The organism is Aliiroseovarius salicola (genome assembly GCF_027891095.1).
GTDB classification, from domain to species: domain Bacteria; phylum Pseudomonadota; class Alphaproteobacteria; order Rhodobacterales; family Rhodobacteraceae; genus Aliiroseovarius; species Aliiroseovarius salicola.
In genome coordinates, this window is sequence record NZ_JAQIIO010000001.1 from 580,765 (window position 1) to 696,107 (window position 115,343).

Annotated in this window: 103 protein-coding genes, 1 tRNA gene and 1 pseudogene (2 of these 105 only partly in view); 44 read left to right on the forward strand and 61 right to left on the reverse strand. The window is 54.1% G+C overall.

All coding sequences use genetic code 11. The features are described 5' to 3' along the window. The 4 genes from O2N63_RS02950 to O2N63_RS02965 form a co-directional block, all read left to right on the forward strand. Positions 1 to 339: the 3' end of a glycosyltransferase family 2 protein gene (locus tag O2N63_RS02950; RefSeq protein WP_271052621.1), read on the forward strand. Its footprint begins 699 nt before the window's first position; 339 of the gene's 1,038 nt are visible here — the last part of the coding sequence; its start codon lies beyond the left edge, outside the window; its stop codon occupies positions 337 to 339. Positions 340 to 492: 153 nt separating this feature from the next. Beyond that, complete coding sequence (locus tag O2N63_RS02955; RefSeq protein ID WP_271052622.1) at positions 493 to 1,503, forward strand: glycosyltransferase family 2 protein; 1,011 nt, start codon at positions 493 to 495, stop codon at positions 1,501 to 1,503. After that, positions 1,500 to 3,197: a DUF5927 domain-containing protein gene (locus O2N63_RS02960; protein WP_271052623.1), complete on the forward strand. Its 1,698-nt coding sequence runs from the start codon at positions 1,500 to 1,502 to the stop codon at positions 3,195 to 3,197. The genes O2N63_RS02955 and O2N63_RS02960 overlap by 4 nt, the downstream gene beginning before the upstream one ends. Positions 3,198 to 3,234: 37 nt before the next feature. Then, entirely contained in the window at positions 3,235 to 4,650 is a 1,416-nt protein-coding gene (locus O2N63_RS02965) for a sulfotransferase family 2 domain-containing protein (RefSeq protein ID WP_271052624.1), read from the forward strand. Between the two features lie 85 nt (positions 4,651 to 4,735). Here O2N63_RS02965 and O2N63_RS02970 read toward each other — a convergent pair whose 3' ends face one another. The 9 genes from O2N63_RS02970 to O2N63_RS03010 all read right to left on the reverse strand — a co-directional run bounded on the left by O2N63_RS02970 (position 4,736) and on the right by O2N63_RS03010 (position 13,504). After that, positions 4,736 to 5,200, reverse strand: a complete 465-nt coding sequence (locus O2N63_RS02970; RefSeq protein WP_271052625.1) for a PTS sugar transporter subunit IIA — start codon at positions 5,198 to 5,200, stop codon at positions 4,736 to 4,738. A gap of 36 nt (positions 5,201 to 5,236) precedes the next feature. After that, complete coding sequence (hpf, locus tag O2N63_RS02975; protein WP_271052626.1) at positions 5,237 to 5,812, reverse strand: ribosome hibernation-promoting factor, HPF/YfiA family; 576 nt, start codon at positions 5,810 to 5,812, stop codon at positions 5,237 to 5,239. Between the two features lie 221 nt (positions 5,813 to 6,033). Further along, positions 6,034 to 6,798 (reverse strand): LPS export ABC transporter ATP-binding protein, encoded by a 765-nt coding sequence (gene lptB / locus O2N63_RS02980; RefSeq protein WP_271052627.1) that lies wholly within the window; start codon positions 6,796 to 6,798, stop codon positions 6,034 to 6,036. Continuing rightward, a complete protein-coding gene (locus O2N63_RS02985; protein ID WP_271052821.1) occupies positions 6,798 to 7,256 on the reverse strand; it encodes an LptA/OstA family protein in 459 nt (152 codons plus the stop codon). The genes lptB and O2N63_RS02985 overlap by 1 nt, the downstream gene beginning before the upstream one ends. A 38-nt stretch (positions 7,257 to 7,294) precedes the next feature. Continuing rightward, the gene (locus tag O2N63_RS02990; protein WP_271052639.1) at positions 7,295 to 7,912 is read right to left on the reverse strand and encodes a hypothetical protein; all 618 of its coding nucleotides are present in this window, start codon (positions 7,910 to 7,912) and stop codon (positions 7,295 to 7,297) included. A gap of 470 nt (positions 7,913 to 8,382) precedes the next feature. Further along, on the reverse strand, positions 8,383 to 8,994 hold the full coding sequence (locus O2N63_RS02995) for a ribonuclease D (RefSeq protein ID WP_271052640.1): 612 nt from the start codon (positions 8,992 to 8,994) through the stop codon (positions 8,383 to 8,385). Positions 8,995 to 9,072: 78 nt separating this feature from the next. Beyond that, the gene (locus tag O2N63_RS03000; protein WP_271052641.1) at positions 9,073 to 9,945 is read right to left on the reverse strand and encodes a dimethyl sulfoxide reductase anchor subunit family protein; all 873 of its coding nucleotides are present in this window, start codon (positions 9,943 to 9,945) and stop codon (positions 9,073 to 9,075) included. After that, a complete protein-coding gene (locus O2N63_RS03005) occupies positions 9,945 to 10,679 on the reverse strand; it encodes a 4Fe-4S dicluster domain-containing protein (protein ID WP_271052642.1) in 735 nt (244 codons plus the stop codon). Before O2N63_RS03005 ends, O2N63_RS03000 begins: the two co-directional genes overlap by 1 nt. Beyond that, a complete protein-coding gene (locus O2N63_RS03010; protein WP_271052643.1) occupies positions 10,679 to 13,504 on the reverse strand; it encodes a molybdopterin oxidoreductase family protein in 2,826 nt (941 codons plus the stop codon). Before O2N63_RS03010 ends, O2N63_RS03005 begins: the two co-directional genes overlap by 1 nt. A 304-nt stretch (positions 13,505 to 13,808) precedes the next feature. Here O2N63_RS03010 and O2N63_RS03015 point away from each other — a divergent pair, with 304 nt between their 5' ends. From O2N63_RS03015 to lpxK, 4 genes are all read left to right on the forward strand, one after another. Then, positions 13,809 to 14,927: an NAD(P)-dependent oxidoreductase gene (locus O2N63_RS03015; protein WP_271052644.1), complete on the forward strand. Its 1,119-nt coding sequence runs from the start codon at positions 13,809 to 13,811 to the stop codon at positions 14,925 to 14,927. 36 nt (positions 14,928 to 14,963) lie between these two features. Beyond that, the gene (locus tag O2N63_RS03020) at positions 14,964 to 15,881 is read left to right on the forward strand and encodes an alpha/beta hydrolase (RefSeq protein WP_271052646.1); all 918 of its coding nucleotides are present in this window, start codon (positions 14,964 to 14,966) and stop codon (positions 15,879 to 15,881) included. Positions 15,882 to 15,961: 80 nt separating this feature from the next. Further along, the gene (locus O2N63_RS03025; RefSeq protein ID WP_271052647.1) at positions 15,962 to 17,215 is read left to right on the forward strand and encodes a 3-deoxy-D-manno-octulosonic acid transferase; all 1,254 of its coding nucleotides are present in this window, start codon (positions 15,962 to 15,964) and stop codon (positions 17,213 to 17,215) included. A 1-nt stretch (position 17,216) separates the two neighbouring features. Then, on the forward strand, positions 17,217 to 18,209 hold the full coding sequence (gene lpxK / locus O2N63_RS03030; RefSeq protein ID WP_271052648.1) for a tetraacyldisaccharide 4'-kinase: 993 nt from the start codon (positions 17,217 to 17,219) through the stop codon (positions 18,207 to 18,209). Between the two features lie 73 nt (positions 18,210 to 18,282). On the opposite strand, the gene O2N63_RS03035 is transcribed toward lpxK, so the two are convergent. Beyond that, positions 18,283 to 18,936, reverse strand: coding sequence for a DsbA family protein (locus tag O2N63_RS03035; RefSeq protein ID WP_271052649.1), 654 nt, complete (start codon positions 18,934 to 18,936; stop codon positions 18,283 to 18,285). 6 nt (positions 18,937 to 18,942) lie between these two features. Beyond that, positions 18,943 to 19,479: a DUF721 domain-containing protein gene (locus tag O2N63_RS03040; RefSeq protein ID WP_271052651.1), complete on the reverse strand. Its 537-nt coding sequence runs from the start codon at positions 19,477 to 19,479 to the stop codon at positions 18,943 to 18,945. A gap of 63 nt (positions 19,480 to 19,542) precedes the next feature. Between O2N63_RS03040 and O2N63_RS03045 the strand changes: the two genes are divergently transcribed. Beyond that, positions 19,543 to 20,643, forward strand: coding sequence for an A/G-specific adenine glycosylase (locus tag O2N63_RS03045; RefSeq protein ID WP_271052653.1), 1,101 nt, complete (start codon positions 19,543 to 19,545; stop codon positions 20,641 to 20,643). Here O2N63_RS03045 and O2N63_RS03050 read toward each other — a convergent pair. Then, positions 20,637 to 21,320: a sugar transferase gene (locus O2N63_RS03050; protein WP_271052655.1), complete on the reverse strand. Its 684-nt coding sequence runs from the start codon at positions 21,318 to 21,320 to the stop codon at positions 20,637 to 20,639. The two genes, O2N63_RS03045 and O2N63_RS03050, sit on opposite strands and share 7 nt — an antisense overlap. Positions 21,321 to 21,740: 420 nt before the next feature. On the opposite strand from O2N63_RS03050, the gene O2N63_RS03055 reads away from it, so the two are divergent. Continuing rightward, on the forward strand, positions 21,741 to 22,880 hold the full coding sequence (locus O2N63_RS03055) for an alkane 1-monooxygenase (RefSeq protein WP_271052657.1): 1,140 nt from the start codon (positions 21,741 to 21,743) through the stop codon (positions 22,878 to 22,880). A gap of 225 nt (positions 22,881 to 23,105) precedes the next feature. On the opposite strand, the gene O2N63_RS03060 is transcribed toward O2N63_RS03055, so the two are convergent. The 3 genes from O2N63_RS03060 to O2N63_RS03070 all read right to left on the reverse strand — a co-directional run bounded on the left by O2N63_RS03060 (position 23,106) and on the right by O2N63_RS03070 (position 25,688). Continuing rightward, positions 23,106 to 24,206, reverse strand: a complete 1,101-nt coding sequence (locus O2N63_RS03060; protein WP_271052658.1) for a site-specific DNA-methyltransferase — start codon at positions 24,204 to 24,206, stop codon at positions 23,106 to 23,108. A 111-nt stretch (positions 24,207 to 24,317) separates the two neighbouring features. Further along, on the reverse strand, positions 24,318 to 24,956 hold the full coding sequence (locus O2N63_RS03065) for a ribonuclease HII (RefSeq protein WP_271052823.1): 639 nt from the start codon (positions 24,954 to 24,956) through the stop codon (positions 24,318 to 24,320). 165 nt (positions 24,957 to 25,121) lie between these two features. Next, positions 25,122 to 25,688, reverse strand: coding sequence for a hypothetical protein (locus O2N63_RS03070; protein ID WP_271052659.1), 567 nt, complete (start codon positions 25,686 to 25,688; stop codon positions 25,122 to 25,124). Positions 25,689 to 25,878: 190 nt separating this feature from the next. Between O2N63_RS03070 and O2N63_RS03075 the strand changes: the two genes are divergently transcribed. The 4 genes from O2N63_RS03075 to O2N63_RS03090 all read left to right on the forward strand — a co-directional run bounded on the left by O2N63_RS03075 (position 25,879) and on the right by O2N63_RS03090 (position 29,875). Further along, on the forward strand, positions 25,879 to 26,163 hold the full coding sequence (locus O2N63_RS03075; protein ID WP_271052660.1) for a hypothetical protein: 285 nt from the start codon (positions 25,879 to 25,881) through the stop codon (positions 26,161 to 26,163). A gap of 31 nt (positions 26,164 to 26,194) precedes the next feature. Then, entirely contained in the window at positions 26,195 to 26,839 is a 645-nt protein-coding gene (locus O2N63_RS03080) for a winged helix-turn-helix domain-containing protein (RefSeq protein ID WP_408629781.1), read from the forward strand. 177 nt (positions 26,840 to 27,016) lie between these two features. Beyond that, positions 27,017 to 28,453, forward strand: coding sequence for a mannose-1-phosphate guanylyltransferase/mannose-6-phosphate isomerase (locus O2N63_RS03085; RefSeq protein ID WP_271052662.1), 1,437 nt, complete (start codon positions 27,017 to 27,019; stop codon positions 28,451 to 28,453). 36 nt (positions 28,454 to 28,489) lie between these two features. Further along, a complete protein-coding gene (locus O2N63_RS03090) occupies positions 28,490 to 29,875 on the forward strand; it encodes a phosphohexomutase domain-containing protein (RefSeq protein ID WP_271052824.1) in 1,386 nt (461 codons plus the stop codon). On the opposite strand, the gene O2N63_RS03095 is transcribed toward O2N63_RS03090, so the two are convergent. The 3 genes from O2N63_RS03095 to O2N63_RS03105 all read right to left on the reverse strand — a co-directional run bounded on the left by O2N63_RS03095 (position 29,867) and on the right by O2N63_RS03105 (position 33,578). Then, positions 29,867 to 30,532, reverse strand: a complete 666-nt coding sequence (locus O2N63_RS03095; RefSeq protein WP_271052664.1) for a YjbF family lipoprotein — start codon at positions 30,530 to 30,532, stop codon at positions 29,867 to 29,869. The two genes, O2N63_RS03090 and O2N63_RS03095, sit on opposite strands and share 9 nt — an antisense overlap. After that, the gene (locus O2N63_RS03100; RefSeq protein WP_271052665.1) at positions 30,529 to 32,640 is read right to left on the reverse strand and encodes a YjbH domain-containing protein; all 2,112 of its coding nucleotides are present in this window, start codon (positions 32,638 to 32,640) and stop codon (positions 30,529 to 30,531) included. The genes O2N63_RS03095 and O2N63_RS03100 overlap by 4 nt, the downstream gene beginning before the upstream one ends. Positions 32,641 to 32,738: 98 nt before the next feature. Then, positions 32,739 to 33,578, reverse strand: coding sequence for a metallophosphoesterase family protein (locus O2N63_RS03105; protein ID WP_333780721.1), 840 nt, complete (start codon positions 33,576 to 33,578; stop codon positions 32,739 to 32,741). Between the two features lie 189 nt (positions 33,579 to 33,767). On the opposite strand from O2N63_RS03105, the gene O2N63_RS03110 reads away from it, so the two are divergent. From O2N63_RS03110 to O2N63_RS03120, 3 genes are all read left to right on the forward strand, one after another. Further along, complete coding sequence (locus O2N63_RS03110; protein WP_271052666.1) at positions 33,768 to 35,102, forward strand: oligosaccharide flippase family protein; 1,335 nt, start codon at positions 33,768 to 33,770, stop codon at positions 35,100 to 35,102. 200 nt (positions 35,103 to 35,302) lie between these two features. Continuing rightward, complete coding sequence (locus O2N63_RS03115; protein ID WP_271052667.1) at positions 35,303 to 36,355, forward strand: hypothetical protein; 1,053 nt, start codon at positions 35,303 to 35,305, stop codon at positions 36,353 to 36,355. Positions 36,356 to 36,411: 56 nt separating this feature from the next. Beyond that, the gene (locus O2N63_RS03120) at positions 36,412 to 37,275 is read left to right on the forward strand and encodes a hypothetical protein (protein ID WP_271052668.1); all 864 of its coding nucleotides are present in this window, start codon (positions 36,412 to 36,414) and stop codon (positions 37,273 to 37,275) included. A gap of 86 nt (positions 37,276 to 37,361) precedes the next feature. Here the strand turns inward: O2N63_RS03120 and O2N63_RS03125 are convergent, their stop codons facing one another. From O2N63_RS03125 to O2N63_RS03140, 4 genes are all read right to left on the reverse strand, one after another. Further along, positions 37,362 to 38,297 (reverse strand): phage head spike fiber domain-containing protein, encoded by a 936-nt coding sequence (locus O2N63_RS03125; RefSeq protein ID WP_271052669.1) that lies wholly within the window; start codon positions 38,295 to 38,297, stop codon positions 37,362 to 37,364. After that, positions 38,297 to 38,566: a spike base protein, RCAP_Rcc01079 family gene (locus tag O2N63_RS03130; protein WP_271052670.1), complete on the reverse strand. Its 270-nt coding sequence runs from the start codon at positions 38,564 to 38,566 to the stop codon at positions 38,297 to 38,299. The genes O2N63_RS03125 and O2N63_RS03130 overlap by 1 nt, the downstream gene beginning before the upstream one ends. Before the next feature lie 136 nt (positions 38,567 to 38,702). Next, the gene (locus O2N63_RS03135; RefSeq protein WP_271052671.1) at positions 38,703 to 39,830 is read right to left on the reverse strand and encodes a glycosyltransferase family 4 protein; all 1,128 of its coding nucleotides are present in this window, start codon (positions 39,828 to 39,830) and stop codon (positions 38,703 to 38,705) included. Beyond that, the gene (locus tag O2N63_RS03140; protein ID WP_271052672.1) at positions 39,827 to 40,519 is read right to left on the reverse strand and encodes an acyltransferase; all 693 of its coding nucleotides are present in this window, start codon (positions 40,517 to 40,519) and stop codon (positions 39,827 to 39,829) included. The genes O2N63_RS03135 and O2N63_RS03140 overlap by 4 nt, the downstream gene beginning before the upstream one ends. A 204-nt stretch (positions 40,520 to 40,723) precedes the next feature. Here O2N63_RS03140 and O2N63_RS03145 point away from each other — a divergent pair, with 204 nt between their 5' ends. Next, positions 40,724 to 41,632, forward strand: a complete 909-nt coding sequence (locus O2N63_RS03145) for a glycosyltransferase (protein ID WP_271052673.1) — start codon at positions 40,724 to 40,726, stop codon at positions 41,630 to 41,632. 5 nt (positions 41,633 to 41,637) lie between these two features. Here the strand turns inward: O2N63_RS03145 and O2N63_RS03150 are convergent, their stop codons facing one another. Genes O2N63_RS03150 through rfbC form a run of 6 tightly spaced genes read right to left on the reverse strand, consistent with a single transcriptional unit; the run spans position 41,638 to position 47,184 of the window. Next, complete coding sequence (locus tag O2N63_RS03150; RefSeq protein ID WP_271052674.1) at positions 41,638 to 42,738, reverse strand: glycosyltransferase family 4 protein; 1,101 nt, start codon at positions 42,736 to 42,738, stop codon at positions 41,638 to 41,640. Beyond that, on the reverse strand, positions 42,735 to 43,829 hold the full coding sequence (locus O2N63_RS03155) for an acyltransferase family protein (RefSeq protein ID WP_271052675.1): 1,095 nt from the start codon (positions 43,827 to 43,829) through the stop codon (positions 42,735 to 42,737). The genes O2N63_RS03150 and O2N63_RS03155 overlap by 4 nt, the downstream gene beginning before the upstream one ends. Positions 43,830 to 43,845: 16 nt before the next feature. Next, complete coding sequence (gene rfbA, locus O2N63_RS03160) at positions 43,846 to 44,727, reverse strand: glucose-1-phosphate thymidylyltransferase RfbA (protein ID WP_271052676.1); 882 nt, start codon at positions 44,725 to 44,727, stop codon at positions 43,846 to 43,848. Further along, on the reverse strand, positions 44,724 to 45,578 hold the full coding sequence (gene rfbD / locus O2N63_RS03165) for a dTDP-4-dehydrorhamnose reductase (protein WP_271052678.1): 855 nt from the start codon (positions 45,576 to 45,578) through the stop codon (positions 44,724 to 44,726). Before rfbD ends, rfbA begins: the two co-directional genes overlap by 4 nt. Beyond that, positions 45,575 to 46,624: a dTDP-glucose 4,6-dehydratase gene (gene rfbB, locus O2N63_RS03170; RefSeq protein ID WP_271052680.1), complete on the reverse strand. Its 1,050-nt coding sequence runs from the start codon at positions 46,622 to 46,624 to the stop codon at positions 45,575 to 45,577. Before rfbB ends, rfbD begins: the two co-directional genes overlap by 4 nt. Beyond that, positions 46,621 to 47,184 (reverse strand): dTDP-4-dehydrorhamnose 3,5-epimerase, encoded by a 564-nt coding sequence (gene rfbC, locus O2N63_RS03175; protein ID WP_271052826.1) that lies wholly within the window; start codon positions 47,182 to 47,184, stop codon positions 46,621 to 46,623. The genes rfbB and rfbC overlap by 4 nt, the downstream gene beginning before the upstream one ends. Before the next feature lie 148 nt (positions 47,185 to 47,332). On the opposite strand from rfbC, the gene O2N63_RS03180 reads away from it, so the two are divergent. Further along, the gene (locus O2N63_RS03180; RefSeq protein WP_271052681.1) at positions 47,333 to 48,199 is read left to right on the forward strand and encodes a sulfotransferase family 2 domain-containing protein; all 867 of its coding nucleotides are present in this window, start codon (positions 47,333 to 47,335) and stop codon (positions 48,197 to 48,199) included. Positions 48,200 to 48,213: 14 nt separating this feature from the next. Here O2N63_RS03180 and O2N63_RS03185 read toward each other — a convergent pair whose 3' ends face one another. From O2N63_RS03185 to O2N63_RS03200, 4 genes are all read right to left on the reverse strand, one after another. Next, positions 48,214 to 48,876, reverse strand: a complete 663-nt coding sequence (locus tag O2N63_RS03185; RefSeq protein WP_271052682.1) for a hypothetical protein — start codon at positions 48,874 to 48,876, stop codon at positions 48,214 to 48,216. Between the two features lie 32 nt (positions 48,877 to 48,908). Beyond that, the gene (locus tag O2N63_RS03190) at positions 48,909 to 50,267 is read right to left on the reverse strand and encodes a polysaccharide biosynthesis/export family protein (protein ID WP_271052683.1); all 1,359 of its coding nucleotides are present in this window, start codon (positions 50,265 to 50,267) and stop codon (positions 48,909 to 48,911) included. An 83-nt stretch (positions 50,268 to 50,350) separates the two neighbouring features. Then, positions 50,351 to 50,623 (reverse strand): hypothetical protein, encoded by a 273-nt coding sequence (locus O2N63_RS03195; protein ID WP_271052684.1) that lies wholly within the window; start codon positions 50,621 to 50,623, stop codon positions 50,351 to 50,353. A gap of 174 nt (positions 50,624 to 50,797) precedes the next feature. After that, the gene (locus O2N63_RS03200; protein ID WP_271052685.1) at positions 50,798 to 52,981 is read right to left on the reverse strand and encodes a GumC family protein; all 2,184 of its coding nucleotides are present in this window, start codon (positions 52,979 to 52,981) and stop codon (positions 50,798 to 50,800) included. Positions 52,982 to 53,168: 187 nt separating this feature from the next. On the opposite strand from O2N63_RS03200, the gene ilvD reads away from it, so the two are divergent. Next, positions 53,169 to 55,004: a dihydroxy-acid dehydratase gene (gene ilvD / locus O2N63_RS03205; protein WP_271052687.1), complete on the forward strand. Its 1,836-nt coding sequence runs from the start codon at positions 53,169 to 53,171 to the stop codon at positions 55,002 to 55,004. A 105-nt stretch (positions 55,005 to 55,109) separates the two neighbouring features. Here the strand turns inward: ilvD and tmpB are convergent, their stop codons facing one another. After that, a complete protein-coding gene (gene tmpB, locus O2N63_RS03210) occupies positions 55,110 to 55,694 on the reverse strand; it encodes a (R)-1-hydroxy-2-trimethylaminoethylphosphonate oxygenase (protein ID WP_271052689.1) in 585 nt (194 codons plus the stop codon). Beyond that, positions 55,691 to 56,848, reverse strand: a complete 1,158-nt coding sequence (tmpA, locus tag O2N63_RS03215) for a 2-trimethylaminoethylphosphonate dioxygenase (RefSeq protein WP_271052690.1) — start codon at positions 56,846 to 56,848, stop codon at positions 55,691 to 55,693. The genes tmpB and tmpA overlap by 4 nt, the downstream gene beginning before the upstream one ends. Positions 56,849 to 56,962: 114 nt before the next feature. On the opposite strand from tmpA, the gene O2N63_RS03220 reads away from it, so the two are divergent. Beyond that, positions 56,963 to 57,820 carry a LysR family transcriptional regulator gene (locus O2N63_RS03220; RefSeq protein WP_271052691.1) on the forward strand — a complete coding sequence of 286 codons (858 nt, stop codon included), beginning with the start codon at positions 56,963 to 56,965 and terminating at the stop codon, positions 57,818 to 57,820. Positions 57,821 to 57,833: 13 nt separating this feature from the next. Here the strand turns inward: O2N63_RS03220 and O2N63_RS03225 are convergent, their stop codons facing one another. Genes O2N63_RS03225 through O2N63_RS03235 form a run of 3 tightly spaced genes read right to left on the reverse strand, consistent with a single transcriptional unit; the run spans position 57,834 to position 61,068 of the window. After that, entirely contained in the window at positions 57,834 to 58,607 is a 774-nt protein-coding gene (locus O2N63_RS03225; protein WP_271052692.1) for an enoyl-CoA hydratase-related protein, read from the reverse strand. A gap of 13 nt (positions 58,608 to 58,620) precedes the next feature. Beyond that, positions 58,621 to 59,445, reverse strand: a complete 825-nt coding sequence (locus O2N63_RS03230) for an alpha/beta fold hydrolase (protein WP_271052693.1) — start codon at positions 59,443 to 59,445, stop codon at positions 58,621 to 58,623. Between the two features lie 3 nt (positions 59,446 to 59,448). Then, positions 59,449 to 61,068 (reverse strand): PHA/PHB synthase family protein, encoded by a 1,620-nt coding sequence (locus tag O2N63_RS03235; RefSeq protein WP_271052695.1) that lies wholly within the window; start codon positions 61,066 to 61,068, stop codon positions 59,449 to 59,451. Positions 61,069 to 61,411: 343 nt separating this feature from the next. Here O2N63_RS03235 and O2N63_RS03240 point away from each other — a divergent pair, with 343 nt between their 5' ends. Further along, complete coding sequence (locus O2N63_RS03240) at positions 61,412 to 63,400, forward strand: elongation factor G (protein ID WP_271052696.1); 1,989 nt, start codon at positions 61,412 to 61,414, stop codon at positions 63,398 to 63,400. A gap of 190 nt (positions 63,401 to 63,590) precedes the next feature. Next, positions 63,591 to 64,883, forward strand: a complete 1,293-nt coding sequence (locus tag O2N63_RS03245) for a P-loop NTPase family protein (RefSeq protein ID WP_271052698.1) — start codon at positions 63,591 to 63,593, stop codon at positions 64,881 to 64,883. A gap of 24 nt (positions 64,884 to 64,907) precedes the next feature. Here the strand turns inward: O2N63_RS03245 and O2N63_RS03250 are convergent, their stop codons facing one another. The 20 genes and pseudogenes from O2N63_RS03250 to O2N63_RS03340 form a co-directional block, all read right to left on the reverse strand. Continuing rightward, positions 64,908 to 65,852, reverse strand: coding sequence for a type II secretion system F family protein (locus O2N63_RS03250; protein WP_271052700.1), 945 nt, complete (start codon positions 65,850 to 65,852; stop codon positions 64,908 to 64,910). 12 nt (positions 65,853 to 65,864) lie between these two features. Beyond that, entirely contained in the window at positions 65,865 to 66,818 is a 954-nt protein-coding gene (locus O2N63_RS03255) for a type II secretion system F family protein (protein WP_271052702.1), read from the reverse strand. A 6-nt stretch (positions 66,819 to 66,824) separates the two neighbouring features. Further along, on the reverse strand, positions 66,825 to 68,243 hold the full coding sequence (locus tag O2N63_RS03260) for a CpaF family protein (protein ID WP_271052703.1): 1,419 nt from the start codon (positions 68,241 to 68,243) through the stop codon (positions 66,825 to 66,827). Between the two features lie 16 nt (positions 68,244 to 68,259). After that, on the reverse strand, positions 68,260 to 68,826 hold the full coding sequence (locus O2N63_RS03265; RefSeq protein ID WP_271052704.1) for a L,D-transpeptidase: 567 nt from the start codon (positions 68,824 to 68,826) through the stop codon (positions 68,260 to 68,262). Continuing rightward, entirely contained in the window at positions 68,823 to 69,980 is a 1,158-nt protein-coding gene (locus O2N63_RS03270; protein WP_271052705.1) for an AAA family ATPase, read from the reverse strand. Before O2N63_RS03270 ends, O2N63_RS03265 begins: the two co-directional genes overlap by 4 nt. A gap of 6 nt (positions 69,981 to 69,986) precedes the next feature. Next, complete coding sequence (locus O2N63_RS03275) at positions 69,987 to 70,577, reverse strand: TadE/TadG family type IV pilus assembly protein (protein ID WP_271052707.1); 591 nt, start codon at positions 70,575 to 70,577, stop codon at positions 69,987 to 69,989. A gap of 47 nt (positions 70,578 to 70,624) precedes the next feature. Beyond that, entirely contained in the window at positions 70,625 to 71,098 is a 474-nt protein-coding gene (locus O2N63_RS03280; RefSeq protein ID WP_271052709.1) for a TadE family protein, read from the reverse strand. A gap of 287 nt (positions 71,099 to 71,385) precedes the next feature. Further along, entirely contained in the window at positions 71,386 to 72,804 is a 1,419-nt protein-coding gene (locus O2N63_RS03285; protein ID WP_271052711.1) for a type II and III secretion system protein family protein, read from the reverse strand. A gap of 64 nt (positions 72,805 to 72,868) precedes the next feature. After that, positions 72,869 to 73,936, reverse strand: coding sequence for a Flp pilus assembly protein CpaB (cpaB, locus tag O2N63_RS03290; RefSeq protein WP_271052713.1), 1,068 nt, complete (start codon positions 73,934 to 73,936; stop codon positions 72,869 to 72,871). 163 nt (positions 73,937 to 74,099) lie between these two features. After that, positions 74,100 to 74,312 carry a Flp family type IVb pilin gene (locus O2N63_RS03295; protein WP_271052714.1) on the reverse strand — a complete coding sequence of 71 codons (213 nt, stop codon included), beginning with the start codon at positions 74,310 to 74,312 and terminating at the stop codon, positions 74,100 to 74,102. Positions 74,313 to 74,665: 353 nt separating this feature from the next. Continuing rightward, on the reverse strand, positions 74,666 to 76,039 hold the full coding sequence (locus O2N63_RS03300; RefSeq protein WP_271052715.1) for a hypothetical protein: 1,374 nt from the start codon (positions 76,037 to 76,039) through the stop codon (positions 74,666 to 74,668). Positions 76,040 to 76,096: 57 nt separating this feature from the next. Further along, positions 76,097 to 76,249: pseudogene (locus O2N63_RS17545) on the reverse strand (pilus assembly protein TadG-related protein); the annotation flags it as partial. Between the two features lie 84 nt (positions 76,250 to 76,333). Then, on the reverse strand, positions 76,334 to 76,807 hold the full coding sequence (locus O2N63_RS03305; protein WP_271052716.1) for an A24 family peptidase: 474 nt from the start codon (positions 76,805 to 76,807) through the stop codon (positions 76,334 to 76,336). A gap of 41 nt (positions 76,808 to 76,848) precedes the next feature. After that, positions 76,849 to 77,373, reverse strand: a complete 525-nt coding sequence (locus O2N63_RS03310) for a tetratricopeptide repeat protein (RefSeq protein ID WP_271052718.1) — start codon at positions 77,371 to 77,373, stop codon at positions 76,849 to 76,851. Positions 77,374 to 77,591: 218 nt separating this feature from the next. Beyond that, entirely contained in the window at positions 77,592 to 79,232 is a 1,641-nt protein-coding gene (locus tag O2N63_RS03315; protein ID WP_271052720.1) for a sulfatase-like hydrolase/transferase, read from the reverse strand. A 222-nt stretch (positions 79,233 to 79,454) separates the two neighbouring features. Beyond that, the gene (argE, locus tag O2N63_RS03320) at positions 79,455 to 80,618 is read right to left on the reverse strand and encodes an acetylornithine deacetylase (RefSeq protein ID WP_271052722.1); all 1,164 of its coding nucleotides are present in this window, start codon (positions 80,616 to 80,618) and stop codon (positions 79,455 to 79,457) included. A gap of 3 nt (positions 80,619 to 80,621) precedes the next feature. Further along, on the reverse strand, positions 80,622 to 81,806 hold the full coding sequence (locus O2N63_RS03325; protein WP_271052723.1) for a M24 family metallopeptidase: 1,185 nt from the start codon (positions 81,804 to 81,806) through the stop codon (positions 80,622 to 80,624). Positions 81,807 to 81,827: 21 nt separating this feature from the next. Continuing rightward, positions 81,828 to 83,201 carry an aspartate aminotransferase family protein gene (locus O2N63_RS03330; protein WP_271052724.1) on the reverse strand — a complete coding sequence of 458 codons (1,374 nt, stop codon included), beginning with the start codon at positions 83,199 to 83,201 and terminating at the stop codon, positions 81,828 to 81,830. A 73-nt stretch (positions 83,202 to 83,274) separates the two neighbouring features. Continuing rightward, a complete protein-coding gene (locus tag O2N63_RS03335; RefSeq protein ID WP_271052725.1) occupies positions 83,275 to 83,484 on the reverse strand; it encodes a hypothetical protein in 210 nt (69 codons plus the stop codon). A gap of 6 nt (positions 83,485 to 83,490) precedes the next feature. After that, positions 83,491 to 84,330 carry a LysR family transcriptional regulator gene (locus O2N63_RS03340; RefSeq protein WP_271052726.1) on the reverse strand — a complete coding sequence of 280 codons (840 nt, stop codon included), beginning with the start codon at positions 84,328 to 84,330 and terminating at the stop codon, positions 83,491 to 83,493. Positions 84,331 to 84,420: 90 nt separating this feature from the next. On the opposite strand from O2N63_RS03340, the gene O2N63_RS03345 reads away from it, so the two are divergent. Together O2N63_RS03345 and O2N63_RS03350 are read left to right on the forward strand one after the other, a co-directional pair. Further along, complete coding sequence (locus O2N63_RS03345; protein WP_271052727.1) at positions 84,421 to 84,888, forward strand: c-type cytochrome; 468 nt, start codon at positions 84,421 to 84,423, stop codon at positions 84,886 to 84,888. 29 nt (positions 84,889 to 84,917) lie between these two features. Next, the gene (locus tag O2N63_RS03350; RefSeq protein WP_271052728.1) at positions 84,918 to 85,790 is read left to right on the forward strand and encodes a cytochrome c; all 873 of its coding nucleotides are present in this window, start codon (positions 84,918 to 84,920) and stop codon (positions 85,788 to 85,790) included. Positions 85,791 to 85,820: 30 nt separating this feature from the next. Here the strand turns inward: O2N63_RS03350 and ggt are convergent, their stop codons facing one another. Next, on the reverse strand, positions 85,821 to 87,614 hold the full coding sequence (gene ggt, locus O2N63_RS03355; protein ID WP_271052730.1) for a gamma-glutamyltransferase: 1,794 nt from the start codon (positions 87,612 to 87,614) through the stop codon (positions 85,821 to 85,823). A gap of 207 nt (positions 87,615 to 87,821) precedes the next feature. On the opposite strand from ggt, the gene O2N63_RS03360 reads away from it, so the two are divergent. From O2N63_RS03360 to O2N63_RS03400, 9 genes are all read left to right on the forward strand, one after another. Further along, complete coding sequence (locus O2N63_RS03360) at positions 87,822 to 88,505, forward strand: hypothetical protein (protein WP_271052732.1); 684 nt, start codon at positions 87,822 to 87,824, stop codon at positions 88,503 to 88,505. After that, positions 88,502 to 90,706: a NosR/NirI family protein gene (locus tag O2N63_RS03365; protein ID WP_271052733.1), complete on the forward strand. Its 2,205-nt coding sequence runs from the start codon at positions 88,502 to 88,504 to the stop codon at positions 90,704 to 90,706. Before O2N63_RS03360 ends, O2N63_RS03365 begins: the two co-directional genes overlap by 4 nt. Continuing rightward, positions 90,703 to 92,613: a TAT-dependent nitrous-oxide reductase gene (nosZ, locus tag O2N63_RS03370; RefSeq protein ID WP_271052734.1), complete on the forward strand. Its 1,911-nt coding sequence runs from the start codon at positions 90,703 to 90,705 to the stop codon at positions 92,611 to 92,613. The genes O2N63_RS03365 and nosZ overlap by 4 nt, the downstream gene beginning before the upstream one ends. 3 nt (positions 92,614 to 92,616) lie before the next feature. Beyond that, positions 92,617 to 93,876: a nitrous oxide reductase family maturation protein NosD gene (locus O2N63_RS03375; RefSeq protein ID WP_271052735.1), complete on the forward strand. Its 1,260-nt coding sequence runs from the start codon at positions 92,617 to 92,619 to the stop codon at positions 93,874 to 93,876. Next, complete coding sequence (locus O2N63_RS03380) at positions 93,866 to 94,762, forward strand: ABC transporter ATP-binding protein (RefSeq protein WP_271052736.1); 897 nt, start codon at positions 93,866 to 93,868, stop codon at positions 94,760 to 94,762. The genes O2N63_RS03375 and O2N63_RS03380 overlap by 11 nt, the downstream gene beginning before the upstream one ends. Further along, complete coding sequence (locus O2N63_RS03385; RefSeq protein ID WP_271052737.1) at positions 94,759 to 95,580, forward strand: ABC transporter permease; 822 nt, start codon at positions 94,759 to 94,761, stop codon at positions 95,578 to 95,580. The genes O2N63_RS03380 and O2N63_RS03385 overlap by 4 nt, the downstream gene beginning before the upstream one ends. Then, positions 95,577 to 96,095 (forward strand): nitrous oxide reductase accessory protein NosL, encoded by a 519-nt coding sequence (locus O2N63_RS03390; RefSeq protein ID WP_271052738.1) that lies wholly within the window; start codon positions 95,577 to 95,579, stop codon positions 96,093 to 96,095. The genes O2N63_RS03385 and O2N63_RS03390 overlap by 4 nt, the downstream gene beginning before the upstream one ends. Further along, the gene (locus tag O2N63_RS03395; protein WP_271052739.1) at positions 96,092 to 96,988 is read left to right on the forward strand and encodes an FAD:protein FMN transferase; all 897 of its coding nucleotides are present in this window, start codon (positions 96,092 to 96,094) and stop codon (positions 96,986 to 96,988) included. Before O2N63_RS03390 ends, O2N63_RS03395 begins: the two co-directional genes overlap by 4 nt. Before the next feature lie 258 nt (positions 96,989 to 97,246). Next, positions 97,247 to 97,320, forward strand: a tRNA-Gly gene (locus O2N63_RS03400). 240 nt (positions 97,321 to 97,560) lie between these two features. On the opposite strand, the gene O2N63_RS03405 is transcribed toward O2N63_RS03400, so the two are convergent. The 3 genes from O2N63_RS03405 to O2N63_RS03415 are packed head-to-tail and all read right to left on the reverse strand — an operon-like array spanning position 97,561 to position 102,188. Continuing rightward, positions 97,561 to 100,608 carry an efflux RND transporter permease subunit gene (locus tag O2N63_RS03405; protein ID WP_271052740.1) on the reverse strand — a complete coding sequence of 1,016 codons (3,048 nt, stop codon included), beginning with the start codon at positions 100,606 to 100,608 and terminating at the stop codon, positions 97,561 to 97,563. Between the two features lie 9 nt (positions 100,609 to 100,617). Continuing rightward, positions 100,618 to 101,664: an efflux RND transporter periplasmic adaptor subunit gene (locus tag O2N63_RS03410; RefSeq protein ID WP_271052741.1), complete on the reverse strand. Its 1,047-nt coding sequence runs from the start codon at positions 101,662 to 101,664 to the stop codon at positions 100,618 to 100,620. Continuing rightward, a complete protein-coding gene (locus O2N63_RS03415; RefSeq protein WP_271052742.1) occupies positions 101,661 to 102,188 on the reverse strand; it encodes a MarR family winged helix-turn-helix transcriptional regulator in 528 nt (175 codons plus the stop codon). The genes O2N63_RS03410 and O2N63_RS03415 overlap by 4 nt, the downstream gene beginning before the upstream one ends. A 404-nt stretch (positions 102,189 to 102,592) precedes the next feature. Between O2N63_RS03415 and O2N63_RS03420 the strand changes: the two genes are divergently transcribed. From O2N63_RS03420 to O2N63_RS03465, 10 genes are all read left to right on the forward strand, one after another. Continuing rightward, complete coding sequence (locus O2N63_RS03420) at positions 102,593 to 103,678, forward strand: TRAP transporter substrate-binding protein (protein ID WP_271052743.1); 1,086 nt, start codon at positions 102,593 to 102,595, stop codon at positions 103,676 to 103,678. Between the two features lie 97 nt (positions 103,679 to 103,775). Further along, positions 103,776 to 104,768, forward strand: a complete 993-nt coding sequence (locus O2N63_RS03425; protein ID WP_271052744.1) for a TRAP transporter small permease subunit — start codon at positions 103,776 to 103,778, stop codon at positions 104,766 to 104,768. A 14-nt stretch (positions 104,769 to 104,782) separates the two neighbouring features. Further along, positions 104,783 to 107,437, forward strand: coding sequence for a TRAP transporter large permease (locus O2N63_RS03430; protein ID WP_271052745.1), 2,655 nt, complete (start codon positions 104,783 to 104,785; stop codon positions 107,435 to 107,437). Positions 107,438 to 107,647: 210 nt separating this feature from the next. Beyond that, complete coding sequence (locus tag O2N63_RS03435) at positions 107,648 to 109,234, forward strand: ABC transporter substrate-binding protein (RefSeq protein WP_271052746.1); 1,587 nt, start codon at positions 107,648 to 107,650, stop codon at positions 109,232 to 109,234. A 9-nt stretch (positions 109,235 to 109,243) separates the two neighbouring features. Continuing rightward, positions 109,244 to 110,200 carry an ABC transporter permease gene (locus O2N63_RS03440; RefSeq protein ID WP_271052747.1) on the forward strand — a complete coding sequence of 319 codons (957 nt, stop codon included), beginning with the start codon at positions 109,244 to 109,246 and terminating at the stop codon, positions 110,198 to 110,200. Next, positions 110,197 to 111,012 carry an ABC transporter permease gene (locus O2N63_RS03445; protein ID WP_271052748.1) on the forward strand — a complete coding sequence of 272 codons (816 nt, stop codon included), beginning with the start codon at positions 110,197 to 110,199 and terminating at the stop codon, positions 111,010 to 111,012. Before O2N63_RS03440 ends, O2N63_RS03445 begins: the two co-directional genes overlap by 4 nt. After that, complete coding sequence (locus tag O2N63_RS03450; RefSeq protein WP_271052749.1) at positions 111,009 to 112,646, forward strand: ABC transporter ATP-binding protein; 1,638 nt, start codon at positions 111,009 to 111,011, stop codon at positions 112,644 to 112,646. The genes O2N63_RS03445 and O2N63_RS03450 overlap by 4 nt, the downstream gene beginning before the upstream one ends. Before the next feature lie 172 nt (positions 112,647 to 112,818). After that, positions 112,819 to 113,655, forward strand: a complete 837-nt coding sequence (locus tag O2N63_RS03455; RefSeq protein ID WP_271052750.1) for an alkaline phosphatase family protein — start codon at positions 112,819 to 112,821, stop codon at positions 113,653 to 113,655. Further along, the gene (locus O2N63_RS03460) at positions 113,652 to 114,344 is read left to right on the forward strand and encodes a fumarylacetoacetate hydrolase family protein (RefSeq protein WP_271052751.1); all 693 of its coding nucleotides are present in this window, start codon (positions 113,652 to 113,654) and stop codon (positions 114,342 to 114,344) included. Before O2N63_RS03455 ends, O2N63_RS03460 begins: the two co-directional genes overlap by 4 nt. A gap of 158 nt (positions 114,345 to 114,502) precedes the next feature. Continuing rightward, on the forward strand, positions 114,503 to 115,343 hold the 5' portion of the coding sequence (locus O2N63_RS03465) for an NAD(P)-dependent oxidoreductase (protein WP_271052752.1). Its footprint extends 488 nt past the window's final position; 841 of the gene's 1,329 nt are visible here — the first part of the coding sequence; the start codon lies at positions 114,503 to 114,505; its stop codon lies off the right edge, out of view.

The window sequence follows — 115,343 nt, forward strand, 5'->3', positions numbered from 1 at the left end:
CTACCTCTGGTAAAGTGGAACAGGCGTTTTGCTTATGCCAACTCCACTCATTCGGCGTTACCCCCGAAGTTGAATCTGGAATGGAGCGGTCCCAAAGCCATATCGGGGGACGCCCGGCTGTCCGGGGTCCTTTTGCACACGAAATTTCTGCCTGACATTGTTGAGCGGTCGCAAGAAGAAAAGCAGCGTGGCCAACATTTTGGTCAGCCAGACCAGCATGATGCCTATTATGACGGTGTGGTTGGTGCACCTGACATGTGGTATGATCATGCGGTGCTCTATCAGGGATGGAAACAGCTCTGCGCGCTTGGCTTGATGTCGACCGGAGAGTGGAATTAAAGCCATTTAAAACAGTTTACCGGCAGATTTGTCACATGTATGGATGAATCTAAGCTATTGTTCATACATGTAGTTCAATACGGAAGAGCAATGGCTTGAACCGTGGGTGCAATGGGCAGTTATTTGGTAGGCAGAGCATAGGCAGGATATCGGTTGGGCGTCTGGACATCATATCGCCTGAGGTTGCAGCGTAAGCGGCGGCAAGTTCGCGCGTTTCGCAAACGACGCGAGCTGAGCGAAATTGCCAATCGCACCCGTATAATCCGGCCGGACGACATATTGGTCTTTTCCACCCTGCGAAATGAGCGTATCCGGCTGCCCTTTTTTCTGAAATACTATCGTGACCTTGGGGTCAGCCATTTCCTGATTGTCGATAATGGGTCCGATGATGGTGGGCGCGAGTACTTGGCTGAACAGGAAGATGTGTCGATCTGGACCACGGGCGCCAGTTACAAACAGTCCCATTTCGGTGTTGATTGGCTGAACTGGCTGCAACGCAAATATGCACACGGTCACTGGACCCTGGTGGTCGATCCCGATGAGTTTCTGGTTTACCCGTTCTGCGACACCCGCCCGTTGCGGGCACTGACCGACTGGCTTGACACTTCAGGCGTGCGCTCTTTTGGGGCGATGCTGTTGGACATGTATCCAAAGGGTCCGCTTGATGCGCAGCCCTATCGCGAAGGGCAGAATCCCTTTGATATTGCTTGTTGGTTCGACAGCGGCAATTACATGATCAAGAAAAACCCCTTTTACGGTAATCTCTGGATTCAGGGCGGGCCGCGCACGCGGGCATTTTTCACCGATGCCCCCAGGCGAGCACCGGCCTTGAACAAGATTCCACTGGTGAAGTGGGACAAGCAATATACCTATCTCAGTTCGACCCACACCATCCTGCCGCGGGGTCTGAATCAGGTCTATGACGAATGGGGAGGAGAGAAAGCGTCGGGTTGCCTGCTCCATGCCAAATTCCTTGATACGTTCAGCGCAAAAGCTGAAGAAGAGCTCAAGCGAAACCAACATTATGCTGGTGGGCATGAATACCGCTCTTATCACCTGCATCTGAAGGACAACCCGGATCTCTGGTGCAAATGGAGCGAGAAGTATATCAATTGGCGGCAGCTTGAGATCCTGGGCATCATGTCGAAAGGAAACTGGGCATGAGCTTGGGTGTGGTCATGTTGGTGCACGACGCGCTGGACCGCGCAGAGCAACTGGTGCGCCATTGGTCCAAGCATGACTGCCCGGTTGTGATCCACGTGGACAAACGGGTCAAGCGTCGACCCTATGCCCGTTTTGTCAACGCGTTGAGCGATCTCGAAAATGTACGCTTTTGCGGGCGACATAAGTGTGAATGGGGCACCTGGTCTTTGGTGAATGCCAGTCAGACCGCATCAGAGCTGATGCTGAAAAGCTTCCCACATGTCAGCCATGTGTTCCTTGCCTCGGGGTCTTGTCTTCCATTGCGACCAGTCTCGGAAATGCTGCGCTATCTTAACGCCCGTCCGCGCACCAACTTCATCGAAAGTGTGACCACGGAAGACGTGCCATGGACTGTTGGTGGGTTGGACCGCGAACGTTTCACCCTCAGGTTTCCCTTTTCGTGGAAGCGGCGCCGCTGGGTTTTTGACCGATATGTCAATTTGCAACGCCGCCTGAATATCAAGCGCAAAGTCCCTGCCGGGCTGGTGCCCCACCTCGGCAGCCAATGGTGGTGTCTGACGCGCAAAACACTATCTGACATCCTTCATGATCCGGATCGTGAAAGCTATGACCGATATTTCAAAAAGGTCTGGATCCCGGATGAAAGCTACTATCAGACTCTAGTGCGCCTTCATTCCACTGACATTGAAAGCCGTTCGCTCACCTTGTCGAAATTCGACTATCAGGGCAAACCTCATATCTTTTACGATGATCACTTGCAGCTTTTGCGCCGGTCAGATTGTTTCGTGGCCCGGAAAATCTGGCCGAAAGCTGACAAGCTATATGACAGTTTCCTGTCCGACTCTGCCGCTATCATGACCGGGGCAGAGCCCAATCCCGGCAAGATTGACCGCATTTTTTCGAAAGCAGTAGAACGGCGAACCCGCGGTCGGTCGGGGCTGTTCATGCAAAGCCGTTTTCCACGAATGGGGTTTGAAAATGGTCTGACGGGCACGCCCTATGCAATATTTGAAGGGTTCACCGAAGTCTTTGAAGATTTTGAACCCTGGCTTGAGCGCACCATTGGCGGGCGGGTTCATGGCCATCTTTATGCGCCAGACCGGGTGCAGTTTGCGGGCCGGCAGACGGACTTCAGCGGCGCGCTGACCGACAGCGTGTCACTCCGGGATTATGACCCGCGTGCGTTTTTGACAAATCTGATTTGGTCCACCCGAGGAGAGCGGCAAAGCTTCCAATTTGGACCGACGGACAATCAGGACATCAGCTGGGATGTGGCAAAAGACCCCAATGCCTATATCAGTGTGATATCGGGCGCCTGGTCTGTGCCGCTATACCGTTCCACCGGGAATTTCTCCGAAATCCGGCGCGAAGCGGCCAGGCTGCAAAAAATCGAAAGTGACCACCTGGATATTCTAAGATCAGGGTATTCTCGGGCGCGCGTGAGGGTCTGGACATTAGCAGATTTTGTGCAAAATCCGATGGAGCCGCTGCAATTGATCCTTGATGAAATCGGGGGGCGAATGAACACGCGCCTGACAGAAGCACCAAAATTGGTCCCGCTGGATGGGTTTGGGCAATTCTTGCAAAATCTCAAGAACCAAGGAATGCAACCATATCTCATGGGGGATTACCCACCGGGTGCTGACCCGGTTATTCCTCAGCGTGAAATACGAAAACCCTATTTGATTCAGTAACCCTACCACCTTGTTTGGCGGGCTAAACGGCAGGCACATGACACCACAATTCGATTGCTTCATCATATTTGCCGAAATGCGCACAGGATCGAACTTTCTTGAGAGCAATCTGGATCAGTTCCCGGGTTTGAAGTGCTATGGAGAAGCGTTCAATCCCTATTTCATGGTGTCCCCAAAGACCAAGGAACTCTTTGGCGTGACCACCCGTGCTCGAGACAAGGACCCATTGGTTCTGGTAGAGGCGATTAAAAAGGGAACAGATGGTCTTCCCGGGTTTCGGTTTTTCCATGACCACGATCCGCGCGTGTTTGAAGCACTCATCGACGATCCTCGTTGTGCCAAAGTTGTGCTTACGCGCAATCACCTAGAGGCCTATGTCTCGCGCAAGATTGCTTGGGAAACGGATCAGTGGCAGCTCAATGATGTGAAGGATGTAATCAAAAAAAGGGCTACATTCCACGGATGGGAGTTCGAGCGACTCTTTTATCGAATGAAGGACTTCCAGCTGCAAATCAAAGACCGGCTCCAGCGCAGCGGGCAAACGGCGTTTTATATTGATTACGAGGATGCACAGGATCTGGCTGTGCTGAACGGGCTTGCACGGTTTTTAGGAGTAGATCACGAAATCACCGAATTTGCTGGAACGTTCAAAAAGCAGAACCCGGAGTCCCTCGAAGACAAGGTGGTCAACTATGACAAGCTTCTTGAGACCGTCGGGAAGATCGACGTTTTTGATCTGCACCGCATTCCGAACTTTGAGCCTTCACGCCCGGCGGCAGTGACGACATACGTGCTGTCTGAGGCCACTGGTATGGTGTTCATGCCAGTAAAGGGCGGTCCGAAAGAGCGCGTGCAGGACTGGATGAACAGATTTGGCGAAACCCAAGCCGGATTTTCCCAAAAAATGCTGCGCAAATGGAAGCGTGAACACAAAGGGCATCGGAGCTTTACCGTGTTGCGACACCCGGTCGAGCGCCTGCATTCGGTGTTTTGCCATCATTTTCTGCGCCATGGGCCAGACACCTATTGGGATATCAAACATGCTCTTCGCGAAAGTTACGGCGTTGAGGTGCCAGAGGCTGAGCCAGATGAAAGCTGGAGCGTTGAGGCGCACAAACAAGCCTTTGTTCAATTCATCGATTTTGTGGACCGTAACCTGAAGGGCCAAACGGGTATTCGTGTCGACGCGGCATGGGCCTCTCAATCGGCAGTTCTACAGGGGTTTGCAGGATTTGCGTTGCCAGATCATGTGCTGCGCGAAGACCAGTTGGAAGAAGGGCTTGGCGGATTGTTGGCAGAGCTTGGAATCACCATGTCTGATTGGCCCGCAGCCCCGGCCGAAGATCAACCATTTGCGCTGTCTCAGATCTATGACACGGAGATCGAGAAAAAGATTCGTAAACTTTACCAGCGCGACTACATGATGTTTGGTTTCCGCCCTTTGGGGCGATGAAAACAGTCCACATAAGAAAGCCCGCGTGGGACGCGGGCTTGGTGATGCTCTGAATGTATCAGATTTTTTTTACTGACGGTGCGCATTAAGCGGCTTTATTCGCGATGCTGTCAGTCAAAAGCGCGTGCAGCGTGGCCGAATCGCCATTGGCGCGCAGCTTCGAGCAGATGGACTGATCCCGCAAAGTGCGCGACACGAGAGCAAGCGCTTTGAGATGATCAACACCACTGTCTTCTGGGGCAAACAGTGCAAAGATCAGATCGACCGGCTGTTTATCAACAGCGTCGAAATCAAATGGTTTTTCTACCCTGATGAAGCATCCCACCACCTGATCAAGCCCCTGAAGGCGTGCGTGCGGCAGTGCAACACCGTGGCCTACGCCGGTAGGCCCAAGAGCTTCACGCTCTTGGAGCGCCGCAAATGCTGCGCGGCCATTAATCTGATAGTTTGCTGCGGCAATCTCGCCAAGCTCTTGAAACAAGCGCTTTTTTGACGACAGATTTGCCAAGACCTTGACGGCCGGGGGGCGAAGTATGCTCGAAAGCTCCATCAATATTACTCCCCGCCCGTCAAGAATGCGGGCGGTTTAAGCGTCGTTTTTGGGGTCGACCCAGCCAATATTACCGTCATCACGGCGATAGACCACATTCAACCCATCGGTTTTCTCATTGCGGAACACCAGAACCGGCGCATGGGCCAATTCCATCTGCATAACGGCCTCGCCAACGGAGAGCGACGGGATGCGCGTTTCCATTTCGGCGATGATCATGGGTTCGAGTTGAGCGTTGTCTGCTTCTTCCGGACCTTCCTCTGCCGCTAGGATATAAGAGGAGCCGCCGAAAACTTCAACCGGGTCTGCGCGATCTCGGTGGTGATCTTTCAGCCGACGCTTGTAACGGCGCAACTGTTTCTCCATTTTTTCGGCGCATTGATCAAATGCCGAGTAGATTTCGGTGGCATGAGCCCGTGCCTGCGCCGTCAGTCCTGTTGAAAGGTGGACGGTGGTTTCGCACACAAATTCATGCGCATTCTTTGAGAATACAATTTGGGCGTCTGTTGGACGTTCGGCGTATTTCTGAACCACACCGCCAAGTTCATCTTTCACATGAACCTGAAGGGCGTCACCGATGTCGATTTGCTTGCCACTGATTTGATATTGCATCCTACCTCCTATGGTATTTACAGGTTACAGCGCGCCTTGCCCCCGGATAGAGCAATGCGTAATTTCATATATTTTGCAGGAAATGAGGCGCCGATTTTCGGTGCCGATCTTGGTGCTTGCCTCGTTTTTAAGGCGGGCACGACGAAGAGTCGCGTTCTTGTTCATCACCACCATTCGATGACACATCGACAGAGGTGTCAAGCAGATCGGAGGTGTTAAATTCAATTGATAGAGAAATTCTGACCGAGATAGACGCGCTTTACGTTCTCATCCTGGATAACCTCGTCGGTTGTTCCGCTCATCAAAACATGGCCATCGTGAAGGATATAAGCCCGGTCCACGATCTCGAGCGTTTCGCGTACATTGTGGTCAGTGATCAACACACCAATCCCTCGGTCTTTGAGGTCATGCACAAGGGTACGAATTTCTCCAACAGCGATGGGGTCAACGCCGGCAAAAGGTTCGTCCAGCAGAAGGTATTTGGGGTCAGCGGCCAACAGGCGGGCAATCTCAACACGGCGCCGCTCACCGCCAGACAGGGCCAGCGCGGGCGCGCGGCGCAGGTGGCTGATCGAAAACTCGTTCAGCAACTCTTCCAGGCGCTCACGGCGCTTGTGGCGGCCGGATGTCGAGATCTCGAGGATCGACATGATATTGTCTTCGACATTCATGCCGCGAAAGATCGACATTTCCTGCGGCAGATAGCCGATACCGTATTTTGCGCGACGATACATCGGTAAAAGGGTCACATCGCGTCCGTCGATCAGGACCTGTCCGGCCTCGGGTGTGACCAGCCCGGCGATGGCGTAGAAGGTGGTGGTCTTGCCACAACCATTGGGGCCAAGAAGCGCCACGACCTCGCCGCGATCAAGTTCGAGCGTCACATCATGGATCACGGTTTTTTTGCGATAACTTTTGCGCAGACCCTTGATCCGCAAACCGGTCCGGTCCGAGCCCGTCTCATTGTCCACCGCAAGTTCCGGCATCAGTTGCCCCCGGTCTGAATGATGGATTTCACACGGCCTTCCATGGTGCCGGTTCCTGCGGCCAAATTCACAATCAATGTGTCTGAGGAGAGGGCATTTTGACCTTGTGTCAGGATTACATTTCCAGTCATCACAACAACGCCGCTTTCGATCGTATAGACTGCTTCACGGGCCTCTGCGGCCTCAGATCCGTTCACCAGGGTCACACCACCTGTTGCGAAGAGTTTTGAGATCTCGCCGGTGCTGTTCTCGCCGGTGGCATATTCCACCCGCACTTTTGCCGCAGAAAGGCGCATGTCGCCCTGGCCAATCTTGACGTTGCCATTGAAGATTGCGGTGCCGTCAGCCTGATCAACGGTCAGTTGGTCAGCAGATATCTCAACCGGAAGAGTGCTGTCATGCTTCAGTCCCCCAAAGGCAACCTGAGCCTGGGCAAGGGCTTGGCTTGCGGCAAACATCGCAACCACAACACTGGTTAGCTTGAACAATTTCAACACTAGTTCTCTCCCTCTGCTGGGGGATCATATACCAGCTTTACCCCACCTTTGAACACAAGAAGATAGGTTCCTGAATTTCCGGATTGCTGTGAAATCCGCGCCTGACCCGCAGAAATTTCACCCAGAGGACCACGTGCAGTGACTGGACCGTATGACGCAATGTTGGTGGCATCCATTGATGTGGTAAGACCGGGGGTATGAATGGTGTATTTCGTTGAGGTAACCAGTGTAACACCACCGGTCAGGTCGATTTGGCTGGCAGACCCATCTATCATGGCGTCTTGTGCGTTGATATCGACCACAGCGCCATCTGGAGTTTCGATCCGTGCCACCATTCCGTTTGCAGAGTACCGGTTTTTACCCTCTTCCGGACGGGCGCTTTCGGCGGAAAAAGTGATCGCTGCACCGTCTTTTGTGACGGACGAAAAACTCGGCCCAGAGATCTTCTGTTCCCGCATGACCGCATCCAGATCAACCTGCGCATAGGTCAGAGATTTGGTCGGATCGATGGATTTTGAAATCAGGAACATCGTCGACAACAGCCCAAGCGCGACCAGCGGCAGGATGACTTTCAGCCAGGCTACCATGCGCGAATAACTGTTGTTGAAGGTGGGCATTCGGGGATCCTTTCCCCCTCTATCTAGCAATTTGGCTTGGCTTGCCAAGGCCATCAGGGGGAATAAGCGACGGTTTGCCCAAAGAAAGCAAGAGGATCCAAGCCGTAGTTAGGTCATGCGGGTGCCAGCATAAGATCGGGACACCCCATTCCTTATTTCTTTCAGGAAAAAAAATTGGCCGCAAAGCGAATGATCATGACCCAGAGCGGGATCGCAATGAGAAGGGTCGGAATGAACCACCAACCCGAAGCATATCGATGTTCTCTTTTATCCGGCATGTGAGTGTGCGCCTGCTGGACTGCATTTGAAGCATTCGTTTGAAATATTGCCATTATCCCAACCACTTCTCAATTGGCCTTTTGGGCAAGTCTACCCAGCCTGCATTAAGAATTGATTGCGATTGAGAGCGTATGTGCTGACGATGGAAGCCGAATTGCTCCGGCTTCTCGACAAAAGTGAAGGGCAAACGCCTAATGCGCAAAAATGTCCTGCTCTGGCCAGCCCGCCAGATCCAGCCGGGCACGCATTGGAAGAAAGTCAAAGCAGGCCTGCGCCATCTCGGCGCGACCTTCGCGGACCAGACGGACGTCCAGTTCGTCTTTCAGCTGATGCAGATAAAGAACATCTGATGCCGCATAATCCAGCTGAGCATCGGTCAGTTTTTCCGCGCCCCAGTCACTCATCTGCTGCTGTTTGGAAACGTCCACCTTCAACAGTTGATCCAGCAGGTTTTTCAACCCGTGGCGGTCCGTGTAGGTGCGCACCAGTTTCGATGCGATCTTGGTGCAATAGACCGGTGCGGTGACCACTCCAAAAGCATTCAGCATGGCGGCGATGTCAAAACGACCGAAATGGAAGATTTTCAGGACATTGGGGTCCGTCAGCATTTTCTCAAGATTCGGGGCTGAAGTCTGACCTATTTCCACCTGCACCAGATGCGCATTTCCGTCGCCTCCGGACATTTGAACTACACAAAGCCTGTCGCGATGGGGGTTCAACCCCATGGTTTCACAGTCAATGGCCACCACGGGACCAAGGTCCAGCCCATCCGGCAGGTCGCGCTTGTAAAGATAATTGGTCATGCTAGCCCTTTCGAATTTCTTGACCCTCTCTAGGCGCTGAGGCGGAAAGGATCAATGAAAGACGATCAGGCCAGGGGGTTACTTGCCGTAATATAGCCCGACCACATGGCGTGCTTCTGCGAAGAACAGCCAGCGGCCAATTGCAATGCCAGCAAGATGCAAGATGATCGCAAGGGCGCTTACAAAGTGCCCGGCAGGCAGGATCAGCAGCATTACCGCAGGCAGGGCGCCAATAAGTAAAATCGCAATATTCCGCAGCTTTTGCGCATGCTTGCGGCCAACGCGGTGGATCATTTCATCCATCACGTAGTTGCGGGCGGTATGGGCGCTTTCATACATCCGCACCTTGCCGATCGCGCCAAGACCTGTGGCGCTTTCCATCGTATCAGCCCCATCTGCCTCGCGTCGATCGCCTTCGCGCCACATCCAGACCATCACTCCGACCAGAAGCAGCAAAAGAACGCCTGCCAGCTTGGATGCCCCGGCGAAAAGTGCGCCACCGGCGATTGCGTGCAGCAGAAACATCACGGGCACAATGGGCTGATACCAACGTGGGATGGTTTTCAACTGGGCATATATCATTGATGTTGTGAACACGGTGAGCAGCGCGAAAACAGACCCTATCACACCGATTAGAGCCATATCGGAATCAAAGAATACACGACCAATGGCCACTGGCCCGAAAATGACCAATGTGGCCACCGCGGCAATCCCCTCACGCGACAACCAACTGGTGCGCCATTGGCTGAACGCATAGATCGCATTCTTTTTGTTTCCGAGATGGAAGGTCGAGGCCAGCAGACCACCCGCGGCCATTGCATAGGCAAGCGCAAAAAATGCAAAGGCGGTGTTGCCAGTTACATCAGGAATGCCGAGCCCCAGAAATGCCAGCAGGCCAAAACCAAGACCCGACAGGGTGGTGAAAATGATAACACTTGGTGCGGGATGCATCAGATACGCTCCAGAGCTTTGTCGAGCCAGCCAAGGAACCCTTTGGGTTCTTTCTCGGTCACAGGGGTCATGGCGGGGGTATCCAGCCGATCTTTCAGGCGTGGAGGCAGGTATTTGTTCACCGGTTTGTTGCCCTGATCTGGCATCAGATCAAAGCCACCGCGTTCCTCGACCAGCTTTGAGACATCGGAGTTTGGATCGCCCAGATCACCGAAATGACGTGCACCAGAGGGGCAGGTGCGTACACAGGCCGGCACCCGGTCTTCTTCCGGGAGGTTTTCGTTATAAATCCGGTCCACGCAGAGCGTGCATTTCTTCATGACCCCCGCATCCTGATCTAGCTCGCGTGCGCCATAGGCACAGGACCACGCGCAGAGGCCGCAGCCAATGCAGCGATCCTCATCAACCAGAACAATCCCATCCTCGGCGCGCTTATAGCTCGCCCCGGTTGGGCAGACGGTCACGCAAGGCGCGTCTTCGCAATGCAGGCAGGATTTCGGGAAATGCACGGTCTGGGCCGCACCTTCTTCCGGCTGCACTTCATAACTGAAAACGCGGTTGAGGAAGGTGCCCGACGGATCCGCGCCATAAGCATCAATATCCGACAAGGGAGCGCCGTAATTCTGCGTGTTCCAGCCTTTGCAGGCGGTCACGCAACCGTGGCAGCCAACGCAAGTGTCCAGATCAATGACCAGGCCAAGTTTTTTCTGGGTTGAGGTGGGCAAACAGGTCATCAGATCTTCCTCGTAACGTTACGGGGGGCTTTGCCCACAGGGGATGTGATCGGAGCGTGCGCTGGCTGAGATTCAGCAGGTTTAGGGTCTGCTTTCTTAAGCTTCACCCGCAAGTCAAACCAGGCGGCTTGCCCTGTGATAGGGTCTGAATTGGCCCATCTCATCCCATCGCCTTTCGGCGGCTGCAACTCGTGAATGAGGTGGTTGAGCAGGAATCCTTCGGTGGCTTCTGGAGCGTCTTCATCAAGGGCCCAGGTGCCTTTGCGTTTGCCAATCGCATTCCAGGTCCAGATGGTATTTTCGTTTAGTGCCGCGTGATGGGCGACAGGTACCGTAATGGTTCCATGCACCGAACTTACCTCGGCATAATCACCTTCTGAAAACCCGTTTGCTTCCCATATCTTAGTGGGCAAATAGAGGGAGTTTTTGCCGGTAATCTGGCGCAGCCACGCATTTTGAGTGCCCCATGAATGATACATATGCATTGGGCGTTGGGTCAGAGCATGGATTGGATATTCTTCGACATCCACATTGCTGTCCTCAAAGGGCTCATACCAGATCGGCAATGGATCCATGGTTTGATGCACCCGTTCACGCAAATGATCTGGTGGCTGAATGTCCCCATGCCCTTCGGCGGCAAGTTGGAACTTTCGCATGGGTTCTACATAAAGGTTGAACACATAGGGCGCTTCGGCATCAAAGATGCCCCGTTTGACGGCCCATTCCTGATAGCCTTTGTTCCACGGCTTATAGAAGGCGGCATCCTCGGGAATATGGTCAACCCAGAAGCCACCATTTTCGATATATCGGTCGATTTGGTCTGGATTAGGCTCTCCTCGGCCACGACCTTCGCCATCTTTGCCGCGGAATCCGGCCAGTGGGCCAACGCCCGGTCGACGTTCATGGTTCACGATGTAGTCGGCATAGTCCTCAAACTTTGCGGACCCGTCTTCGGTTACAAAGCCGGGCAAGCCAAGTTTGGCGCCAAGCTGGATCAAAGCGGTCTGGAAGCCGCGTACATCGCGGTCTGGTTCCACCACTGGCCAACGGATCGCATCTGCGGCGCCATCCGCTTCGCAGATCGGACGGTCGAGAAGCGAGATGCAGTCGTGGCGTTCCAGATAGGTCGTATCCGGCAGGATTAGATCCGCATAGGCCACCATCTCCGACGAATAGGCATCAGAATAGATGATGCGTGGGATCACATAGTCGCCATTGTCATCCTTATCGGTGAGCATGCGCATCACCTCGGTGGTGTTCATGGTCGAGTTCCACGCCATGTTGGCCATATACATGAACAGCGTGTCGATCTTGTAAGGGTCCCCTGCATGAGCGTTGGAGATCACCATATGCATGAGGCCATGCGCCGAAAGCGGGTTTTCCCATGTAAACGCCTTGTCGATGCGTTTAGCGTTGCCGTCATCATCCAAAAGCAGATGCTCCGGCCCCAGCGGATATCCCAGATGCGGTCCGTCCAGCGGTTGGCCGGGTGTCACACCAGCATGGGGTTTGGGATGTGCCTCAGGTGGCCTGGGGTAGGGGGGTTTAAACCGGAACCCGCCCGGCACTTCGACAGAACCGAGCAGGATCTGCAGCATATGCAGAGCACGACAGGTCTGGAACCCGTTCGAATGCGCCGAGATCCCGCGCATGGCATGGAATGCAACCGGGCGACCGATCATTTTGTCGTGCTTTTGCCCTTTCCAATCGGTCCAGGGCTGGTCCAGAACAATCTCTTCTTCAAAAGCCACACGGGCGAGTTCGGCCGCGATAGACTTGATTTTGTCAGCGGATACACCCGTGCGTTCAGCGACGGCCTCGGGAGCGTATTCGTCGCTCAGATACCGTTCCGCAATAAGCTGGAAGACCGTGCGGTGGGTGACGCTGCCTTCAACCATTTGTGCCGCAAGATTGGGAGTGACGCCTGGACAATCGTAGTCCATCAGCTCGCCGTTTTCGCGTGACACCACCTGCGGTTTACCGCTGGCACCGCGAATAAACAGACCCTTTTCTGGTGAATTAGGGTCTTCATCAACGATAAACCCTGCGTTTGTGTAGCGGGCCAAGTAGGCCAGATCGACCTTCCCTGCGCGCAGGAGTTCATGCATCAGCGCCATGATGAACAGGCCATCGGTGCCTGGGGTGATCCCCACCCACTCATCTGCAATCGCATTATATCCTGAGCGGATTGGATTTACGCCAATCACCTTTGCCCCACGTTCTTTCAGCTTACCCAAACCAATTTTGATCGGGTTGCTGTCATGGTCCTCTGCCACGCCAAATAGCATGAACAGTTTGGTGCGATCCCAATCCGGCTGACCAAACTCCCAGAACGCGCCGCCCATCGTATAGATCCCTGCGGCGGCCATATTCACGGAACAGAACCCGCCATGGGCCGCATAGTTCGGTGTGCCATAGGCCTGTGCAAACCAGGAGGTGAAGCTTTGCGATTGATCACGCCCGGTGAAAAACGCCAGTTTGGATGGATCTTCCTCGCGCAAGGGGGCAAGCCAACCCGCAGCGATCTCCAATGCCTCATCCCAACTGATTTCCTCAAACTTGCCTGAGCCACGTTCGCCCACCCGCTTTAGCGGTGCGCGCAGGCGTGAGGGGGCGTAATGCTGCATAATGCCCGAAGAACCCTTGCCGCAAAGAACCCCTTTGTTCACAGGGTGGTCCCGGTTGCCCTCGATATAGGCCACCTGCCCGTCTTTCATATGCACGTTAATGCCACATCGACAGGCGCACATGTAACAAGTCGTTTTGCGCACCTCGTCTGAAACCGATGGGGATGTATCTATCTGGAGGTTTTCAGGTTTGGGCATTTTGTCCTGTCGCTGGCTTATTTGTGTGGTTGGGCAGCAGTGTGCCCGGGTCGGGCAGACTTGGCGCGTGTTCACTGTTCAATTAATCGAACTAGAACCCAATCAGTCTGCGAGGATCCAGTGTAGGGCCAGTTAAGTCGGGAGATAGGTCCAGATATCCCAGAATGCCGAGATCGGGCGAATTGAGTGCCTGTTGTTAAAAAACCAACCATGTCACTCCCTCAATGTCATGTGGAAAATATTCCTGCTTTGAGAAGCCATTATGGAAGCATCGTCTTTTCAAGGTCAAGTATTCTTCATTTCTATGGAATTTCTTCCAAAGTGCGGCGCAAAACGGGCCATCGAACCCGGAGAAAAGCGCATGGACCACCTGCCGATATTTCTAGATGTGAAAAACCGAACCATCCTCGTTGATGGCGGCGGCACCTGTGCCGCGCGACGTGCGGAGCGCGCATTGTCGGCAGGCGCGAAGGTCCGACTGTATGATCCGGCACCAGAAAGTGAGGTTCTGGCGTTGATCGGTCGCGGAAATTTCACCCATGTCCCACGTCGTCCAGAGGCAATCGATTTCAAAGGTGTTGTCGTCGCATACGGTGCATCTGAAGACCCGGTGCGTGATACGCGACTGCACAAATGGGCCAAAGCCGCCGGAGCACTGGTCAATGTGGCTGATGTCAAACCGCTATGTGATTTCATCACCCCATCAGTGGTCGAGCGCGATGCAATCACCGTGGCAATATCTACGGGTGGCACTGCGCCCGTGATCGGACGGATCCTGCGGGCGCGGATCGAGGCGATGCTGTCGCCGGGGTATGGCAAACTGGCCCGTTTCCTTTCAGGTTTTCGCACAGCCATTGAAACGCATATTCCGTCCGGCCGGGCGCGTCGACGGTTCTGGGAAAATATGATTGACGGCCCTGTCGCTGACAGCTTTCTCGCGGGGGACAGCAAGACGGCTGAACAGCTGATCCATTCTGGTCTTGGGGCCGAGGGTAGCGCGGCAGGTGGCGTAACTATCATTGGCGTTGGATCGGGAGAGGCCGACCTGATCAGTTTCCGAGCGCTGAATGCGATGCAGCGTGCGGATATGATTCTGCATAACCTTTCGGCGTCGGATGAATTGCTGGCGCTGACGCGCCGTGATGCAGAGCGTGTATTTGTGGGATCGAATCCAGACAAAATAGCGTTGAACGGTGCTCGGGGTGGGCGTCGGGTAATCTGGTTGGTCGACGGTGCGGGCCAGGGGGATCAGCGGGTCGAAAATGCCCAAGAGCAACTGTGCCGGGCAGGGGTTTCTGTTCAGATTATTCCAGGCATCCAGACACACGACCAAATGCAAGGCGCCGGAGGTAACGTCGTGACGCTGCGGCCCGCAAGCGGCCCAACCCATTCCCTAAGTTTGTCCCCGAAAAGCGCAGTTTGACTTGCCAACAAATAGGCCGGGGCATAGCGTCGCCACATGGATTACGATACGCTGATTGACGCCGAAACCTGGGCCTTCATTCGCAAGACTGAGGACTATTATCCTCCCAACGCGATTGGGATGAGCATTGCCGATCAACGTGCGATTTACGACAAGATGTGCCGCGCCTTTTTTGAAGGGTATCCCGAAGGAGTAAGTGCGCGGGATGAAACGGCGGACGGCGTCCCGATCCGTATTTATGAAAGCGGTACACCTGACGGAACGGTCATCTATATCCATGGTGGTGGATTTGTCGTCGGTGGGCTGGACAGCCATGATGATGTCTGTGCCGAGATTTGTGATCGCACTGGATTACGTGTGGTCTCGGTTGATTATCGCCTTTGCCCCGAACATGCGCACCCGGCATCATTTGATGATCCTTGGAGAGTTGCGCAATATGTGGCTCTAACCTGGCCCGGAGTGACGCTTTTGGTGGGAGATAGTGCCGGAGGGAACCTTTGTGCCGCAGTGGCCCACCGGGCTCGTGGCGAGCTGGTGTTCGCTGGGCAGGTTTTGATCTATCCGGGGCTGGGCGGTGATATGACCAAGGGTTCGTATCTGGCCCACGCACATGCGCCAATGCTCACATTGGACGACGTCAAGTTTTACTCAGAGCTTCGCTTTGGCATGCCGCACCCCCCATTAGATCCGTTGGCAGCACCGCTCGCTGATACAAATTTCGCCAATCTTCCGCCTACGGTGATCTTCTCGGCGCAATGTGACCCTCTTAGTGATGATGGGCGCGACTATCGCGATCGCATTCTAAAAGCAGGCGGGCAGGCCTATTGGCATGAGGAGCCGGGTTTGGTTCATGGCTATCTTCGCGCGCGCAGCACTGTGGGGCGGGCACAGGCCAGTTTTGAGCGCATCCTCAGTGCAATTTCCGCATTGGCCAAAGGAATTTGGCCCTTCTGACCTTTCCCCTGCGCGTACTGTCGCCTAAATTGGCAGCAAGATCCCGAGAGGTCAGGGCAAAAAGAGCAGAAGGTCACGGTATGTTGCCACCCGGCGTATATGTGCACCAGCTGGTGCATCGGTTGAAAGCCCGCAAGGCGCATCTGCGCCCTGAACCGCAAAAATCGCCGCGTCCGGAAGGTGGTCCCTTGATTTGGTGCCATGTGGGCACGCTTGGGGATCTTCATGCTTTGGAAGATTTCATACGCCAACTGATCCGCACCCGGGATGATTTGTGTTTTCTGATCACCCGACCAGATGATTGCTCTGCCAGTCCGCCCGCAGAAGACCTGAAAGACTTCGTCCTTCCCACACCGCTTCCTCGTGACAATACCAAATCCGTAGTGGAATTTCTTGATCACTGGCGCCCGGATTTGTTGTTGTGGATGGAACAAAAATTTGAAGTCACGCTTTTGGCTGAAACGCATCGACGAGCAATTCCGGCAATCTGGATCAATGCCCGTTCACCACTTCTGGGGCAGCCCCCGCTGACATGGTTGCGCAGCACTGCACGCGCCCTTGCGTCGGGATTTGACACTCTTCTGGCTGAAAACGAGACTTGTGCAGCCGCCTTGTCACGCCTTGGTGTGCCGTCGGGCAAGCTGAAAGTGGCGGGTGTGTTGCAAAAGCAGACGCAGCCGCCAAGTTGCAATATGGCGGAACGCGATGATGTGGCCAATATCTTGGCGGGCCGTCCAGTCTGGCTGGCGCTGGGAGTGTCATCTGAAGAAGATTTGCAGGTGGTGTCAGCCCATCGACACGTGATGCGAAAGTCGCACCGTCTGCTTTTGGTGCTGGTCCCGGATGAGTGTGAGCGGGCCCCTGATCTCGCCAAGGCGCTCGAGCGGGACGGCTGGGTGGTTGGATTGCGCTCTGAAGGCGCAGATCCCACTGCGGATATACATATCTATATCGCCGATCTGCCGCAGGAAGAGGGGTTGTGGATGCATCTTTCCCCAATCACTTTGATCGGGCATACGATGTCAGGCGGGATGTGCATGTCGCCCAATATTGCTGCATCTCTCGGGTCGGTGGTTCTATATGGGTCCAGGCTTGATCAACACGCTGCGGCGTTTGCGCGTCTTGATGCTGCGGGCGCTGCCGTTCAGGTCAAGGATGAGGCTGCGCTTGCAGCCAAGATCGAATATCTGTTGCAGCCGGAACACGCGGCTGAAATCGCCATGGCGGCCTGGGAAATTACCACCAGCGGTGCTGAGCTGTCATCATTGGTGGAAGATCTGGTTCTGACCGCATTGGATGACCAAAAAGATGCGCAGACGGAGCAAAAGGGTTGAAATGAAAACACCTTCTTTCTGGTTCACGTCACCTGATCGCCGGAACTGGCGTTCCTATTTGCTCGCACCTCTTGGCTGGCTTTATGGGCGCGCCACCGCGCGACGCGTCGCGAAATCAGGGTTTCGTTCAGAAGTGCCGGTGATTTGCATTGGGAATATCAATGCGGGTGGTACAGGAAAAACGCCGACCACAATTGCCCTGGCTCAATATCTCGCCTCTCGCGGCAATGAGGTTCATGTTGTGTCTCGGGGCTATAGCGGTGCTCTTGAGGGGCCAATACAGGTCGAAGAACGCACACATTCCGCTGAGGATGTTGGGGATGAGCCATTGCTCCTGGCCGCTTTTGTCCCGACTTGGATCGCGAAGAACCGTGTTGATGGCGTGAAGGCCGCTGGCGCTGCTGGGGCGGATGTGATCCTGATGGATGATGGGTTTCAGAACCCAGCCGTTGAGAAAGACCTTTCGATTGTCGTGGTGGATGCGGTGAAAGGATTTGGCAATGCCCGATGCATCCCCGCAGGCCCTCTGCGTGAGCCGGTTTCTGAGGGATTGAAGCGAGCAGACCTGCTGCTTTCAATTGGGCCGGACGGGGCGCAGAAACGATTTGTTTCGACCTGGGGGCAGGTCATCACCGTGCCACACATGACTGCGCGGCTGGAGCCCCTGAAGATGGGTATGGATTTTGCCGATATGAATGTTCTGGCCTTTGCGGGCATTGGCCATCCGGACAAGTTTTTTGCCACTCTCAGGGGGATGGGTGCCAATCTGTTACGCGCAGAGGCTTTGGCAGATCACCAACCTCTGACCGAGGCATTGATGAAGCGGCTGGAAATCGAAGCGGCCGCGCTGGGCGCCCAGCTTGTGACTACGGAAAAGGATGCAGTGCGCTTGCCGCAGTCGTTTCGCAGCAAAGTGCTGACAGTGCCCGTGCGGCTCGAGCTTGAGAACTGGACACCACTAGAGGTCGCATTCACCGATCTTGGGCTGAAATAGGAACTGTTTTCCACGGATCAGAGACAAAAAAAGCGCACCCTGCCGAGTGCGCTTTTTGAGGTGATCAAAAGCCTTATTCGCCCAGCTTGCTGTCAATTGCCGCTGAAAAATCGTCATAGGACATGTTTGAGTATTTCTCACCGCCGATCATGAAGGTGGGCGTTGACCGGATTTCGTCTGCCGTGGCGTTTTGCTGATAGGCAGCAACAAGGCTCTGGGCAAAGGTCTCATCAGTCATACAGGTGTCCATTTCCTCATTGCTCATCCCGGCGGTGCGGCCGATCTTGCGCAGATTTTCGAGGATGAGTGTAGGGTCGCCTTCGCCAACCCATTCTTTCTGACCGGTATAGATCAAGTCGTTGATGCCAAAGTAGCGGGCGTCGCCACCACAGCGCGCGATCATGCCGGCCCAAAGGCCATACCGGTCAAAATAAACTTCGCGGTGAATGAATTTCACCTTGCCGGTATCGATGTAATCTTTCTTCAGCTGCTTAAAGCTGTCCCGATGCCAATTGGCACAATGCGGACAAGTGTAAGACGCGTATTCGATCACAGTGACCGGGGCGTTCTCGTCACCCAGCACCATGTCCTTCGCGGGCACAACGTCCGCATCTTGCGCCACGGCCATCGAAACGCCTGGCAGAGAAGTTTGGGTTTGGGTCATGACATAAGCCCCGCCCGCAATGGCGATAGCGGCAGCAGCGATCATGGGAATAAAACGGTTCATTAGGTCTCAGCCTCTTGGTTTTTGTTTTGTATATATATTCTGCCCCAGGGCTTCCAGCGCCTGACGCAAATTGTCATCACCAATATCCGCCGTGGTCCTTCTGGCGCGTTCGACAAATTTTGGATCGGGTTTGGGGTCCGCCTGCGGTGCCGGAGTGAATTGCGCTTGGCCTTCGGCAAATCCCGTTGGGGCGGTCTGAGTGATGCGGATGCGGGAAATTGCGTTATAGCCGTAACAACTGTTCACCCGATCGCGCAGTTTTTCCTTTTGCATCTCAAGCATTGGCGCCTGTGCACCGGTTGTCAGAACCGTGAGAGTCGCCCCCATTCCGCCGCGCCCATAAGACACGTCAACGGGCCGGGCGATTGTTGAAATTTCTTGCCCGACGATCTCGGCCCAATGGGTCAGCACCCGCGTCACTGCAAATCCGCGCTTTTCGCCCGCTTGGCGAATGCGCTTTGTCAGCAGGCTCGAAGTGCTTTCGAACCCACGCTTGCGGCGTTGATTTGTGACAGGTTTGGCCACGGCTGGTAACTTCCTCATTTGCCCGTATTCTAGGCGCTTGAACGGGCAATGCCAGAGGAAAGAAAACAAGGGGAGTCACAGATGTGTGACAAGGTGAACGACGGGCTGAAATCCGCCGATCTTCTGGCTTGGTATGATGATCATGCCCGCAGCTTGCCATGGCGGGTCTCTCCGGCAGACCGCAAGGCAGGTGTTGCGCCTGATCCTTACGCGGTTTGGCTGTCCGAGATTATGTTGCAGCAGACAACCGTAGCTGCGGTCAAAAACTATTTCATCCGCTTCATGACCCTTTGGCCGACATTTGAAGATCTGGCCAATGCCGAGGACGAGCGTGTGATGGGAGAATGGGCCGGTCTGGGCTATTATGCGCGTGCCCGAAATCTATTGAAATGTGCCCGGACCCTGCGTGATCAGGGTGGGTTTCCAAAGGATCGGGCAGGGTTAGAGACCCTTCCCGGAATCGGACCTTACACATCAGCCGCGATTGCTGCGATTGCATTTGATCACCCGGAAACAGTGGTGGACGGTAATGTCGAGAGGGTGATGGCGAGGGTGTTTGAAATCACAGCGCCATTGCCTGATGCAAAACCCGAAATGAAAAAGGCCGCCGCGTCGCTGACTCCCAAAATGCGCCCCGGTGATTATGCCCAAGCCGTGATGGATCTTGGTGCAACGATCTGCACACCAAAGTCTCCGGCCTGCGGCATATGCCCGTGGCGTGCCCCCTGCAAATCCCGTCTGTCTGGCTTGGCGCCAACCCTTCCCCGGAAACGCAAGAAAGCGGCCAAACCTGTGCGATACGGGATCGCTTATCTGGCCCGGCGTGACGATGGCGCATGGCTGTTGGAGCGTCGACCAGACAAGGGCCTTCTGGGCGGAATGCTAGGCTGGCCAGGTGCCGAATGGGGAGAGCTGGCCCAAGAAGCGCCTCCGATTTTGGCAAATTGGCGTGATCCCGGGGCTGAAGTCCGTCATACTTTCACGCATTTTCACCTGCTCCTATCCCTGCGTGTGGCGGATGTTCCGATGGATGCTCAACCGGTTCAGGGCAGCTTTCAGGTTCTTCGAAAGTCCGACTTGCCGACCGTCATGCGTAAGGCGTTTGATCTGGTCGTCGAGCAGGGTGCTCTGAAACAAGCGGAAGGGGTGCCATCCGAAGACAATGTTGTGGCGCATCAATAGCCGGTGCGTTTCACCATCACGAGAAATGTCTTCAGTGTGATCAGAAGATCCGTCTTCAGGCTCAGTTGATCCACATATTGTGCATCCAAAGCGACGCGGCGGTCATAGCCGGTGTCGTTGCGGCCACTCACCTGCCACAATCCGCTGATGCCAGGCCGTACCGAAAGAACATGTTGAAGATTGGCTCCATAACGCTCCAGCTCGGCTTCGGTTACAGGGCGTGGACCAATGAAACTCATTTCTCCCAAGAGGACATTGAAGATCTGCGGCAACTCATCAAGGCTGGTCGTGCGCAGGAACTGGCCCAGAGTGGTGATCCGCGGGTCGTTTGTCAGCTTGTGATTGTCGCGCCATTCCTGCGCCGCAACCGGATCAGAAGCGCAAAGCCTTTCGAGCAGGTCGTCGGCGTTTACAACCATTGTGCGCAACTTCCAGCAGCGAAACCTTACACCGTTCCGCCCAATCCTCTCCTGCCAATATAAGCCGGGCCCTCCGTCGCGGCGGATCGCCAAGATCAAAAGGGTTAGAACGGACAGGACAACGGGAAGCATCAGCACGACCAAGGTCAGGTCAAACAGACGTTTTCCGAGGTTTCGATACGGTTGAAAGGGTGCGGGGGTGTTCGAAGATTTGACAGCGTCTCTACTATTGATTGTGCTGTAACCATAATCTTTCATGAAGTCTCGTCCTCACGCGTTATCAGAAATCGAACCCCAGCTCCGATGAAACGTGTATCCTGAATAGAAAAAAACTAGCCGATTTTCCACAAAAAATTATAATAAATTGTATTTAACTAAATTAATAATCGTTAAAGGGGAATTTTCTTGCGTTTAAAATGCTTCCAACAAATAATTCAACCAATTGATTAATATCAGTTCTTTTTCATAACCGCACAATTTTTGTAAAAGAACAGTTACATAAGGCTGTATCTCGACCGCGTTGCTGACTGATTGACAGATCTCATAACGCTTTGAATGTCGGTTGCGGGTGAAACGCATCAATTATCCACACGTTAAGCGGGATTGGGCTGGTTAAAGCCAGATCTTGAGTAGCCGGCCAAATACGCGTAAGCCATGACTATCGGAAAGGAGCATGTCATGGTCCCCGCTCAGAATGTCGCCAGTTTCCGCCGCGCCGCGCCGTTCGGCATTTCGGTCATCCTACCTCTGTTGGTTTTGGTCGCGGCCATGAAAGGGGGATGGTTTTTGCTGCTCCCCCCGCTCGGCACATGGTGGCTTTATACCGGGCTGGATGCCGTTCTTGGTCGCAACTCTGAAAATCCTGATCCTGAAGCACCCGAAGACCAGCTTTTCTGGTATCGGCTGATTACAATGATTTGGGTCCCCATCCAGTTTGCGATGATTTTCGGAATTCTCAGTTTCGTGGTGGGCGCAGACCATTTGTCAACGGGCGAGAAGTTTGGTGTGTTCTTTGGTGTAGGGATTCTTTCGGGGGCAATCGGCATTGTCTACAGCCACGAGATGATGCATCAGACCAACCGGTTTGAGCGCTGGTTGGCCGACCTTCTTTTGGCCATGGTGCTTTACAGCCATTTCCGCACGGAACATCTGCTTGTGCATCACCCTCATGTCGGCACCACGAGGGACGCGGTGACGGCTCGATACAATGAAGGCTTTCACAGGTTCTTTTTCAGAGTGCTCCGGGAAAGCCCGGTTTCTGCATGGAAAGCTGAGAAATCGATGCTGGCGCGCCGTGGTCTGTCTGTTTGGGACGGAAAAAACCCGTTCTGGCGCTATTGGGTGTTGCAGCTGATGGCAATGATCCTCGCGGTGATAATTGGCGGCTGGATGGGACTTGCGCTTTTTGCTTTCCAAGCAATTGTGGCGATCTGGCAGTTGGAAATCACCAATTATGTCGAGCACTACGGCCTAACCCGTCGCCATCTTGGTGAGGGAAAATACGAACCCGTCAAACCACACCATTCCTGGAATGCGGATCACCAAGCAACCAACTGGCTGTTCATCAACCTGCAGCGCCATTCAGACCACCACTACAAACCCGCACGTCGCTTTCCCCTATTGCAAACCTATCCCGATGACGTGGCTCCGCAACTGCCATTTGGATATGTGATCATGGGGTTCATGGCGATGGTTCCGCCTTTGTGGCGTCGCCGCATGAATCCGCGCGTCCGGGCGTGGCGCAAACGATATTACCCGGATATCGAAGACTGGGGGCCATATAGGAACGGCACCTTGCCGCCACCTGCCATTCGGTGATTGAGAAATCAGAAGGTCTTTTTTCTTGCCTGAAATACCTCGGGGTGGGCCTCAAAGAGGCGAGGGGCAGAGCCCCTTCTCCGATAAAAAAAGCCCCGCTCGTGAAAGAGCGGGGCAAGTTGAGTGTGCCGTGGATTTTGCCACAGGCACGGCGGTACATCGTTGTCCGGGCGCGCGAGATGCACGCCCGAATTCATTCTTGTTGTTTGGGTATTGGGTGCGGTGTCAGACCATCTCGGCGCGCACTTGTTGGCGCAACACGTCGATCGAGGTCTTCTTGCCATCTTGTTTAAAGTGCCAATAGGTCCAGCCATTGCAGCTGGGCGCACTTTCCAGCGCGGCCCCAACCTGGTGGATTGACCCACGTGCGTCACCAGAAATCAGCGTGCCATCGGCACGCACCTTGGCGGTTTTGCCACGCGGGCTGATCAGAACCTCGCCGGGGCGCAGCATGCCGCGCTCGACCAGCTGGCCAAAGGGAACACGCGGCTCGGCGCGTTTTGATTGGGTTGTCTGCAGCGCTTCTTTGTCGAACTTACGGACCTTGGCAATGCGTTTCTTGGCCACCTTGCGATAGGCGTCTTCGCGTTCGATGCCAATGAAGTCACGACCGAGCATCTTGGCCACAGCGCCGGTGGTGCCGGTGCCAAAGAACGGATCAAGGATTACGTCGCCGGGATTTGTCGAACCCACCAGCACGCGATGCAACAGGCTTTCCGGTTTCTGGGTCGGATGGGCTTTGTCACCGTTCTCATCTTTCAGTCGTTCATGCCCGGTGCAGATCGGCAGCACCCAGTCCGAACGCATCTGAATGCCTTCGTTCAGCGCTTTCAGGGCCTCGTAGTTGAAGGTGTACTTCGCACCTTCCGATTTCGACGCCCAGATCATTGTCTCATGAGCGTTGGTGAAGCGCTTACCGCGGAAATTCGGCATCGGGTTTGACTTGCGCCACACCACGTCATTCAGGATCCAATAGCCCTGATTTTGTAGCTCTGCCCCCATGCGGAACACGTTGTGATAAGAGCCGATCACCCAGATCGCCCCATCGGGTTTCAGGATCCGGCGCGCGGCTTTCAGCCAGGCGCGGGTAAATTGGTCATAGGCTTTGAAACTATCGAACTGGTCCCAATGATCGTCAACCGCATCCACCTTGGAATTGTCCGGGCGATGAAGCTCGCCTTTCAATTGCAGATTATAGGGGGGATCGGCGAAGATCAGGTCAACAGAGTTCTCCGGAAGACTGTTCATCACTTCGATGCAGTCACCCGCCAATATCTCGTTCAGTGGCAGCTCGAGAGCCGCCTTTGCTTTGGTTTTAGTCGTCATTTCTGCCTCATGTACCGGCGCTATTGCGCTCTTTAGACGGCGCATTTTTGCGCTCATTCATTGTGGATAAAGATGACGGCTTGTGGATTCTTGGTCAAATTCTTTTTTGAATCAGCCAGTTACATTTTTCTGTTGATACAAGATATTGTGGATAGGTTTGAATGAACGCCTATGATGTGGGGTCACGCCAAGATTTTCGAGCGCTTGCTTGTGGCTTTTCGACGGGTATCCGGCGTTTGACTCCCACCCGTAGCCGGGAAACTGTTGCGCCAAATCCACCATCAACCGATCCCGTGTGGTTTTCGCCATGATCGAAGCGGCGGCAATCGAGACCGATTTGGCGTCCCCTTTGATGATGGTTTCATTCGATAGGGTGATACCACGCGGCACCATATTGCCGTCGATAAGCAGATGATCCGGTGAAGTGAACAGTCCGGCCACCGCGCGTTCCATTGCCAGATGGCTGGCACGCAGGATGTTCAACTCGTCGATTTCTTCCACGCTTGCATGGGCAATCGATACTTCGGCAAGTTCCAAAATCTCATCGAACAGTGCCTCGCGCCGTTTCGCGCTCAGTTTCTTGCTGTCATTCAGCCCTTCAGGGATTCGCGTAGGATCAAGCACAACTGCGGCGGCGGTTACCGGTCCGGCAAGCGGTCCACGCCCGACCTCGTCAACACCAGCGATACAGGACAGACCGCGCGCTCTGGCAGCCTCTTCAAATGAATAGTCAGGAACAGTTTTGGTCATAGATCCGGATTGAACGATCCAAAGGCCGTTCGCAAGAAAAAAGGCAGAGGTCGAAACCTCTGCCAGTTGGACATGACCGGAAAGGAAGGTCATGCAGATGTGGCGGAACGGATGGGGTTTGCCACATCTTTCTCACACAAGCTTGGGGACACAAGCCAAGCGAGATCAGTGACGCTTGCGATATCCTTCTTCGCGCAGGCAGGCTGGTTGGTAGACCTTGCGCAGCACCCAAACGCCTTCTTTGTTTTTGGCGACAATTTTTGTGCGGCAAGCCCTCGGCAAAGACCGGGCGTATTCATATCGGTTCTGCAAGCAGCGCGTGCCCCAATAGCGTTCTTTCCCGAATTGCGTCTTGAATTTGCGCAGGCACTTCCCGGGCAGACGATATTTAGCGCGCTCGCGCTTGCGCTCAATGATGTGTTCCCGGCGTTCTTCATCGCGATAGACGTGCTCGTCGGGCATCTCATGTTCGTCAAACAGGTTTGGTTCGTCGGGAAGTTCTTGTTGGTAGTGTTGCTGTTCCTCTTGCTCATCATTGTCATTTGAGTTCGAGATAACCGAGCCAACAATGGCCAAGCCAAGCAATGTGGCGATTAATGCGCTGATGTCACTATTCTGTTCGCGTTCGTATGGATAGTTGGGCTCTGCAAAAGCCGGGTTCAGGCTGAGGGATGCGACAAGACAGGGCATCATTAAGGTGCGAGTCAGGGACGGGAGGGTCAGGCGAGGCATGTGGTTCTCCATATCAGCTTGAGGTTTGATCACTGGATTCCAGGCGGTGCCTGGTAGGTGTGATCGGGTTGAACCCACAATGCGGTAAGAGCAATGAGACAAGCCATATCGGCAGCTGGTTATCGGATAACAGGCTTATTGATCATGGTTTGTTATTGAATATCCCACCCCCTCGGACCATGGTTTCAACATGAAACAGATACTTCTCTCCCTCGCCTTCACAGCCATTGCGCTTCCGGCTCAGGCGGCCTGCTATGCCGATTACAAGGCCAAGCGGGACGACCCGCTGAAACTGCATTATGGTGTCATGGAATTGCCTGATACGGCCTGTTCCAACAAATCAGCAGCCCGGAAACAGGTAACAGACCGCCTATCCTCACAAGGTTGGGTGTTGTTGAATGTATTGTCCGTGTTTGATGCGGATGGGCTCGAGAAAAGGAAAGAAAGTGCCGGACAATATTTCCTTCGCTTCTGAGGCGCGCAAAGGCGCGTCGCGTGTGATTGTCATGGGGGTGGGGGCGATTGTTGCCATCCTTCTTGTGGCGGCAGTGTTCCTGTTTCTGAGCCTGCCGGACGCCAATGCGTTCAATGCTCGGGTTGAGCGAATCTTTATTGAAAATGACACCCTGACGTCGGGGGCTGAGATCAAGCTTCTTGAAATCCTCGCCCAGTCCGGGACCGCGTTTTCTGATACTCTGACAAGTTATCGCATGGTGATTTTTGTGCTGTTGGTCTTTGCCTCGGCCATGCTGATTGCTGCTTTGGTGTTTCTGATCACGATCGTCAGCCTTAACCGCCGCATGGGTGAGATTGAGCGCGCGGGTATTCAGGTCAATTCCCTTCTGATCAGCCGTGAAGAGCGCACGGTGTACTTGAACAATATGGAGTTGAGCCTGACCGAGGCCGCCATTGAAACCCTCTCAGCGCTTGCCGAAGCACGAATGGATGATGAGGTTCTGTCTGGATCAGAGCTGGAAGGGCTGATTTCTGGGCGCGACGCCTCGGATTGTGAAGAAGCCGCCGGCGCCACCCGCATTAAGCGGCTGCGCGATGCCATGGGCAACCAGATGATGAGCGAGTTGTTGGTCAAGACCATTGCGCGACGTGGCTACATGCTGTCCATCGACAAGGACGTCATTCGCATGATCTGAGTAGAGGGATGTTCCCCAGCAAACGCCAGGGAGCAGGAAGTGTCGAGACCCTATAAGGTGAATTGTGAGATAATAATTCTTGCATAAATTGTATATCATCCTCTAACTTGGATCAGGAACAGAGAGATCTCCGCCTCTAATGTCTCGGTCTCTCGATGCGGTGACGAGGAGTGTTTGATGCGGATTGTCCCGGTCTTGTTATGTGGTGGCTCCGGCACTAGGCTTTGGCCTTTGTCCCGCAAGTCCTATCCCAAACAGTTTTCCCGCCTTATGGGCGAAAAGTCATTGTTGCAGATGTCGGTTGAGCGCCTGACAGGGCCGCAGTTTGCGCCGCCGGTTGTGCTGACCAACACGGACTTCCGTTTTATCATAACCGAGCAAATGGCGGAAATCGGGGTCGAGCCAGGCGCAATCCTGATTGAACCCGATGGCCGCAACACCGCACCTGCTGTTCTGGCTGCTGCCTTGTGGTTGAAGGATAAGGATCCCGAGGCTTTGATGCTCGTCGCACCATCCGATCACGTCATCCCTGATGCCGAGTCGTTCCGGGCTGCGGTGGATATCGGTGTGATGGCAGCCTGTGAAGGAAAACTGGTGACATTTGGCATCAAACCCGGCCATGCAGAAACCGGCTATGGCTATCTTGAACTGCCCTGCTGTCTTGGTGACGGGGCAGAGGTGTTCGACCTCAAAGCATTTGTTGAAAAGCCGAATGCCGAACAAGCCGAGCAGATGCTCGCCTCAGGACGTTACCTGTGGAATGCCGGGATCTTTCTGTTCTCGGCGTCCACAATTCTGGATGCATATCGCGTTCATGCACCTCATTTGATTGATGCGGTTGAGCGGTCTGTTCATGCTGCGGAGCCTGATCTTGGTTTCCTGCGATTAGATCCCGAGGCTTGGTCAGAGGTCGAAGACATCTCAATCGACTATGCGGTGATGGAGCATGCCGGCAACCTTGCCGTGGTTCCTTATACCTCAGGTTGGTCTGACCTCGGAGGATGGGATGCTGTGCTGCGCGAAGGGGATGGGGGTGACAAGAATGTGGTCACCCATGGCAACGCACACGCAGTGGATTGCACTGCCAGCCTGCTGCGATCGGAAGATGACGGTGTTGAACTGGTCGGCATTGGTCTGGATCATATCGTTGCAGTCGCCATGCCCGACGCGGTGCTTGTGGCTGACACAAGGCGTGGTCAGGATGTGAAAGAGGCCGTCACGCTTCTGAAAAGCAAAGGCGCACATCAGGCAGAGCAATTTCCCCTGGATCATCGTCCCTGGGGTCACTTCCAAAGCCTTGCGACCGGCGACCGGTTTCAGGTCAAACGGATCGTCGTGAAACCCGGCGCTTCGCTCAGTCTTCAATCCCACCATCATCGGGCGGAACACTGGATTGTTGTGCAGGGCACAGCAAAGGTGACGATTGAAGGTCAGGTGCAACTGGTGACCGAAAACCAGTCGGTTTATATCCCGCTTGGCGCCAAACATCGCATGGAAAACCCTGGAAAAGTTCCGATGACTTTAATCGAAGTGCAAACAGGGGCCTATCTGGGCGAGGATGATATTCTGCGGTATGACGATGTTTATGCACGCGGTCAGGGTGCCAAAGGCTGATCCCACGATAAAAGGAAAATCATGACTGAAACGGTGTTGACCGAGCTGACCTGCTTCAAGGCTTATGACATACGGGGGCGTATGGGGGATGAGTTGAACGAAGAAGTGGTCGAGCGAATTGCGCGTGCTTTCGCTCAGGTCCTGCAAGCTCAAACAGTCGTGCTGGGGCGTGACCCACGCGCGTCCTCTCAGGCGTTGTCCAATGCCGTAGCCAAAGGATTGATGTGTTCCGGAGTCACTGTGATCGATCTGGGGCTATGCGGCACGGAAGAGGTCTATTTCGCAACAGATCATTTGGGAGCTGACGGCGGGATCTGCGTGACGGCCTCGCACAATCCTATGGACTACAATGGATTGAAGCTGGTCAAAGCGGGGGCAGCGCCGCTTGACACGGAAACCGAGTTTGCGGCGATCAAGAGACTGGCGGAAAGCGGGACATTTGGCTCTGACGCGCCAAAAGGATCCTACGACACCAGCCCAGTGGATCGTTGCCGCGCGGCCTATGTGGACCGTGTATTATCCTTCATCGACATCACATCTCTTTCCCCAATGAAAATTGTCGTCAATGCGGGGAACGGTGCGGCGGGCCCCAGCTTTGACAGGATTGCAGCGGCATTGGAACAGGCGGGCGCTCCGATCAGTTTTTGCCGGATGCACCATGTGCCGGATGAACGATTTCCAAATGGCATCCCCAATCCTCTTCTTCCGGAAAACCAGCCTGCAACATCAAATGAGGTGCTTGCACAAGGTGCGGAGCTGGGCGTTGCATGGGATGGGGATTTTGATCGCTGCTTTCTGTTTGACAATGAGGGCGCGTTTGTCCCCGGTGAATATTTGGTGGGTTTGCTGGCCGAAGCCTTTCTTGCCAAAGATCCCGACGAAACGATTGTGCATGACCCTCGTGTGATCTGGAACACGCAAGACCTGATTGCTCGCGCGGGTGGTCGTGCAGTTTTTGCCCGCACCGGACACGCCTATATGAAACAGGTTATGCGTGACAGCGGAGCGGTTTATGGTGGCGAAATGTCGGCCCATCACTATTTTCGCGACTTTATGGCCTGTGACAGCGGCATGATCCCCTGGCTATTGGTGCTTGAGCTTTTGTCGCGCAAAAGCGCCACGTTGGCCGATCTGATCCGCGCTCGCCGTACCGCCTTTCCGTCTTCGGGTGAGATCAATTTCCGGGTCGAAGATGTCAACCATACTGTTGCGAATGTTGAAGCCAAATACGCGCCACTTGCTCTTGCACGTGATGATACGGATGGGATGAGCCTTGATTTTGGCGACTGGCGACTGAACCTGCGCCGATCAAATACCGAGCCTTTATTGCGGCTGAACATCGAAGCACGTGGAGACGAAGTGCTCCTGCGTGCGCGGGTCGCAGAACTAAGCGCACTATTGGCCGGACACGCATCAGACTGAGCTGGGGATTTTCCTGAGAGCAAGCGTGCCAACATAGTGGCTGATCCATTGGCGTGACTGCACGATTTCAAGACTTCCGTGCTCAATCCAATAGAGGTTCTGGAAGGTCGTGTGACCATTCAGGCAGTCGGACTGCATTAAGTTGGTTCTCGCCACATATGGACCAAGGTCAACGCGCCGCTCTCCGCGCGGACTGGCCTGACAGCGATAGCTGCTGATCTTGGTTTCATCATTGGCGGTCAGGTGGGTGATAAAGATCTCAACCGTCCCGTTTTTACCGGACTTCAGCAGGGGCCATAGACCGGACATATCTGCGGCCATCATGTCGCCGCCCAATCCACGGGTTGAGATCACCATGCCCTCTATTGTCGCAAGCCCGACCATGTCGGCTGAGATCCAGCTTACTTGCCCTTTGGCATTTTCAGTCTGTTTCACAAATGGTGCCAGCGCGTTCTCACGATTTTCGACGGACACAAGAAAAGAGGGGGCACCGCTTTCGGCCAATGCAACAAAAGTCGGATCAGGGTTGTGGAGCGGAGCTGGGTTGAGCACATCTCGCAGGGTTTGGTTTCGGCGTTCATCCGATGAGCAACCGACAAGCGTTAAGGCAACCACAAGCCCGGAAATCCATGTCGCGCCGCGTCCGGTTATCCTCATCTCCAGAACCTTCCCCACCGATCTTCCAGTTCATTTCCATGGGCGCCCCGGATCAGGTCATTCAGCCGGTTGCGCATCTCCAACCGTGCGCCACCATCCCGTAGGACCGGGCGGATTGTTGTGGCAAACGCTTCTTTTGAGGGGCTGCCGACCAACCAGTCGATAGGAATGGAAAACCGGATACCTTTGTCGAACGACCCTTCGCCAAATTGGGAAAACGGAGTGTCGGTGAGGGTGAAAAAGGCTCCAACTCGAAATCCGTTGTTGAACTCCCGATCAAGCGACACTGTCGCGCCCCAATCGCCAGCCAGATAGCGGCCGATGTCAAGCTGGCCCAGATACCCCCCGCCAAAATCGTAATAAGCTGAGGCGTGGCCGGTCATGATGTCATAGTCGCGAAACCCGAAAAGCTGATCATAGGCACGTTGGCGTGCGTAGTTCACCTCAGCCCCAAGTGCGAGAGAGGAGTGCACGGGCTTCCAGAGTAATTCACCAGAAACGCCACCATACATGGTTTCAAAATACCCGGTTGTGAGACGCGCATAGAGGTTGCGACCGGGCCGAAAGAAATACTCCGCAGTCAGGTGCTTGATCTGCACATCAGATTGCTTCGAGTATTCGGTCACATCGGTACGCACATGGGGTAGGACCGAATTTGAGGGGCGGGTGCTTGTGTGGAGATTGCCCAGCAGGGACTGGCGAAGGCTTCCGGATAGCACCAGACCCGGCGCAGGTTCGTAGGAGGCCAAGAACTGCAGGCCCAGATCCGCGCGAATAGGGGCGTCTGGGTCAAAAAGTTCGGGCTCCAGATAGGGAGTAAGTGACCAGGACAGCTGTGGATAACGGTCGGGGGATGTGGCGCCTGACATATCCGTTGCATTCACGATTCTGGCGAGGGCAAAGCTTTTCCATGCGCCATCCAGATCGTATTCCAGTTCTTCCAGATCTTGCCTGCGTAAAATCACGCGCGAAACGGGCATGCCGTGGATGGCAAGGTCGATGTGAAACTCTTCAATGGATTTAGGCAGGCTATTGGCGAGGATGCGAGCAGCCCGCCCGATTGCTTGTGCCTCGGCGGCATAGCGTGAATTGGAGATACGCAAAATGGCAGTGTTACTCTCCAGCGTGAGCGCATCCAGCCTCAGACCTTGGTCCTCTAACAATAATGCAAGTTTGGAACGGCTTGCGGCTATGTCTTGCGGTCCCCATCCAAGTTCTTCCGCAGTTTTTCCGGGCAACAAGGCTGGAGGAGCGGCTTCGATCCCAGAGGGAATCCGATCCCGTTTCGGATCGGTTGCGAAATTAGCTGCTATCCCAACTTCTGTTCCGTGCAGAAGAAATGCAGTCAGATTGGTGCCGCTTCCAGCTTGGTAGGTCAGCCCGAAGTTGAATGGGGTATTTCGCTCAAATCCGGTATGGCTTCCTTCTTGGACGTAAGCGTCCGAAGAGTATTCTGCATTGAAATGCAAATTCGGTGTGACTTGGTAAGATAGCCCTCCAAAGAGAGCGGCATCACCCCGAAACCACTGATCCACCTCTAATCGGCCGACCTCTGAGATCGATCCCGGTCCCTCGCCACGCGTATCAAAACCGCTGGATAAAATTGAAAGCGGGTTTTTGAACCCACCATGGCTGGCCAACCGACCCCAGCCAAGCCCGGCGGTCAGGGTAAGTCGACCGGATAGGAAATGCTTGCTGGCGGCGACATATTCCGACCCATAAACCCCGGTGCCACCAAAATCTCTAAGGCCAATCTGTACCGCTGGGCGGGTGCGGGTTTCCTTGAACAGAAGATAGCCCAGATCAAAACTGCGATCATACCGGGTGCTGTTCGGACCATCGAGGCGATCAATGATCGAGTATCGGAAACTGCCAAACAAACGGGGTGTGATCTGAAAAGTAAGCGTGTGACGGAAGGTGCCATCGTGCAGGGCGGTCGTATTGTGAATGGCGCCATCCGGCAGGACAAACCCAGAGGGCATATCGATTAGACCTGGGGTGCCAAATGTCGAGACATGCGTTCCACCAAGAGTATCACTGGCTGCGATGTGGGCGGGCAGCATCAGCAAGCACAGTGCAACAATTTTGGATGCGGATCTAATATGCACCTGCAGGTCCCTCGGTCGTCGAGACTCACCTTAAAATTGTTTTAATGAAATATAAAACTCTTTTTGCTTGCACTGCGAAAAGAATGCCAGAAGCGTTGTCAGCTGTCCTCGCAATCGACCTGAATATACTCGATCATGCCGTCTGCAATAAGCGCCGTGGTCAAGCGACCATTTCGAAAAGCGCCTGTATCAATCGAGATAACCCCGTTTTCCTCGCGCGGTACCGGCACAACTGTGTGGCCATGAACCACCCACATTCCGTCGGTGCGCGCCTGAACACCAAATGAGTGGTGACCACAGGTTAATGTCATGTGAGGCTGCTCTTCTATCGGCAGCGACGGATCAGCACCTGCATGAACGGTGGCAACGTTTCCGCTGACAAATTTTCGGGGTAATTGGCGCAACCATTTCTGGATGTCCGGTGGTATCGCGTCTCGAAGTTGCGACTGCACCTGCGCTTGTTCGAGACTACCGTTGCCACTTTTGGGTGTTGGTAAGATTACTCCAAAGCTTTCAAGAGTTTGCGCCCCTCCGACATGTTGCCACTTTGGGCCGTGGGCCAGCAATTTATCGGCATCTGGTTCATCCAGGAATCGCAGCAACATTTCCTCGTGATTGCCGATAAGGCAGGTTGTGTTGGGACGGGTTTGGCAAAGCTCATGGAGCCTCAACAATACGTCCTTGCTATGCGGCCCGCGGTCGACATAGTCCCCAAGAAAAATCCAATGGTGGTTACTTGCTTGATCCGACAGGCGTGCGAGCATGCGCTCTAATCCCACAGCCTGCCCATGAAGGTCCCCGATGACCGCAAGGGGGTGGTCCGGTTTCGGGGGCTGTCCCTCAAAACGCGGTCCAGCTCGGCGTAAGTACGACTTGGCGCGTATGAATAACGTTCTGAACATTTGTAATGCCTGGCAGAAGTTATGATGGGTGCTCATCCATAACGAGTATAGAACGTATTGGGCCCGGCCGCATAGTGTTGATTGTAAGCAGGGATTTTATCTGATTTTCCCTGATGGATCACATCTTTGTAGAAGTGTGACTAAGTTATTGATACAACCATAGGGGTATTGCCTGCCTTGCGTATTGCGAAAACCTGACTGGCAGATCAGTTGCAGTAGAATGTGATGGTTATGAAAAATGTGCACCTTAGGGCAGCCCTTGGTGTTGGTGGATTGAAAGCCATCACACTGCCGCTGACCATTCTTCTGTCGGTTGTTCTCGCCCGTGTTTTGGGACCGGAAAGCTTCGGCCGATATGCTTTTGTCATGTCTATAGCCATTTTTTTGGCACTGCCCGCAGGGGTGGGCGTAAACGGATTGCTTGTGCGCGAGGTGGCGCGTGCAAAGGCGGACAATGATCATGCGCTTATGTCGGGATTGATCCGCCGTACATTGCTATGGGTGGGCACCTATTCTGTGTTGCTTTGGGCTGCCGTGGCCGTTTTCTGGATTGCGGGGGGTGAACTCATCACAGGCAGCGCGGACATGTCAGTGCTATTTGCCTTGGGTGTGTTTCCGCTTTTATCCCTGATCGCTGTTCAGTCGGGTATTCTGCAGGGATTGCAGCGCCCGGTGATCTCGCAATCCACTCAATTGTTGTTTCAGCCCACATTCTCAATTTTGCTGGTTGGTCTGTTGGTTACGTTCCAAGGGGCGCTCAGTCTGAACGCGACCTATTTGCTGCGTATAATTGCAGTGGCCTTTGCGTTGCTGGCTGGGATCGGTCTGGCGTATCGCCGAATTCCTGCAGAGGTTTGGACCGCCTTGCCAAAGTATGAGGACAAGGCGTGGCGGCAGGCCCTTTTGCCGTTCATCCTGATCGCAGCGACAAACACGCTAAATGTCGAGATTGGAATCTTGGTGCTTGGCGGCCTCGGAGCCGAGATTGAAGTAGGTGCACTGCGAGTGGCGCAGAGCGGAGCGCAGCTTTTGATGTTTCCGCTATTTATCAGCAACATGATCATGGCGCCGTTCGCGGCTGGTCTGGTCAAGACGGGGGATCTTGCAGGTTTGCAGAGCAAAGTCAGGCGCGCTTCATTTCTGACGTTCTTTGTCTCAGCCTGTGCCGCCTTGCCCCTGATCTTATTTGCGGCTCCGATCTTGGGACTGATCTTTGGGGAAGCCTACGCCGGCATCGCAGAACTCCCCCTTCAGGTGCTGGCACTGGGCTTTCTCTTCCGGGTGGCCTGTGGTCCAAACGCAATGATCCTGTCCATGGCCGGTCATGAACAGCGTGCCTTGCGGGGGCAGATCGTGACACTGGTGGTCTCGGTGACTGCCGTTCTCTTCCTCTCGCCGATGTTCGGATCGACCGGCGCAGCCGCTGGCATTTCCCTGGGCTTGGCGGTTGGTCAGATCTATCTGCTGATGCTGTGCCATGAATATCTGCATTTTCTGCCAATAGGATTTTGGAAGAGTGGTTTGATTGCGAACATTCAGAAAAGGCCCGCGCGGGAATGAACGACGGAATGGCAACAGACAGGCTGGTCGGCCTCGAATTGCGAACTGGCAGGGTTCATAGGGAAACAGTACTGTTTCTATTGTTGATCCTCTTCATTCTAGCGCCCAAGGTAAATGTTATTTCCTTTGGCCACGCTGGTTTGAGGGTCGAGGATTTTGTCCTTCTATTTGCTCTGCCTTTGCTAGTTTGGAACTATCGGTTGAGTGCAATTCCGGTGCCCTCATTCGTTTGGGCTTTTGCGGCCTATCTGGCCGCATCGCTCTTTTCGGCTCTTGTGAACCACGCAACTTTGGGGCCAACGGGTTTGGTCTACGTGGCACGTCAGGCGCAGTATTTTGTCTGGTTTCTTATTGCCGCCCAGTTTGCACCATCCATTTCCGAGCGCACATTCAAGCGTGGGTTTGGTGTAATTGCCGGGATCTTGCTGATCTGGTGGATCGGTGAGCTGCTGCAACTTGTTCCGAAGATTGGCAGGTTCTCTACAGTCGGGGATCGTCTGACTCTGAATACCTCCGGCCCATATGAAACCGCAATTCTGGCCGTGATCATCTTTTTTGTTGCCCCCGCCCGGTGGCAGAAAATTGTGATGTTCGCGGTGCTTCTGGCGACGCAGTCGCGGATAACGATTGCGGCTTTCCTTGTTGTCTGGGCGGTCGCAAGGCCAGGTCGAAATGCATTGCTGATCACGCTAATCGTGCCAATTGCCCTCGTGTTTGCTGCGGCCAGTCCAGATCTGTTTCAGGCTGGGCGACTGACCCAGACCCAGTCGCCTGCGGCGATGCTGCAAGACCTACGCGACAGGTTTGATACTGTCATGCACATTACATCGATCGCAGATTATCGCGCGCTGGTCAGCCAAGGCTTGCATGACAATGTGGATTATCAAACCGGAGACGCCAGTTTTCAGGTCAGGGCGTTCAAATGGGCGCTTATCATCAAGTCCTTGGGTGCCAGCACGACCCAGTTTCTGTTCGGGTGGGGGCCGGGGGCCTGGGGGCTCGCTGTGGATGGTCACTATGTGCGCTTTCTTGGGGAGGGCGGGATCGTCGGGTTCATAGCTGCGATGTATTTCTTTGCCCTGAGCCTCACTGGCCGGGACGCACCTCGAATCTACCGCCTTGGTTTCTTCTGCATGGCTCTCAGCTGCATTTTCATAGATGCCGCGACTTCATCCAAAGTCATGTCCACGCTCTGGATGTTGGCTGGATATTTCCATTCCCGGCGTTATCGAAGAAGCGAGAATGCACCATGAGATGTGTCCTTCATATCGGCACGGAAAAAACCGGTACAACCTCACTTCAAACATTCTTGGTTGAAAACAAAGCCGCGCTTTCCAATCAGGGCATTGCCATCAGTTTGGCCCTCGGCGAAGGGAATAACAGGATATTGGCCCTTGCGTTTCAATCTTGTCTGGATGACCTCGCGCGGCGCTTGCGCCTGTCCGACCTGAACGAGAAATCAGCCCTTTGTGCACCTATTCTTGATGCCTTTTCCGAGGAAGTTGAGCAGGCCAAGGCGCATCACGATGTCTTTGTCATCAGCTCAGAGCATTTGCATTCGCGCCTGCGCAACGAAACCGAAATTGATGCACTGCATCGCTACCTGTCACCACTGTTCAGTTCCATTGATGTACACGCCTATCTTCGACAACAGGCCAGATTGGCCCAAAGTAACTATTCCACCTGGATTGAAGGGGGGGGAGGGGCGGATGACCTTGCAACATTTACAAAAGATGCCCAGCCGGGAAATCCCTATTACGACTACTCGCTTCTGGCAAAGCTATGGACTGGCGTGTTTGGTGAAAACGCATTTCATCCACGTCTTTATCAGCGTCAAAACCTTTTGGGTGGAGATGTGAGACAGGATTTTTTAACGCACGCTCTGAATTTGGATCACCATCAGGGGTTTGGTTTTAGGACGGTCGAAAGTAATCCGTCACTTGGGGCTTTGGGGATTACTTTTGGGCGCGGAGTTAACTTGGTCCTGCCGCAATTTCTGTTTGGTCGCCGCAATCGGGCAAGAGACGCGATCATGCGCTCTTTTGTGCTTTCTGGCCTTGGTAAGCTCGGGCCGCAGAACCCGAGCAAACTCGACGACATTCAGGTGCGATTTCAGCGGGTAAACGGAGAGCTGACACGACGTTACCCTTGGCTTTCTGAAGGGTTTAACTGAGGCGGTGAAACTTTTGGAGAAGACAGAATCCCTCCGCTGGATCTCACCGCATCTGCCGATTTCGCAATAGCAATCTCATCCATCCGTTACAGGATTGTCAGCCGTTTCACATGTGGCCGATCCAGAGTGGCGGGCCACCATCCATTGCCCAGCACCTGCTCAGTCAGGATCGTTCTTGTACCATCATCATAGGTGATCTGCACATCGTAGACCCCGCTGACACCCTGAATGCCCGCAATATCTGCGGCGCGATTCACGCCTGTGCTTGTGGTTGGGATGTGTGAACTGGGGGAGCTTCCCGCTTCGATCTGAGCACCCCAAAGCACCAGCTGTTCTCCACCAACAAAAGATTTGCTACCGTTGATGCCTGATGCCGGGCCAACGGCAAACAAGCCGTTTGCAGCAGGCGACAGTGTGCCGTAGAGCCGAGCCACTTCGCTACTAATAAGTTCAATTCCGACGTCGCTCCAGCTTGTGTTGATCTGGGACGCTCCAGTCTGAAGATCAAAGGCCACACCGGCAGGTCCGTTGCCGAAACCGTAGAACATGACATAGCGATGCAAATCGCGACGGCAGAATACGCTGATCGTGTGGGCCTGGCCCAATGACAGGGATGCGCTTCGTGACAGAAAACAGTCATTTACGCCTGAATTAACGGTGATCAGCCGCGCGCCTAAACCATCCGGTGTGAGAGGGGCGCTGGTGTTGGTGGCGCCACTAATGGTCCAAATGGCCCCAAGATCTGATGGGGCAATCAGGTTGGTCGAGCTGTGCTCAATCAGCAAACCGCGCGGTTGGCCATCTGCCCCATGGTCGAACCGTGGCGTATCAATTGCTGCGGTTTGGGCTTGCCCTGATGCGTCGTGAAACCCTGCTGTTGAAGCGCGGGAAAATGTCAGCACTGAAGACAGCGCAACAGATGAACCATTCTGACGATAGGTTTGGGCCGCGAAATTGAGATCGAGCAGCGCCGAAGGTTTGACCCTCGGCGCACAGATGGAAGTAAGAAGTCCGATTTCCATCAATAGATACCCACGATATCTGTTGCGGTGGATCCGGTGGCATAGACGCGCTTGACGCGCAGCGGGTGAACCACGCCACCAATCAGATTGGTGAATGTTACAGGCGTGTCGTCCCCCTGAAGGACAATCTGAACCGTGCTGGTTTCACCAAGATATAGTCCACGGGTCACGACCGGGAGGTCATTCGCGTCGTCGGGAGTAACGGAAAAGGCGTTGCTGGCGGGTGAAGTGATCCCTGCGGAACGGCGCTTGAAAGTGTCGAGTGTCATGTTTGGCTCCGATATTTGAGCGTGATTGGAGTGCAGGGGCAGACACTAGAGCCCGTATCTTAATCAGCGCATAGTGCAGCGCGTGGGGAGTTCACGTTTGATTAATTGGAGGGTTTCAGAATGGCCGGAAGCAGCTTTAGGCAAGTTTTTCGTAGATGGCCGACGTGGCCATAGCAACCTCATCCCAGCTTTGTGACGCTACCCGGTTCGCGCCACTCTTCCGTGCGTGTTCAACCCAATCCGCGCCATCCGCAATTGCCCGCAAACCCTCTGCGAGGGCATCTGGTGAGAATGTTGGGAATAACTGCTGAGGGGTGACAGCCAGTTCGGTCATTGAGCTATTGTTGGCAATCATCACTGGGGTGTCCACAGCGTAACCCTCATAGATCGGAATGCCGAAGCCTTCATATTCTGATGCCATCACAACCGCTTGTGCATGGGCCAGCACCTGCCATTTTCGGGCCTCATCCACTGGACCGAGATAAGTAAATCGATCCCCGAGGATTGAGGTGATCTCTGTCAAAATACGGTCTGCGTCGAAGTTCATCCGCCCGGCAATCACCATTTGCCATCCGCTGCCTTTGGGAAAGGCCTGGTCAAATCCCCGCGCCATTGTCACGAGGTTTTTGCGAGGCTCCACATTGCCAACAAAGCCCACAAACGGGCGCTGGGCGAGAGTATCATCCGGCTTCAAGCGCTGCGCAACAGGTCGGTTGAGGATTGAAGCGTCAACACCATTTCCTATGACGCTGATGCGATTTTCCGCTTCCGGATAGAAATCAAGAATGCGCTGTCGGGTAAACTCTGACACGGCAATTATGTGATCTGCCTCACGAGCTTGCCGGTGAAAATTGCGCTTGGAATATATAACATTGCGGCGCGAGAAAAATTCGGGGCGATCCAAGGGAATGATATCATGGATTGTGGCAAGCTTGGGTTTGCCGTGGCGGGTTCCAAGATTTGCAAAATAGGTTTCGTGAAGGATGTCGTGCTGACCTGGGATCAAGAGGCTTTGCAAGCGCGGCAGATATTCGAGTAGCGCGTTTTGAATGCGGCGGTCCCCGGCAAAAATGCGTGAAGAGATCTGTGTGTCAGATGTTGGCAGAAGAGAGACAAAGCTGTTCTTCCCCCTTTGTGTCTGGACGAAGTGGTCGAATTCTTGTCGTGCAAGCCGCGTCAGCGCTTCAGACAGACCAAGGCAATAACGTGCAACACCGCTGATCGGGTCTCGAACCGGGCGGCAGTCGAGCAGCACCCGGGTCATGAAGAACCGCCATCTGTTCGGGGAGGTGTGATTGTGCGAGTTTCTCGTGCTGGCACACCTGTCGCCACCATCCCCGCCGCGATGGAGCGTGTTACCACAGCCCCGGCACCAATGACCGCCTTGTCGCCGATGACCACACCATCAAGAATGGTGACATTATTGCCGATCCATACATTCTCGCCAATCGTGATCCCGACCCGTTCAGTTGTGCCATCGGTAAAAGACCCATCATTGCCCAAGCTATGCTGCTCAGCCGACAGGCGCAGCCCAGCACCAATTTGCGTGCCCGCCCCGATCCGCACCATCCCACCCACTCCGATCGACGCATGAGGACCGATATAGGCGCGTTCCCCTATCTCGAGCCCCTCTCCCATCTCACCAAGCCCACTGCGGCATTGCACCCAGCAAAACTCGCGCAAAGTTGCGCCGTGCGCGATTTTCACGCCGCGATGTGATGAAGCATCCAGATATGAATGGTGGCCGATGGCTGCCCCGGGCGCGAGGTGGATCTGAGATTTTGCGATCAATACGACCCCGCGTCCCAGAAAAACCAACCGACCGCGCCGGATGCCGTAGAGCAGCAATCCGCGGATCGCGGAACCTCCTGCTTTGCTGACAAGGTATCGCAGGTCTTTTAGAGACAGCGTATATTCGCGCCCGGTCAGGAATTTGATGATGTTGGAGATCAAAGCACCACCATAGGAAGAGTAATTGTCCAGTAGCTTAGGTGGTAAAACTTGATATTACAAGTAAATCAAGTTTTAATCCAGTAAGTTGACTTGATGCATAAAACAACTATACATTGTGTCTGCGGTGGTTTTAAGCTCCTCTGTTATCATTGGACTCATCGCTCACATACGCCCCAAATACAGTGGGGTTAGCTGAGGCATCAAATGGTTGCTTTGATAATTCCTGTTCTGAATGGTGGCGTGGTTTTCGAGGATTGTTTGGCTGCAATTGGCGGCCAGACACTACGCTTTAATACAAAACTTGTGTTGGATAGTGGGTCGTCGGACGGATCACGCGATCTTGCTTTAAAGCATGGGTTTGAAGTCTGGGATGTGCCGCATGGAACGTTCAATCACGGGGGCACCAGATCACTTGCCGCCTCTAAGGTCAAAGACGATATTCTGCTGTTCCTCACCCAAGATGCGGTTTTGAATGAACCTGAGGCGGCTGCCAAGCTTGTTGCGGCATTCGAGGCCTCAAATATCGCCGCAGCATTTGGTCGACAGTTGCCACACCATGATGCAGATGACATTGCAACCCATGCCCGCTTGAGAAGTTATGGGACGGATTCCTATGTGACGTCGATAACATCCTCATATCCGGCGGGAATTCGTAAATGCTTTCTGTCGAACTCCTTTGCAGCTTATCGAAGGGAGGCGCTGCAAGGTATCGGTGGGTTTCCCTCGAATGTGATCCTCGCGGAAGACATGTTCGTGGCAGCACGGCTTTTACAGGCTGGCTGGTCGGTTGCATACGTCGCAGAAGCACGCGCGCGCCATTCGCACAATTACACGATCCGGGAAGAGTTCCGCCGGTATTTCGATACGGGGGTCTTTCAGAAACAGCAGGCGTGGATCCTTGAAGAATTTGGGCGCCCAGAAGGTGAAGGTGTGCGTGTCGCCCTTGATCAGGTTCGCTACTTGTGGCGGCAGAACCGATGGGGACAGATACCCAGATCTCTTGCTGTCAGTAGCGTGAAATACTTCGGGTACAAATTGGGATTGCGACATGATCGGCTGGGTCAGGATGTGTCCCGTCGCTTAGCCATGCACAAGAGGTATTTCGCCGAATAGAGCTGTTAGGAGCGCATATTGCGAAGGATGGCCCGCGCCTCGTCCGCAGTAACATCGAACTCCGAAAGGAATGAGACGGCATCGTCTTCCGCTGCATTTTGTAACCTCTGCGCATGGGAGTGCATCTGATCGGGAAGGTGGTTTCTTGCGTTCACCACATCTTTCATACGCTCATGCAGGCTGGGCAGGTCGCTGCTGAGATCCATGGTCATCAACCACTGATCTGAAATCAGGCGGGAGCGAATGCAGCCGCGGTCAGGTGCAAACACCGCAGCACCCGCGCTATAGGCTTCCAGCAACACCAACGGGTCAGCCTCATCAACCAATTTGGTCGGCAATATCAAAAGATCGATTTCTTCGAAAAAAGACTGCTTTTTCGTTCCTGATATGGGGCCAAGCCAGCGGATACGTCCGTCGCTCCGGTCCACGGCTACCTCAACCTCATGGCGCAACTCCGCGTCCGGGATAGGGCCTGCAAGGACCAACTTGCCGCGCCCACCTTGTGCAATGTAATCCTTCCAAAGTTCCAGAAGATATGGTGCGCCCTTATCCGCCGTAATTACGCTCAAATGCCCGGCCACGGGGGCGCCTTCGCGGCGAGGCGGGACGGCAGCGGTGGGATGTGAGAATAGGGCGGCGTTCGGCAGACACAAAAAACGCTCTCGGGAATTCACACGATAAAGAGCCTGATATTGGTCGCGCATTTTTTCACTGAGCAGAATATGGGTGGCATAGCCGTCGGACAGGCTTCCAAGCAGTTTCAATGCGGGCAATGGCCCTAGAGCGATTGCGCGATAACTATGATGGTGGGTGTAAAACCGTATACGCCTCAGACGCAGCGCAAGTGCGGTGGGAAGGAAAAACCAAATGCCATTCTGACCGGGCAGAGAGCTGTACACGATATCTCCGTTGCGCAGGCCAACCAGCAGGAGAAGTGGATTCAGAATAGCGCGCCAGATCTTACCAAATGTGCTCCCGCCTAAAGGAAGACGGATGAGAGCGCCGATTTGCGACAGGCCAGAAGCCATGCGTTCATTGTAGATGGATTGACCATGCATGGGTGGAGGGCATTGGCCGATAAACCAAATCCGTTTGCGTCTGCTCAACGTACCCTCCGTTCGACCCCGGTGAAAATCCGTTCGGGAACAGCCGTGAGCGCTTTGCGGGCCGGCCGTTCGATCCACAGATATCCCCAGTAGCTGAGACCAAAGATCGTGGCGTAACTGAGCAAACTCATACCTAGGAGCACTGGCAGATTGCCGGGCATCAACTTGTCTGCGATTACATTCATAAACACCAGGATGATCACGCGATGCCAGATGTAGATGGCATAGGTCAGCTGTCCAAGTGGCGCGCCTATCGCCACCAAAACGCTCACGTTGCCATGATGGTCTGATGTCACGGCAACGACAAACAGCACCAGGATCGTCAGCATCGTGACCCAACTCGGAATGGGAAGGCACATTTCAATAAAAACGAGCGCTGACAATCCCAGCATCACGTACCCTCTATCCTTCAGATCAGGCAGCCGATCCCGAATGCGATAAAGAAAAACGCCAATCGGAAAACTGACCAATCCTCTTAGCAAATGCGGCAGATGCCCCCATTCCTTGTATTCCGGCAGCAGAAAAGCGGCGGTCAGTGTGAAGAGAAGGCAAACTGTCCCAATCCAGATGGGCCCGAGCATTGCGAGTGACGCAATGAGTGGGAACAAGATGTACAGCCCCATTTCAATGCTGATTGACCATGTCACCCCATTGAACATGTATGGGGAGCCGCAGTCGAAATATTCCTGAACCAATAGTGCTGTCTGGGTGATGCATCCCGGTGCAAATGATGGTGCCGTTGCGCTTTCCCCGCGTGTCAGAAGCACAGCCCAGACCACGATGTTGACGGCAAGTACCACCAGGTGAAGCGGATAGATCCGGGCGATCCGTCGCCACATGAAATCTGCAAAGCGACGCAGGTTGCTTATCCGTCCTGCGTAGACATAGGCGAGAACAAAGCCTGAGATCATGAAAAACAGATCGACATAAAGCCCAAACCCCTGTTGGGCGATGATCAAGGCACGTTGCTCGGGTGGAAAGAAGAACTCATTGGAGTGATAGACGACAATTCCGACGCTTGCCACAAAGCGCAGAAAATCGAGATTTCTCAAAGCATCAGTCTCGGTTTGCAATCCGATCAAGCGCGCCATGACCTACCCAAACCCTTCAGCTGTGGTCGGTCAGAAGATTGTTAAGGTATTGCCCATAATCCGATTTGTCATAGGTTTGGGCGTGTTTTCTCATCCTCTCGGCATCAATCCACTTCTTTTGAAATGCGATCTCTTCCGGGCAGCCGGATTGCATGCCTTGCCGCATGGACAAGGTGCGCACAAAATTCCCTGCATCGAGCAATGATCCATGAGTGCCTGTGTCAAGCCAGGCATAGCCGCGACCCATTTTCTCTACAGAAAGAGTTCCATCGCGCAGATAGCTTTCCAGAAGCGTCACGATTTCTAACTCGCCCCTTGCCGAGGGTTTGATTTCGCGGGCGCGGGCCGGGGCTTCTCCATCCAGAAAATACAGCCCCGTCACAGCGTATTTTGATGCAGGCCGTGTGGGTTTTTCGACAATGCTTTGCGCCCGGTCTTCTGCATCGAATGTCACAACGCCGTAACGTTCGGGATCAGCCACATGATAGCCAAATACCGTCCCACCAAGCTTCTTTTGATCCGCAGCGAGCAACACTTCGGGCAGACCGTGTCCAAAGAAAATATTATCTCCCAAGACCATGGCGGATGGAGCGCCGTTCAGAAACTCCTCCGCGAGAATGTAGGCCTGCGCCAGCCCGTCGGGTGTCGGTTGCGTGATGTAGGTCAGCGTAAGGCCCCATTGGCTGCCATCCCCTAAAAGTGCCTGAAATTGTGCCTGATCACGCGGGGTTGTGATGATCGCAATCTCGCGGATGTTCGAAAGCATCAGGACCGTCAGAGGATAGTAGATCATCGGTTTGTCATAGACCGGCATCAACTGTTTCGACACGGCCAATGTCAGCGGATAAAGCCTTGTCCCTGATCCGCCGGCCAATATGATTCCTTTGCGCTGTGTCATGTGGCGCTCCCCTTCAAATCCGCAATCATACCAACCAATGCCTGCTGCCAGTCGGGACGGTTTATCCCAAAAACCTGCTGGGTCCGGGAACAATCCAGGCGGCTGCTCAGTGGACGTTTGGCTGGAGTTGGAAATTCGCTGCTTGGAATGTCATTTACCGCAACAGTTTTATCTGCACTGGAAAAGATGGCGCGGGCAAAATCTGCCCAGCTGACATCAGGCGCACCGGTAAAATGGTAGGTACCGGATTTCTCAGGTGCAGTGATCAGTTGATCTGCAATTTTCACACATGCTTCCGCAATTGCGCTTGCCGGTGTCGGACCTCCGATTTGATCGGCCACGACGTTCAGGTGATCCCGTGTCTTGGAAAGACGCAGCATAGTCTTGGCAAAGTTGTTGCCATGGCAGGAAAACACCCAGGATGTACGGAGGATCACATGGGTTGCGCCGGTTTCACGTATTCCGACTTCGGCGGCCAGTTTGCTTTGGCCATAGACGCCAAGGGGTTGGGTCGGGGAGTTTGGTGTGAATGGAGTGTGGCCTCGCCCGTCAAACACATAGTCGGTGGAAATCTGAATAAGCGGGATGCCAAGATCCTTGCAGGCCTCTGCCATTTCGACAGGAGCCGCACCATTGACCTGATGGGCAAGGTCGTCCTCCTCCTCGGCCCGGTCTACAGCGGTGAAGGCCGCTGCATTGATCACAGCGCTGGGCTTGGTGGATTGAATCGCGGCGCGACAAGCACCCGGTATTGAAAGATCTGCCTGCTCGCGCTCCAGACAGATTGCGTCAGGCAGGTACGTCGCGATCTCACGCGCAACCTGACCGGTTTTGCCAAACACCAGGATCATGAAGATACTCCTAGCCGTTTGCTGACATCGTGGCGAGAGAGCAGTTTTCTCCACCAATCCTCATTGGTCAGATACCAGTCCACGGTCTTCTTCAGACCCTCTTCGACTGTTACCGAAGGACGCCAACCCAGTTCATTGCGAATACGCGACGGATCGATGGAATAACGGGCATCATGTCCGGGACGATCGGGGACGAATTCGATCTGATCCATGTAGTGACCAGAAACTTTCGGGCGCATTTGATCCAGTATCGCGCAGAGGGAATGCACCAATTCCAGATTGGTACGCTCATTCTCGCCGCCAATGGCATATGTGCGCCCCAGCGCACCCTTTTCAGCAACCAGCAAAAGCGCTTCGGCATGATCTTCGACAAAAAGCCAGTCGCGGATATTAGAACCGTCCCCGTAGATCGGCAGTGGCTTGCCTTCAATGGCGTTGATGATGGTCAGCGGTATGAGTTTTTCCGGGAAATGATAGGGACCGTAATTGTTCGAGCAATTGGTCAGAACCACCGGAAGCCCGTAGGTTTCATGCCACGCACGAACCAAATGATCCGAGGCCGCTTTTGAGGCGGAATAGGGACTGCGCGGGTCGTAAGACGTGGTTTCTGTAAATCGCTGTTCGGGGTTCTGAGGAAGCGACCCGAACACCTCGTCGGTGGATATGTGGTGAAACCTGAAAGATGCCGGTCGATCCTTCCCAACCCAATAGGCACGTGCCGCCTCAAGCAGGTTGAAAGTTCCCGTGACATTGGTTTCGATGAAATCCGATGGCCCGTCGATCGACCGATCCACGTGGCTTTCGGCTGCCAGATGCATGATGATGTCGGGTTGATGTTGTACGAGAATTCTGTCCAGAGCGGCGCGGTTGCGAATATCGGCATGTTCAAAATGATAAAGCGGATCGTGTTCAACGCTGGCCACGTTTTCCAGACAGGCTGCATAGGTCAACGCATCTAGGTTGATGACGCCATGCCCTCGCGCCACAGCCTTTCGCATAACCGCAGACCCAATGAATCCTGCGCCCCCTGTGATCAAAACCTTCATGTCACATCCTTGTAGGTGAAAGGGGAGGTGAAATCAGAGAAAGGCGGCGCATCTTGATCCTTCTCTGAAAGGAGGGGGGAGTTCCCAACCAACGGCCAATCAATTCCGCAACTGTCCCATCGTACGGCCCCATCGTGTTGCGGAGAGTAGTGGTCAGTACATTTGTAAATTATCTCGCTATCCGGTTCGAGTGTCATGAAACCATGCAGAAACCCTGAAGGGATCCAAAGTTGAACCCCATTCTCATAGCTGAGTTCCTCTGCGACCCAACTGCCATAGTTGGGTGACCCGCGACGCACATCTACCGCAACATCAAAAATCTTACCACGGCCACAACGCACCAGTTTCCCCTGCGCGTGCGGAGGTGATTGAAAGTGTAGGCCGCGTATCGTTCCGATGTCATGGGACAACGAGTGGTTGTCCTGAACAAAATCCGGCAAATCCAGCCCCGCCTCGCTGAGTTTTTTTCGATTCCAGCTTTCCGAGAAAAAGCCGCGCTGGTCAATATACCGGGGCGGCGTGACCTTGTAGACGCCAGAAAGGGTCGTTTCTTCAATCATTTTTGTGATCTGTTGCCTTGATGCGATTAGAGCTTGGCACAGTATTATCCGAACTTCCTCAAAAGTAAAAAACAGTTGTCCAGAAGCGGTGGAATGTTGGTAAATTTTTTGCAAGTATAACCCACAGGACAACCTAGGGGTGTGTTTCTTGTTGCAGAAGATGTTAGAAAAAAACACGCTTGAATATGCTGAAACACAATTTGATGCTGGTGCTTCTATTCTTGATGCAAATATATTTTGCGCGGAGTGGGAAATGAACCCGGCGCCGGTTCCTCATGATTTGCAGCGCAGTTCACACTCGAAAGCAGGGTTTTTACCGGGCCGAGCATTTCATTCCGCTCGGTTGGCATATCGGCGTCTGTCTTATGCGTCGGGGCGGAAGATATCGCCCTTTACACTTTATGAAACTGAAAGTGTCATCTTCATTCACATCCCCAAAAATGCGGGAACTTTTGTCAATGGGATCGTATATCCAGGCATCTCTTCAAGCCGGTCCACCCACATTAACGCTCACCATTCCGTGCATTATCTCGCGAAACTCGATCCCATTCGCTTTGGGCGCCTTCCCAAGTTTGCAATCCTGCGCCACCCCGCCCAGCGTTTGCAGTCCGCGTTCAATTATTTGAAGTATCACTCGCCGTTTCAAACAGATCGAGAGTTCGCTAGCAGGCACCTGTCGGGGTTTTCGGATTTTGACATGTTCTGTCGCAATGAAACGGAACAGGGGTTTGAAGCCTTCCTGTTTTGGCCACATTTTCAACCTCAGGTCAGTTTTCTATGCGACGCCACTGGGCGACTGTGCGTAGATGCCTTGACGACGCTTGAAATGATCTCGGAAGGGCTGCGATCTCTCGGGGATTGCTTTGGGAAAAACTGGGCATTGGAAAGCAACACCCTGGCGCCCGGCGATCACTGCCCCGAGGTCATGAGGCTTGTAGAGAAATATTATGCCAAGGATTTGAAGCTTTGGAGCGCAGTTCAGAATTCCGAGCAGCACTTTTGTTTGGTCCGGTAGCTAGGCTGCTCCTGTTATTGGCACTTGGTGACGCCAAGGCGGACCAGCTCGCTGCCTTTTAGGCGCGCTATTTTGTAGATTTGATGCCGTGCTTTTTGCAGATACCAGGATTTGACCGACGCGGGGTAATACGCAGCGATCACCTTTGACCATTGGTCAAATTCCTCGGGTGACAGACGGGAGCCGAACCGGTGGGGGCCGTGAAATCCAAATGTGGTCCGGGACGAAACGCAGACATTTTTCGCACCCAGAAACATTGTGCAGCTTGAGAGGCAAATTTGCCCACGAATTTCGACGCGTTGACCCAATGCGTTAATTCGCTGGATTTCATTGTGCCTCTCGCGCACGCTTCCTCCGTAGTCATTCCCAATAACGATGGTTGCACCCGGTTTGGGGGTGCGCGGCGTAAGGGCGATGGAGGGGTCTGCCCCTGTAAAAATAACTGCTGCGCATATTGCGAGCGTTTGCGATACTTTCAGTGCGGCACAGTTTTTTAACAAGCACGCAAAAATCGCGCGCCCAATCCATATGAACGTCATTGCATCACCCCCATGAAGCATCGAGTTGTCATTACCCTGTTGCGCCGACCCCTTACCGGCATGAACAGGAATAGAACATGGAAGTGCTAAGAAACGGTTGATCCGCCGATTTGCCGGCGTCACCTGTTTGGGATCCACCTCATTATCAAAACAGAACCATTGAGACGGGTTCAGTTTTGGGTTGCACTCACCCCCATGGTGATCAGTGATGGCGAAATCTGATCAATGGTCCTGCTCCAGCGTGTGACGGGTTGTTCGGCAACAAACACCACATCATTTGGGCGAAGCTCAAACCGGGCGGCCAAAGACAGGTTTGCCGCGTTTCGCAGGTCAATCTGCCAAGCGGTTAGGGCATCAAACTCCATCGGGTCCGTGGATCCCCTCAGCACATAAACGTGCCGTGGGTCAGCCGTCTTGATTGACAGCCCGTTTGCACCCTCAAAGAGGGCGTCTGCAAGACTTGCTTGTCGCTCAAGTGGGAGGGGCATGCGTCCTTGCTTTTGCACCTCACCGCTTAGATAGACATAGTCACGCTCAACGGCTCCGAGACGTGCCTTTTCAAGAAAGCTACCGCGTTGTTCGTCAAGCGCCGCCCGTTGGATCTCGATCTCAGCGCCCAGATTTTGCAGGGCAGCCCGGCGGTTGTTCTGGCGAAATTCAGCCAGTTGAATGTGCTGGCGGAAATAGGCTTCAGCGCGATCAAGTGAATAGGCGTCATCAACAAACAGGCTATCTCCTTCCTGAAGGAAGACAGCGCCCAGTTTTGGGCTGGAATAGAGACTATCCAATGGGATTTGGTAGATGGTGCCAGCGCGATATAGCCTGACAGAAGTGAAATCCGTGGTTCTTCCTGTGACCCCACCTGCCTGCGCGAGTGCCTGTTTCAGCTCCAAAGGGGCAAGGGTGATTGGTAGGACGCCCGGCCGCGCCACCGCTCCGCCAATTGCGATTTTCTTTGAGTTGAACTCAGCGATCTCGAGGCTAAATGTCGGCTCGATCTGCGCTTTGACAAGATGCTGAAAGACCTGCGCCTCTGCTTCTTCCAGCGTCAGGTCAGCAATTTCGACACGCCCGGCAGAGGCTATCGCGATGCTGCCATCATCCTGAACCGTGTACCCCTGTCGACTGATTTGTGCAGCCAGAAGACCCGAAAGCTGTTCGGCAGATGTTGAGGATGGAGTAGCCAGCAGCACAACATCCCCAATTCCAATTCGATAGGGTGTGGGGTTGGTTGCGGGTGGAAGGCGGGTTTCCAATGACGGCGGCCGAACTTCGGCGGTATAGACCGGGTCAGGTGCAATGCCCCCGGTGCGCAATCCGCTTCCACCGTTGGCAGTTTGATGAAACGCTGCGGGCAACGTTCTGGGGGTATAGCTCTGTCGATTGGCCAACAGGATATTCTGCGCCGTGATCGGCAGAACGCGAACCTTTGCAGTATCCGTCGTGCCAGGAATGACGCGCGAGCTGTGGTAAGCAGCGCCACAAGATGACAATGCGCAGAGAGCAAGGGCAATTACATAGTGCTTCAACGGTTTGTCCCCTTTGTCTTTCCGCCGTGGCTTTCTTCAGGAAGCAGCATGCGCCACGTCATTTGCCCTCAGGCGAGTTGCATCTACTTTTTATTTGTGGATGTGGTTGAGGTTGCTGCTCCGCCGCGTGCAGCCGTTGCAATGGCCAGACCTCCGACTGCCCCCAAAACAGGACCAATACCGAATATGAAGTTCTGTGCGTCACCCACGGGAGGCAGGTTTAGATTTTCCACCTGATTGACCTCTGCACAGTCCTGTATTGCCGGATCGCAGTTTTGAGGTGCCTCTTGTTGTGCGCTGGCTTTGCCTGTTGAGCAGGTCAGCGCAACGATCAGAAATGATGTCGTGTAGCGCATGGAGGCGTCCTTTTCCCTAACTGCGAGTGAGTAGTGCCATGGCTTGACAGTGCAATAGACGGTACTCGCCCTATAGTATAGTTATGAAAGTCTGAAAAAGGCAATCTACATTCCAGAAATACCTTTATTCATTGGCAGTAAACACCGATGTTCCCGAGGAGACATAATGGATTTTCAGTTCGTATAATATTTACTCTTTAAACCATTGATTGCGCCATAAGAGTTCCCATAACCGTATTTACTCATCATCTTCACATTGATCTGATTAAGAACAATCCCATCGACGTTCTGGCCAATTGAGGTGAACATGCCTATGGCGTCCGCAACTTGTCCCCTCGTCGTGGAATTCCAGTGAACGGTTAACAGGATAAGATCGGCCAATGGTGAGATAATGCGCGCGTCAGGAACTATCAGCGCTGGGGGCGTGTCAATAATGATGTGGTCATAATGGGTACGGGCAGTTTCCAAAAAACTCTCGAACGACTCAGAGGATAAGACGTCAGCAGCATTCACATTGCTGGGTTCGCTGAGAAGTATGTCCGCCCCCACCATCTGGTCTTTTACGACGGCGTCCTCCAGCTCGGCCTCTTTTGACAGGACACTCATCAGCCCGCGTTTGACGGGTGTTTCGAGATACTGGCGGAACGCCAGTCGCCGCAGATCCCCCTCAACCAGCAAGACAGTCTTGCCCAATCCAACCAAGTTGTTTGCAAGTGCAAACGTAACAGTGGTCTTGCCTTCATCGGGGATGGATGATGTTGACATGATCACCTGTGGCGCCTCATTGAATTTTGACAGCAGGACAGATGTCCGCAAGTTGCGCACCGCTTCTGCGGCGGCGGATGTGGGTTTTTCATCGAGATACTTCAGGGCTTCTTCGCGTGTTTTGGCACGAATAAGGGGAATCTGTCCCATGACGGGAATGCTGGTTTCGGCCTCCAGTTCTGCGGCGCTTCGATAATTGTTCTGAGCGGCCTCAAGGAAAAGGGCTCCGCCGCTGCCGACGATCAAGCCTGCCAAAGCTGAGACAATCAATATGATCCCAACCCGAGGCTCGGAGGCGGTTGCAGGTACAACTGCGTTAGACAGAACACGGCTTTCAGGTTGGTGAATCCCCTCCTGCGCAGAGGCCTCTTTGAGGCGGCTCAGGAAATGTTCATAGAGCAGACGATTGGCTTCGGCGTCCCGCGCCAGCTGTTGTAAATGGATCAGATCGTTGCTCTGCACAGCTATCTGGTTTTCAAGCGTACCCAGACTGCTTTCTATCGTAGAAATATTCGCCCTTGCGCGCATTGCGTTTTGATCGGTGCGCGCAAGCAGCGTCGCATAGCGTCTGGTGAATTCTTTTGACTGCCCCTCGGTCTGAAAAATCCGCGTCAGCCGATCATCCTGCGCTGCGATCAGCATTTCACTTGCATCCGCTGATTGCGCGGCATTCATTCTGTCAGATCGCGCACCGGCATTGGACAAGTCATTTTGAGCGGACTGTAAACGTGCGCGCATGTCCTTCAATTGGCGCTCCAGCATCAAAACGTTTTCGCGGCTTACGACATCCGTCTGTGAGGAAAACGCGGCAACCTTGGTCTCAGCCTGTTCGAGCTGGAGTTTTAAATCAGCAACCCTTTGGCTGAGCCATTCCGAGGCCTCCCGTGTGGCCTCGTAACGCATATCCATTTTATAGCGGATGTATTGGGCGGCAATCTGATCTGCCAAGATGGCGGATTTGGCCGGGCTTTCACTTTGAACTGTGATTTGAAGCACATCGGTTTTTGGCAGATTGCGCGCCGTCATCGCGTGTAACAAACCATTGATCGCGCGTTCTTCGGATTTTGCAGATGTATGGTCTTCCGGGGCCTGCCCGGCAACAAACGCCCTTATTCTCATAGCAATTCCCGCTGGGCGTAGTGCTGGATTGAACTCGGGATCCTCAGACAGGTTTTCAGCCCGGACCACACGTTGCAGCAGGCGGCGGCTTTTCAGAATTTCCACTTCGGTGTTTATCGCGTGGCTATCTGCTCCAAACCCGGGCAAGGCAACGCCCAGATCCACAATCTGGCGCCCCGAAGTGTCCAGCAAGAGCACGCTTGTCGCCTGAAATTTCGGAGTTGCGACTGAACTGACATAAATCCAGCCCATCACCAGAAACACAATCATTGCCGCTCCGATGATCGTTTTGTTGCGCCAAAAAACTTTGAACAGAGCCCCAACATCAATCACATCATAGTCCGACCTTTTGGGGGCAGACTGTATGGCTTCAAAGCATGTGGGGCGGTTCATAAGAGCATCCGGCTGTTTGGGATCACTGTTTTGTAACGCGATCGAAAGCTTCACCACAACAAAAAGTTGTGCAAATGGCATGATGCACCCGCAAGGGGTGATTGAGGGGGTTTCCCAATGTTGATGCCCATGGGCAATAATGGCATTCCGTCGAGATCACTGAGAAATTCAAACTGCTGGCAAGCCACCGGGAAACTCCTCTCTGGTTTCAGTCACGGATCGGTGCTAATCCCTCATACGATTGAAAGACTGCGAGAGGCGAGAAGATATGCCAGCTTACCGTTCTAGAACGTCGACCCATGGTCGCAACATGGCGGGCGCGCGTGGATTGTGGCGCGCAACCGGGATGAAAGATGATGATTTCGGCAAGCCGATTGTCGCCATCGTGAACTCCTTCACCCAGTTTGTACCGGGCCACGTGCACCTAAAGGATCTCGGCCAGATGGTCGCCCGAGAGGTCGAGGCCGCTGGCGGGGTTGCCAAGGAATTCAACACGATCGCCGTGGATGATGGTATCGCCATGGGCCATGACGGGATGCTCTATTCGCTGCCTTCGCGCGAAGTGATCGCGGACAGCGTGGAATACATGGTCAATGCCCATTGCGCTGACGCCATGGTCTGTATCTCGAATTGCGACAAGATCACCCCCGGCATGCTGATGGCCGCTATGCGCCTGAATATCCCGGTGATCTTTGTGTCCGGTGGTCCGATGGAAGCAGGCAAGATTGATATTGCCGATCTGGACATGAACAAGATTGACCTCGTTGATGCCATGGTTGCAGCGGCAGACGACAAATTCACCGACGAGCAGGTCCAGCATATTGAAGAAAACGCTTGCCCGACCTGCGGGTCGTGTTCAGGCATGTTCACTGCGAACTCGATGAACTGCCTGGCTGAGGCGCTGGGCCTGGCGCTGCCGGGCAATGGCTCGACCCTGGCCACCCACGCGGATCGTAAAGGTCTGTTCTTGGAAGCGGGTCGCAAGATCGTCGAGATCACCAAGCGGCACTATCAGGACGAAGAAAAAGGCCTGTTGCCGCGTGAAATCGCGACCTTCGAAGCCTTTGAAAACGCAATGTCGCTGGACATCGCCATGGGCGGATCAACCAACACCGTGCTGCACCTTCTGGCCATTGCCAACGAGGGTGAAGTCGATTTCGACATGTCTCACATGGACCGTCTGTCGCGCAAAGTACCCTGCCTCTGCAAGGTCGCGCCGAACATCCACAACGTCCACATGGAAGACGTGCACCGCGCCGGTGGTATCTTCTCGATTCTTGGTGAGCTGTCGCGCGCCGGGCTTTTGCACAACGATTGCTCCACCGTGCATTCCAGCACCATGGGCGAAGCGATTGCCAAATGGGACATTAAAGTTGCCAACAATCCCGAAGCGGAAAGCTTGTTCAAAGCGGCTCCGGGCGGCGTGCGCACCACAAAGGCGTTTTCGACCGAGAACCGCTTTAAGGAACTCGACACCGACCGCGAAGGCGGCGTGATCCGCTCGGCAGAACACGCGTTCTCGAAAGATGGCGGTCTGGCCGTGCTCTTTGGCAACATCGCATTGGACGGTTGCATTGTGAAAACTGCGGGTGTGGATGAAAGCGTCCTCAAATTCACCGGCACCGCCCATGTCTGCGAAAGCCAGGACGCCGCCGTGAACAACATCCTGACTGGCAAGGTCAAGGAAGGCGACGTGGTTGTCATCCGCTACGAAGGTCCGCGCGGTGGTCCGGGGATGCAGGAAATGCTCTACCCGACCAGCTATCTGAAATCGAAGGGTCTGGGCAAAGCCTGTGCGCTTCTGACAGACGGTCGCTTCTCGGGCGGCACCTCGGGCCTGTCGATTGGCCACGCTTCGCCGGAAGCGGCCGAAGGTGGTGCCATTGGTTTGGTTCAGGACGGCGATAAGATCGAGATCGACATCCCGAACCGCACCATCAACCTCGCTGTCTCAGACGATGAACTGGCTGCCCGCCGCAAAGTGCAGGATGAAAAAGGCTGGAAACCCGTCGAGCCACGCAAGCGCAAAGTGTCCAAGGCGCTGAAGGCCTATGCGATGTTGGCCTCATCCGCTGCAAAAGGTGCGGTGCGTGTGATCGACTGATCTGGTCGGCACGCTGAAATGATAAAGGGCGGGAATACTCCCCGCCCTTTTTTCTTGCTGAAAATACCTCACGGGGGTCTGGGGGTGTGAAACCCCCAGCTAACCTTAGCTACAATGCCGGTCCACCATTCGCTGCACCATTGGTGCGAAATGCCAGTAGTCCGGGGTTTCCATGTCGGCGCGCTTGCCTGCTTCGTCCAGATAGCGCACGGCGATGATTTCCCCCAGGTTCGGGTTGGCGGCAAACTCCGCCACTTCATCCTCATTCATCGGTCCGCCTTGCAACTCCAGCGTATGGGCCGAGGCGGGTGACAGCCGTTTGTAATATTCAGGTTTGGTCGCACAGAGATAGCGCTTTGCTGCCACGTGAAAGCGCACGCAATCGGTGATTACGGAAGGAAAGAACTGCTCCAGCACTTCGGCACCTGCATCTTCATGATGGCGGTCTTCGGTGTCATCCGGATGATAGGTGCCAAATTCTGAGGTGAAATGTCCGATGTCGTGCAGCAGCGCACCGACAATGATCTCTTCGGACTGACCGTTCTGCTCGGCGATCGTCGCCCCCTGCAGCATATGTTCGGCCATGGTCACGGGTTCACCCAAATATTCTTCTCCACCGCGGCGTTCGAAAATCCCACCGATGAAATCAACGATGTTTTCTGGAGACAGCTTGTCGATATCGGGTTTCATTCCGCGGCCTCCTTCCTCGTGGCGCGCACTATCGCGTCATAGGTCGAGCGCAGCCCGTCCTTGTCGGAATAACAACCCTGCAGCCAACGCGTGCCCTCGCCGGAATACCCCTTGCGAGCGTGCAACACACGGGTGTTGTCGACCACAAACCCTTCGCCCGGATCGAGGCGGAAGGTCACTTCCATCGCCTCGTCATCGATGATTTCCCCAAACCGGCGATAAGCGGCGTAATAGGTGTCCATCTTGTCAAACGGCACATCCGTCACGGCCGCGAGAGAGCGGTTGTTGAAGCGTATGCCAATCAGCTCTCCATCCGGCGCCAGGTCAATCATCGGGCGGCGCGAGGTCAGGCAGACGTCATCCTCGCCTGCATATTCGAACCGGGCACAATGGTCTGCCAGCACATTGAAATACTCTTCGCTTTCGGCGCGCAGCCGCTGGGCCGCAGCAAACCCATCAACCACCATATTCTCCCCCCCCGCAGCAGAGCTTTCGAGGCAATAGAGCACCTGGACCGACGGGACTGGATCGCGATAGGGGTTATCGGTATGGGCCTGCAGGCCAAGGCCAGTGAAGGCGAGGTTGGTCGGGTTTACCTCGGTGCGCACATCAAAGAGCTTGCCGTAGTTGGTGTCACGCACAAAGCCAAAGAGATCGACGATCTTGAACAGCGCCCCATTTTCCACCGGCCCATTCACAAATTTGCCGAAGCCATATTTGGTGACCAGCGCCAGCCAGTCTTTCAACGCGTCGCCGCGCTTCGACAGCTCTTCAAAATTGCCAACGGGAATCGCAGACATCAGATCACTGCGCCAGGCTTCGACACCTGAGTTTAACCACCCACGCCCTTGTGGTGCAGGGCGGTCATAGGCGTTGGCGATCAACCAGTTGATGTCATACTCCACAGTTTTGTTTTCAGGAGTGAAGGTGACAGACAGTCTACCGCCCTCCACCGAAGCCGCGCTGATCGTCGTGTCAGCGGGAATGTCGCGAAGGGCCACAAGGCGCTGCCCATTGCCTGGGGCGCGGGTCTCGTCATCCCATGCATTGTCGCGCAGCCAGATCGCGTGAAACCGTGTGTTCAGGCCATTGCTCGTGAGGGTAAGAACCTGACCTAGAGGGGCGATCGAGACATCTGTTCTTGGGTCGGACATCTGGCGTTCCTTTGCTGAGTCGCGAAAAGAAGAATGTGTTTTCAGGTGACAGTGTCGTTGCATCTGTTCATAAATTCAATTTAGGGAAAACGCATCTGAGGGGTGGTTTTGGTTATGGGTGGATCGCAACTTGAAAATTTGCCTCTGGATTGGGTGCGTGCGTTTGAAGCTGCTGCGCGAACCGGGAGCTTTACCAATGCCGCGCGTGAGACGGGACTGACGCAAGCAGCGATCAGTCAGCGGATCGCGCAGCTTGAGACGCGATTGGGGGTGCGGCTTTTCATCCGTCGGGCACGTGGGGTGGTGCTTTCGGTTGAGGGAGAGGCCTGGCTGCCCTATGTCAGCCATGGTCTGACGACCCTTGACCAAAGCGCAGAGGAACTCTTTGGTATCCGCCGAAAGACGATCACCCTGTCAGCCAGCGCTTCGATGCTTGCCCATTGGATCGCGCCCCGGCTGGCGGGGATACAGATGCCAGGGGATGCACAGATAACCTGCCAAACCATGGTGCTAAGCGGCGAGGATTCACGTGAAGCTCCGATGGTGCGGGTGCGTTACGGTGATGGGTCCGGGCCAGAACCGTTCAAAGCGCAATTGTTTAACGAAGCCTTGTCGCCTGTTTGTGCGCCTGGGCTTATGCGGTCCGCAACGCGCTGGCAGGATTTACCAAGATTGGCGGTGTCTGGGCCTCGTGCTGGTTGGCAGGAATGGTCGCGCAAGACCGGGGATCCCTCTACGCCGGTGCCGCAACTTCGATTTGACACATTCACGGCGGCACTGGCGGCCGCAAGGGCCGGGGCTGGGGTGCTTCTGGCGTCGCTGCCTCTGATCTACGAAGATTTTGATGCAGAGCGGTTGATCCGCCTTTCAGACCGGGCGCTTCGACCCGCGGAAAGCTATTGGATGTTTGCCGGAAAACCCGCAGTGAGCAAGAAGCATTGGACGGCGTTGACCGCCGCCCTGTGTTCGTAGATTTGCGATCTGGTCACGGGTCCGGGCGGAAATTCGGAGCACGTTTTTCGACAAATGCTGCCATGCCCTCTTTTTGCGCATGGGTTGCGAACAGCGAATGAAACACGCGTCGTTCCCACAAAAGCCCTTCGGCAAGCGATAGCTCCTCGGCGCGGTTCACCGCCTCGCGCGCGACCTGTGCCACCGGTTTGGCGTACCCGGCGATGGTCGCAGCTTCTTTCATCACATGGTCCATGATCTCAGCATCGGGGATAACCTGTGCCACCAGCCCACACTCAAGCGCTTCTGCGGCGTCGATCATCCGGCCGGTCAGGTGCAATTGCATCGACTTCGCGCGACCGATCAGTTTGGTCATGCGCTGGGTGCCGCCAATCCCTGCAATCACACCCAGTTTGATTTCTGGCTGACCGAATTTCGCGGTGTCGCTGGCAATAATATAGTCGCACATCATGGCAAGCTCACACCCGCCACCCAAAGCGAAACCACGCACGGCGGCAATCTTGGGCGTGCGGAACTTGGCAAAGATTTCCCATTCTGCAAAAAAGTCGATCTCGGCCATTTCGTCATAACTCTTGTCCGACATTTCCTTGATGTCGGCGCCTGCTGCAAAGGCCTTTTCGCTACCGGTCAACACAAAGCACCCCACGCTTGGATCGCGATCCAGTGGGGCCAGTTCTTGGATGATCTCGCGGGCCAGCGCCGAGTTTAGCGCGTTGAGTTGTTTGGGGCGGTTCAAGGTAACCAGAACCACGCGACCTTCGCGGGTGATGGTGATGTTTTCGGGCATGAAAATTCCTGTATCAGTCGTCTAAGAATGAAGAGATCAAAGTGCCCACTTCGTGGCGCTTTGTGTACATGAGCAGATGTCCGGCTGAGTAGATCTGCAGCGTTGCATCCGGGATCATATTGGCGAGCAGAAGCTGGTTGGTGATTGGAATGAGACCATCATACTTTCCTGCGATAATCAGTGTTTTATTTTCGATCTCGCGAAGCCAGGGAAGGCTGGTCCAGCCGCACATGGCCCGCACTTGGGTGAAATACCCTTCCGGGCTCGGTGCGATGGCGTGTTTGGAGTATTCACGAAATGCTCCCGGCGACAGGAGTGCCTCTCCACCATACATCCACGGTCCGATAAAGTTGCCGTAGGTCTTGTTCATGTAGCGCAACGGGAACATGATTTCGGAAAGCGCAATTGGTGTGCCCCACCAGCTGCCGATACCACCGGCAGATGTAATGGCCAGCACCAGATGGCCCACACGTTCAGGAGCATCGCGGATCATCTGTTGGGCCAATGCTCCGCCCCAGGAAATCCCGAGAATATCGAAGTTTTCGAAGCCAAGTTCGTCCATGACAGCCAAGGTGAACCGGGAATAGTCCGGTATTGATGCAATGTCGTCATGCATCTCTGAGCGGCCCACACCGGGCATGTCGATGGTAATCAGCGTGCGTTGCCCCAACTCATCGAGCAGCGGGATCAGAACTTCAATGGACTGACCCAACCCGTTACAGACCAGCAAGGGAGGCAGATTGCCGTCACCTTTACGCAGGTAATACCGAATTCGGATCCCATCGTGCCGGATCATGTGAAATTCGTCGGCGTGATCATCCATCAACAGGTCTTTCATACATCAGACCTTTTCCAGCACATAGGTGCCGGGCGCTGGAGCGATCGGTTTGTGGTTCTTGTTGCCGCGTTTGACTGGGGCTTTGACCTTGGTTGATGGATTATGATCCTCGATCCAGTTCAGCCAATGTGGCCACCAGCTTCCGTCAGTCAAAGATGCCGATTCCTGCCAACCGGCAGCCTCTTCCGCAGTATCCCCATCCGCCCAGAATTTGCGCCGCGTCTTGGCCGGGTGGTTGATGACTGTGCCAGAGACATGCCCACCCGTGGTCAGGATAAATTCAGTTGGTCCAGAGACCAGATCTGTAGCGGTGTAGGATGCTGTCCAAGGAACGATGTGATCACCATCGGCGGCAAGGAAGTAACAGGGCACATCAATGTTGCGCGTATCCACCGGTCGACCACAGAGCGTCAGGGCGCCGGGTTCGCGTAGTTTATTCTTCAGATACATTTCCTCAATGAAGAACCGGTACCAATTGCCCGGAAGGTTCGATGTATCGGCATTCCAGTAAAGCACATCGAATGGTGCCGGAGATTTGCCCATCAGATAGTTCGAGACCACAAATCCCCAAATCGATTCGTTCACATGCAGCATCGCCATGGCGTTGGCGATATCGCGCCCGGGGGCAATTTTCTCGTTGCTCAGGCGTTGCTTGTAGACTTCGTTCTGGGCCTCATCGATGAAAACCCCGATCTGACCCGGATCAGAAAAGTCGATCAACGAGGACAAGAAAGTGGCGGTGCCCAGTTTTGCCTTCAGATCTTCAGGAAGAACCGCAAGTGCGGCAATTAGCATGGTCCCGCCATTGCACCAACCAAGCATATCGACATTGTCGGACTTGCTGATCTCGGAAGAAACACGAAGCGCTTCGAAGATTCCGTCACCCACATAGTCGTCCCAGCTGCGATCCCCCATTTCCTTACTAGGATTGCGCCACGATATCATGAACACGCTCTGACCCTGTTCAAGCAGATACCGCACCATGGATTTCTTTTCGTTCAGATCGAAGATGTAGAATTTGTTTACGCAAGGGGGGACGATAAGGACCGGGTTTTTTCGGATCTGCGGGGTCGTCGGGTCATACTGGATCAACTCAATGATATCATTGCGAAAAATTACGGAACCAGATGTGGATCCGATGTTTTTCCCGACTTCAAACGCCGTTTCATCCGTGGTGCTGATATAACCTTTTTGCAGATCGTCCATCAGGTTCTGAAACCCATCTTTCAAGCTTTGCCCGCCACTTTCCTGCGCCAGTTGCAGCGCCTCGGGGTTGGACATGAGGAAGTTGGAGGGTGCCATATTATCCGTTGCTACGCGGGTATAGAAACTCAGCTTTTCCTGCATTTCTTCAGGAAGCCCAGCACCATCGGCCATCTCCACCATGGCTTTGGTGGTCAGTTCATAAGATTGGCGTAGAAACGGATAAATGCCTTCGTTCCAAGCATCACCTTTAAAGCGGTGATCGCGTGAGGCTTCAATATCCTGGTCCGGCTGCAGGGAATTTGACCAGGATTCCGCCATGTCGCTTTGGTATTTCAGCCAGCTTTTGCTCCAATTGGCGAAAGTCTCGCCATTTTGTTGGTATAAGGCCTCAAGAGCTTTGAAATAATCTTTAGACATGTTGATGGCTTTCCCTGATCGCGTTGCCGGTTGGGGGGATTGTGCAGAAAAATGCTTCCAGAATTTTGCAGGCGAGTGGATTTGTAAAGAATTCGTCTGATTTCCACGAATTTCTTGACGGCAATTGACCTGTTGAAGGATTTGTCCCAACTGCCCGCACCGTCCAAACCCGATATGTGCTACTCTCAATGATTGATAGGTACATTTCCTGAGGGGCCTGTTGACACATATCATGGACGCGCTTTTTGCAAGGGCGGACTGTGCCCCTACCGGACCTCACGGTTTCGGATAAACCGTGCGGCCCGGCATGCGCAAAATGCTGATCGGCTGAACGGAGGATATCATGACGGAACAGAAAAGCGGGCAAAATCCTGGTGCCAGAGTGGCCGCATTGGTCGGACCCTATTCAAGCGGCAAGACCACTCTGTTTGAGGATATCCTTTTTGCAGCAGAGGCCATTCCCCGTCGCGGAACCGTCAAGGACGGTTCGACATTGGGGGATGCTTCTCCCGAAGCGCGGGCGCGCAATATGTCGACCGAGTTGAATATCGCGTCATTTGACTATCTGGATGAATCCTGGACCGTAATTGACTGTCCGGGCTCGGTGGAACTGGTCTATGACGCCCAGTGCGCGATGATGGTGGCGGATATTGTGATTGTGGTCTGTGACCCCAAACCGGAACGCGTTGTCACATTGTCGCCGATCCTGCAATTTCTTGACGACCGCAGCATCCCGCATCTTATCTACATCAATAAGTTAGATCAGGAAGAAGCCTCTGTTCGTGCCACGTTTGAAGCATTGCAAACCATATCCTCCCGCCCGCTTTTGCTGCGTGAAATCCCAATCAGGGATGGGTCCGGGCAGCTGACAGGGATGGTAGATCTGGTCAGTGAACGGGCTTGGCGATGGGAGCCGCATAAGCGGTCTGAAATGATAACCCTGCCGAAAGAGCTTGAAGCAAGCGAAGACGCAGCGCGTGGTGAGATGCTCGAAAGCCTCGCTGATTTTGATGACGATCTGATGATGGAATTGCTTGAAGATGTGGTTCCATCGACCGATGAGATTTATGAAAACCTCGTCAAAGATTTGCAAGCGGATCTGATCGTTCCGGTTTTCTTCGGGTCTGCGGAAAACGAAAATGGTATCAATCGGTTGATGAAGGCATTGCGGCATGAAGCTCCGGATGCATCAACCACGGCAGCACGGCTTGGACTGCCTACAGATGGTGCTGTTGCGCAGGTCTTCAGCACAGCTTATGCCGGGAAAGCAGGGAAACTTTCGCATGCTCGTGTGTGGTCCGGGGCCGTGAACAATGGAGACTCGCTGAACGGCAGCCGCGTCGCCAGCCTGCGCCGCCACATGGGGTCAAAGTCCGACCAGATCCAGTCCGCAGCCGCAGGTGAGATTGTGTCTTTGGGTCGGATGGGCGAAGTGCAAACCGGGGAGCTCCTGACCGAAACCGGAGGGGTTGTCGGGGATTGGCCAACGCCTCCCGCGCCGCTGTTCTCAATCGCATTGCAGACCCAGCATCACGCCGATGAGGTGCGTTTGTCGGCTGCACTGACACGTCTGAGCGAAACCGATCCTTCGCTTTATCCGGGGCACAATTCCGAAACCGGAGAGCTGATTCTGGCAGGGCAGGGGGCCATCCAATTACAGATCGCTCTGAAAGAGCTGGAAGCGGATAGTGGATTGACCCTCACCCAGACGCAGCCCGAAGTGCCCTTCAAAGAAACCATCACAAAAGGCATGACCCAAAAAGCGCGCCACAAGAAGCAATCAGGTGGGCATGGGGAATTTGCCGATGTCGAGATCGAAATTCGACCGCTCTCCCGCGGCGAGGGATTTGCATTTGATGATCGAATTGTTGGCGGCGCCGTTCCCAAGCAATACATCCCGGCGGTGGAAAAAGGCGTGCGGGAATATCTGCAAAAAGGTCCAAATGGGCATCCGATTGTGGATGTTGCAGTAACCTTGGTGGATGGTGGGCACCACAATGTCGACAGTTCGGATATGGCGTTTCAGCGGGCTGCAATCAAAGCGATGAGTGAGGCGATGCCACATTGCAAGCCGATTGTTCTTGAGCCGATTCACAAGGTAAGCCTGTCAGTTCCAGCCGAGTTTACTCCGAAAGTGCAGCGCATCGTTTCAGGGCGACGGGGGCAACTCCTCGGGTTCGATGCAAAACCCGGCTGGTCTGGGTGGGACGAGGTTCAAGCCCTGATTCCACTGGCGGAGATGACCGATATAGTGACCGAGCTGCGGTCGGTGAGCCTAGGTGTTGGCACACATGTATCCGAATTTGATCACTTGCAGCAGGTTTCACGCTGAGCGGGAAAACGCATCGTAGGGCGGGGTAATCCGCCCTTAAAATGGTAGCTGGACATACAGCCAGAACTCTACATGCTTGATTTCAGACCCGAAATGGCAACAGAGCTATAGAAAACAAGGTGTTTCCTCTTCAATGCTTGCTCCATAATCCACAGATGGCTACGCTTTTTAGGGGAGGAAAATGTTTATTATGAAAGATTTTCAAACAACCGCTGCGCCGAAGGCGATTTCAGACACTGGCTTGGAACTTAACTTTCTCATTGGGCTGGTCGCAAAAATTATGAACGAGAACGGCACAATGGTGGCGGCTCGGATTTCACAAATCATTAAACTATCACCGATTCTTGTTCGGTTGATCCTGAACGAGATGCAGGCATTGCACCTGATTGAATCGCGTGGCTTGGAAAGCCAGGACATCAAATCAGACATCCGCTATGCGCTGACAGATCGCGGTAAAGCCACCGCTTATGAGGCGATGTTGGTGTCGCAATATGTTGGGCCTGCACCTGTTACGCTCGATGCTTTTTGGAATCAGATCAAAAAACAAAGCATCAAAAAGGAAGTCATCCACCGGAAAGAGCTGGAAAAGTCGCTGTCTCACCTCGTATTGCCACCAGGGATGCTCCATCAACTTGGACCAGCCGTAAACTCCGGCCGTTCTGCGCTTTTATATGGCGAGGCAGGTAATGGTAAAACATCGATTGCCGAAGCTTTGGGCAGTGTGTTCCGGCACAGTATCTATGTGCCTCACGCTTTTATCGTCGGTAATCAGATCATTCGCTATTTCGACGAGACTTTGCATGAAGCCGTAATTGAGGATGGCCCTGTAGATCGTGAGATTGATCAACGTTGGGTGAAGGTGAAGCGGCCTGTGGTGGTGACCGGGGGTGAACTGACTCTCGACATGCTGGACCTTCAATTCGACAGCAAATCCCGTCTCTATGAAGCACCAATGCACCTAAAGGCGTTGGGCGGCGTTTTTGTGATTGATGACTTCGGCCGCCAGCGCTCGACCCCAACCGAGATTTTAAACCGTTGGATCGTCCCGTTGGAAAGCCATTTTGATATTATGTCTTTGCACACCGGACAGAAGTTCCGCGTGCCATTTGACCAGCTTGTCATGTTCTCGACCAATATCCTGCCCGAGGATCTGGCGGATGATGCATCACTGCGCCGTATCTATTTCAAGATCTTTGTGCCCAGTCCTACGCGAGAGGACTACATTCAAATTTTCGAAGATCTCGCAAAGGTGAAAGGGGTACCCTACAATTATCAGGTGCTCGCCCGGTTCTTTGATGCGCATTACAAGAAACGGGACGTGGTGCCATCTGGCGCTCACCCCGGCTTTTTGATTGCCCATGTTCAGGCGGTTGCGGCTTTTCTCGATCAAGAACCTGAGCTGTCAGAAGAGCTGTTGGAGATTGCTTGGAAAAACGTGGCTGTCGCCCGGCGCAAACGCAAGATCACCGATCTTTCTCTCTGACCAGAAAGTCTCGTGTGTCGGAGTTTAAATCGGCGGATTGAGGTTGAGGAACATTTTCATGATCGCAATCAGTACCGGTACCAACACAATCACAAGGTTGACCGGAAACAGGAATAAAGCCAGCGGGAATAGCATCTTAACGGGCAACGCGTTGGCTTTTTCCTCGGCGCGCACGATGCGCAAAGTACGCATTTCTGCGCTGAAAACCCGCAGCGTCTTTCCGACGCTGGAGCCAAGCTCAATTGACTGCCGGAACAGCGTGGCAAGTGATCGCGCCTCTTCCAGATCGATCTGAGTGGCGAAATTCGTAAGTGCATCGTGGATCGGGCGACCAGCACGGAGTTCCAAAACAACGATGCTCAAATGAGTACCAAAATCTGGGTTTGTAATCAGAAACTCACGTGCGACACGATCAAGAGCTGCATCAATACCTAAACCCGCATCAACACAGACAATCAGCAAATCCATAAAGTCCGGAAATAGCTTGCGATACTCGGTTTCTTTCCGTTTACCCAAGCGATCCAGAGCCACATTGGCAAGGATGAACGATGCGCCGGAAAAAGCGACTGCGAACAATAGAACCAACAGTGGGCGAATGGATGAATCTAAAGCATAGAGTCCCGTCCAGACTGAAACGAAGACCACCAAGGCTATTAGCGCACGGAACAGGTTGAAATAAAATGATGCACGGCGAGAGAAGAAGCCAGCACGGATCAGCCGTGGCCTGAGAGAGTCCGGGGCGTCGTTGCGCAATACTTCAAAGAAGTATCTCGCAGTGTCATTTTCCTCGCTCAGTACTTGGTCAAGTTGTTTTTCCGTATAATCTTTACGGCCCGCTGACGTGGCTCTAATTCGAGCCAGGTTTCTCCGAACTTCACGTTTGTTCGTGATGTAGTTGGTAAGTGTGAATACCAACAGCAATACGGACAGAAAGATCGCAGCTATGATTGGAAGTAGTGTCGTGTCCATGTTGCGCCCTCGTTAGAAATCGAAATTGACCATGCGGTTCAACACAACGATGCCAATTCCCATCATAATCAAGCATATAGTGATAACCGTGTTGGCATACCCAGTTTCGATCAGCGGTTGGAAGTAGTCCGGCGCAAGTGTCTTAATAACCAGAAAAAGGCCAAATGGGAAAAAGGCCATGATAACCGCAGTCATTCTACCCTCCGCTGAAATCGCGCGAATCTTCGCTTTCAGCATCAGGCGATCCCGGATCATTTTCGACAGGTTTTCCAAAATCTCGGCAAGGTTGCCACCAGTGCCGGATTGCACAGTAATTGTTACCGTTAATAGTTTGAGCTCATCCACTCCAACTCGATCTTGAAGGTTCTGAAATGCGGTTTCTACATCATAACCGAAGGTTATCTGATCATTGAGCAACCCAAATTCTGATCCGATCGGGTCGGGCATTTCCTTTGACACCATCGCGATGGCTGCATGAAGCGGGTGGCCCGCCTGTAACGATCTTACCATGACATCGATTGTGCCCGGCAGCTGGGTCACGAATTTTTTCTTGCGCTTCATTCGTGCAATACCCACCGCCGCAAAAGCGGCTACGATGGAAAAAAGCGCAGCAAAAACTAGCTGTACTATGATTTGGCCGGTGATGAAAATGTATGCAATCAGCCAGCCAAGAAGGAACAGCAGTATAAGCGTACCGGTGCGTCGTGTTTTGCTCAATTCCAGACCAGATTGGTTATAAAACCGCGTAAACCAATCCATCAAAGCCTGTGTTCCCAAATCGGAGCGGATGCCACGTTTGAGCAAAAGCGTATCATAGGCTTCGTTCTGGTTTTTCGCGTGCGCCAAGTGGCGCAGGCGGCTGTTTATTTCACTTTTGGCGGCACGTGTTCGGAAGATGACGCGCGCCAAAGTATCTGTGAGCAGCAGGGCTGCGACAAAAACAAGGGCGTAAATCAGAATTTGCAACACGGGTTATCCAATCTTCTTCGATGGGTCGAACATTTCCTTGTTCAGCTTCAGACCCAGTGTCTCAAGCTCTTCAAGGAACCTCGGACGGATGCCTGTGGCGCGGAATTCACCTTCAATCATTCCGTCCTCAGAGATGCCTTTACGCACGAATTTCATCACTTCTTGCAGCTGGATGACATCGCCTTCCATCCCGGTCAGCTCGGATATCGACACTAATCGCCGCGAGCCATCTCGCTGCCGATCGACCTGAACGATCATGCGAATGGCCGATGAGATCTGAGATCGAATGGCGTTCTGGCTCATTGGCATGCCTGCCATACCTACCATTTGCTCAACCCGCGAAATGGCGTCACGAGGGTTGTTGGCGTGAATTGTGGTCATCGAACCTTCATGACCAGTATTCATGGCCTGAAGCATATCAAACGCTTCTCCGCCCCGAACCTCGCCAATGACGATCCTGTCCGGGCGCATCCGTAGTGCGTTTTTAACCAGATCCCGTTGCAGAATCTCATTACGTCCGTCGATCGAAGGGGGCCGCGTCTCAAGGCGCACCACGTGAGGCTGTTGCAATTGAAGTTCCGCCGCGTCTTCGATCGTCACCAAGCGTTCCTCATGCGGAATATATGCAGACAGCGCGTTCAGAAGGGTGGTTTTACCGGACCCCGTACCCCCTGAGATAATCAAGGAAATCTTGCCCTCGACGGCTGCTGACAACAATTCAGCCATCTGGGCGGGCAGAGCGTTGTTCTGCACAAGTTTATCCAGCGAGTATGGCGAACGCGAGAATTTGCGGATTGAAACCTGGGGGCCATCAACCGCAACCGGACGGACCGCAACGTTGACACGTGACCCATCTGCAAGTCGCGCATCTACCAAGGGCGAGCTTTCATCTACGCGACGCCCGACCGATGCAACGATTTTTTGCACAATCCGCATCAGGTGGTTTTCGTCCTTGAAACGGACTTTGGTTTCTTCAAGACGGCCAAAGCGCTCAATGAATACGCGTTCCGGTCCGACTACGAGAATGTCAGAGATGGAGTCGTCGCCAATCAGGGGTTCAAGCGGGCCAAGCCCAAGCATTTCGTTGGCAATATCTGTAATGAATTTATCCAGCTCTTTCGAGCTCAGAGGAAAATCGTTGATACGAGCATAATCGCGCACCAATGGGCGCAACTCGTCATGTAGTTCATCGGTCTCTAAGGTATCCAAGACCGCCAAATTGATCTTGTCGAGCAGAAAGCGGTGTAATTCAACGCGTTCCGATACGAAGTCTGGCAGATCCGCTTTGTTGGAAGATGACACCAAACGCCCGCTTCCGTTGTTTGGAGCTAAATCCCCTTCTTTGAGAACCAGTTTCGAACCGCTCGAAAGGTCTGCTTCTTGCCCGTTTTGTTCGGACTTCTTAAAAAATCGCCCTACCATGTATGAAACACCTCCCCTAATTTACAATGACTTTTGTCCCTTTCGTCACCAATGAATACAGACGCATCACATCAGAATTCGACAGCCTGAAGCACCCCGAAGTCTCAAACCCACCCAGTGTGCCAGAATCATTCGTTCCGTGAATGCGATACAATGTGTCTTTACCGTTGCTGTGCAGATATAATGCGCGTGCACCCAACGGATTATACGGGCCAGGGGGGACATACCCCGGCAGATCTGGCTGACGCTGGCGCATCGCAGCAGGCGGACGCCAGGCAGGCCATTCGGTTTTGCTACCAACATACACTGTCCCGGTCCACGTGAACCCGTCTCTCCCAACACTGATTTTATAGCGCTCTGCGGTCCCATTTCCGAGGACTCGGTAGAGTATCCGGTCAGTATTGGAAATAATGATGGTCCCGGCACGTTCTTTGGAATCAAATGGCACGACTTGTACGGATGTCGGGCCATGATCGCGCGGTACCTTTTTGCTTGTCTGAGCCTGCGCAGTGTTTGGCTCCAAAATCGCACCCAAAATGAATGCGACCGCCACTGCGAGAATGAAGGGAAATCGAGAAGTCATTTGGCCTCCAATCTTGGGGTCAGCATTGTGGTCATATATTTACGTAACCCTCGCACAAAGCGAGAACGACTGGAAATCTCGCGTGGCAAAACGCCACGATCTAGGCTCTCTTCGATCAAAGCATCATCGCGTGGCATGAAATACACCGGAGTGTCACCAAACAGCTCCTTCAACCGACTTTTCGTAAGTTTGTTGCCAAACATCCGCTTTACGCTCTTGTTGATGACGATTTGCACCGGGATATCGCCGTCCCGTAAGTTGCGGATTCTTTCTAGCGTATCAATGGTGTGTTTCAGCGCAGGCAAATTGCCTTCTGTGACCAGCGTGCAGGAATTGACGGCCGCAAGAACATCCTCGCGCCACTCGGTTTCGTAGTAGGGAATATCGAGAATGGTCACTTCGTGCTGCAAATTCACAGCATCAAGCATGCGTAAAACCAGCTCATACCCATTGGCGTCAGTCAGTAATTCGGGCCGCTTGAAGGAATAGACAAAATAGCCGTCCCGCTGCTGCTCCTGAATCAGGTTAGCAAACTCCGCATCAATGCGCTGAGGGGTCGACAGGATTTTGTCGAGTTGGAACCCGTTAATCATATTCAGGCTGTAACCGCAGTTGCCCGTTGCGAAATCCAAATCGAACAGGGCGACGGTTTCGCCTTTTTTTACCGTTTGAGAGACCATTAAATCCGCAAGAGAGACTGCAAGCGTGGTCGCGCCTGCTCCTCCTGAACCCGAGATCACCGCATGAACCCGGTTGGTCTTGATCCGCGTTCCGCGTATCCCATTTTCAATGGATTTGATCAGACTGTCAGCATCGATTGGGTGATGCAGCCAATCATGGACCTGCAACTTAATCAATTGTCGCGTCTGCTCTTCGTTCAGCTTGTCCGAGACGATAATGATCGGCACTTTTGAAAACCGAGCGCGGGCCTGATTGAGTAGATCAAGCAGGTTCGTATCCAACTCATTTCCGCTGATAACAACCGCATCAACCCGTACGGATCGATCAAGTTGTTCAAAGGGTTTGCCTTCCGACTGAACGGCCCGAAATTGAGACGTCTCATCGATAACATGCGTAATGCCATCGCAAAGCGCAGGATCGGTGCAGGCAATCAGCACTCTAAAAATATGGAAGTTTTTCTCGGCGTTCTTCATTTTGCCTCACAGGGATGTACTTGAAAGGTCTTCACTGGTGACCGTAACTGGATGGGCTGGAATGGACATGAAATTGAATACGCCAAGAGCGCCAAGGAACGGCAGCTCAAAACCCAACCCATTTGTGCCCACGGTGACTGTCAGCACAGGCCCCAGAGGCCGCCCGACATATCCAAGACCAGAACGCTGATAGGACACCCAGACATGCTCTGGGCGCAGCTTGGTGTTGAAGTCGCACATGCCAGGCATAAGACCCAGGCCCGGGGCACAAACCGTGTCAATGCTGCCATCGGCAGCCACGCCGTAGATTAGCCGGTTCAATTCAGCGCTTTGGCAGGCAACACCCGTTCCGGCGCCACAGGAGGCCGAGACAGTTGAATCCGGAAAAGGATCCCCAGGTACGGCGGTGCCAGGATTGGTAAGCGCGGTCCATTGTGCGCTAGTTGTGTCCACAAGAGGGTCTGATACGACCGCGACCCGGGCCCCCAGTTGCAGCGCTTTTACCGTTTGATTCCATTGGAACACGGCAAATCCAAATTCGATCATTACAGCAAACACCAAGATGACGACGGGCAGGACAATGATGCCCTCCATCATGGATATTCCGCTCTGATCATCGCGGAATCTGCGATATATCGCGCGAATCACCATCCCAGATACCTCTGATAATGTGCGTATTCGATACGTACGGTGTTGATCCTCAAAAGAGCGAACAGAGGTGAACCGGCATAATCCAGTTCAGCTTTTGCATAGACCTTGTCACCATTATTCGGACTGGGCGGCAAATCGGTTTTCGCAGGTAAAATCGTCAACTGGCTGTCACTTTGCCAGTTAGGAACCCGCAAGGCTCCAGTGCCTTGCGGATTGCCATAAAATGCTATGTTGCGCGCCTTGGTCATTGAGCAATTGGATGTGTAGCCAACCACATTTGGTTTACACCTCGCCCAATAACGCGCCGCATCGCGTACACCTGTCTGCACCTGATGGCGCTGCCAGAGCACATTCCCGAACTCGAGGATTCCAACGGACAAAAGCGTAATAAGCGGCAAAACCAGTAGAGATTCCACAAAGATAGAGCCTTTTTCACACCTTCCAAGGTTTTGCCTTTTGTCCAACATCCGGAAAATCCAATTCAAGATAAAACTGTGTACACGTCTCCATTGGCGCAAAAATGCGCCTTATACTGATCAATAGCTTTCGTGCCGAGTTGCGGCGAATACCTGCGGCTTAATTATCGTCCGTCAGATCCGTGTCTCCTACATAAGGTGGCCATGGGGATACCACGTGAATGGCCGAATTGGCCTCCATGGCATTCCCGGCCGAAGCGGAAACAGTGTCTCGGTTATTTTGATAGTCCGCGCAGCCTGCAAGCAGGCCAGCCACGGCGAGGGCGCAAAGCGCGCGTTTATTTGACAAGCAAGCCATCTTCGAACTCCAAATCAATCATATGCCCATATGGGCCAACAACACCATCCCCTTCGCGGAACGAACGGAGCATGCGACGGTCGACTTCAAGCATTCCCAACAGGAACAACTCGACATCATTCGAAGACCGTGTGGTGTCAAACGGGGTTGCCAGAGGCTCGTTAGGAGCGGCAGGTCGTACCAGTTTCGGGGTAACCAGAATAACCAGATCAGTTTCCCGCTTCTGGAATTCGGTCGAGCGGAACAATGCGCCGAGGATTGGAACTTGACCCAGCCAAGGCAATTGCTCAACCCCGCGTGTGTTGCTGACATCTAGGAGACCAGCAATTGCGAAGCTCTGGCCATCACGCAGGGAAACGGTTGTGTCTGCCTTACGGCTGATGAAACCAATGCCATTGCGCGGAGTTTCGTCAATGTCGCTGACTTCTGGGCGGATCCGCAGCTGAATAAGCCCTTGATCCAAAACAACCGGGCGGAAATTCAGGCGCACACCGTATTCACGATATGCCGTTTCTTCCGCGGTGCTTCCATTTTCACCCACCACTGCACGAGAGATCGGAACTTCACCACCGACAACAAAGTTTGCTTCAACACCACTGGTGGTTATCAGCTTGGGGTTTGCCAGACGGCGGGCCAGTCCACGCGTTTCCAGCGCGTCAATCACAACATCGATTTGTGCGCCGGCATTGGTAAGAATATCACCAACGATGGTTCCAAACGGCCGAGACTGAGTCGCTGGCGTGTTGCCTGAACCAAAGACTTTGACCCCACCGCTGCTGGTGATACCGAGGTTGACACCCAGTTGACGACCGGCATTTCGCTGCACTTCCAAAATACGCACATCGAGCTGAACTTGTTGGCCGCTGCGGACGCGGATGCCATTGATAATCGGATCTTCCGAATACTGCTCTGCAATTCTGAGAACGGCGCTCAGATCCACATTGTCCCGCACATCGCCCGACAGGCGAATCCGGTCGTTCACGTTGGCGACGCTAACATTGGCTGCGGGCACAGAGCGATTGATCACTGCCTGAAGCTCGGAGAAATCACGCCGTACACGAATATTCATCACGCCGAGCAATTCTTTGTTGACGTCATACATGGCGATATTGGTAAACCCGCTGGCCTTCGCCTGGATATAGACGGAGGTGTCAGACAGCGGGAATACATCCGCAATATTCGGATCACCTACCACCAGGTCAGAAACCGGAGTGTCCGTATTAACGGTGAGAACGTGACCCGGTGCGACGGTGAATTTATCAACCACCCCATCTCCAAGTGTGATCTCTCTCATGCTTTCCTGCGCCATCACGGGCGCCGAAAGAGCAATCGCAGCAAGGCAGAATGTCCATGTCGTCGCGATTGCCCGAAGCAGTTTTGCTTTTTTTAGTCTTGCCATAGCCTGTCCCATCGGTTCTGAGCCAATTTTTTCATCTGCACCTCAGTTGAGAGGCGGAAGCGGCTTATTCCGCCGCCGCTTCTTCAGAATTTACTTTCGGCACCAAATAATCAACACGTTTACCGCTCCTGATCACCCCGACGTTAGCCTTTTTGGGCTTTCGTGGCGGAGGTGCAGCAACTATAGGTTCAACCTTAACAGAACTTGCGTCTCCAATGCTTGTCTCTACGTCATCAATGCGTGTGGAAATGTCGCTCATGAAGCCTTTCAGCAACGTTTCGACCTCTTCGCGCATCAAATCACTGTCAGATGGGCCTGCTCCGGCTGCCGCGAGCTTTGCGGCTTCGGCATTTGCCTTTTCGTTTTGGAGGCGAAGCTCCTCAGCAACCTGGGGATCAACGAGATCCAAAGTGGTCACACGCTGTAGGGATTCGGTTTCAGACGAACCGATGTTGCGCAGTGCCAGCGACATGGTTCCGACATTGGCAGCCAACGCCAGCTTTTGCGCCTCTTCCGTGCTCACTTCGAATGTCACAGTCCGCACAACGCTTGGTTGGTCTTTTCGATCATCTGCAATCTGATCGATTGCCAGCACTTTGACGCCTTGAAGCAGGACATCAACAAATGCGCCATTGCCACGGTTACGGGTCAGCATGATGTCAACGCGGTCACCGGGTAATACAAACCCTGCCACACCCAGCACATCGTTGACCCGAATAGAAATGGCTTTCATTCCAGGGGTCAAAGCGGTGGATAGTTTCGCCCGTTGACCGGGGGCCGTGATCTTACTGATAAAGATTGGCTCACCGGCTTCGATAGAGGACACAACAAAACGCGCTTCTTCTTCTTTTTCCGACACAAGCGGATCGATCGAAGTGAAAGCCCCTTTTGGTAAATCTTCAGCGGCCCAGGTGATCTCTTCCAGTTTGTCACGGGTGAGGCGTTGCCCAAATTGCAACACGGTCCTTGCCACCACAATTGTTTGCTTTGGTTGTTCTTCCACCTCTTGGGCCGGAATGACTTCAGAAAGAATATTCGCCCGTTCTGTTGTCAGCCAGATTTGGGTGGTGAATGCCGCAAGAGCGGCCAGAACGACGGCCAGTAACAGACTGACCACAGTAGTCGCACGCATAACTGCCTCCTATCCGCGCATGGTGCGTTGATCGCGATATTGCGATCAACGCTTTTCTTGAATCTGCGACTTCAAATTGAGTTTCACAACAGCCTGTTTTTTATAGTCTGGTTGGCTCTCAAATTTGGTCCGCAAGAACTCCTCCAAAGTATCGGATAGGAGATTAGCCGCTTCCGCCACCAACAACAGCAGGTGCACCAAGATCAGAATCTTGCATCCATTGTGCCCAGCTATCCCACTGAACGCCAAGTTGTTCACCGAACAGCAGAACGGCAGCGATCACAGCAGCGGTCAAAAGGCCAAGCAGAATAAGGTATTCAGTCAGGGCAATCCCGTCTTCGTCGTGTTTGAAGCGAAGATAGAGTTTCGTAAACATGTCAGTCATTTCAATATACTCCCAATTATAGAGGCAACTCCCGAAGGTGTTTTCCGCCTCCCCCTTTGCAAAGATGAAATGCAGCCCGAATTAGCCTCGGGAAATGGTTACTGGAAAAACTCAAACTTGCATCTCAATGCCTTCAAATTACCACATTCTCGTATCCGGGTCAAAAAAATGACACAATTTCAGTAAGTTCACAGGCTCAAATTGAAACAAACCTAGGGATATCCAGTGGACTGTAGCAAATTTGCAAACTAAGGGTGGTTAACGAGTGATGTGTCACTGCCTAAAAAATAGGCAACTTAAACTTTTGGATTGGTCACTAAACCTTTAGGATTACACCCTTGTTCCTATCGCACGAGAATCGATTCGGCACGGATAAATGTGTCCAAAGTCCCGTTGCCGCCGTAGCCAGTGATATCAATGAACTCGACATCGATGGTGCCGTCATCTGTACTGCTTGGCAGCTTTTCAATGGGACGCACCAAGAAGATGCTGGCATAGCTGTTTACTGGGACCGTTGCCTGACCGTTAAACGGATTGGCCAGACAATCAACGATGGCAAGCGGAATGACACGGCGATCTTTGGTGCCAGCAGGTGCGCTTGGATCCGACGGATCCCAGGCTGGCTGGCTGGCTGGGTTGCTATTTGGATCTGAGCAAGCAGGATATCCAACTTCGCCACCAACGGAGGTATTATTCACCAGAGTGTATCCCCCGCTAAGCTCTTCCTCGATTTCATGACGGTAAACATCGTAACGCGATGGTTGAAGACCGGTAAATGAACTGGTGACATTTGAAAGCTCACCCAGATTTGCGGCGTGGTTTACCGACCAGTAACCGTTGATATCCCACTTGTCCCATGTTGGGGAGCCAGCAGGGGCTCCGCCAGGGGTAAGTGTTCCGTAATCACTTGGGGTGCCAATCCATGACCCGGACACGCCATTTATTGGTGTGCCCATCGGCGAAATGTCCGGGAAGCCCATGAAATTGGCGTCATATGGGGACACAAGTTCCTGATTGTTGCAAATATTTGCCCCCGGATCATAACCTTTGCGCACATTAAATGCGGGAGAATAAGAGCCCGTTTCAGTTTTGAGCGGGCCTTCCCAAATGTCGAAACGAACGTTGTAGCCAAATCTTATTGATGTGGCATATCCGGGCTTCGTTTCAACTGTGTCTGAATCGTAGCATGAGGGATTCTTCTTTCCGGCAAAATAATCGCGAATTGCAGCGGCGCTGGAAGATCCATCAACCTGAAGATACCCAAAGTTTCCAGGCATGGCGGCACCGGTTGTGTTCTGTTTGCCGCGAAGTTTTACGATTCGTCCGTGCAAAACCCCATTATCAAATGCATTTTGCAGGTTGATACCAGTGCCCTCAAACGGATTGCAGATGAACAATGGAGGGATATCGCATGCGGCGCTTTGAGACATTGCAACGGCTTCCGCGCGGACCGGTACAGAACTGATGAGAGGGTCCAGAACGGCAGAAAATATTGATCTCAAATCCTGCGAAGAGGCAGAGACAAAGACATATTCTGCATCGGCGCCAACGGTCGCGATGTTGCCGGAAGAGAAATCGAGCGGGGAATGATCATTTGTGGGGATGGTTTTTAAAAACCGCACGATGAATTCTTCATCTATGCCTTCATATTCAAGCCGAATTGAAATCTCGTCAGGTGCGGTGCCCAGAAAATTAACGGTGTTATCCACTTCTTCCATCGCAGCCTTGGCGCGGGTGATTGCGTCTGACCCTCCATCAAGTTCAACCGCCCCTGCCAAAGCCAGTGCGTCTGCCGCCGCCTGAAGGTCTGAGTGGGCATTGTTGCCGCGGCTAATATCGATGACCAATACCGCCATGCCCAGAAATACAGGCAAGAACATCAATGTCAGAACAAGTACATAACCTTTTATGTCTTCAATAAATTTCATTTCCCCAACCCTATTCGTTCGTAAACTCCATCTAATGCGCAAAGCGTCTCTTTAACCGGCAAAACGGATTTGCCTGCATGCATCTTACCAGAAATTCGTCGAAACGATAACTGATAAGGTGATTGGTACGCCATACGGGACGTTGGATGTGTCTCGAATCAGCGTCAAACGTCTTGCGACATATGATGATCCGTTGCTTCCCAAGCCTGATCGGATGACCAATAGAAAAATCACTGAAAATACCAAAAGGGCAATCGCGAACTCGCCCAGTGATGACCATCCAACAAACAGACCTGCAGGAAGAAAAAGCTTCGCATCCCCGCCGCCCATCAGCTTCAAGGTCCAAAAGACATAGCCTATGACAAACATGACTGCGCCAGCTATCAAGTGAGCCTGAATTGCGTGGAACTTGTTGGTTGCAGCCCAGATAAAAAACAAACCAAGCAATATTACAACATCACGATTGCGGATCTTGAGTGTACGAAAGTCAAGGTAAGCGATGCGCAAAAGCCAAGCGATCGTAGACAAAACCGCTATGAGGTTTAGCGCATCAAGCATTTGCATGTCTCAGAAAGAGCATACAGCTACCGTATCCCGGATCAGATACCTTTCAGGTCACCGGGAGCACGACGCTGGTATGACACCGAGTTGCGCAAGAGTTGCAGGTTGTTCGCCGCAAACTCGTTAGACGGATCGATCTCATATGCCTTCAAGAAGTATTTGCGTGCAGTCGTGAGATTTCCGCGCAGCAGGTGAGAATAACCGTAGTTATTCAGGAATTCGATGCGATTCCCAATTACAGGCTGCAACTTGCGATAAGCAAAATCTGATTTGTCAAATCGGCGCAACATGTCGGCTGAGGCAGCAAACCCAAGCCATGCCTGGGGATCCTGCGGCGCTACATCAATGGCCTTTTTGAAACGGCTGTAGGCTTTGCCATAGTTGCCTTCGCGGAACTGAACACGGCCCGCAACGATAAGTTCATCATTGGGATAGTAGCTGACATTTGATGTGTCTTTTACAGATTCGGCACTGTCGCTGGTCGACGACAAATCACCGATATCGATGCCATTACACCCGACAACGCCAAAAAGAATAACTGCTGCAATAATTGCTTTTTTCATTGGCTGCGCCTCGTTCCAACCCATATTTTTCTCATTTTCATCGCACAGAAAGGCTTCGAAATCTATTAAATTAGGTCACTACATACGAAGGCGAGGCAAGAAGGCAACACTTCAAAGCAAGGTTGAGTGTCTGGAGCTTAGAGTGTGCAAGTCACCGTGAGGCGTCGCAAACATCAAAATGAGCATATTTGATTGACGTCAGGTCAGTATATTGCAGATCATTCACTGTTTTTGGTCTGCCAAAGCAGCTTTTGCATTTCAGAGTTGCCGTTAACTCCACGATCGAATGTGTCTTTGCCATACACTTCCAGGAAATTCTTCGTATCGTGCAAGAGAGAGACTCCCAAATTGGCTCTGCCGTCAGCCAATTCATATCCAAGAATATCGAGAATCGTTGGGTAGATATCCATCATAGAGCCATACCGGTTGATCGTTTGCGGTACGTCGCCCGTAAGGAACATGACCAGATTGCGTCTATCGTCAGCGCGTTCCAAAAGAGACGGATATAGAGTGTTGCGCACTGCGAGGTGGTCGCTAATCAACAACACGACGGTATCTTCTCGAATCCCCAATCGATCAATTTCAGCAAGCAAGTCATTTACATAGTGACCTGTGCAAGAGATGGCCTTCGGAAGTAACGTGACTGCACCACGGGAGGGGACGCAATCCGTGCTCAGATAGGCATTCGGTCCGTGAGTTGAAAGTGTCAAAGTTGATAAAACAAACGGCTTTTCGCTGGTTGCAAGATGTCTCAACTCGTCCTTTACACGCTTGAAGAGAAGGTCGTCATTCATACCCCAGATATTGGTGCGTGGCTCGGTTTCCCAGCCAGGATAGCTCTCCAATCCGAAAACTCTCTGATAGCCGTGGGTTAGAAAAAAGTCGCCTTTGGAGAAAACTGATAGGCTAGATCCGTTGATGTAGGATCCCGCATATCCGTCATTCTTTAAGATGTCGCCTAAGCACACAATGTTTGGGAGGAATTTAGTAAAGTTTGGAATCGCATCGACTTTTTTTCCCATTTTGCGGCCAACTCCAAACACTCCCTTGGGCAGCAAAGGAACCCCGCATTGAGACGCGACCATGCCCCCTGCCGTAAATGAAGCACCCAAAACTTGGTCAATATTATCAAATGAAAGTGCTTCACGCTCTAGCGCCGCAAAAGGGGCGAACGCGGTTCGAGTTTCTTCAAGCTCCCCATAAGTGCGCTCAAGACTCTCCAGATACACGATGATAAGGTTCTTCTTTTTAATCGGGCGCGCGATAATTTCATGCCCGTCCTCCAACTGGTTCATAGCGAGAGCATGGGCTGGATTCGGGATTACTGAAAGCAAACCGTATTCAACAAGTGGGCTGGAAAGAAATGCCACAATGCCGACAGCCGACACGTACTTGTGTGCGGACGGCCATGAGGACAAAAGAACCAATGCGGCGCCAAGAGCTAGAAGCAGATAAAAAACCTGATTCAACAGTTCTGGCCCAAAATCACTTATCCCGATGGAAAGCAGTTTAGAGCCCTGATTTTCTTGGAAAGTTAACAACAGGCTACCAACGCGCCACTCTCCAAATGCTTCCTGCATAAACGCAAAAGGCTGGATCAGCAGCAGCCCTGCAAGCAATAAAAACAGTGGAACAATCTTGGGTGTGCGCCAAGAAACACGATTTTTGAAAGTCCAACCTGCTGTCACTAAAATGGATACAACAATAATAACGCCAAGCACGCCCATCAGATTCTCGGAGAGGAAGGACGCCAGCTTCAGGGTATAGGCGATGAATGGAAAAACAATTAAGAATGAAGTCCCCAAAAAAAGGATTATACAGATCGACCTGACGAGCTTGCTGAGGATCTGCCTTTTCATTTTGCTTCCCAAAGTTGGCCGGAAACCCGGCACTTGATACAAAGTCGATTTGATAAAAAAGTTCAAATATCTTACAGAATTGGGCCACGCTTCGCTTAGCCTGTCAAGTCGCGCACTCCATCGAACACGTTTGGCAAAGCGAATTACGACCATGCGCTGTGCCTCGGTACTGGTGAAAACCTCCCATTCAGACCCCACTGTGTGACAAAGCCAGTGTAACCTTTACTCTGAAGCCGCAGCTAACTTTCCCGCCAACCCTTCCAGCATATCGAGGCATTGCGCCAACTGTTCCAGAGATACGAACTCGTCTGCCTTGTGGGCTTGCTCGATGGATCCGGGACCGCAGACGACAACATCCATGCCAAGTGACTGGAAGATGCCCGCCTCTGTCCCGAATGGCACCACATCTGCGCCATTGGCACCTGTCAGTTGCGCTACAATTCGACGGGCTTCGTTTGTATCAGTTGGTATCAGACCCGCCACCTCTCCAATCACCTCGGTCTCAATTGATGCGTCAGGATGAACTGCGCGCATGGCGGGCAACAGCACATCATTGCAATAATATTTCATCGCATCTTTGACGAAATCAGCGTCTGAGATCTGCACCGGGCGCATTTCCCAGTCTACGTGAGCTTTGGGGGCGATAACATTATGCACGCTGCCACCATGCAGGGCACCGACATTGACAGTGGTCCACGGGGGGGCAAATCGGCTGTCGCCCGGCGCCATGCCTTGGAGCTGGCCGCGTATTTCCAGCAATCTTGATACGTATCTCACGGCATATTCTACCGCGTTCACACCCCGGTCCGGGGCAGACCCATGCCCTTCCAGGCCCTGAAAACGTGTGGTGTATTCATAGCAACCTTTGTGGCCTTCGATAATGCGCATGCTTGTGGGTTCACCGATGATCGCAAGATCAGGTTTGATGCCCCGTTCGGTAAGACTTTGCGCCAGATGCCCCGCCCCGATGCAGCCGGTTTCCTCGTCATAGGTGAAAGCGAAATGCAGTGGCCGGTTTCGGGCCTGTTCTGCAAACTTTGGTGCCATTGCCAAAGTGGCGGCAATGAAGCCCTTCATGTCACATGAGCCCCGCCCGACGAGATGATCATCGCGTTCGGTCATGACAAACGGATCGCTGGCCCAGTCCTGATCGGTGACGGGAACCACATCAGTATGGCCGGACAGGACAATGCCTCCATCACCCTCAGGCCCCAGCGTTGCGAAGAGGTTCGCCTTTTGCCCGCTGTAATCCTGCATAACGTCAACGCGCGCGCCGCAGGCCTCTAGCCGATCAGCAAGATAGGCGATCATCTCCAGATTGCTGTCAGAAGACACGGTGGGAAAGGCGATCAGGTCCGCGAGGATATCTTTAGTGTCCTTGATCATGGCTCAGCTCTTAACGAAGAGTTTGCGGTCGATGTTGCAGAGAGGTTCGGCGGGTTCGCCTTCGCGGATCAGGATTGTTTCAGTGGTTTCCAACCCCCAACTGTCCATCCAAAGAGCTGGCATGAAATGAAAGACCATTCCCGGTTCCAGCATCGTCTTGTCTTCGCTACGGATCGAAGCTGTGCGTTCCCCCCAGTCGGGGGGATAGGAAAGGCCGATTGGATAGCCCATTCGGCCAGATCTCTCGATGCCGTGTTTTGCCATGACCTGCATGAAAGCGTTGGCGATATCACACGTCCGGTTGCCCGCACGCGCGGCATCCAAGCCTGCGGTTATGCCTTCGATCTGTGCCTCTTCTGCGCGGCGCATTTCATCCGATGGGGTACCGAGGAACACGGTTCGGCAGAGCGGCGCGTGATAACGTCGATAGCAGCCGGAGAGTTCGAAAAATGTGGCCTCGCCTTCACGCATTGGCGCACCATTCCACGTTAGATGCGCAGCAGTGGCATCAAGGCCTGATGGGGTGAGCGGAACGATCGCCGGATAATCACCCCAGTCATCACCAACCCCGGTGATGCCCGCGTGCATGATGTCTGCCACCAGATCGTTTTTCCGCACGCCGGGAGCAGCGCGGTTGATGGCGGTCTCGACGACCTTCTCAGAGATAGCTGCGGCTTTGCGAATAAAGCCAATCTCGTCCTCCGACTTGACCAGCCGTTGCCAGTTGACCAGCGCTGTGGCGTCGACCAGTTCGGCGTTGAGCAACTCGGCGCCCAGTACGGCATGGGCCTTGGCGGAGTAGTAGTAGTTCTCCATCTCCACTCCGATCCGCGCATCTGCAAACCCGCGTGTGGTGAGGTGCTGGGCCAGATCCTGCATCGGGTGAACCTCGGTGGATTGCACAAAGTGGTCACCATAACCGAGGATGTTGTCATGATGCATCCAGCAGGTCCGCCGCCCGCCCATCATGTCCATGTAACGGCCCCACCAGATCGGCTCGCCCTCCATCGTGACGATCACGCCCTGATGGACGTAGAAGGACCAGCCGTCATAGCCGGTCAGCCAAGCCTGGTTTGATGGGTCAGTGACAAAGAGTACGTCCAGACCCGCCTTCTCCATGGCGGTGCGAGTCTTGGCCAGTCGGCGGTCATATTCAGCGGTGCTGAAAGGGGGGTTAGAATTGCTCATGTTTCCTATCCTTTCCGCTTCTTAATCCAGAACCGCAGTGACAGCGCGGAGCGTGGCACCCACCACTTGGTCGGCCTCATCCCGGGTCAGGCAGAAGGGCGGTGCAAAGCCCAGAATATCACCTTGCGGCATGGCGCGGGCGATCACGCTGTCCTGTTCCAACAGTTTCCCCGCAATCTGTGCACCGATTGTTTGGGACGCATCGAAGAACGTGCGGCTGCCTTTGTCCGCTACAAACTCGACCGCGCATAACATTCCTTCACCACGGACCTCCCCGACATTCGGGTGATCCCCAAGCGCGGCTTGCATGGTGTCGTTCAGATATGTGCCAACCTCGGAGGCATTCTGCACAAGGTTCAATTCATCAATCAGCCTCAGATTTGCCACTCCGGCCGCAGCGCCGATTGGATGTGCGGAATAGGTCCAACCGTGTCCAATGGGACCATTTTCATCGGTTCCCTGTTCCAGGACTTTCCACATCTTGTCCGACACAATCGACCCGGACAGAGGGGCATACGCAGACGTCAGCCCCTTGGCGATGGTAATCAGGTCAGGCTTCATACCGTAGTGATCAGATCCGAACATACTGCCCAATCGCCCGAACCCGGTGACCACTTCATCAGCCACCAAGAGAATGTCGTGTTTGTCGAGCACATCTTGAATTGCAGGCCAATACCCCGCGGGTGGCGGTACAATCCCTCCGGTGCCCAGCACTGGCTCACCGATGAAAGCGGCAATCGTGTCTGCGCCCTCGCGCTCAATCAGAGCCTCAAGTTCTGCCACGCAATGCGCGACAAACTGCGCCTCGCTCTGCGTTTGATCTGCGCGGCGGAAGTAATAGGGGGCTTCTGTATGGATCACCTGCGCCAGCGGCAGGTCGAATTTCTTGTGAAACAGATCCAACCCAGTGAGTGACCCCGTCATCAACCCAGAACCGTGATAGCCACGCCAGCGCGAGATGATCTTCTTTTTCTCAGGGCGCCCAAGGATGTTGTTGTAGTACCAGATCAGTTTGACATTGGTTTCATTGGCGTCTGATCCGGAGAGGCCAAAATACACTTTCGACATGTTGTCCGGCGCGCGGTCCAGCACCATTTGGGCCAAGGTGATCGAGGCTTCGGTCCCATGGCCCACATAGGCATGATAGTAGGCAAGTTCTTTTGCCTGTTCCGCAATTGCTTCGGCAATTTCAGGACGCCCATATCCGACATTCACACAATAGAGGCCGGCAAATGCATCCAGCAGGCGGTTGCCATCACGATCCTCGATATGGCAGCCCGATCCACCGGTCACCACGCGATGAGGCAGGTTTCCTCGTGCAAATTCTGCGAGATGGGTGGACGGATGGAAGAAGTTCTCTCGGTCCCACTTTTCAAGTTGGTCGTTACGAAGCATGGCTTAACTTTCGACTTGGGCGGCGCGCCGCCAGTTGAGATTTGAAAGGAGCCGAATGCACGCTAGGAGAGGATTATCGCCCCGATTTGAGCAGACTGGCTCCGCTCACCCGGACAGCAGCGCGCAATGCCTTTATTGCCAGGGTCATCTGTATTTGGAGCATATCTGTACGCTCGAAATCAACAGTGCGTTGTGTCCGGCCGATCAGCGGCAGAAATAAATTGTGTAAAAACAAGTCGAGGTTTTGGATTGGATGCAGATCTTCGACGGTTTCAATGAGCACATCGGATTAGATGACATTCCTCAGTTCCTTGGCAATCAAGTTCCGTACCAACTGGATTCGAACATTGCTGGAAACTTCTGCTTGAATGGCGCTCCAGACAGGAACCACAAGGGGGGGCATTTTAACGTGAAACCTTTGTAATCTCTGATCCGGGTCGCCGAGGAAGCAGGGAAGAATAGCCTTTCCCAATCCGGAGGCCACCATTTCTTGCACCACCAGAAAGCTGTCGGCCTCGCAGGATATGTTCTCGGGGGGGATATTGTTCGACATCCATTTGGCCGGGGCTGATCGCGCCAGCCCACCACTTAAGCCGATCCAAAGTTTTGTGTTCGGGTCCGCGGAATAGATCCCAAATCTGAGCTCACCCACGGTTTTTCCCTCAAGACCTTCTTCAAGGCGCATTGTCGGCCGAATGGCGATATCCGCTGCCAGTCGGGACAGGTCATGATAGGTGTTCGCGCTGAGCAGAGAGATTGATAGCTCTGGATAGGTTTCTTTGATGGTCTTGATGATCGGCGGCAGTATAAGTTGACAAAGGCTGTCCGTAGACGCAACGCGGACTGTGCCCGACAGGGTTTCGTCCGTTCCGTGCACTGCGCGGTCCACCGAATAAATGGCGTCCTCAACGTTCCGCGCGGCTGTCAGGATGGCCTCCGCTTCGGGCAGAACGCTGTATCCGGCGAGGGATTTCTGAAATAGCGGCCGACCGCAGCGCCGTTCAAATGCCGCAACGCGCCGCATCACCGTCGCGTGGGTAACGCCCAATTGCTGAGCTGCGGCGTTCAGTGAACCCTCATCCGCAACAGCCAGCACAAACTTGATATCATCCCAATTGCTGTTGTTCATATTTTAACAGATATCCTAAAAATTCTGCCAGTTGTACGATTTATGATACATGCTAATTTTGTCGGCAAGTATCAAACAGGGAAATTCAGTATGAGAAAATCAGCAATCATGACTTTGGCTGGCATGTCCATGGCTCTCATTGGCAATGTCGCACTTGCGGACGAAGCAACCGACCCGGCGGTTAAAGCTCGCACGGCAATCATGCAGCTATATGCAAACAACATCGGACAATTGGGGGCAATGGCAAAAGGCAATGTGGAGTATAACGCCGAAGCCGCGATGAAAGCCGCAAACAATCTGGCGCTGCTGGTCCAGCTTGATCAGTCTACGTTGTGGCCACAAGGTACAGACAACGCATCCATGGTTGGCACTCGGGCGCTTCCCGATCTGTGGAAGAACTTTCCTGACGTGATGACGAAAGGGGAATCGTTGGGTGCCGCCGTGACCGCGATGCAAGGCGCAGCGGGAACGGATCTGGCAGCATTGCAAGGGGCAATGGGAGGGCTCGGAGGAGCCTGCCAGGCTTGCCATAAAGCCTATCGCGCCCCGGACGAGTGACGACAGTGGTCGGAACCAGAAAACTGAGAATGGTCCTGCTTGTCGGGGCCATTTTTGTGGCTACGGGATGGGGGGTTACGGCCCCCCGTTCATTGGATGAGGTCAGGATCTCTTCCATAATTCCTGACCCTGAACGGGGTCGAATGGTGTTTTATGCTGGCGGATGTGCGTCGTGCCATTCCGCACCTGATGCCTCTGGGGAAGAAAAACTGCATCTCGGAGGTGGCCGTGCCTTTGCCACGGAGTTCGGGACCTTTTATGCGCCGAATATCTCTCCCCATATGGAGGCAGGTATTGGTGGCTGGTCCACATTGGAAATTGCCAATGCCGTCATAAAAGGGACAAGCCCGGGCGGGCAGCATTATTACCCCGCGTTTCCCTACACGTCCTATGCGCAGGCAACCCTCGAAGACGCCGTTTCACTTGGGGCATTTCTTAGAACGCTTCCCGCAGTCTCATCACAGAACAAGCCACATGACGTTAGCTTTCCATTCAATATCCGGAGGTCGCTCGGGGGATGGAAGTTGCTGTTTGCCCGCCGAGGCTGGGTGGTTGATGGCAATTTGACGGAGCAACAGATGCGGGGTCGCTATCTTGTTGAGGGGTTGGGGCATTGCGGTGAATGCCATACGGATCGAAATGCACTGGGCGGGACCCGGTTGGATGCATGGCTGGCGGGCGCACCCAATCCCAATGGCAAAGGGCGCATTCCGGACATTACCGCCTCTGGACTGAAGTGGACGGAAGGTGACATTGCCGAATATCTCAAGTCTGGATTTACACCCGATTTCGACACTGCGGGTGGAGAAATGGCAGATGTCGTCGAAAACACGAGCAAGCTGACTGACGCGGACCGGGAAGCAATTGCTGCCTATCTGAAGATTGTTCCGGGTTCGAAGTAAATCAGACAAATGGTTTCCCGTCGTGTGGGTTCATTCGCCCAGAGCAATACCCTCACGACGCGGATCCGCCCCACCGCGTAGAGTTTCCCCGATGGCGATGGCGTGCAGTCCTGAATTGAGGCTTCTCTTCCCAACCTCAAATCCCATATCGATCAGCGGTCCTTCCAACTCTTCTGCCCATGTGCCAGCTTCCAAATCGTAGGTGCCGAAGCGATTGACAAGATGGGGCATCGAAAGCGCTTGCTGCACATCCATCTTCCAATCGAGATGTGCGATAATGGTGGTGGCAACATACCCAATGATACGACTCCCTCCCGGGCTCCCAATCACCAGAACCGGCTTGTCATCTTTCATGACAATTGTGGGGGCCATTGATGATCTGGGGCGTTTTCCCGGCTCGACCCTATTGGCAATCGGAATGCCGTTTTGATGCGTGCGGAAGGAAAAATCGGTCAATTCATTGTTCAATAGAAAACCTCGGACCATCAGCCTTGAGCCGAATGCGTTTTCGATGGTCGTGGTCATCGCCAATGCGTTCCCATAACTGTCGACGATTGAAATATGCGAAGTGGACGGAAATTCGATGCTTTCGTCATCCGCATAAAGAAGGGCGTGTTCCCATTCGGGATTGCCCGGTGCAACTTCTGGAAGCGCATCATCGCCTGAAAGCAGCTCAGCTCGTTGGCTAAGATACTCTTCTGCCACCAACCCGTCGACGGGTACCGGCACAAAATTAACATCTGCGATGTAACGTCCCCGATCTGCGAAGGCCAATCTCGATGCATCGCCGATCAATCGCCATGCCGTTGGGTTACGTGGTCCCAGTGCACCCAAATCATATTCATCCAGCATCCCCAGGATCTGCCCAACAGTTAGTGCTCCTGAAGATGGCGGCCCCATGCCGCAGACATCGTGATTGCGATAAGCCGCACAGACCGGAGGTCGTTCGATCACGCGATAAAGAGCCAGGTCAATTGCTGATAACCGCCCCGGATTCCCACTGGAATTGCGAACTGTGGACACGATATCCTCGGCAATCTCTCCTTTGTAAAAGGCAGATGACCCGCCTGCTGCGATCTTGCGTAGCGTGTCTGCATAGCGGGTGTTCACAAGGCGATCGCCCGCTGTGATGGGCGTTCCGCCCGGAAAGAAATAATCAGATGTTGTGGCAAATCGCTGTAGCCTTTCGCCATCCCGTTCCACCAATTGAGCAAGGCGCGGCGAGACGGTGAAGCCGTTATCAGCAAGATGGATTGCGTCGTCAAAGAGGCTGGCCCAATTCGCCTTGCCCCATCGCCGGTGAGCGTTCTCCATAAGTCGAGGTGTTCCGGGTGTGCCGACAGACAGGCCACCGACGACAGCATCAAAGAACTTTTTGGGTTCGCCGTCATCCGTCTGAAATTGCAACGGATCTGCACCCAAGGGGGCGGTTTCGCGCCCGTCCAGCGTTGTCAGCTGGGAACTGGCAGCGTCATACCAGACCAGAAAAGCACCCCCGCCCAATCCAGACGACTGAGGTTCGACCAGCCCGAGAACTGCTTGAACGGCGACCATCGCATCAGCTGCGGTTCCCCCTTCCCTCAATACACGAGCACCCGCCTCAACCGCCAAAGGATTGGCCGCGGCCACCATCCAGTCCTTGGCTTCCGTAGGCCCCCCGGACAGCTTGGTTTTCAGCGCAGAATTGGCGGCATCAGACAATCCGGAAAAGTCTCGGGATGTTTCAGTTTTTGCTTCTGGCGCAACTCCGTCCGCCGTGTCTTGGGCCACTGCTAATGGTGTTGCGGACAATGCAATTGCGGCGCTCAGGATCCAACGTCTCATGATTACCTCTAAAATAAGCGATTTCACGAACTGAATACCACGAAATGCAAGGTCCCAACAAATGGGTGGACACGTGTCATGACCGGGCTGGTTCGCTGCAAACAGCAAGATGGTGCAATTAGGATCTGGCCCGTGTGAGAAACCAACCCACTTGTCCGACACGATCCCAGCCTTCGGAATTGCCTGCTGTCTCGCAGGATCCCGCGCGTGGTCCCTGAAGTGTCAGACAAAACTTATTACTTAGATAATCTAAAGCCATTTCGGAATGAATCCATATTAATCAGTGCGTTAGCTTCTTTCAATAAAACATATTCAAAAATCGTGATTGATAATAGTCAATACATGAACGCGCCACAAATGGTTTTGGTCAGGCATCTGATCAGGGAATCACGTATGCGCGCACGCGAACACATCGCTAAATGGGCCGGGGCGGGGCGGAAGTCGCTGCGTCACAGTTCGCACGTGATGTTGTCAGCATTAGGCATTTTGGCTCTTGTGGTCCAAATTTTCAGCGCGAATGTGGGGTTGGCGTCAACCGGCAGTTGGATTGAGATTTGTTCGGAAGTCGGCGTGTCTTATGTGCAGCTCGATGCGGATGGGAACGCAATCGATCAAGCAGATAACATCGGGAATGACGATACCTGCATAGATTGTGGTGATTGTGATTTCTGCTCTACGTCGATGACGGGTCAAGCAGCGTTGCTGTCCAACCTGATGACGGATCACGCCTTGGTGAATGATCATGCGTTGATGAAAACACAAATTGATGGGTTCGCATTCAACAGAGCCTGGCCTGAAACCCGTGGCCCTCCATTAGTGAACAATGAATTAACTGACCGCGCCTTGCGTGCGTTCATGGTGGTTACCTTATTAAACGGAGGTGCGCTATGAACGTAAAGCGCGCAATCTATACGTGGCTCTTTGCGATTGTCCTGATCCTGTCCGGGGTTGTGACCACCAGCGCGAATGCTGACACACTCGCGAATTTCCTTCCAGAATTGACCCCCTCCGAATTGGCCCCAGGTGCGGACGCATTTGGACCGATCCGTGATGATGTGGCCGTCGCGCCGATCCTGAAAGGCGGCGAGACAATCGCCTATGCATTTCTGACCTCTGATTTTGTTGGCACCACCGGATATTCCGGCAAACCAATCCACGTTGTGGCGGCCATTGATCCCGATGCGGTGCTGACTGGCGTGAAGCTGGTAAAGCACTCCGAACCAATTGTTCTGATCGGTATTCCAAACTCCAAGATGGTCAAATTGACCGAAGGGTATGCCGGGTTGGATCTGAAGGCCGAAGCCGCCTCGGGCGGTGATGCGCATGACCTTGATATCATTTCTGGGGCCACCGTCACGATCATGGTGATCGATGACAGTCTTGTGCGGGGCGGTATCAAGGTTTCGCGCGCGCTGGGTCTCGGTGGGCTTTCGCCCGCGACGCCGGATGGCCCGCGTCGCGAGGTCGACATGGCGCAAGATACTGTGTCGGATTGGACGACCCTATCCGGGGACGGATCTGTTCGCCGCTTGACGTTGGACATCGGTCAGATCAATGCTGCCTTTGAGGCAACGGGTGACGCCAAGGCCATCGCCCGCCCCGAACGGGGTGAACCTGATGACACGTTTATCGATATGCACATGGCATTGGTGTCCGTTCCGTCAATTGGGCGCACCTTGCTGGGGGATGCAGAATACAAAAACCTGACGGAATGGTTGGATGAAGGCGAACAAGCCCTGCTGCTGTTGAGCCGTGGCGGCTATGGCTACAAAGGTTCAGGTTATGTGCGCGGTGGGATCTTCGACCGGATCCAGATGATCCAGGGCGACAATTCGGTCCGCTTCTTTGACAAGCAGCAACGCCGCTTGGGGGCGCTGGCCACAGCAGACAGCCCAAGCTTCACTGAATTGGATCTGTTTAAAATTCCGGCAGATGCGGAATTTGATCCGACCGAAGCTTTCCGCATGCAGCTGCTGGCACAGCGTGCCATCGGGGCGGTGGAAAAGACCTTCCTGACCTTCGATCTGGGCTACAAGTTGCCGGAACGCTTCCTTCTGCCCGCTGCGGCTGCGCCGGTCATTTTATCAAGTGCCGATGATGAGGCGGCGGCGAAATCTGCGCTCTGGCAGCGAATCTGGAAAGACAAGACCGTCGAGATTGGTGTGCTTGGTGTGATGCTTCTGGTGCTGACCGGGGTGTTCTTCTTCCAGTTCCACGCCACGCGAAACGCACGCGTCTTCTACTGGTTCCGCATCGGCTACCTGACATTCACGCTGGTCTTCCTTGGCTGGTATGCCAACGCACAGCTGTCGATTGTGAACCTGATGGCGCTGGCAGGCAGTCTGCGCTCGGGCTTTACTTGGGATGCTTTCCTTATGGACCCGCTGGTCTTCATCCAGTGGTTTGCCGTCGCTGCCGCGCTGATCTTCTGGGGGCGCGGCGCCTACTGCGGCTGGTTGTGTCCATTTGGTGCATTGCAAGAGCTTTTAAACAAGGCTGCCAGGGCGCTGAAAGTGCCGCAATGGAATGTCCCATGGGGGCTGCATGAACGCCTGTGGCCGATCAAATACATGATCTTCTTTGGCCTCTTTGGTCTCAGCATGATTTCGATCCCACTGGCGGAAACCTATGCCGAAGTGGAGCCCTTCAAGACCGCAATCATCCTGAAATTCGTGCGGGAATGGCCATTCGTTGTGTTTGCTCTGGTGCTTTTGATCGCAGGGCTTTTCATCGAACGCTTTTACTGTCGCTACCTCTGCCCGCTGGGTGGTGCGCTGGCGATCCCTGCGCGCATCCGCATGTTTGACTGGCTCAAGCGATACCACGATTGCGGCCATCCCTGTCAGACGTGCCGCAACGAATGCCCGGTCCAGGCCATTCACCGGACCGGTGAGATCAATCCGAACGAGTGTGTCGACTGCCTGCATTGCCAGGTTCTTTACCAGTCGTCCGAGAAATGCCCGGTTGTTATCCGCACGCTGAAACGGCGCGCAAAGACCGGCACGGCGGATCTGAACATCCCGCCAAGAAACCCACCGGCGAACCATCCGAACGCCAAAAGAACGTCAGCTTTCAAGGAGGAAAGACAATGACTGACAAGAACAAACTCTCAATGACCCGCCGGGGCATGCTGGGGGCCACCGCCACGGGCGCGGTCTTTGCCGGCACCGGTCTCGGCTCTACGCTGATGACCGCGAAAGAGGCCAGCGCCGCTGCCAATGCGAACCTGCAACCCGGTGAGCTCGACGAATATTACGGTTTCTGGTCCTCGGGTCAGACCGGCGAACTGCGCATCATGGGTGTTCCGTCCATGCGTGAACTGATGCGCGTTCCTGTGTTCAACCGCTGCTCGGCCACCGGTTGGGGTCAGACAAATGAATCGCTGAAGGTCCTGACTGAAGGTCTGCTGCCGGAAACCAAGGATTTCCTCGCAGCCAACGGCAAAGTCACCTATGACAATGGCGACCTGCACCACCCGCACATGTCCTTCACCGACGGCACCTATGACGGTCGCTTCCTGTTCATGAACGACAAGGCCAACACCCGTGTTGCCCGTGTGCGTTGTGACGTGATGAAATGCGACAAGATCATTGAGATCCCGAACGCAATGGATATCCACGGCCTGCGTCCGCAGAAATTCCCGCGCACCGGCTATGTCTTTGCAAACGGCGAGCATGAAGCACCGCTGGTCAACGACGGCAAGATCCTGGACGAGCCAGAGAAGTACGTGAACATCTTCACCGCCATTGATGGCGATGAGATGGAAGTGGCCTGGCAGGTGATCGTGTCGGGTAACCTCGACAACACCGATTGTGACTATCAGGGCAAATACGCCTTCTCGACCTCGTACAACTCGGAAATGGGTATGACCCTTGCCGAGATGACCGAGTCTGAGATGGACCACGTGGTTGTCTTTAACCTGAAGGAAATCGAGAAAGCCATCGAAACCGGTGACTATCAAGAACTGAACGGTGTGAAAGTTGTTGATGGCCGCAAAGGTCAGAACAAGAACTACACTCGTTATATCCCGATCCCGAATTCGCCCCATGGCGTGAACGCGGCACCGGATCGGAAGCACATCATGATCAACGGCAAGCTGTCGCCCACCGTTTCGGTGATCGACGTGGACAAAGTTGATGCCCTGTTCGCTGGTGCAGATGAGCGTTCGTGCATCGTGGCTGAACCCGAACTGGGTCTTGGTCCTCTACACACCGCGTTCGACAACAAAGGCAACGCCTACACCACCTTGTTCCTCGACAGCCAAGTGGCGAAGTGGGACATCCAGAAGGCGATTGATGCCTATGCTGGTGCCGATGTAGACCCAATCCTAGACAAAGTGGACGTGCAGTATCAGCCGGGCCACAACTCGACTTCGATGGGTGAAACTGCTGAGGCCGACGGCAAATGGCTCATTTCGATGAACAAGTTCTCGAAAGACCGCTTCCTGAACGTGGGTCCGCTGAAGCCTGAAAACGAGCAGCTGATCGACATCTCCGGCGACAAGATGACGGTTGTGCATGATGGCCCGACCTTTGCCGAACCGCATGACTCGATCATCGTGCACCGTTCGAAGGTGAACCCGGTCAATGTCTGGGATCGTAATGATCCGATGTGGGAAGATGCTCGCAAGCAGGCCGAGGCCGATGGCGTTGTGCTCGAGGATGGTCACGACACAATCATCCGTGATAAAGATGATCCGTCCAAAGTGCGCGTCTATATGTACTCGATCGCACCGACCTTCAGCCTTGAGAAGTTCACCGTGAAACAAGGTGACGAGGTGACGGTTTACGTGACCAACCTTGATGACGTGGACGATGTGACCCACGGCTTCTGCATGGCCAACTTTGGTGTCGCCATGGAGATTGGCCCGATGGCAACCGCATCCGTGACATTTGTCGCTGATCGTCCGGGTGTACATTGGTTCTATTGCCAGTGGTTCTGCCACGCGCTCCACATGGAGATGCGCGGCCGGATGCTGGTTGAACCTCGCGAGGCTTAAGAAATGCGTTGGCTCCTGACCCTTGGACTTGTTCTTTCTGCCAGCCTGTCTCAGGCGGCTGAATGGGATGTGCCCAACACGCCAGGAGCCATTGCTGAAACACTGGCTCGGGCCGCAGAGGGCGATGTGCTTCGCCTGCGGCCCGGGACCTACTACGAAAATGTTGTGTTGGACAAATCCCTGACGCTGGATGGAGGTGGGCACGCCACCATCGATGGGCAGGGAAACGGCAGCGTTATTACTGTGACCGGAGACGGCGTGACCGTTCAAGGTCTGACAGTCATCGGATCGGGGTCATCCCATGATGGGATCGATAGCGGGATCCAGCTGCTGAAAACCGCTGAGGCACCTGTTATCCGTGACAATGTGCTTCTCGGCAACCTCTACGGTATCGACATCCACGGTGCAGATAATGCGCTGGTGACTGGCAACAGGGTCGAAGGCCGACAGGACCGTCATATGAACGCGCGGGGCAACGGCATTTATGTCTGGAATTCGCCCGGCGCAATTGTCGAAAACAATCAGGTCCGCTGGGGCCGCGACGGGATTTTCGTGAACTCGTCGAAACGCAATATCTTCCGCGATAACACTTTCCGCGATTTGCGATTTGCCGTGCACTACATGTACGCGGACAACTCCGAAGTGACCGGCAATGTGTCGGTTGGAAATCACCTTGGTTATGCGGTGATGTTCTCGACTCGCGTGAAGGTCTCCGACAACGTCTCGATCAATGACCGCGACCATGGCGTCATGCTGAACTATGCCAATCGTAGTACCATCACCGGAAACTATGTGAAGAACGCGACAGAAAAATGCACGTTCCTTTACAACTCGAACAAGAATGACTTCTCGGGCAACTGGTTTCAGGGCTGCGGGATTGGCATTCATTTCACCGCCGGATCCGACAACAACCGGATCGTCGGCAACAGTTTCATCGGCAACCGCACGCAGGTGAAATACGTCTCGACCAAATGGGTCGAATGGTCTGAAAATGGGCAGGGCAACCACTGGTCTGATTTTGCCGCCTTCGACGTAGACGGCGACGGGATTGCAGATGCGCCCTATCGCCCCAATGACAGCATGGATCACGTGCTGTGGACGCAGCCTGCTGCGAAATTGCTTCTCGGGTCGCCAGCTGTGCAGCTTGTACGCTGGTCGCAATCCGCCTTTCCCGCGCTTCTGCCGGGCGGGGTGATCGACTCTTCTCCTCTCATACGCGCCGTCTCACCCGCGGCCGCTGAAAAGGTGCCTCATGACGAATAATGCACTGAGCATTGAACATGTTCGAAAGGACCGCGGCAACGTCACCGTTCTAGACGACCTGTCGCTGACTGTATCCGCCGGAGAGCGTGTCGCCCTTCTGGGCCATAACGGCGCAGGGAAATCGACCCTGATCAAGACAATTCTTGGCCTGACGCCGCTGACCGCCGGGCAAATCAGCATCGGGGGGGCAAAGCCCGGCAGCACAAGCGCTCGCCGTGCCACGGCTTATTTGCCCGAAGCTGTGAGTTTCCATCCGGCCCTGACAGGTCGGGAGCAACTGACGCTTTTTGCTCGGCTGGATGGGCAAGCCGCCGATATTCAAGGCTTGTTAGAACGCGTTGGCCTGAGTGACGCTATGGACCGCCGTGTTGGAACCTATTCCAAAGGGATGCGGCAACGCCTCGGTCTGGCGCAGGTTCTGCTCGGTAAACCGAAAGTGGCCCTTTTGGATGAGCCCACCAGCGGGCTGGATCCGATCTCGAGGCAGGATCTCTACGCAATCATTGATGAATTGGCCGAACATGGTACGGCGGTGCTGATTGCCAGCCACGCGTTGACCGAGGTCGAAGCCCGTACCGATCGCATCGCCATCCTGCGCAAAGGTGTGAAGGTCGCCGATGACACGTTGGAAAGCCTGTCCGCCCAGGCGGGGCTGCCGACCAGGATGCGTATCAGAGCCACCGAGGCACAGGCAGATACGATTGCTGCAAAAATGGGCGGCGCCCGGATCAACGGCGCTTCGGTTGAGATCCATTGCGAGCCGGACCAAAAAATGGCGCGTTTGCGTGATATTGCCGCCATGGGCGACGCGGTTGTGGATATCGAGATGACACCGCCACGGCTGGAAGACCTCTATCGCCACTTTGCCAAGGAGGGGATGCAATGACCCGGTTCTTGTCGATCGCAGCTACTGAGATGCTGATTTTGCGCCGCAATCGCTGGCTCTTGATGGCGACTGTGGTGATGGTACTCTTCGCGCTTGCCCTGACTTTTGCTGGCAGCGCTCCCACTGGCACGCTTGGGGTCGATATGCTGACGATTTCCGTCACCTCCATGACCACGTTGTCTGTCTATCTTGCCCCGCTCCTTGCTTTGATGATCAGTTTTGATGCCATTGCTGGTGAATCCGAACGCGGGAGCCTTGCTCTGCTCCTTTCGTATCCGGCTGGACGCGGAGAGATCCTGCTGGGCAAGTTTGCAGCCCATCTGGCGGCGCTGGCTTTTGCCATGACCGTGGGTTTTGGCACCGCCGGGGCCATAGCTGCCTGGTTTGGCGGCGCAGGACCGGACAGTCTGTTTGCTCTTGCCCGCCTGATTTTCACGTCGATCCTGCTGGGCGCGGTGTTCCTTGCGCTGGGTTACCTTGTTTCGGCCCTGTCGCGCAGCGCAACTGCGGCGGCGGGCATGTCGGCGGGTCTGTGGCTTATCTTTGTTGTGCTCTATGATCTTGGCCTTCTGGGGGCCGTCGTGATGGATGGAGGTGGCAACTTCACCCGCTCGATCTTCCCATGGCTGATGGTGGCCAATCCGGCGGATGCGTTCCGCGTCTGGAACATTGCCGCCTCAGATGGTGTGGCGATGGCGTCGGGGATGTCTGGGGCAGCTCAGACCTTACCAGATTGGGCGGCGCCGCTGTCTCTGATCCTTTGGCCAGTGGTGGCGTTCCTTCTCGCGCGCGCTGCCTTCAAGAGGGTTGAACCATGAAACGACTGATCCTGCTGGCGGGGCTTGCCTTGGCGGCTTGCAATGAAGACGAGGCCGCTGCCCCACCGGCGCCGGTTGATCTGACTGAACAGGCATTGAGCTATTTCTGTCAGATGAATATCGCAGAGCATGGAGGGCCGAAGGGCCAGATCCATCTGGAAGGGCACCCCGCGCCGCTGTTCTTTGCACAGGTGCGCGATATGGTTGCCTATCTGAAAAGCCCTGAACGTGATGCGGAGATTACTGCGGTCTATGTCAGTAACATGAGTGTCGCGCCGAGCTGGGATGAGCCGGGTATCTCAAACTGGATCGCTGCGGAGGATGCCACATTTGTAGTTGGTGCTCCGGTTGCAGGTGGCATGGGGGCCCCGGAGATTGTTCCTTTTGCGACACCAAAGGCCGCAGATGAATTCGCTGCGCAATATGGCGGCGAAAGCGCGTCGCTTGAGACCATTCCCGATGCCGCCGCCCTTGGGCCGGTTGATCTTACCCTTGCGTTGGAGACACCCAAATGACCAGTTTTAACCGTCGTCGATTTCTTGCTGTCACGGCTGCTGCGAGCCTGTTGCCAGGTGGGGCCTCCGCTTCTGTGGCGCGTTGGAACTGGCACGCTTTGGGTGGGCCGGTATCGATGCAACTTTCGGGGATGAGTGATGCTGATGCGCAGCCGATCTTTGCGGCAGTGGAAGCCGAATTGACCCGGCTGGAAGAGATCTTCAGCCTGTATCGGACCACATCAGAAGTGTCGCGCCTGAACCGCGACAAGCGGTTGGAAAACCCATCACCAGAATTGTTGCACGTGCTTAGCCTTTGCGATTCTTTGCACCAAGCCAGTGCGGGTGCATTTGACCCTACGATTCAGCCCCTTTGGCAGGCGTATGCAAAGGGGGGTGACCCCGAAGCTGTTAAGCTGGCCCGGTCTCAATTGGGGTGGGATCAACTCCGGTTTGACACCAATGAGGTTCGCCTGACCCGAGAAGGGGCGCTGACATTGAACGGGATTGCGCAAGGGGAGATCACCGACCGGATCGTAGTGCTTCTGAAGGATCGTGGGTTGCAAGATGTGTTGGTGGACATGGGGGAAATTGCCGCCGTTGGCCACGGCCCCAAAGGTCCTTGGTCAATTGGTGTGGCGTTGCCGGATGGGACATTGGTGCATCGTCTGACCGCAAGTGATCGTGCAGTGGCGACCTCGGTTCCAACGGCCATGACCATCGGCGGCGATCAGCCACATATCCTGTCTCCGATGGGGCACGCGCCAGTTCAGCATCTGGTCAGTGTCTCGGCGTCCAAAGCCGCAGTCGCTGATGGATTATCTACCGCACTTTGCTTGATGGATATCCAGCAGACAACGACCGCCATTCACGCCTTCCCAGATGCGCGAATTGAAATCCAGAAACCGGTCTGATTGATCTGAATTGGTAGACCTGTTGGTGAATTTTCTTTTCACATCGGGCGCCGGACGATTGTTTTTTGATACTTAAATTCCTCCACATATCTTCCAGGAAGTGTAGGTCTTGGAAGATGCCTTTCCCTATCGGTTGACGCACATTCGATCAGAACTCAACAAAGTGGTGTTGTGGGAGGCAATTGTAATTCACTTTAATTGTTTTGCGTCTCTCTCTTGACGCTCTGAGCCGCATGAAATAAGTGATGATTTCACTGGGCGGGCGTTGTGTAATGGTAAGACCTCAGCCTTCCAAGCTGATGATACGGGTTCGATTCCCGTCGCCCGCTCCAGAAATCCCTTTCCCACACAGCCATAGCAAGCAGTAAAGCAATCTTGCTTTTAAGATATTGATTCCAAGCTGAGTTTTTGGGGAGATTGATGCGCCGCTGTTGATTTGTCGGGCCGTTCACTCCACAAATCCGAACGAATTCTAAGGATGTAGGATAGCTGCAATCCGCAGCTTGTGTGCATCATGCGCAAGAAACCGGCCCGTGAAATGCGGGCCGGTTTCATGTCGAGAGGGAGAGGTATCAGGCTGACACCGCCAACTCTCTTTTCTCGGCGCGCCTGAAAAAGATGTAATAGAACACAGGTGCGGCGACCAAGGTCAGAACCGAAGCGAAGGCCAGACCGCCCATAATGGTGATCGACATCGATACAAAGAAGGCATCGGTCAAAAGCGGTGCCATGCCGAGGATCGTGGTAATGGCAGCCAGGGCCACCGGGCGCACCCTTGATGCGGACGCGTTGATAATTGCCTCGCGCAGCGGGGTACCTTCTTCGCGGACCAGATCGATCTCTTCCACCAGAACGATGCCGTTCTTGATCAGCATGCCGGACAGGCTGAGAAGGCCCAGAAGCGCTGTGAACGTAAATGGTAGGCCAGTACCCAGAAGCCCGATCACCACGCCGTTCACCGACATCGGAACCAGAAGCCAGATGATGATCGGCTGGCGGATCGCATTGAACAGCAGGATTGAGATCATCACCATGATCAGCAAACTCACCGGAAGCTGTTTGCCAAGGCTTTCATTGGCGCGAGAGGAGTTTTCAAATTCGCCGCCCCATTCCATCGAATAGCCAAGAGGCAGATCCATTGCCTCGACCGCGGAGCGAATTTCGCTATGAACCGAAGCTGCAGTCATCTCTGCGGGAATATCAGCTCCAACGGTGATGGTTGGCACGCGGTTCCAGCGGTTGAACTGGGTGTTTTCGACCCGGTATTCGAACCCATCTGTCACCTGTTCTATCGGCAGATAACTTTTGCTGACGGGCGAATAGACCAACTGGTCGTTCAGACTGTATTCCCCTTCGACCGGACGGCGCGAGATGATCGGGATCAGACGGTCGCGTTCGCGATAGGTGCCAGTCCGCAGGCCGTCGGTCGAAAAGAGCAGGCTCTGAGCGATCGCATCACGGGTGATCCCGGCAGACTGCGCCTGATTGGTGGCGTAAATCGGTGCAATCGTCAGCTCTTGCTCGCGCCAGTCGAGTTGTAGGTTGAGCAGATTGTCTGACGCATCTTGCATGACTTTTTCGGTTTCTACAGCGAGCGCGCGTAGCACTTCAGGGTCGCTACCAGACAGCCGCACCTGGATTGGGGCACCTCCACCTGGGCCGAAGATCAGACGCTCTACCCGAAATTCCCCTTCCGGGAAGCTTTCTGCGCCAAAGGTTTCCAGCCGCTTGCGCAGGGTTGGGATCTTGTCAATCGTTTCGGTTCGAATGATCAGGTGCCCATAGCCGGGATTGGCTTTACCACCATCATAAGTGAGCATGAAGCGGGTGGCGCCACTGCCGGCGTAAGATGCGACGGAAACCACATCTTCCTGCGCCAATAGCCACTCTTCCATCACGCGCAGATCGTCCGACGTCTTGCTGACCGATGTACCCTGAGGCAATTGATAGCGGACAAAGAACAAGGGCGTGTTTGAGTTCGGGAAGAACTGCTGTTTAACCATCCCAAACCCGGCATAACAGACGACAGTCACGGCGATGAGGCCCGCCACTACAAGCCAGCGCATCGAAAGCGCTTTGTCGAGCGTCCATTTGTAGAGCCGGAAGAAGCCACCTGAATAGGCGTCCTCAGCACTTTCATTGCCCTGCTTGAACAGCATGTGACCCAGATAGGGGGTGACCGTCAGGGCAAGCACCCAACTGAGCAGGAGCGAAATGCCAATCACAGCAAAGAGTGAAAACAGAAATTCGCCCGTGCTGTCAGGGGAAAGGCCGATGCCTGAGAAAGCCATGATGCCGATGACGGTGGCCCCGAGCAGGGGGATCTGCGTTTTCTTTGCAGCATCATCCGCTGCCTGATACGAGTTGCGCCCGCGCCTCATTGAGATCTGCATGCCTTCCGCCACCACAATGGCGTTATCCACCAGCATTCCCATTGCAATAATCAGCGCACCCAGGGAAATGCGCTCCATCTCGATCGAAAAGAGCCACATGAACATGATGGTGCCGACCACGGTCAGAAGAAGTGTAGAGCCGATCACGATGGCAGCACGCCAGCCCATGAATAGGCCCAGCACGATGATCACGATACTCACAGACATGGCGAGGTTCTTCAGAAAATCGGTTGATGCCTGATCCACGACCAAATGCTGTTGATAAATCGGATGAAGTTCTACCCCGTAAGGGATATCCATCGAAAGCTCTGCGAGACGTTCATCGACCCGATGGCCAACTTTGACGATGTCCTCGCTTTCCAGTCCCGCAATGGCGAGGGTGAAGGCATCCTGCCCATTGTAGCGAATGATCTGACGCGGGTTGTCGTTGCGTGAGCGGGTCACCTTTGCAAAATCGATCAGGTTCAACAGTTGCCCGCTGACACCGACACTCAACTCTGCGATGGCCGAGACCGTATCGGACCCTTCAGGCGTTTCAAGTCTGGTACGATTTGTATCACTGCTGATCGCCCCGGCTGAAGCAACCGAGTTGGCGTCAGACAGGGCCCCCATCAAGGCCGTCGGAGGGATGCCTTGATTGACGGTCAATGTCATGTCGGGTTCGACATAGATTACCTCTTCCGGCAATCCTGATACGTCTACGTCGGCCACCCCATCAACAACCAGAAGCTCGCGTCGCAGGAAGGTGCCCAGATCGTGCAACTCGGCATCGGTAAAACCGGGTGCGGTGACGGCAAAGTAAAGCCCAAACACATCTCCGAAACTGTCATTTACTGTCGGCTCGCGCACATCTTGTGGCAACTCTGCAGCGGCGTCACCGACGCGCGCGCGCAGACGGGTCCAAATGTCGGGCAATTCGTCGGCTTTATAGGTGTCGCGGATTTCCACATCGATGCGAGAAACCCCGGGCTGGTTGTCGGACGTGATCTTGTACACTTCCTCCATCTTCTGGATTGCGCTTTCCAAAGGCTCGGAAACCTCGGTGGCGACCTGTTCCGCGGTTGCCCCGGGGTATTGTGTGAACACAACGGCTTGTTTGATGGTAAACGCCGGGTCTTCCAACCGTCCGAGATTGAAGAAACCATAGGTTCCACCAAAGAGCATGGTCAGGATGACAAGCCATGTGTAGAGCGGCTTCTCGATTGAAGCTTTTGCAATATTAACCATGGGATGTTCCTAGTTCGAATAGCCGGTGAAGGGGCGCACGGTGTCGCCATCTGCAATACGATTTGCGCCGGCGGCCACGATGACCTGGCCAGCACTCAAGCCCGATGTAACAATGAAATCCCCGTTTTCCGAAGGCCGGGCCTCAATAGGCACCTGCTTTATCACACCGGTCCCGGTTTCCGTTTCTTCATAGATCATGACGGAAAGGTTTTTGTTCGCATCCGCGACAATGGCGGTGCCGGGGATAACATTCTGCTGATCGTCACTTTCAACATGGGCACGCACATCCACGGATGAGCCGGGCAGGACCAGCAACCCCGGAGGGGTCGCCATGCCAAGAGTCAATCTATAGGTCTGTCCAACCGGAGACGCCTCAGCGTTGAACTCGCGCACGATCAGCGGATAGGCTTGGTCGCTGGCCGGAAAATGGGCGGTGAGCTCTACATCCCCATCCTTGTTTGCCTTCTGGAACAGGATCTCAGGCACGTCGATGTCAATGCGGATTTCAGCCATGTCGTGCAGCCGGACCACGGGCGTTCCCGGGGCAGTCGTGACAAAGTTGCCGACATTCCGCATTGCGACAAGGGCGTCAAAGGGAGCGACAAGCGTAGTGTGCTCGAGGTCAAACTCTGCCTTGCGCACTGCGATATCTGCGAGGCTGGCCTGTGTTGTGGCGTCATCCAAAGCGACTTGGCTGACGGTTTGCCCTTGTAGTTTTGAAAGGCGGTTGAGCGTGCGCTCGGCCTGATCTTTCTGCAAGACCGCCTGCTCATAGGCGAGCGAATATCGTTCCTGATCCAATTGCGCGATGAGTGTACCTGCTTTGATGACATCGCCTTCGATCACCGGAAATTCTATGATCTGGCCGCCGACCTGAAACGCTAGATCAACAGTTTGGCGGGCCACAACCCTGCCAAAGAACAGCCGGTCAATGGCAACAAACTGGTCGGTCACTTCCATCAATTTGACAGGCTTGATTGGATTTTGTGCCAGCGCAGGGGACAGGGTCAGCCCGGCGGCCAGTGCGGCCATAAGAATTGGTTTTGCAAATGTCATGTCAATGATCCCTCATTGGGTGCCTGATCTAGTTTTTCGATCAGCTCGGGGTTTTGTATTGCCAGTTGAATATTGGTGTGCAGCTTGGTGCCGATCCGTGCCAGAACTTCCAGTTCGCCATCATCGAGTTGCAGCAGGTCCTGCAAGAGCATACGCGACATGCGAGTGTATTCACGACGCAATGCACGACCTTCGTCCGTCAACACCAACAACCAGGCGCGACGATCATTGGGGTCGCGCTCGCGGATCACCAGACCGATCCGCTCCATCTGATCGGCTGCCGTTGTCATGGTGGATGGGAGCGTGCCCGTGTCGCGGGCCAACTCACCCAATCTCTTTGGGCGGTCTAGACGGATCAGAATGCTGCTTTGAAGTTTGCTCAGATCCTGCCCGGGATGGCGATCACAAAGCTGGTTCTCCAGAAAAGAATGAAACGCAATGATCCCCATGACAGCCCGAAATTCTGGTTCGAGATTGGGATCAGCCTGCGGGAGGTGGGTGTGGTCATCACTGCAAGTGGCCATGATAGCGTCCGGTCTGATACACGATCCAGCCTATATAGTTCATAAAATGAAACATCCAATATGGAAAATACTATTATTGTGACTGTCCCTGTATTTTGTGGAGGCAGAACGTTCATGAGGTGAGAGCGGCGAGGTGCCCCAACGTCATGATAATCCGGTCCGGAAAAATTTGATCAGATGTAGTGTGAGGAAAGCAACGCCTTAGCGTTTGCTGATTGCTGACTCGGGATGGAGAAGTTTTCTGAATTGGTAAGGCGACCGTACCAGTTTGGGAAATTACTATTTGAAATCTGGACTGACTTCCGTAGTAATGGCTTTGGTAACTCGGCTACCCCACGGGAGAGATTTTGGGGCAGCCCCGATTGATAACCAAAGAACTGACATCCTGGAGGAGGAATTTTCATATGGAACGCCGTAAGTTTTTGACGGGGGCCGCGCTGGGCGCTGGTGCAACCGCTCTGGCCACACCTTCGCTGGCTCAAAGTGGCAAGACCCTGACCATCGTGTCTACTTGGCCCCGCGACTTTCCCGGCATCGGCATGTCCGCACAGCGACTGGCTGCGCGCATTGCGCAGCTGTCAGACGGTGCGCTTAATGTGGAATACTTCGCTTCGGGTGAACGTGTTGGCGCGTTTGACGTGTTTGACGAAGTGGCATCGGGCAATGCTCAGGCCTATATCGGTGCGGAATACTATTTCACCGGCAAACATCCCGCATTTGCCTATTTCACCTCGGTTCCGTTTGGCATGACCAACCCCGAGTGGAACGCCTGGATCAAGTTCGGTGGTGGTCAGGAACTTTGGGATGAGCTGTCGGGTGAATTTGGCCTGAAAGCCTTCACCGCAGGTGCAACCGGCACCCAGGCGGGTGGCTGGTTCAACAAGGAAATCGAAAGCCCCGATGACTTCAAAGGCCTGAAGATGCGTATTCCTGGTATGGGTGGTCAGGTGATCTCGAAGCTGGGCGGTTCGACCGTGTCAGTTCCAGGCTCGCAGATTTATGAGAACCTGGTGTCGGGTGCCATCGACGCAACCGAATGGGTGGGTCCGTTCAACGACTACTTTATGAAGTTCTATGAAGCAGCCAAATTCTACTACACCGCAGGTATGCACGAGCCGGGCGGTGGGCTTGGCTTCTCGATGAACAGAGCGTGGTATGATGGTCTGTCCGATTGGGAAAAAGCCGTGATCGAAGCAGCGTGTATGGAAGAAAATGCCGCTGCATACGAAGAAAACATCGCAAAGAACGGCGAATATCTGGCCAAGCTTGTTGACGAGCAGGGTGTGGAAGTGCGCAACTTTAACGAAGACGTTTGGGATGCATTTGGTGAAGCCGCTGAAGAAGTGTTCGAAGAAACTCGCGATCACTCACCTCTGGCTGCCAAAGTCAACGACTCGTTCCAAGAGAAGCTGCGCGAAATGGGCACTATGAACGCCAATTTCGAAGTTGGCTATGTCAACCAGCGTAACCGCGTGCTGGGTCTGGTCTAAAAGGCCGTTGACTATATGATAACAGAGCGGGGCTTCGGTCCCGCTCTTTTGCAAGCGTGGTTTGTAGTCATACAAACTGCGCGCTGTGGGGGAGCACATGGCAAGCGATTTTTCAGACATTCAACGCAACGGAAACCCGGCTATTCCTGCCCGGCTATTTGCTTGGGGCATGCTGGCGGTTCTTTTTGCGTTTCTGGTAAACAACGCCTTGATCATCGGCTTTGGCCTGCCGGGCGTTAAGCCAATTCTGTCTGGCGACACCACGGGCGGAACTTTGATCAATCTCGGGGTCTACATTCTGTCGATCGGAGCGGCCTCACTATATGTGCTGAGATCTCGTGAGACATCTTTGCGCTGGGATGCAATGGGCATCCACAGGTTCAATGTCTATCTGATCCGTGCGTTTTTCTGGTCGGTTTTATTTGTCGGCATCGCCGACAGCCTAATTGCCTTTATGCGGGTCGAAGGCTTTCTTTCCGTGTTCTTTGCAGAGGATACAACCAAACTCTTCGCCAAATCGCGTTGGGTTGCGCCCTATATCCACATTCCCCTCGTGGTGCTGGGCTTTGTTGTCGCAGCGTTCACACGCACGTTAGGATTTACCTGGCTTGCCCTGCTAATCGTGGCTGCAGAGCTATTGATTGTTGTCTCGCGCTTTGTCTTTTCCTACGAACAAGCCCTGATGGGGGACCTTGTGCGCTATTGGTATGCGGCGCTTTTTCTGTTTGCTTCGGCCTACACCCTGTTTGAGGAGGGCCACGTTCGCGTTGACGTGCTCTACGCCGGATTTGGACGCACCACCCGTGGCTTCTTAAACGCTTTTGGGTCGATCGTGCTGGGGATGTCCACCACTTGGGTGATCCTGACTGTTGGTTTCAATGGCAAGACCTCGATTATCAACAGCCCGATTATCAACTTCGAAATTTCGCAAGCGGGCGGTGTGGGAATGTTCATCAAATACCAGATGGCGGTGTTCCTTGGGATCTTTGCCATCACCATGCTGATCCAGTTCGTAAGCTATTTCCTGGAAGCCATGGCCGACAAACGTGACGAGCCGGGCCACCGTGAAATTGCCCCGGCGGCACACTAAGAGGATAACGGATCATGGAACTCTATTTCCTCGCACTTCTCATTCTGATCATGGCTGCCGCCTTGGGCTCCGGGTATCCCGTGGCCTTTGCTTTGCCTGGCGCCGCGATCATCACCATTGGCCTTGCTGCCGGTGCTGGCTACATGTTTGCTGGATCAACGGATGCCTATTTCCATTCGGGTGGACCAAGCCAGTGGCTCTCCGCCGGTGTGACCAACCTCAGGGGGGTCTATTGGGAGGTCGAGAGGGATACTCTGATTGCCATCCCGCTCTTCATCTTCATGGGGATCATGCTGCAGCGTTCTAAAATCGCTGAAGATCTTCTGGTCACGATGGCCCAACTGTTTGGCCCGGTGCCGGGGGGCTTGGGCATTTCCGTGGTTTTCGTGGGTGCGCTGCTTGCTGCCACCACCGGGATCGTTGGGGCAACCGTTGTGGCGATGGGCCTGATCTCTCTGCCAGCCATGCTGCGCAACAACTATTCCTCGCCTCTGGCAACAGGGACAATCGCCGCCTCAGGCACATTGGGGCAGATCATCCCCCCTTCGATTGTTCTGATCATTCTGGCCGACCAGTTGGCCTCTGCCACCGATCAGGCGTCAACTGCACGTAAAGCGCTGCACAAGGACGCGACGGGCGAGTTGTCCATGCCCTCTGTTTTCGATGTGGCCTCGACCTCGGCCGGTGAGATGTTTCTTGGGGCGTTTATCCCCGGTATCCTGCTGGTCGGGCTCTATATGCTCTACATTCTGGTATTCGCGATCCTGCGTCCCAAGCTGGCACCAGCTGTGCCATACCGAGGCAAATATGACATCGGATTTGTCAAAAATGTATCAATCACGCTGATCCCGCCGCTGGCGTTGATCTTCCTTGTTCTTGGGTCGATCATCGGTGGTATTGCGACGGTGAACCAAGCAGGCGCAATCGGTGCAGCCGGGGCGATGATCATGGCGAGCTATCGTCTGCCCAAGGGCGGGAAAACGCTTTATTATCCTGCACTCATTGCAATCGCATCGATGGTTCTGGTTGGGTTTACACTGGCCAACTTCAACATGAATGTTAAAGCGATCGAAACCGGGGCGGACAAGCTGGGCATCGCCTTGGGTGCTATTGCAACGATCCTTCTTCTTGTATCGCTCATCTGGTCAGGGATCCGTATTTTCAAGATCGACGACACCCTTCAGGGGGTGATGCTGGAAACGGCCAAAACCACATCGCTTGTGTTCATCATTCTACTGGGCGCGGCGATGCTGACGGCTGCGTTCCGTGCGTTTGGTGGTGAAGAGCTGGTCAAGGAATTCCTGCTGGGTCTGCCCGGTGGGTTCTGGACACAGTTCCTTATCGTGATGTTGGTGATCTTTATTTTGGGCTTCTTCCTCGATTTCATCGAGATTGCCGTGGTGGTTGTGCCAATTGTTGCACCGATCCTGCTCGCGGACCCACAAGCCAACATCACCGCGGTCTGGTTGGGGGTCATGATCGGTCTGAACATTCAGACCAGCTTCCTCACGCCTCCATTCGGATTTGCGCTCTTTTATCTGCGGGGTGTGGCGCCTGCGGTGGTAAAAACAGTGCAGATGTATAAAGGGGTCATCGCCTTCATCCTGTTGCAAATCTCAGCACTGGTGATTGTTGGGGCGTTCCCGCCGCTGGTGAACTATTTGCCAAACCGGGTGAGTTTTCTGTCCGAAAGCAGCCCGCCGCCCCGTAATCCCAAGCTGCAATTGTGTGTTGAGGACTATGTTGGGCAAAACCTGGCGGAAAGCTCAGTTGCGGCAGATGCGATCAAGCTCGCCCGCGGGCTGGATCTGTCTATTTTACCCAAGGATCTGGCAAAGGATCTGACCGAGGGGTTTGATAAGGCTGATCTAGCACTGGAAAAACTCACCGAAGCATTCGACTCAGCGCAGATTGTCGAAATGGCTGCGCCGGGATATCGCCCAATGCATGGCCAGGTGCGGGGGATCGAAAAGCAGGTCCGTAGGCTGGAAGCAGAGGCCAAGGAACTTGGCACGCAGATCAGCCGCATGCGTGATGAAAGTCAGGCGGAAATGCGCGCCAAATTGCAGGCGCACCTGGATGTGATTGAAGCTGAAGCTGAAGCACTGCGTGTCACCATACCGGCGGCCTGGGCAGAGAAGCAGAGCGAGTTCCTGAAACTTACTCAGGCTGAAAACAAAGCACGCTCTCAATATCGTCGCGCCGCAGATGAGTCATATGAAGGGCCACAGTCTGTGTTGGCTGTTCTTGAGGACAATCAGGCTTATTCTGAATTGCAGGTTGATCTGATGGCGTTGCGTCAGACCATCGAAAGTATTCCCGAGAAAGACGCGGAAGGCATCGTCAATGATTTTGCCAAACGTGTCGGAGGTGTCGAAGGGGCGGGCGACGTGAAAAAGGCCCTTGGTAAGGCGCGCAAAGCGCTGAAGGCAAAAACCCCGGATCGTGAAAAGGCGTTGGTCGAGTATGAAAATGCCGTCGCTGCCTATGAAGCGCAACTCTCTTGGCGGATGGAAGCAGAAGCCAAGCTTGCACCTGGGATCAATGCCTATCTTGACGGGATTCGTGACACCTTGGGTGTGCGTTTGCAGTCTCGTTTCACGCGAAGTCAGGCTCTCTTCATGGCCTCATGTACGGCCTATCATCGCGATATTTCACTGAATTTCTGATTGACCAAGCGTAATATATGAAAAGCCGGGCGTTCATCCCGGCTTTTTTTATTGCGTAACGTGCGAATGTCGCGAACAATCTCAGCTGTGTCGCATAAATAACATGGCTGGTCGGTTACGACCCTTGTCATTCGCTAACTTCTGGGCAAAGTTTTGTTCAGAAAGAAAAAAGAACAAAGGCTGTCACAGTCTGACATAAGGGAGCTCTCAATGTCCAAAGAACTAGAATACCTGTCCAAACGTGTTGCTCAAAACAAGATGTCGCGCCGCGACTTCATGGGGCGCGCCTCGGCTCTTGGCGTTTCTGCTGCCACCGCGGGTGCCATGGTGTCCACTGCTGCGCTTGCAGAGGGGCCGAAAAAAGGCGGCACCATCAAACTGGGGATGAACGGAGGGGCTGGTACGGATTCTCTGGACCCGGGTCTGGTTGCATCTCAGACCCCGCGCGCGGCTCTGGGCAACTGGGGCGATACCCTTGTAAACGTCTCGCCTTCTGGTGAGCTCGATCTGCGTATTGCCGAAAGCATTGACAGCTCGGCCGACGCGAAAACCTGGCATTTCAACATTCGTCAGGGCGTTGAATTCCACAACGGCAAGTCACTTACCGCCGAAGACGCGATGAAGACAATCGAGCGTCATTCGAACGAAGAATCCAAATCCGGTGCACTGGGCATCGTCAAAGGGATCGAGAGCATGTCAGTCAGCGGCAACACGCTGACGCTGAACCTTGATACGCCGAATGCTGACCTTCCCTATCTGATGGCCGACTATCACCTTGCGATTCAGCCCAATGGTGGCATGGATGATCCCACCGCCGGGATCGGTAGCGGCCCCTATCAAATCGAAAGCAACGAGCCAGGCGTTCGTCACACCTTTACCAAGTTTGCCAACTATTGGGATGACAGCGTAGGTCATGCTGACTCGGTCGAGATTCTCGTGATCAACGACGCGACTGCCCGTATGTCGGCGCTGCAATCGGGTCAGGTGCATATGGTGAACTCAGTTGATCCAAAGATTGCAAAACTGCTGGATCGTGCTCCGAACATCACTGTGCAAAACGTGTCGGGCCGCGGGCACTATGTGTTCATCATGCACACCGACACAGCGCCTTTTGACAACAAGGACCTGCGCCTTGCGCTGAAATACGCGATCAACCGTGAAGAGATGGTGGACAAAATCCTGCGTGGCTATGGTGGGGTTGGCAACGATATTCCGATCAACGCCGCATACCCGCTGTTCGATGACAGCCTGGAGCAGCGCGAATATGATCCGGTCAAGGCGGCAGAGCTTTACAAGAAGTCCGGCCATGACGGCAGCCCGATCATCCTGCGCGTGGCAGAGACCGCCTTCCCGGGTGCCGTGGATGCAGCCCAGCTGTTCCAGCAATCGGCCGCCGCTGCGGGCATTCCGCTTGAGATCAAGCGCGAGCCGAATGATGGTTACTGGTCGGATGTCTGGAATGTACAACCGTTCTGTGCCTCTTACTGGACAGGCCGTCCGGTGCAGGATCAGATGTATTCCACGGCCTATCTGTCGACCGCCGACTGGAATGACACCCGGTTCAACAACGCGGAATTCGACAACCTGCTCAATCAGGCCAAGGCCGAGCTGGACCCGGTCAAGCGCAAGACGATGTACAGCCAGATGGCGGGGATCCTGCAAGACGAAGGCGGCGTGATCGTTCCGATGTTCAACGACTTCATCGATGGCGTGAGCAACGGTATCGGTGGCTATGTCGCAGACCCGAATGCCGAACTGATGGCGGGTCTTGCAGCATCACGTTGCTGGTTGAAATAAGGGAATCACATGCATCCCATCTTGAAACTGGTTGCTCAGCGTCTTGCGCTGAGCACCCTTCTTCTCCTTGCGGCCTCGGTGCTGATCTTTGCCGGGACCACAATTCTTCCGGGGGATGTGGCACAAAACATCCTCGGACAATCCGCAACCCCCGAAAGTCTTGCCAACCTCCGCAAAGAGCTGGGCTTGGACCAGTCCGCAACCGCGCGGTATTTCAACTGGCTTGGGGGCGTGTTGCAGGGCGATCTTGGCACTGCGCTGACCAATGGACGCGATATTGCCGACAGTTTGGGTGGCCGTTTGAAAAACACGCTGTTCCTGGCTTTCTCGGCGGCAGTTGTGGCGGTGCCTCTGGCGATTTTCCTCGGCCTTCTTGCGGTGCGCTACCGTGAACGCTGGCCTGATAAGCTGATTTCGGCGGTGACGCTGGCGTCGATCTCGGTTCCGGAATTCCTGATCGGTTATGTGCTGATGTTTTACATTGGTGTGCAGCTTGGCTGGGCTCCGACCGTCTCAACCATCTACGATTCAATGTCTTTGGGTGAAAAGCTCAGCGCGATTGTCTTGCCGGTCACAGTGCTGACGATGGTTGTGCTGGCGCATATGATGCGCATGACACGGGCTGCAATCCTGAACGTGATGCAATCCGCTTATATCGAGACAGCTGAACTCAAGGGTCTGACCGGTTTTCAGGTCATTGCGCGCCACGCTTTCCCCAACGCCATTGCGCCGGTTGTGAACGTGGTCATGCTGAACCTTGCCTATCTAGTTGTGGGCGTTGTTGTGGTGGAAGTTGTGTTTGTCTACCCGGGCATGGGGCAATACCTCGTGGACCACGTGGCCAAACGTGACGTGCCGGTGGTGCAGGCTTGTGGCCTGATTTTCGCCGCGGTCTATATCGGCCTCAACATGGTGGCTGACATCGTTTCTATTCTGGCAAACCCAAGGCTGAGGCATCCAAAATGATGAGAATTCCTCCTGCGGCCTTGATTGGCCTGTTTTTCACCGGGCTCTATTTCTTTGGGGCAGTCTTTGCCCAATGGATAGCGCCTTATTCCATGACCGAGATTGTTGGTGACGTGTGGGAGCCCTCTTCGGCAAAGCATTGGCTTGGCACTGACAATATTGGCCGCGATCTACTCTCGCGTATGATCTATGGCGGGCAGACCACGATCTTTATTGCCACCGCCGCCACGATCCTGAGCTTCACAACCGGTTCCATCCTTGGCTTTACCGCTGCGGTGGTTGGTGGTTGGATCGATCAGGCCCTGTCTCGGTTTGTCGATCTGATCATGTCGATCCCGACCCTGATTTTTGCTCTTGTCGTGCTGTCGGTTATGCCGGTCACGCTCTTCATGTTGATCATGGTTATGGGCCTGCTGGATTCCACCCGAGTCTATCGTCTGGCCCGCGCGGTCGCCGTGGACATCAACGTGATGGACTTTGTCGAAGCAGCGAAATTGCGCGGCGAAGGCAATCGCTGGATTATCTTCCGCGAAATCCTTCCCAATGCGCTTAGCCCGCTCGTGGCAGAAATGGGTCTGCGCTTTATCTTTGCAGTGCTCTTCGTGTCGACCTTGTCGTTCCTTGGCCTTGGTGTTCAACCGCCGAATGCTGACTGGGGCGGGATCGTGAAAGAGAACAAAGATGGCATCGTTTATGGCATTCCGGCTGCCCTTGTGCCCGCTATTGCCATTGCCACGCTTGCGATTTCCGTGAACCTCGTGGCCGACTGGGTGCTCAACCGCACCACCAGCCTGAAAGGGGGCCGCGGATGAGCGATACTCTTCTGAAAGTCAAAGACCTCAAGATCGGTGCAAAGATCTATCCGCCGGGGGAAAAGCCCAAGGATATCGAGATCGTGCATGGTGTGTCGTTTGAGCTTGAAAAGGGCAAAGTACTTGGCCTGATCGGTGAAAGCGGCGCAGGCAAGTCGACCATCGGTCTCGCTTCCATGGCCTATGGCCGGGGCGGGGTCGAGATCACCGGTGGCGAGGTTTGGGTGAACGGGCGTGAAATCCTGCACACCAACCTCAGGGATCTGCGCAGACTGCGCGGCATGGAAGTGACCTATGTGTCGCAATCTGCTGCGGCGAGTTTCAATCCTGCCAAGAAGATCATGGAGCAGGTGGTCGAAGCCTCGCTGCACGCCGGAAAGTTCTCGAAGAAAGCGGCGGAAGCCCGTGCGCGTGAACTTTTTGCCAAGCTGGGCTTGCCCGATCCTGACAACATCGGTGAGCGCTATCCGCACCAGGTTTCTGGTGGTCAGCTGCAACGCTGCATGACCGCCTTGGCGCTCTGCCCGGAACCGGATCTGGTAGTGTTCGACGAACCGACCACGGCGTTGGATGTGACCACGCAGATTGACGTGCTGATGGCGATCAAAGAAGCGATCCGGGACACCGGCGTTGCCGCGCTATATATCACGCACGACCTTGCTGTTGTGGCGCAGGTGTCGGATGAAATCATGGTGCTCAAGATGGGTGACATGGTTGAATATGGCACCACTGATCAGATCATTAACCACCCTCAGGAAGAGTATACTCGAGACCTGGTTTCGGTGCGCTCGACCCAGCATGATGGTAAACCGCCGACGGACAATCCGGTTCTGCGGGTGGAAAATGTAACCGCCCGCTACAAAGGCACCAATTTCGACGTGCTGCACAATGTGGTGATGGATTTGCATCCGGGGCAAACCCTCGCAGTTGTTGGTGAATCCGGATCGGGAAAATCCACGACAGCGCGGGTGATCACTGGTCTCCTTCCGCCGCGTGACGGCAATATCGTCTTTGATGGTCGTGAGCTGTCACCGGACCTCGAAGGTCGTACGCGGGAAGATCTGCGTGAGCTTCAAATGATCTATCAGATGGCTGACGTGGCAATGAACCCGCGTCAGACCGTCGGTACGATCATTGGCCGTCCGCTGGAGTTTTACTTCGGCATGCGTGGTGCGGAAAAGCGTAAGCGGATCATCGAACTTCTGGATGAGATCGAACTGGGTGTCGAATTCATGGATCGCTATCCGGCGGAGCTATCCGGTGGACAGAAACAGCGCGTCTGTATTGCGCGTGCTCTAGCGGCCAAACCCAAGGTGATCATCTGTGACGAGGTGACTTCAGCCCTTGACCCGTTGGTCGCTGACGGCATCCTCAAACTTCTGGAGAACCTCCAAAAAATCGAGGATGTGGCCTATCTCTTTATCACCCACGATCTTGCGACCGTTAAGGCGATCGCAGACAGTATCGCGGTGATGTATCAGGGTAAAGTTGTGCGCTATGGCACGAAAGCCGAAGTGCTGTCGCCGCCGTTTGACGACTATACAGACCTCCTTCTGAGTTCTGTTCCCGAGATGCGTCTTGGTTGGCTGGAAGAGGTGATCGAGAACCGCAAGATGGAAAGCGCCGGGAACTGATTGCGGGAAAATCTAAGCGCTGTAACATTCACCGGGGACGTCGTGCGACGTCCCCGGTTTTTTTCCAAAGGTTTGAAACCGACCTCAGATTGACGCGTCTGTTACATAAAGCCGTGGCGGGGCGCCCCTAGTCTGGTGAGACACCTACGCGCAAATTGGGAAAGGCGCTGACATGGACAAGAAACTCCTGCTTCTCATCATTGATGGTGTTCCGCTGCGCAATTGGCGTCGGCTGTTCGGCAATTTGGAAGGCTGGGTGCAGTCTGGTGATGCCAAGTTGATGAAGATGCGCTCTGTTCTGCCGTCCACTTCTGCAAGTTGCTATGCCTCGATCCATACCGGCGTGACCCCGCAGCAACATGGCTGCACCGGCAATCACGATGTGTTCCGCCTGTCCCATGACGATATCTTTAGCCAGGCGCGCAAGGCGGGTGGTGTGACCGGTGCCGTGACCCATTCCTTCTGGTCCGAGTTCTTCAACCGGGCGCCCTTCGATGTGGTGCGCGATATTGAATATGACGAACCCGAAAGCGATACGATCAATCATGGTCGTTTCCACACGATGACCGGTTACAATCTGATCAACCAGACGACGCCAGCGGATACCGACCTCTTCGGCACCCTCACTATGCTTTGCGAGCGATTTGGGCTGAACTACGGCATCCTGCACACTTGTACTCTGGACAGCATGGGGCATCGCTTTGGGCATGAATGTCAGGAAATGGATCATGCCTGTTTTGTCATGGACGAACAGATGGCCCCGTTTATCAAGCGATGGCGCGAGATGGGGTATGAGCTGATTGTGACCGCCGATCACGGACAGTCCGACCGAGGTCATCACGGTGGGCATGAGGATGTCCAGCAGGATGTGGCGCTATATTATTTCGGGGATGCCGAGATCGCTGATGACAGCGAGATCCTGTGTCAGACCCAACTCGCCCCCACTGTGCTCTCTCTTCTTGGGGCTTCGATTTCCGACACGATGAAAGGTAAGGTGTTTCTGAAATGACCTGGGCCTTTGATCCTCCGCCGCAACCCGCTTTGCCCATCGTGGGATCCGAGGACCAATTTCCCGTTCGACGGATTTTCTGCGTTGGTCGCAACTATGCGGCCCATGCGCGTGAAATGGGTCATGACCCGGACCGCGAGCCACCCTTCTTCTTCTCGAAACCCGCGGATGCGTTGGTGATGGACGGGGCGGAAATTCCCTTTCCTCTTGCCACTGAGAACCTCCACTTCGAAGCTGAGCTGGTGGTGGCAATGGGAGTGGGTGGGTCTGATATCCCCGTGGATACTGCGTTGGATCATGTTTTCGGATATGCCATTGGCAACGACCTGACCCGTCGCGACCTGCAGGCCACGGCCAAAAAGATGGGCCGACCGTGGGATATGGCCAAAGGATTCGACCTCTCAGCTCCTATCGGCCCGGTGCACCCAGTGGCCATCCATGGTCATCATTTGTCCGGTCGGATTGCGCTTTCGGTGAATGGTGAGATCCATCAGGGCGCTGATCTGGGCGACATGATCTGGTCTGTACCCGAAGTGATCGCTCACCTCTCGAAATTGGTCGCGCTTCGACCCGGAGATTTGATCATGACAGGCACTCCCGAGGGAGTCGGTGCGCTGGTCCGTGGGGATGATTGCGCCGTCGAGATTGCTGGTTTGGGGTGTCTAACCACCCACATTGCTGTTTCCTGACCGCATAACTCTTAATCGAACGAAATTTTTTATGCCTGTTTTTCAACAGGTCAGCCCTTTTTTCTGCATTGCGGCGGTTTTTTACTATTTGGTAAAAAAATAATTCGTGCCAAGCTGAAAAGAAAACAAGAGCAACCAGCAACCAAAGGGAGGCTCCCTTGTCCAATTCCCAGCACACGCCTGGAATTGTCCCCGGCCGACTGAATAGCGAAGCCTATAGCGACAATTTCTCGGATCTACATCCGCCTCTGGATGACCACGAAGCGCGGGTCGCCGCCGACCGGTGTTACTTCTGCCACGATGCGCCTTGCATGGAGGCATGCCCCACTTCAATCGACATTCCGCTGTTCATCCGCCAGATCGCTACGGGCACACCCGAGGCGGCGGCGATGACCATTTTTGAACAGAATATTCTGGGCGGAATGTGCGCTCGCGTCTGTCCGACAGAAACGCTCTGCGAAGAGGTTTGCGTGCGTGAAACCGCTGAGGGCAAGCCGGTTGTGATCGGCGAGTTGCAGCGCTACGCCACCGACAAACGCATGGATGCGCACCCGTACAAACGTGCAGCCTCTACCGGCAAAAAAGTGGCCGTTGTGGGCGCTGGTCCGGCGGGGCTTTCCTGTGCGCACCGTCTGGCCATGAAAGGCCATGACGTGGTGATCTATGACGCCCGCCCCAAGGCGGGTGGCCTGAACGAATTTGGTATTGCCAGCTATAAAAGCACCAATGACTTTGCGGCGCGCGAAGTGGAGTGGCTCCTGTCGATTGGGGGGATCGACCTCAAGCTCGGCAAGGCGCTTGGCAATGGGCTGAACCTCGAAACGCTCGCCGCAGATTTTGATGCCGTGTTCCTCGGCATGGGTTTGGCAGGCGTGAATGCACTTGGCTGTGATGGCGAAGAGAAAGACAATGTTCTGGACGCAGTGGATTTCATTTCCGAGCTGCGCCAGTCCACTGACCTATCCACGCTCCCTGTGGGCCGTCATGTGGTCGTCATCG

Bases quoted from the DNA above. Each gene is read 5' to 3' on its own strand.
- O2N63_RS03220 (WP_271052691.1), top strand. From the start codon at position 56,963: ATGGGTGGATCGCAACTTGAAAATTTGCCTCTGGATTGGGTGCGTGCG.
- O2N63_RS03095 (WP_271052664.1), bottom strand. From the start codon at position 30,532: ATGAGGATAACCGGACGCGGCGCGACATGGATTTCCGGGCTTGTGGTT.
- O2N63_RS03145 (WP_271052673.1), top strand. From the start codon at position 40,724: ATGGTTGCTTTGATAATTCCTGTTCTGAATGGTGGCGTGGTTTTCGAG.
- nosZ (WP_271052734.1), top strand. From the start codon at position 90,703: ATGACTGACAAGAACAAACTCTCAATGACCCGCCGGGGCATGCTGGGG.
- rfbB (WP_271052680.1), bottom strand. From the start codon at position 46,624: ATGAAGGTTTTGATCACAGGGGGCGCAGGATTCATTGGGTCTGCGGTT.
- lptB (WP_271052627.1), bottom strand. From the start codon at position 6,798: ATGCCGGAACTTGCGGTGGACAATGAGACGGGCTCGGACCGGACCGGT.
- O2N63_RS03070 (WP_271052659.1), bottom strand. From the start codon at position 25,688: ATGCCTCGCCTGACCCTCCCGTCCCTGACTCGCACCTTAATGATGCCC.
- O2N63_RS03280 (WP_271052709.1), bottom strand. From the start codon at position 71,098: ATGTTGGACAAAAGGCAAAACCTTGGAAGGTGTGAAAAAGGCTCTATC.
- O2N63_RS03020 (WP_271052646.1), top strand. From the start codon at position 14,964: ATGGATTACGATACGCTGATTGACGCCGAAACCTGGGCCTTCATTCGC.
- O2N63_RS03155 (WP_271052675.1), bottom strand. From the start codon at position 43,829: ATGGCGCGCTTGATCGGATTGCAAACCGAGACTGATGCTTTGAGAAAT.
- O2N63_RS03130 (WP_271052670.1), bottom strand. From the start codon at position 38,566: ATGACACTCGACACTTTCAAGCGCCGTTCCGCAGGGATCACTTCACCC.
- O2N63_RS03035 (WP_271052649.1), bottom strand. From the start codon at position 18,936: ATGAACCGTTTTATTCCCATGATCGCTGCTGCCGCTATCGCCATTGCG.
- O2N63_RS03340 (WP_271052726.1), bottom strand. From the start codon at position 84,330: ATGAACAACAGCAATTGGGATGATATCAAGTTTGTGCTGGCTGTTGCG.
- O2N63_RS03445 (WP_271052748.1), top strand. From the start codon at position 110,197: ATGATGAGAATTCCTCCTGCGGCCTTGATTGGCCTGTTTTTCACCGGG.
- rfbA (WP_271052676.1), bottom strand. From the start codon at position 44,727: ATGACACAGCGCAAAGGAATCATATTGGCCGGCGGATCAGGGACAAGG.
- O2N63_RS03415 (WP_271052742.1), bottom strand. From the start codon at position 102,188: ATGGCCACTTGCAGTGATGACCACACCCACCTCCCGCAGGCTGATCCC.
- O2N63_RS03200 (WP_271052685.1), bottom strand. From the start codon at position 52,981: ATGCCATTTGCACAACTTTTTGTTGTGGTGAAGCTTTCGATCGCGTTA.
- O2N63_RS03270 (WP_271052705.1), bottom strand. From the start codon at position 69,980: ATGAAGAACGCCGAGAAAAACTTCCATATTTTTAGAGTGCTGATTGCC.
- O2N63_RS03050 (WP_271052655.1), bottom strand. From the start codon at position 21,320: ATGAAAGATTATGGTTACAGCACAATCAATAGTAGAGACGCTGTCAAA.
- O2N63_RS03005 (WP_271052642.1), bottom strand. From the start codon at position 10,679: ATGACCTGTTTGCCCACCTCAACCCAGAAAAAACTTGGCCTGGTCATT.
- O2N63_RS03125 (WP_271052669.1), bottom strand. From the start codon at position 38,297: ATGGAAATCGGACTTCTTACTTCCATCTGTGCGCCGAGGGTCAAACCT.
- O2N63_RS03410 (WP_271052741.1), bottom strand. From the start codon at position 101,664: ATGACATTTGCAAAACCAATTCTTATGGCCGCACTGGCCGCCGGGCTG.
- O2N63_RS03015 (WP_271052644.1), top strand. From the start codon at position 13,809: ATGGAATTTCTTCCAAAGTGCGGCGCAAAACGGGCCATCGAACCCGGA.
- O2N63_RS03025 (WP_271052647.1), top strand. From the start codon at position 15,962: ATGTTGCCACCCGGCGTATATGTGCACCAGCTGGTGCATCGGTTGAAA.
- O2N63_RS03000 (WP_271052641.1), bottom strand. From the start codon at position 9,945: ATGCATCCCGCACCAAGTGTTATCATTTTCACCACCCTGTCGGGTCTT.
- O2N63_RS03375 (WP_271052735.1), top strand. From the start codon at position 92,617: ATGCGTTGGCTCCTGACCCTTGGACTTGTTCTTTCTGCCAGCCTGTCT.
- O2N63_RS03010 (WP_271052643.1), bottom strand. From the start codon at position 13,504: ATGCCCAAACCTGAAAACCTCCAGATAGATACATCCCCATCGGTTTCA.
- O2N63_RS02995 (WP_271052640.1), bottom strand. From the start codon at position 8,994: ATGACCAATTATCTTTACAAGCGCGACCTGCCGGATGGGCTGGACCTT.
- O2N63_RS03230 (WP_271052693.1), bottom strand. From the start codon at position 59,445: ATGAAAGACCTGTTGATGGATGATCACGCCGACGAATTTCACATGATC.
- O2N63_RS03425 (WP_271052744.1), top strand. From the start codon at position 103,776: ATGGCAAGCGATTTTTCAGACATTCAACGCAACGGAAACCCGGCTATT.
- O2N63_RS03075 (WP_271052660.1), top strand. From the start codon at position 25,879: ATGAAACAGATACTTCTCTCCCTCGCCTTCACAGCCATTGCGCTTCCG.
- O2N63_RS03080 (WP_408629781.1), top strand. From the start codon at position 26,195: ATGGGGGTGGGGGCGATTGTTGCCATCCTTCTTGTGGCGGCAGTGTTC.
- ilvD (WP_271052687.1), top strand. From the start codon at position 53,169: ATGCCAGCTTACCGTTCTAGAACGTCGACCCATGGTCGCAACATGGCG.
- O2N63_RS03235 (WP_271052695.1), bottom strand. From the start codon at position 61,068: ATGTCTAAAGATTATTTCAAAGCTCTTGAGGCCTTATACCAACAAAAT.
- O2N63_RS03345 (WP_271052727.1), top strand. From the start codon at position 84,421: ATGAGAAAATCAGCAATCATGACTTTGGCTGGCATGTCCATGGCTCTC.
- O2N63_RS03385 (WP_271052737.1), top strand. From the start codon at position 94,759: ATGACCCGGTTCTTGTCGATCGCAGCTACTGAGATGCTGATTTTGCGC.
- O2N63_RS03040 (WP_271052651.1), bottom strand. From the start codon at position 19,479: ATGAGGAAGTTACCAGCCGTGGCCAAACCTGTCACAAATCAACGCCGC.
- O2N63_RS03435 (WP_271052746.1), top strand. From the start codon at position 107,648: ATGTCCAAAGAACTAGAATACCTGTCCAAACGTGTTGCTCAAAACAAG.
- O2N63_RS03085 (WP_271052662.1), top strand. From the start codon at position 27,017: ATGCGGATTGTCCCGGTCTTGTTATGTGGTGGCTCCGGCACTAGGCTT.
- O2N63_RS03045 (WP_271052653.1), top strand. From the start codon at position 19,543: ATGTGTGACAAGGTGAACGACGGGCTGAAATCCGCCGATCTTCTGGCT.
- rfbC (WP_271052826.1), bottom strand. From the start codon at position 47,184: ATGATTGAAGAAACGACCCTTTCTGGCGTCTACAAGGTCACGCCGCCC.
- O2N63_RS03390 (WP_271052738.1), top strand. From the start codon at position 95,577: ATGAAACGACTGATCCTGCTGGCGGGGCTTGCCTTGGCGGCTTGCAAT.
- O2N63_RS03325 (WP_271052723.1), bottom strand. From the start codon at position 81,806: ATGAGCAATTCTAACCCCCCTTTCAGCACCGCTGAATATGACCGCCGA.
- O2N63_RS03430 (WP_271052745.1), top strand. From the start codon at position 104,783: ATGGAACTCTATTTCCTCGCACTTCTCATTCTGATCATGGCTGCCGCC.
- O2N63_RS02965 (WP_271052624.1), top strand. From the start codon at position 3,235: ATGACACCACAATTCGATTGCTTCATCATATTTGCCGAAATGCGCACA.
- O2N63_RS03365 (WP_271052733.1), top strand. From the start codon at position 88,502: ATGAACGTAAAGCGCGCAATCTATACGTGGCTCTTTGCGATTGTCCTG.
- O2N63_RS03450 (WP_271052749.1), top strand. From the start codon at position 111,009: ATGAGCGATACTCTTCTGAAAGTCAAAGACCTCAAGATCGGTGCAAAG.
- O2N63_RS03460 (WP_271052751.1), top strand. From the start codon at position 113,652: ATGACCTGGGCCTTTGATCCTCCGCCGCAACCCGCTTTGCCCATCGTG.
- O2N63_RS03285 (WP_271052711.1), bottom strand. From the start codon at position 72,804: ATGGCAAGACTAAAAAAAGCAAAACTGCTTCGGGCAATCGCGACGACA.
- O2N63_RS03440 (WP_271052747.1), top strand. From the start codon at position 109,244: ATGCATCCCATCTTGAAACTGGTTGCTCAGCGTCTTGCGCTGAGCACC.
- O2N63_RS03245 (WP_271052698.1), top strand. From the start codon at position 63,591: ATGAAAGATTTTCAAACAACCGCTGCGCCGAAGGCGATTTCAGACACT.
- O2N63_RS03055 (WP_271052657.1), top strand. From the start codon at position 21,741: ATGGTCCCCGCTCAGAATGTCGCCAGTTTCCGCCGCGCCGCGCCGTTC.
- O2N63_RS03135 (WP_271052671.1), bottom strand. From the start codon at position 39,830: ATGACCCGGGTGCTGCTCGACTGCCGCCCGGTTCGAGACCCGATCAGC.
- O2N63_RS03265 (WP_271052704.1), bottom strand. From the start codon at position 68,826: ATGACTTCTCGATTTCCCTTCATTCTCGCAGTGGCGGTCGCATTCATT.
- ggt (WP_271052730.1), bottom strand. From the start codon at position 87,614: ATGAGACGTTGGATCCTGAGCGCCGCAATTGCATTGTCCGCAACACCA.
- O2N63_RS03065 (WP_271052823.1), bottom strand. From the start codon at position 24,956: ATGACCAAAACTGTTCCTGACTATTCATTTGAAGAGGCTGCCAGAGCG.
- O2N63_RS03330 (WP_271052724.1), bottom strand. From the start codon at position 83,201: ATGCTTCGTAACGACCAACTTGAAAAGTGGGACCGAGAGAACTTCTTC.
- O2N63_RS03240 (WP_271052696.1), top strand. From the start codon at position 61,412: ATGACGGAACAGAAAAGCGGGCAAAATCCTGGTGCCAGAGTGGCCGCA.
- cpaB (WP_271052713.1), bottom strand. From the start codon at position 73,936: ATGCGTGCGACTACTGTGGTCAGTCTGTTACTGGCCGTCGTTCTGGCC.
- O2N63_RS03380 (WP_271052736.1), top strand. From the start codon at position 93,866: ATGACGAATAATGCACTGAGCATTGAACATGTTCGAAAGGACCGCGGC.
- rfbD (WP_271052678.1), bottom strand. From the start codon at position 45,578: ATGATCCTGGTGTTTGGCAAAACCGGTCAGGTTGCGCGTGAGATCGCG.
- O2N63_RS03225 (WP_271052692.1), bottom strand. From the start codon at position 58,607: ATGCCCGAAAACATCACCATCACCCGCGAAGGTCGCGTGGTTCTGGTT.
- tmpB (WP_271052689.1), bottom strand. From the start codon at position 55,694: ATGAAACCCGATATCGACAAGCTGTCTCCAGAAAACATCGTTGATTTC.
- O2N63_RS03315 (WP_271052720.1), bottom strand. From the start codon at position 79,232: ATGAAAAGGCAGATCCTCAGCAAGCTCGTCAGGTCGATCTGTATAATC.
- O2N63_RS03420 (WP_271052743.1), top strand. From the start codon at position 102,593: ATGGAACGCCGTAAGTTTTTGACGGGGGCCGCGCTGGGCGCTGGTGCA.
- O2N63_RS03405 (WP_271052740.1), bottom strand. From the start codon at position 100,608: ATGGTTAATATTGCAAAAGCTTCAATCGAGAAGCCGCTCTACACATGG.
- O2N63_RS02990 (WP_271052639.1), bottom strand. From the start codon at position 7,912: ATGCCCACCTTCAACAACAGTTATTCGCGCATGGTAGCCTGGCTGAAA.
- O2N63_RS03275 (WP_271052707.1), bottom strand. From the start codon at position 70,577: ATGATGGAGGGCATCATTGTCCTGCCCGTCGTCATCTTGGTGTTTGCT.
- O2N63_RS02970 (WP_271052625.1), bottom strand. From the start codon at position 5,200: ATGGAGCTTTCGAGCATACTTCGCCCCCCGGCCGTCAAGGTCTTGGCA.
- O2N63_RS02960 (WP_271052623.1), top strand. From the start codon at position 1,500: ATGAGCTTGGGTGTGGTCATGTTGGTGCACGACGCGCTGGACCGCGCA.
- O2N63_RS03295 (WP_271052714.1), bottom strand. From the start codon at position 74,312: ATGTTTACGAAACTCTATCTTCGCTTCAAACACGACGAAGACGGGATT.
- O2N63_RS03395 (WP_271052739.1), top strand. From the start codon at position 96,092: ATGACCAGTTTTAACCGTCGTCGATTTCTTGCTGTCACGGCTGCTGCG.
- O2N63_RS03300 (WP_271052715.1), bottom strand. From the start codon at position 76,039: ATGGAAGAAGTGGATAACACCGTTAATTTTCTGGGCACCGCACCTGAC.
- O2N63_RS03060 (WP_271052658.1), bottom strand. From the start codon at position 24,206: ATGACGACTAAAACCAAAGCAAAGGCGGCTCTCGAGCTGCCACTGAAC.
- argE (WP_271052722.1), bottom strand. From the start codon at position 80,618: ATGATCAAGGACACTAAAGATATCCTCGCGGACCTGATCGCCTTTCCC.
- O2N63_RS03105 (WP_333780721.1), bottom strand. From the start codon at position 33,578: ATGAGCACCCATCATAACTTCTGCCAGGCATTACAAATGTTCAGAACG.
- O2N63_RS03250 (WP_271052700.1), bottom strand. From the start codon at position 65,852: ATGGACACGACACTACTTCCAATCATAGCTGCGATCTTTCTGTCCGTA.
- O2N63_RS03260 (WP_271052703.1), bottom strand. From the start codon at position 68,243: ATGGTAGGGCGATTTTTTAAGAAGTCCGAACAAAACGGGCAAGAAGCA.
- O2N63_RS03310 (WP_271052718.1), bottom strand. From the start codon at position 77,373: ATGAAAAAAGCAATTATTGCAGCAGTTATTCTTTTTGGCGTTGTCGGG.
- lpxK (WP_271052648.1), top strand. From the start codon at position 17,217: ATGAAAACACCTTCTTTCTGGTTCACGTCACCTGATCGCCGGAACTGG.
- hpf (WP_271052626.1), bottom strand. From the start codon at position 5,812: ATGCAATATCAAATCAGTGGCAAGCAAATCGACATCGGTGACGCCCTT.
- O2N63_RS03110 (WP_271052666.1), top strand. From the start codon at position 33,768: ATGGTTATGAAAAATGTGCACCTTAGGGCAGCCCTTGGTGTTGGTGGA.
- O2N63_RS03305 (WP_271052716.1), bottom strand. From the start codon at position 76,807: ATGCTTGATGCGCTAAACCTCATAGCGGTTTTGTCTACGATCGCTTGG.
- tmpA (WP_271052690.1), bottom strand. From the start codon at position 56,848: ATGTCCGACCCAAGAACAGATGTCTCGATCGCCCCTCTAGGTCAGGTT.
- O2N63_RS03350 (WP_271052728.1), top strand. From the start codon at position 84,918: ATGGTCCTGCTTGTCGGGGCCATTTTTGTGGCTACGGGATGGGGGGTT.
- O2N63_RS03455 (WP_271052750.1), top strand. From the start codon at position 112,819: ATGGACAAGAAACTCCTGCTTCTCATCATTGATGGTGTTCCGCTGCGC.
- O2N63_RS02985 (WP_271052821.1), bottom strand. From the start codon at position 7,256: ATGTTTGCCGCAAGCCAAGCCCTTGCCCAGGCTCAGGTTGCCTTTGGG.
- O2N63_RS03195 (WP_271052684.1), bottom strand. From the start codon at position 50,623: ATGCGCTACACGACATCATTTCTGATCGTTGCGCTGACCTGCTCAACA.